Origin of the sequence: Sphingobium xenophagum NBRC 107872 (genome assembly GCF_000367345.1) — a bacterium.
GTDB lineage: Bacteria > Pseudomonadota > Alphaproteobacteria > Sphingomonadales > Sphingomonadaceae > Sphingobium > Sphingobium xenophagum.
The window spans coordinates 57672-173014 of sequence record NZ_BARE01000011.1 but is presented as its reverse complement, the minus strand read 5'-3'; the positions used below and the strand labels follow the sequence as shown (position 1 = coordinate 173014).

Annotated in this window: 97 protein-coding genes (2 of these 97 cut by a window edge); 49 read left to right on the top strand and 48 right to left on the bottom strand. The window is 61.5% G+C overall.

Features of this window, described 5'->3' with window-relative positions:
* A protein-coding gene (locus tag SX1_RS06570) for an NAD(P)-dependent alcohol dehydrogenase (protein ID WP_019052366.1) crosses the window boundary here: on the top strand, nucleotides 1-118 show its end. It extends 968 nt beyond the left edge of the window; the window shows 118 of its 1086 coding nt (coding positions 969-1086); its start codon lies off the left edge, out of view; its stop codon occupies nucleotides 116-118.
* Nucleotides 119-196: 78 nt separating this feature from the next.
* On the opposite strand, the gene SX1_RS06565 is transcribed toward SX1_RS06570, so the two are convergent.
* From SX1_RS06565 to SX1_RS06555, 3 genes are read right to left on the bottom strand one after another with little or no spacing between them, the layout of a single operon-like run.
* A complete protein-coding gene (locus tag SX1_RS06565; protein WP_019052365.1) occupies nucleotides 197-1633 on the bottom strand; it encodes an aldehyde dehydrogenase family protein in 1437 nt (478 codons plus the stop codon).
* Between the two features lie 11 nt (nucleotides 1634-1644).
* Entirely contained in the window at nucleotides 1645-2466 is an 822-nt protein-coding gene (locus tag SX1_RS06560) for a glutathione S-transferase family protein (protein WP_255209712.1), read from the bottom strand.
* A 5-nt stretch (nucleotides 2467-2471) separates the two neighbouring features.
* Nucleotides 2472-3224: a glutathione S-transferase family protein gene (locus SX1_RS06555; protein WP_019052363.1), complete on the bottom strand. Its 753-nt coding sequence runs from the start codon at nucleotides 3222-3224 to the stop codon at nucleotides 2472-2474.
* Between the two features lie 238 nt (nucleotides 3225-3462).
* Here SX1_RS06555 and SX1_RS06550 point away from each other — a divergent pair, with 238 nt between their 5' ends.
* Both SX1_RS06550 and SX1_RS06545 read left to right on the top strand, forming a co-directional pair.
* Nucleotides 3463-4131 carry a glutathione S-transferase family protein gene (locus SX1_RS06550; protein WP_019052362.1) on the top strand — a complete coding sequence of 223 codons (669 nt, stop codon included), beginning with the start codon at nucleotides 3463-3465 and terminating at the stop codon, nucleotides 4129-4131.
* A complete protein-coding gene (locus tag SX1_RS06545; RefSeq protein ID WP_017182421.1) occupies nucleotides 4128-4553 on the top strand; it encodes an acyl-CoA thioesterase in 426 nt (141 codons plus the stop codon). The genes SX1_RS06550 and SX1_RS06545 overlap by 4 nt, the downstream gene beginning before the upstream one ends.
* Here SX1_RS06545 and SX1_RS06540 read toward each other — a convergent pair whose 3' ends face one another.
* Complete coding sequence (locus tag SX1_RS06540; protein ID WP_017182422.1) at nucleotides 4554-5183, bottom strand: TetR/AcrR family transcriptional regulator; 630 nt, start codon at nucleotides 5181-5183, stop codon at nucleotides 4554-4556.
* A gap of 84 nt (nucleotides 5184-5267) precedes the next feature.
* Here SX1_RS06540 and SX1_RS06535 point away from each other — a divergent pair, with 84 nt between their 5' ends.
* From SX1_RS06535 to SX1_RS06510, 6 genes are read left to right on the top strand one after another with little or no spacing between them, the layout of a single operon-like run.
* Nucleotides 5268-6392 carry an acyl-CoA dehydrogenase family protein gene (locus SX1_RS06535; protein WP_019052361.1) on the top strand — a complete coding sequence of 375 codons (1125 nt, stop codon included), beginning with the start codon at nucleotides 5268-5270 and terminating at the stop codon, nucleotides 6390-6392.
* 11 nt (nucleotides 6393-6403) lie between these two features.
* Nucleotides 6404-7588 (top strand): acetyl-CoA C-acyltransferase, encoded by a 1185-nt coding sequence (locus SX1_RS06530; protein WP_026149549.1) that lies wholly within the window; start codon nucleotides 6404-6406, stop codon nucleotides 7586-7588.
* 17 nt (nucleotides 7589-7605) lie between these two features.
* Nucleotides 7606-8367, top strand: coding sequence for an SDR family NAD(P)-dependent oxidoreductase (locus SX1_RS06525; RefSeq protein WP_019052359.1), 762 nt, complete (start codon nucleotides 7606-7608; stop codon nucleotides 8365-8367).
* Nucleotides 8367-9149, top strand: coding sequence for an enoyl-CoA hydratase/isomerase family protein (locus SX1_RS06520; protein WP_019052358.1), 783 nt, complete (start codon nucleotides 8367-8369; stop codon nucleotides 9147-9149). Before SX1_RS06525 ends, SX1_RS06520 begins: the two co-directional genes overlap by 1 nt.
* A gap of 4 nt (nucleotides 9150-9153) precedes the next feature.
* Nucleotides 9154-10317: an acetyl-CoA C-acetyltransferase gene (locus SX1_RS06515; protein WP_019052357.1), complete on the top strand. Its 1164-nt coding sequence runs from the start codon at nucleotides 9154-9156 to the stop codon at nucleotides 10315-10317.
* On the top strand, nucleotides 10317-11312 hold the full coding sequence (locus SX1_RS06510; RefSeq protein ID WP_019052356.1) for an NAD(P)H-dependent flavin oxidoreductase: 996 nt from the start codon (nucleotides 10317-10319) through the stop codon (nucleotides 11310-11312). The genes SX1_RS06515 and SX1_RS06510 overlap by 1 nt, the downstream gene beginning before the upstream one ends.
* A 3-nt stretch (nucleotides 11313-11315) precedes the next feature.
* Here the strand turns inward: SX1_RS06510 and SX1_RS06505 are convergent, their stop codons facing one another.
* The gene (locus tag SX1_RS06505) at nucleotides 11316-12923 is read right to left on the bottom strand and encodes an alpha-amylase family glycosyl hydrolase (RefSeq protein ID WP_019052355.1); all 1608 of its coding nucleotides are present in this window, start codon (nucleotides 12921-12923) and stop codon (nucleotides 11316-11318) included.
* 460 nt (nucleotides 12924-13383) lie between these two features.
* Between SX1_RS06505 and SX1_RS06500 the strand changes: the two genes are divergently transcribed.
* Nucleotides 13384-14076, top strand: coding sequence for a CDP-alcohol phosphatidyltransferase family protein (locus SX1_RS06500; protein WP_026149547.1), 693 nt, complete (start codon nucleotides 13384-13386; stop codon nucleotides 14074-14076).
* Between the two features lie 242 nt (nucleotides 14077-14318).
* Here SX1_RS06500 and SX1_RS06490 read toward each other — a convergent pair whose 3' ends face one another.
* Nucleotides 14319-15152 (bottom strand): helix-turn-helix transcriptional regulator, encoded by an 834-nt coding sequence (locus tag SX1_RS06490; protein ID WP_019052352.1) that lies wholly within the window; start codon nucleotides 15150-15152, stop codon nucleotides 14319-14321.
* Nucleotides 15153-15270: 118 nt separating this feature from the next.
* On the opposite strand from SX1_RS06490, the gene SX1_RS06485 reads away from it, so the two are divergent.
* Together SX1_RS06485 and SX1_RS06480 are read left to right on the top strand one after the other, a co-directional pair.
* Nucleotides 15271-16146 carry a beta-keto acid cleavage family enzyme gene (locus SX1_RS06485; protein WP_026149546.1) on the top strand — a complete coding sequence of 292 codons (876 nt, stop codon included), beginning with the start codon at nucleotides 15271-15273 and terminating at the stop codon, nucleotides 16144-16146.
* A gap of 10 nt (nucleotides 16147-16156) precedes the next feature.
* The gene (locus SX1_RS06480; RefSeq protein ID WP_019052350.1) at nucleotides 16157-17095 is read left to right on the top strand and encodes an SDR family NAD(P)-dependent oxidoreductase; all 939 of its coding nucleotides are present in this window, start codon (nucleotides 16157-16159) and stop codon (nucleotides 17093-17095) included.
* A gap of 65 nt (nucleotides 17096-17160) precedes the next feature.
* Here SX1_RS06480 and SX1_RS06475 read toward each other — a convergent pair whose 3' ends face one another.
* The 8 genes from SX1_RS06475 to SX1_RS06440 all read right to left on the bottom strand — a co-directional run bounded on the left by SX1_RS06475 (nucleotide 17161) and on the right by SX1_RS06440 (nucleotide 28079).
* Complete coding sequence (locus SX1_RS06475) at nucleotides 17161-18579, bottom strand: porin (protein ID WP_157410116.1); 1419 nt, start codon at nucleotides 18577-18579, stop codon at nucleotides 17161-17163.
* A gap of 106 nt (nucleotides 18580-18685) precedes the next feature.
* Nucleotides 18686-19558: a 4-hydroxyphenyl-beta-ketoacyl-CoA hydrolase gene (locus tag SX1_RS06470; protein ID WP_019052348.1), complete on the bottom strand. Its 873-nt coding sequence runs from the start codon at nucleotides 19556-19558 to the stop codon at nucleotides 18686-18688.
* Nucleotides 19548-21665 (bottom strand): PQQ-dependent dehydrogenase, methanol/ethanol family, encoded by a 2118-nt coding sequence (locus tag SX1_RS06465; protein WP_043145366.1) that lies wholly within the window; start codon nucleotides 21663-21665, stop codon nucleotides 19548-19550. The genes SX1_RS06470 and SX1_RS06465 overlap by 11 nt, the downstream gene beginning before the upstream one ends.
* Nucleotides 21666-21702: 37 nt before the next feature.
* Entirely contained in the window at nucleotides 21703-23265 is a 1563-nt protein-coding gene (locus SX1_RS06460; RefSeq protein WP_019052346.1) for an AMP-binding protein, read from the bottom strand.
* Between the two features lie 4 nt (nucleotides 23266-23269).
* Nucleotides 23270-24019, bottom strand: coding sequence for a glutathione S-transferase family protein (locus SX1_RS06455; RefSeq protein WP_019052345.1), 750 nt, complete (start codon nucleotides 24017-24019; stop codon nucleotides 23270-23272).
* A complete protein-coding gene (locus SX1_RS06450) occupies nucleotides 24016-24783 on the bottom strand; it encodes a glutathione S-transferase family protein (RefSeq protein ID WP_019052344.1) in 768 nt (255 codons plus the stop codon). Before SX1_RS06450 ends, SX1_RS06455 begins: the two co-directional genes overlap by 4 nt.
* A 62-nt stretch (nucleotides 24784-24845) precedes the next feature.
* Nucleotides 24846-27350, bottom strand: coding sequence for a TonB-dependent receptor (locus SX1_RS06445; RefSeq protein ID WP_255209708.1), 2505 nt, complete (start codon nucleotides 27348-27350; stop codon nucleotides 24846-24848).
* Between the two features lie 270 nt (nucleotides 27351-27620).
* Nucleotides 27621-28079, bottom strand: a complete 459-nt coding sequence (locus SX1_RS06440) for a Saro_0803 family transcriptional regulator (RefSeq protein ID WP_229380626.1) — start codon at nucleotides 28077-28079, stop codon at nucleotides 27621-27623.
* Nucleotides 28080-28191: 112 nt separating this feature from the next.
* On the opposite strand from SX1_RS06440, the gene SX1_RS06435 reads away from it, so the two are divergent.
* Nucleotides 28192-29661, top strand: a complete 1470-nt coding sequence (locus tag SX1_RS06435; protein WP_019052342.1) for a lignostilbene-alpha,beta-dioxygenase — start codon at nucleotides 28192-28194, stop codon at nucleotides 29659-29661.
* Nucleotides 29662-29664: 3 nt separating this feature from the next.
* Here SX1_RS06435 and SX1_RS06430 read toward each other — a convergent pair whose 3' ends face one another.
* The 5 genes from SX1_RS06430 to SX1_RS06410 are packed head-to-tail and all read right to left on the bottom strand — an operon-like array spanning nucleotide 29665 to nucleotide 35975.
* Nucleotides 29665-31269 (bottom strand): MFS transporter, encoded by a 1605-nt coding sequence (locus SX1_RS06430; RefSeq protein WP_019052341.1) that lies wholly within the window; start codon nucleotides 31267-31269, stop codon nucleotides 29665-29667.
* Nucleotides 31266-32321, bottom strand: coding sequence for an amidohydrolase family protein (locus SX1_RS06425; RefSeq protein WP_019052340.1), 1056 nt, complete (start codon nucleotides 32319-32321; stop codon nucleotides 31266-31268). Before SX1_RS06425 ends, SX1_RS06430 begins: the two co-directional genes overlap by 4 nt.
* Before the next feature lie 3 nt (nucleotides 32322-32324).
* A complete protein-coding gene (locus tag SX1_RS06420) occupies nucleotides 32325-33752 on the bottom strand; it encodes an NAD-dependent succinate-semialdehyde dehydrogenase (RefSeq protein ID WP_019052339.1) in 1428 nt (475 codons plus the stop codon).
* A 5-nt stretch (nucleotides 33753-33757) separates the two neighbouring features.
* Entirely contained in the window at nucleotides 33758-34516 is a 759-nt protein-coding gene (locus tag SX1_RS06415) for a nuclear transport factor 2 family protein (protein ID WP_019052338.1), read from the bottom strand.
* Between the two features lie 43 nt (nucleotides 34517-34559).
* Complete coding sequence (locus SX1_RS06410) at nucleotides 34560-35975, bottom strand: MFS transporter (RefSeq protein ID WP_019052337.1); 1416 nt, start codon at nucleotides 35973-35975, stop codon at nucleotides 34560-34562.
* Nucleotides 35976-36108: 133 nt separating this feature from the next.
* Here SX1_RS06410 and SX1_RS06405 point away from each other — a divergent pair, with 133 nt between their 5' ends.
* Nucleotides 36109-37011, top strand: coding sequence for an SDR family NAD(P)-dependent oxidoreductase (locus SX1_RS06405; RefSeq protein ID WP_017183420.1), 903 nt, complete (start codon nucleotides 36109-36111; stop codon nucleotides 37009-37011).
* A 1-nt stretch (nucleotide 37012) separates the two neighbouring features.
* Here the strand turns inward: SX1_RS06405 and SX1_RS06400 are convergent, their stop codons facing one another.
* Nucleotides 37013-37588 (bottom strand): hypothetical protein, encoded by a 576-nt coding sequence (locus SX1_RS06400; RefSeq protein WP_019052336.1) that lies wholly within the window; start codon nucleotides 37586-37588, stop codon nucleotides 37013-37015.
* A gap of 511 nt (nucleotides 37589-38099) precedes the next feature.
* Between SX1_RS06400 and SX1_RS06390 the strand changes: the two genes are divergently transcribed.
* Nucleotides 38100-38483: a c-type cytochrome gene (locus tag SX1_RS06390; protein ID WP_017183417.1), complete on the top strand. Its 384-nt coding sequence runs from the start codon at nucleotides 38100-38102 to the stop codon at nucleotides 38481-38483.
* A gap of 3 nt (nucleotides 38484-38486) precedes the next feature.
* On the opposite strand, the gene SX1_RS06385 is transcribed toward SX1_RS06390, so the two are convergent.
* Nucleotides 38487-39854, bottom strand: coding sequence for an ATP-binding protein (locus SX1_RS06385; protein ID WP_017183416.1), 1368 nt, complete (start codon nucleotides 39852-39854; stop codon nucleotides 38487-38489).
* The gene (locus SX1_RS06380; RefSeq protein WP_017183415.1) at nucleotides 39851-40585 is read right to left on the bottom strand and encodes a response regulator transcription factor; all 735 of its coding nucleotides are present in this window, start codon (nucleotides 40583-40585) and stop codon (nucleotides 39851-39853) included. Before SX1_RS06380 ends, SX1_RS06385 begins: the two co-directional genes overlap by 4 nt.
* Before the next feature lie 340 nt (nucleotides 40586-40925).
* Here SX1_RS06380 and SX1_RS06375 point away from each other — a divergent pair, with 340 nt between their 5' ends.
* From SX1_RS06375 to SX1_RS06330, 10 genes are all read left to right on the top strand, one after another.
* Entirely contained in the window at nucleotides 40926-42053 is a 1128-nt protein-coding gene (locus tag SX1_RS06375) for an efflux RND transporter periplasmic adaptor subunit (RefSeq protein WP_017183414.1), read from the top strand.
* A gap of 10 nt (nucleotides 42054-42063) precedes the next feature.
* Entirely contained in the window at nucleotides 42064-45213 is a 3150-nt protein-coding gene (locus SX1_RS06370) for an efflux RND transporter permease subunit (RefSeq protein WP_017183413.1), read from the top strand.
* On the top strand, nucleotides 45210-46565 hold the full coding sequence (locus SX1_RS06365; RefSeq protein ID WP_026002433.1) for an efflux transporter outer membrane subunit: 1356 nt from the start codon (nucleotides 45210-45212) through the stop codon (nucleotides 46563-46565). The genes SX1_RS06370 and SX1_RS06365 overlap by 4 nt, the downstream gene beginning before the upstream one ends.
* A gap of 91 nt (nucleotides 46566-46656) precedes the next feature.
* The gene (locus SX1_RS06360) at nucleotides 46657-47763 is read left to right on the top strand and encodes a ThuA domain-containing protein (protein WP_017183411.1); all 1107 of its coding nucleotides are present in this window, start codon (nucleotides 46657-46659) and stop codon (nucleotides 47761-47763) included.
* Between the two features lie 111 nt (nucleotides 47764-47874).
* The gene (locus SX1_RS06355; RefSeq protein WP_017183410.1) at nucleotides 47875-48528 is read left to right on the top strand and encodes a TetR/AcrR family transcriptional regulator; all 654 of its coding nucleotides are present in this window, start codon (nucleotides 47875-47877) and stop codon (nucleotides 48526-48528) included.
* Between the two features lie 175 nt (nucleotides 48529-48703).
* On the top strand, nucleotides 48704-49879 hold the full coding sequence (locus tag SX1_RS06350) for an amine dehydrogenase large subunit (protein ID WP_026002432.1): 1176 nt from the start codon (nucleotides 48704-48706) through the stop codon (nucleotides 49877-49879).
* A gap of 2 nt (nucleotides 49880-49881) precedes the next feature.
* Nucleotides 49882-50412 carry a MauE/DoxX family redox-associated membrane protein gene (locus SX1_RS06345; protein ID WP_017183408.1) on the top strand — a complete coding sequence of 177 codons (531 nt, stop codon included), beginning with the start codon at nucleotides 49882-49884 and terminating at the stop codon, nucleotides 50410-50412.
* A 6-nt stretch (nucleotides 50413-50418) separates the two neighbouring features.
* Complete coding sequence (locus SX1_RS06340; protein WP_017183407.1) at nucleotides 50419-51021, top strand: thioredoxin domain-containing protein; 603 nt, start codon at nucleotides 50419-50421, stop codon at nucleotides 51019-51021.
* Between the two features lie 23 nt (nucleotides 51022-51044).
* The gene (locus tag SX1_RS06335; protein ID WP_019052330.1) at nucleotides 51045-51590 is read left to right on the top strand and encodes a methylamine dehydrogenase light chain; all 546 of its coding nucleotides are present in this window, start codon (nucleotides 51045-51047) and stop codon (nucleotides 51588-51590) included.
* 12 nt (nucleotides 51591-51602) lie between these two features.
* Nucleotides 51603-52109 (top strand): cytochrome c family protein, encoded by a 507-nt coding sequence (locus SX1_RS06330; RefSeq protein ID WP_017183405.1) that lies wholly within the window; start codon nucleotides 51603-51605, stop codon nucleotides 52107-52109.
* 80 nt (nucleotides 52110-52189) lie between these two features.
* Here the strand turns inward: SX1_RS06330 and SX1_RS06325 are convergent, their stop codons facing one another.
* Nucleotides 52190-54943 (bottom strand): TonB-dependent receptor, encoded by a 2754-nt coding sequence (locus tag SX1_RS06325; RefSeq protein WP_026002431.1) that lies wholly within the window; start codon nucleotides 54941-54943, stop codon nucleotides 52190-52192.
* 370 nt (nucleotides 54944-55313) lie between these two features.
* Here SX1_RS06325 and SX1_RS06320 point away from each other — a divergent pair, with 370 nt between their 5' ends.
* Entirely contained in the window at nucleotides 55314-57344 is a 2031-nt protein-coding gene (locus tag SX1_RS06320; protein WP_019052329.1) for a tetratricopeptide repeat-containing sulfotransferase family protein, read from the top strand.
* On the opposite strand, the gene qhpE is transcribed toward SX1_RS06320, so the two are convergent.
* The 12 genes from qhpE to SX1_RS06260 all read right to left on the bottom strand — a co-directional run bounded on the left by qhpE (nucleotide 57332) and on the right by SX1_RS06260 (nucleotide 71770).
* Nucleotides 57332-57952, bottom strand: a complete 621-nt coding sequence (qhpE, locus tag SX1_RS06315) for a subtilisin-like serine protease QhpE (protein WP_017181224.1) — start codon at nucleotides 57950-57952, stop codon at nucleotides 57332-57334. The two genes, SX1_RS06320 and qhpE, sit on opposite strands and share 13 nt — an antisense overlap.
* Nucleotides 57945-59648 (bottom strand): ABC transporter ATP-binding protein, encoded by a 1704-nt coding sequence (locus tag SX1_RS06310; RefSeq protein ID WP_019052328.1) that lies wholly within the window; start codon nucleotides 59646-59648, stop codon nucleotides 57945-57947. The genes qhpE and SX1_RS06310 overlap by 8 nt, the downstream gene beginning before the upstream one ends.
* Nucleotides 59645-60652, bottom strand: coding sequence for a hypothetical protein (locus tag SX1_RS06305; RefSeq protein WP_017181226.1), 1008 nt, complete (start codon nucleotides 60650-60652; stop codon nucleotides 59645-59647). Before SX1_RS06305 ends, SX1_RS06310 begins: the two co-directional genes overlap by 4 nt.
* Nucleotides 60649-61737: a YncE family protein gene (locus tag SX1_RS06300; RefSeq protein WP_017181227.1), complete on the bottom strand. Its 1089-nt coding sequence runs from the start codon at nucleotides 61735-61737 to the stop codon at nucleotides 60649-60651. The genes SX1_RS06305 and SX1_RS06300 overlap by 4 nt, the downstream gene beginning before the upstream one ends.
* Nucleotides 61738-61745: 8 nt before the next feature.
* Nucleotides 61746-62105: a quinohemoprotein amine dehydrogenase subunit gamma gene (gene qhpC / locus SX1_RS06295; protein ID WP_017181228.1), complete on the bottom strand. Its 360-nt coding sequence runs from the start codon at nucleotides 62103-62105 to the stop codon at nucleotides 61746-61748.
* A complete protein-coding gene (peaB, locus tag SX1_RS06290; protein WP_017181229.1) occupies nucleotides 62102-63556 on the bottom strand; it encodes a quinohemoprotein amine dehydrogenase maturation protein in 1455 nt (484 codons plus the stop codon). The genes qhpC and peaB overlap by 4 nt, the downstream gene beginning before the upstream one ends.
* On the bottom strand, nucleotides 63553-65283 hold the full coding sequence (gene peaA, locus SX1_RS06285) for a quinohemoprotein amine dehydrogenase subunit alpha (protein ID WP_019052327.1): 1731 nt from the start codon (nucleotides 65281-65283) through the stop codon (nucleotides 63553-63555). The genes peaB and peaA overlap by 4 nt, the downstream gene beginning before the upstream one ends.
* A 281-nt stretch (nucleotides 65284-65564) precedes the next feature.
* On the bottom strand, nucleotides 65565-67748 hold the full coding sequence (locus SX1_RS06280) for a xanthine dehydrogenase family protein molybdopterin-binding subunit (RefSeq protein ID WP_017181231.1): 2184 nt from the start codon (nucleotides 67746-67748) through the stop codon (nucleotides 65565-65567).
* Nucleotides 67745-68197 (bottom strand): (2Fe-2S)-binding protein, encoded by a 453-nt coding sequence (locus SX1_RS06275; RefSeq protein WP_026002074.1) that lies wholly within the window; start codon nucleotides 68195-68197, stop codon nucleotides 67745-67747. Before SX1_RS06275 ends, SX1_RS06280 begins: the two co-directional genes overlap by 4 nt.
* Nucleotides 68198-68336: 139 nt before the next feature.
* Nucleotides 68337-69368, bottom strand: a complete 1032-nt coding sequence (gene rsgA, locus SX1_RS06270) for a ribosome small subunit-dependent GTPase A (protein WP_017181233.1) — start codon at nucleotides 69366-69368, stop codon at nucleotides 68337-68339.
* 52 nt (nucleotides 69369-69420) lie between these two features.
* Nucleotides 69421-70920, bottom strand: coding sequence for a UxaA family hydrolase (locus SX1_RS06265; RefSeq protein ID WP_017181234.1), 1500 nt, complete (start codon nucleotides 70918-70920; stop codon nucleotides 69421-69423).
* Nucleotides 70921-70987: 67 nt separating this feature from the next.
* Nucleotides 70988-71770: an N-formylglutamate amidohydrolase gene (locus tag SX1_RS06260; RefSeq protein WP_017181235.1), complete on the bottom strand. Its 783-nt coding sequence runs from the start codon at nucleotides 71768-71770 to the stop codon at nucleotides 70988-70990.
* Between the two features lie 213 nt (nucleotides 71771-71983).
* Between SX1_RS06260 and SX1_RS06255 the strand changes: the two genes are divergently transcribed.
* From SX1_RS06255 to SX1_RS24165, 4 genes are all read left to right on the top strand, one after another.
* Nucleotides 71984-72811: a transglutaminase-like domain-containing protein gene (locus SX1_RS06255; RefSeq protein WP_017181236.1), complete on the top strand. Its 828-nt coding sequence runs from the start codon at nucleotides 71984-71986 to the stop codon at nucleotides 72809-72811.
* A gap of 111 nt (nucleotides 72812-72922) precedes the next feature.
* Nucleotides 72923-73375, top strand: coding sequence for a PA2169 family four-helix-bundle protein (locus SX1_RS06250; protein ID WP_017181237.1), 453 nt, complete (start codon nucleotides 72923-72925; stop codon nucleotides 73373-73375).
* 207 nt (nucleotides 73376-73582) lie between these two features.
* Nucleotides 73583-74731 carry an extracellular catalytic domain type 1 short-chain-length polyhydroxyalkanoate depolymerase gene (locus SX1_RS06245; protein ID WP_019052326.1) on the top strand — a complete coding sequence of 383 codons (1149 nt, stop codon included), beginning with the start codon at nucleotides 73583-73585 and terminating at the stop codon, nucleotides 74729-74731.
* A 374-nt stretch (nucleotides 74732-75105) separates the two neighbouring features.
* A complete protein-coding gene (locus SX1_RS24165) occupies nucleotides 75106-76290 on the top strand; it encodes a FadR/GntR family transcriptional regulator (protein ID WP_140159646.1) in 1185 nt (394 codons plus the stop codon).
* A gap of 16 nt (nucleotides 76291-76306) precedes the next feature.
* On the opposite strand, the gene glpK is transcribed toward SX1_RS24165, so the two are convergent.
* The 6 genes from glpK to SX1_RS06205 all read right to left on the bottom strand — a co-directional run bounded on the left by glpK (nucleotide 76307) and on the right by SX1_RS06205 (nucleotide 84684).
* Nucleotides 76307-77800, bottom strand: a complete 1494-nt coding sequence (gene glpK / locus SX1_RS06230) for a glycerol kinase GlpK (RefSeq protein ID WP_017181241.1) — start codon at nucleotides 77798-77800, stop codon at nucleotides 76307-76309.
* Entirely contained in the window at nucleotides 77800-79290 is a 1491-nt protein-coding gene (locus SX1_RS06225) for a glycerol-3-phosphate dehydrogenase (RefSeq protein WP_017181242.1), read from the bottom strand. The genes glpK and SX1_RS06225 overlap by 1 nt, the downstream gene beginning before the upstream one ends.
* Nucleotides 79291-79429: 139 nt before the next feature.
* A complete protein-coding gene (locus SX1_RS06220) occupies nucleotides 79430-80299 on the bottom strand; it encodes a DeoR/GlpR family DNA-binding transcription regulator (RefSeq protein WP_017181243.1) in 870 nt (289 codons plus the stop codon).
* The gene (locus SX1_RS06215) at nucleotides 80296-80805 is read right to left on the bottom strand and encodes a DUF3237 domain-containing protein (protein WP_241763565.1); all 510 of its coding nucleotides are present in this window, start codon (nucleotides 80803-80805) and stop codon (nucleotides 80296-80298) included. The genes SX1_RS06220 and SX1_RS06215 overlap by 4 nt, the downstream gene beginning before the upstream one ends.
* Nucleotide 80806: 1 nt before the next feature.
* Nucleotides 80807-82504: an alpha/beta hydrolase family protein gene (locus tag SX1_RS06210; protein WP_017181245.1), complete on the bottom strand. Its 1698-nt coding sequence runs from the start codon at nucleotides 82502-82504 to the stop codon at nucleotides 80807-80809.
* A complete protein-coding gene (locus SX1_RS06205; RefSeq protein ID WP_017181246.1) occupies nucleotides 82504-84684 on the bottom strand; it encodes a TonB-dependent receptor in 2181 nt (726 codons plus the stop codon). Before SX1_RS06205 ends, SX1_RS06210 begins: the two co-directional genes overlap by 1 nt.
* Before the next feature lie 217 nt (nucleotides 84685-84901).
* On the opposite strand from SX1_RS06205, the gene ku reads away from it, so the two are divergent.
* From ku to SX1_RS06185, 4 genes are all read left to right on the top strand, one after another.
* On the top strand, nucleotides 84902-85771 hold the full coding sequence (ku, locus tag SX1_RS06200; protein ID WP_017181247.1) for a non-homologous end joining protein Ku: 870 nt from the start codon (nucleotides 84902-84904) through the stop codon (nucleotides 85769-85771).
* Nucleotides 85771-86244, top strand: a complete 474-nt coding sequence (locus SX1_RS06195; RefSeq protein ID WP_017181248.1) for an MgtC/SapB family protein — start codon at nucleotides 85771-85773, stop codon at nucleotides 86242-86244. Before ku ends, SX1_RS06195 begins: the two co-directional genes overlap by 1 nt.
* Nucleotides 86244-88748 carry a DNA ligase D gene (ligD, locus tag SX1_RS06190; protein ID WP_017181249.1) on the top strand — a complete coding sequence of 835 codons (2505 nt, stop codon included), beginning with the start codon at nucleotides 86244-86246 and terminating at the stop codon, nucleotides 88746-88748. The genes SX1_RS06195 and ligD overlap by 1 nt, the downstream gene beginning before the upstream one ends.
* A gap of 242 nt (nucleotides 88749-88990) precedes the next feature.
* Nucleotides 88991-91150: a dipeptidyl-peptidase 5 gene (locus SX1_RS06185; RefSeq protein ID WP_017181250.1), complete on the top strand. Its 2160-nt coding sequence runs from the start codon at nucleotides 88991-88993 to the stop codon at nucleotides 91148-91150.
* Between the two features lie 69 nt (nucleotides 91151-91219).
* Here SX1_RS06185 and SX1_RS06180 read toward each other — a convergent pair whose 3' ends face one another.
* Nucleotides 91220-91663, bottom strand: coding sequence for a DoxX family protein (locus SX1_RS06180; RefSeq protein WP_017181251.1), 444 nt, complete (start codon nucleotides 91661-91663; stop codon nucleotides 91220-91222).
* A gap of 49 nt (nucleotides 91664-91712) precedes the next feature.
* Nucleotides 91713-91988: a BufA1 family periplasmic bufferin-type metallophore gene (locus tag SX1_RS06175; RefSeq protein WP_019052323.1), complete on the bottom strand. Its 276-nt coding sequence runs from the start codon at nucleotides 91986-91988 to the stop codon at nucleotides 91713-91715.
* 210 nt (nucleotides 91989-92198) lie between these two features.
* Between SX1_RS06175 and SX1_RS06170 the strand changes: the two genes are divergently transcribed.
* From SX1_RS06170 to SX1_RS06150, 5 genes are all read left to right on the top strand, one after another.
* Complete coding sequence (locus tag SX1_RS06170; protein WP_017181253.1) at nucleotides 92199-92738, top strand: sigma-70 family RNA polymerase sigma factor; 540 nt, start codon at nucleotides 92199-92201, stop codon at nucleotides 92736-92738.
* Nucleotides 92735-93376 carry a DUF1109 domain-containing protein gene (locus tag SX1_RS06165; protein WP_017181254.1) on the top strand — a complete coding sequence of 214 codons (642 nt, stop codon included), beginning with the start codon at nucleotides 92735-92737 and terminating at the stop codon, nucleotides 93374-93376. Before SX1_RS06170 ends, SX1_RS06165 begins: the two co-directional genes overlap by 4 nt.
* A 111-nt stretch (nucleotides 93377-93487) precedes the next feature.
* Complete coding sequence (gene bufA2 / locus SX1_RS06160; protein WP_017181255.1) at nucleotides 93488-93757, top strand: BufA2 family periplasmic bufferin-type metallophore; 270 nt, start codon at nucleotides 93488-93490, stop codon at nucleotides 93755-93757.
* Between the two features lie 59 nt (nucleotides 93758-93816).
* Nucleotides 93817-94647 (top strand): MNIO family bufferin maturase, encoded by an 831-nt coding sequence (gene bufB, locus SX1_RS06155; RefSeq protein ID WP_017181256.1) that lies wholly within the window; start codon nucleotides 93817-93819, stop codon nucleotides 94645-94647.
* Nucleotides 94644-95441 carry an HvfC/BufC N-terminal domain-containing protein gene (locus SX1_RS06150; RefSeq protein ID WP_017181257.1) on the top strand — a complete coding sequence of 266 codons (798 nt, stop codon included), beginning with the start codon at nucleotides 94644-94646 and terminating at the stop codon, nucleotides 95439-95441. The genes bufB and SX1_RS06150 overlap by 4 nt, the downstream gene beginning before the upstream one ends.
* 13 nt (nucleotides 95442-95454) lie before the next feature.
* On the opposite strand, the gene SX1_RS06145 is transcribed toward SX1_RS06150, so the two are convergent.
* Nucleotides 95455-97437, bottom strand: coding sequence for a BCCT family transporter (locus SX1_RS06145; RefSeq protein ID WP_017181258.1), 1983 nt, complete (start codon nucleotides 97435-97437; stop codon nucleotides 95455-95457).
* A 146-nt stretch (nucleotides 97438-97583) separates the two neighbouring features.
* On the opposite strand from SX1_RS06145, the gene SX1_RS06140 reads away from it, so the two are divergent.
* Nucleotides 97584-99293, top strand: a complete 1710-nt coding sequence (locus SX1_RS06140) for a ubiquinone-dependent pyruvate dehydrogenase (RefSeq protein ID WP_017181259.1) — start codon at nucleotides 97584-97586, stop codon at nucleotides 99291-99293.
* Nucleotides 99290-100927, top strand: a complete 1638-nt coding sequence (locus SX1_RS06135; protein ID WP_019052322.1) for an FMN-binding glutamate synthase family protein — start codon at nucleotides 99290-99292, stop codon at nucleotides 100925-100927. Before SX1_RS06140 ends, SX1_RS06135 begins: the two co-directional genes overlap by 4 nt.
* Before the next feature lie 25 nt (nucleotides 100928-100952).
* Here the strand turns inward: SX1_RS06135 and SX1_RS06130 are convergent, their stop codons facing one another.
* Nucleotides 100953-101492, bottom strand: coding sequence for a MarR family winged helix-turn-helix transcriptional regulator (locus tag SX1_RS06130; protein WP_017181261.1), 540 nt, complete (start codon nucleotides 101490-101492; stop codon nucleotides 100953-100955).
* Between the two features lie 187 nt (nucleotides 101493-101679).
* Between SX1_RS06130 and SX1_RS06125 the strand changes: the two genes are divergently transcribed.
* The 6 genes from SX1_RS06125 to SX1_RS06100 are packed head-to-tail and all read left to right on the top strand — an operon-like array spanning nucleotide 101680 to nucleotide 109368.
* Complete coding sequence (locus SX1_RS06125; protein WP_017181262.1) at nucleotides 101680-104595, top strand: TonB-dependent receptor domain-containing protein; 2916 nt, start codon at nucleotides 101680-101682, stop codon at nucleotides 104593-104595.
* A 24-nt stretch (nucleotides 104596-104619) separates the two neighbouring features.
* Entirely contained in the window at nucleotides 104620-106032 is a 1413-nt protein-coding gene (locus SX1_RS06120) for an MFS transporter (RefSeq protein WP_017181263.1), read from the top strand.
* Nucleotides 106033-106046: 14 nt separating this feature from the next.
* Nucleotides 106047-106961 (top strand): TauD/TfdA dioxygenase family protein, encoded by a 915-nt coding sequence (locus SX1_RS06115; RefSeq protein ID WP_241763566.1) that lies wholly within the window; start codon nucleotides 106047-106049, stop codon nucleotides 106959-106961.
* Between the two features lie 9 nt (nucleotides 106962-106970).
* A complete protein-coding gene (locus tag SX1_RS06110; protein WP_017181265.1) occupies nucleotides 106971-107942 on the top strand; it encodes a 2-hydroxyacid dehydrogenase in 972 nt (323 codons plus the stop codon).
* The gene (locus SX1_RS06105; RefSeq protein WP_017181266.1) at nucleotides 107942-108823 is read left to right on the top strand and encodes a hypothetical protein; all 882 of its coding nucleotides are present in this window, start codon (nucleotides 107942-107944) and stop codon (nucleotides 108821-108823) included. Before SX1_RS06110 ends, SX1_RS06105 begins: the two co-directional genes overlap by 1 nt.
* A gap of 53 nt (nucleotides 108824-108876) precedes the next feature.
* A complete protein-coding gene (locus SX1_RS06100; protein ID WP_017181267.1) occupies nucleotides 108877-109368 on the top strand; it encodes a DUF3237 domain-containing protein in 492 nt (163 codons plus the stop codon).
* Nucleotides 109369-109390: 22 nt separating this feature from the next.
* On the opposite strand, the gene SX1_RS06095 is transcribed toward SX1_RS06100, so the two are convergent.
* The 3 genes from SX1_RS06095 to SX1_RS06085 all read right to left on the bottom strand — a co-directional run bounded on the left by SX1_RS06095 (nucleotide 109391) and on the right by SX1_RS06085 (nucleotide 113174).
* Nucleotides 109391-111139 carry a PAS domain-containing protein gene (locus SX1_RS06095; RefSeq protein WP_017181268.1) on the bottom strand — a complete coding sequence of 583 codons (1749 nt, stop codon included), beginning with the start codon at nucleotides 111137-111139 and terminating at the stop codon, nucleotides 109391-109393.
* Between the two features lie 173 nt (nucleotides 111140-111312).
* A complete protein-coding gene (locus SX1_RS06090; RefSeq protein ID WP_017181269.1) occupies nucleotides 111313-112506 on the bottom strand; it encodes a helix-turn-helix domain-containing protein in 1194 nt (397 codons plus the stop codon).
* 305 nt (nucleotides 112507-112811) lie between these two features.
* A complete protein-coding gene (locus SX1_RS06085; RefSeq protein WP_017181270.1) occupies nucleotides 112812-113174 on the bottom strand; it encodes a 2Fe-2S iron-sulfur cluster-binding protein in 363 nt (120 codons plus the stop codon).
* A gap of 745 nt (nucleotides 113175-113919) precedes the next feature.
* Between SX1_RS06085 and SX1_RS06075 the strand changes: the two genes are divergently transcribed.
* On the top strand, nucleotides 113920-114927 hold the full coding sequence (locus SX1_RS06075) for a sterol desaturase family protein (RefSeq protein ID WP_241763567.1): 1008 nt from the start codon (nucleotides 113920-113922) through the stop codon (nucleotides 114925-114927).
* Nucleotides 114928-115280: 353 nt separating this feature from the next.
* Nucleotides 115281-115343: the 5' portion of a TonB-dependent receptor gene (locus SX1_RS06070; protein ID WP_019052316.1), read on the top strand. Its footprint extends 2262 nt past the window's final position; the window shows 63 of its 2325 coding nt (coding positions 1-63); its start codon is at nucleotides 115281-115283; the stop codon falls past the right edge of the window.

Here is a 115343-nt window from a genome sequence, read left to right as displayed (position 1 = left end):
TCTGCTACCGCTGGAAAAGCTGATCAAGCGTTATGCCTTTGCCGATCTGGAAGCTGCCTTTGCCGCGTCGGAAAGCGGGGCGGTGATCAAGCCAGTAGTGTTGATGCCACAGGACTGACGGCCGCTCGCAGGAAGCGGCCGTCAGTCCTCGATCTTCATGCAGTGCGTGGACAGCGGCAGGACGCCCCGGCCACCATCAATCCACCGCCTCCGGCAGAGCGCCGATGACGGACTTGACTTCCAGAAACTCCTCCAGCCCGAAGCGGCCGAATTCGCGGCCATTGCCCGATTGCTTGTAGCCGCCAAAGGGCATGTCGAAGGCAAGGCCGCCCGCATTGACGAACACCGCGCCCGCCCGCAGGCGGCTGACGAACTTGCGCGCATGGGCCGGATCACCCGCGACATAGGCGCCAAGGCCATAGGGCGTATCATTGGCGATGCGGATCGCTGCCTCATCATCGTCATAGGGCATCAGCACCAGCACAGGGCCGAAAATCTCCTCACGCGCGATCGTCATGTCCGGCGTCACATTGGCGAACACCGTCGGGCGCACATAGCTGCCATGATCCATCCCGTCAGGACGACCAAGGCCACCTGTTACCAGCGTTGCGCCCTCGTCAATCCCGGTCTGGATCAGCGACTGGATGCGGTCCCACTGGCGCTGGCTGACGACTGGGCCGATATGGTCGCCCTCGCTTTGCGGATCGCCGACCTTCTTGGCCGCAAACATCGCCCCGACCTTTTGTGCCGCTTCGTCATGTTGGGAACGATGCACCAGCATGCGCGTCGGCGCGACACAACTCTGGCCGCTGTTAAGCAGCACGCCGCCCACGCCACCGGGCAGAGCGATGTCCAGCGGCGTACCTTGCAAAATGATGTTGGGTGACTTTCCGCCCAGTTCCTGCGCGACGCGCTTGACGGTATCGGCTGCGTTCTTGGCAACCATGATTCCTGCACGCGTCGACCCGGTGAAACTCACCATATCGATGTCAGGATGCCTCGCCAGTGCCGTACCGACCCCGTCGCCATCGCCCTGCACCAGATTGAACACACCGGCCGGGACAGCCGCGGCGTGCATGATCTCGGCAAAGATCGCGGCGCAACTGGGCGCTTCCTCGGAGGGTTTGAGGATCATCGAGCAGCCTGCCGCCAGGGCGGGGCCAACTTTGGCGACGATCTGGTTCATCGGCCAATTCCACGGCGTGATCAGCGCAACCACGCCGATCGCTTCGCGCACCACCCTGTTGTCGCCGATTTTCTCGCTGAATTCATAGTCTTTCAGCGCCGCGAGCGACTGCGCCAGATGACCAAGACCCGACCCTGCCTGCGCCGTCTGCGCGATCGAGATGGGGCAGCCCATTTCGGTCGCAATGGCGCGAGCTATGTCGGGGATGCGCTTTTGATATTCCGCCATGATCCGCTCCAGCAGCGCGATCCTTTCCTCCTTGCTAGTGAGCGAGAAGGTTTCAAATGCGCGGCGCGCGGCGATCACGGCGGCATCGACATCGGCTGCGGTGCCAAGGATCATGTCTGTCGCGCTGGCATCGGTTGCGGGGTTCATCACCGCAATCATGCGTCCCCCCTGGCTGTCGACCCATTGGCCATCGATATAATGTTTGCATGTATTGGGCATGGGGCAGGTCCTTATGCGTGAAGAAGGCCAAGGTCGGCATCAGTGGCGGGCTTTCCCCATTTGTCGCGCGGCGGCATGGGGCGGTTGGTCCAGGGCGGATCGAGCGTGAAGCTGGAGACGCGGCGGCCTTCCGGCAGGCGCCCGTTGCCGCCACCCTGGGCATAGTCGTAATAGAGCGTCATCAACTCATCATGGCCATGATGGCGTTGCGCAACGGGGTGCGACAGGCAGGCTTCGCGCCAGCGCAACAATCGGGTCAGGTGCTGCGGGATCTCATAGGCTTCATAATAGTCGAGAAACCATAATCGTTTGAACATGGGCGTGAAGGCGACCTCTGCCCAGCCAAACCTGTCGAACAGATAGTCGCGGTCGGGCGCATAATGGCGCAGAAAATCGTTCAGCCGCGCATATTGCGCATCGACTTCGGCCTGATATGCGTCGCGCTTTTCCCGATCGCGGTTCAGGATCATGCGGTATCCTGCCCCCGTAAACTGCCCGTCAGTCGCGCACAGCATCGCCTCGACGGCATGTTCATACGGGTCGCGCCGCGCCACCGCAGGATCGGGAAAGCGATCTTCGAAATAGCGCATGATGACCATGCTTTCCTTCAGCGTTTCGCCATTTTCCAGTTCCAGCGCGGGCAGCGACGTCGTGCCGCGCGTCTTGGCGAGCAGCCAGTCGGGGCGGGCCAGCGATATGTCGATCTCATGGTCGACCATGATGTCGTGCAGCCCTTTCAGGTCGAGCAACAACTCTATCCGCTCGGAAAAGGGGCAGCCGGGGATATGATACATGCGTAGCTGGCCGCCGGGCGGTTCGTCACACCATGCCATGGCCGTCACGCCGCCGACATGGCCGGGCGCGGCGGCATTTCCGTTTGCGATTTGGCAAACATCGCCTGCGTGGCCGGGCGGGCGTTGATCCGCTCGATCCAGGCAAGCAGATGTGGCGTGGCTTGCCCGTTGACGATATCGGCATGACCAAATTGCATCCCGTTCGCGATCGCGAAATTGCAGATATCGGCCAGCGTATATTCGTCGCCCGCCAGCCAGGGGCTTTGCGCCAGGCGTTTCTCCAGCCGGTCGATCGAGACGCGAATCTTGCGCATCTCCTCGTCCAGCACCGCCTGCGGGAATCCTGCGCGGGCATTGCGCCATTTGGCCTGCTGCTCCGGTATCGGGATATGCTTCAGCTTCTCCTCAAATTCCTCATCGCTCAACTTGCGCGCCATCGGGCCAATCATCCGTTCCCAGCCAATGGTGGACACGCACCAGCAGAAATATTCGTCCACCCATTTGGTCCAGACGCGCATCTCCGCGATCCCGACCGGGTCGACCGGGCGCAGTCGGGGGGCATCGGGGAATGCATCCTCCAGATATTCGCAGATCACTGTCGATTCGGTAATGATATGCCCGTCATGGTCGAGCGCGGGCACCTGACCGCGCGGATTGATGGCCTTGAACCAATCCTCATGATGCTCGAACCGGGTCGGATCGACGAAGCGGGGCGTGAACTCCAGCCCCTTTTCATAAAGCGTTAGCAGCGGTTTCATCGAATTTGCAGCTGGACCGAAGCTGTAGAGCGTCAACATGGCAGACTTCCTCACCTTGTGATGTGCAGCGTCTGTGCGCTTTCGCTGCCCGTGGTGCAGGGGCGGGCCAGCGCCCGCAAGTCGTCTGTCTATACTATCAGTGGCGCTACCCGGCGGGCTGGCGGTGGCCGCAACCTGTCACTGCCAATGATAGCGCCGCCACTCGCCTTGCCGGGACGGCCGCGCTTTGCTTGGGTGATGCACGAGCGGGCAAAGATCCCGCCGGGGAGAGAAGCGGATGCTCGAATTGCTGACGTCAGAGACACCCAATGGCTGGAAGGTCTCTATCCTGCTGGAGGAACTGGGCGTTCCTTACACGGTAACGCCGATTGCGCTGACCGACCGGGTGCAGAAGCAGGACTGGTATGTCGCGCTCAACCCCAATGGTCGCATCCCGACGCTGATCGATCATGCGGCGGGCGATTTCGTTGTTTTTGAGTCGGGCGCGATCCTGCTGTATCTGGCGGAAAAATATGACCGCTTCATTCCCGCAGACACACAGGCGCGCAGTCAGGTGATCCAGTGGGTGATGTGGCAGATGTCGGGGCTTGGCCCGATGATGGGGCAGGCAACGGTATTTAATCGCTATTTCGAAGAAAAGCTGCCATCCGTGATCGATCGCTATACCCGCGAAAGCCAACGATTGTTGGGCGTTCTGGACGCGCAACTGGCGACCCGCGACTATCTGGTCGGCGATTATTCCATTGCCGATATTGCCTGTTTTCCCTGGGTACGCGGCCATGATTGGGCCGGGGTGGAGATAGACGGATTTCCCCATCTTTTGCGCTGGTATGACCGGATCGCCAAGCGTCCTGCGGTGCAGCGCGGACTGCTGGTGCCAGAACCGCCATCGGCGCAGGACATGGCGGAAAAGACCATTTTGCAAGGAAAGACCATCATCGCGTGACAGCATTTCTCCAGCGGACCGTCCGCATCGAATGGGGCCATTGCGACCCCGCCGGCATCGTTCACGCCCCGCGCTATTTCGACATTTTCGGCCAAAGCACCATGCTGCTGTTCGAACAGGCCGGGTTGCCTAAAAAGCGTGAGATGCTGGCGACCATGCCTTTTGCGGGCTTCCCGATGGTGGACGTGTCGGCGCGCTTTTTCGTGCCGACCGCCTATGGCGACGATGTGCTGGTGGAAGCGGACGCGCCCATATTCGGCAATAGCAGCTTCACCGTCGCGCACCGCCTGTCACTCGATGGCAGGCTGTGCGTGGAATGCACCGAAAAGCGCGTGTGGACCATAGCGGATACGACCCGCCCCGGCGGTTTGCGCGCGCAGCGGGTGCCAGATGCGGTGCGCGCCCTGTTCGCCCCTGACTGATCAGGCGCGTGGGGCGAGGCCGCTGATCAATATATCGACCAGCGAATCGGCGACCTGCTCGGCGCTGAGCGGCCCATCCGGATCATGCCAGCGCCCCGGCCAATTGAGCGCGCCCGCCAGGGTGAAGGCGGTCATGCGCACGTCTAAAGGCGCAATCGAACCATCGGCGATGCCATCTTCGATCAGCGCGCGCATCGACAGATCGATCGCCCGCTTGCGCGCGCGGAACAGCGCCGCCCCCTCAGCAGAAAGAAATTCGTCGCCAGTGCGCACGACGCAGCGACCAAAATCGTCCATCATCACCAGTGCATAGCGGCGCAGGACGCTGCGCAACCTGGCAAGGCCATCGCCGGGCTGCGCGCGCGCCGTATCCGCGGCAGCGCTCAGCAATTGCAGACCGCGCGTCACGCACTCGATCAGCACCTGCTCCTTATTGCCCAGATAATGGTAGATGGTCGGCTTGCTGATCCCCAGGCTTGCGGCCACGTCGTCGAGCGAGGTGGCGTGAAAACCGCGCGCGTTGAACATGCGTACCGCGGCCCGCAGCACGGCTTCGCGCTTCTCCTCACGATCGCGTTCACGTTCCTCGCGCGATCGGAAGGGGGATGGTGCGGCGTTCGGTCGGGGCAAGCTGGTCTCCTTACCCGTTTCTCTTGACAAGAAACCGGTCGATAATCAATATACCCGTGAGTATATAAGAGACGATCGGGTTTTATGCTGACGGAAATCCAGACAGCCATCCGCGACACGGTGCGCAGCTTCGCGCAGGACGCGATCCGCCCGCATAGCGCGCGTTTTGAGGCGGAGGGCGGCTATCCGTCTGCTCTGTTCGAAGAGATGGCAGGACTGGGCCTGTGGGGCATGACCGCACCGGAATGCTTTGGCGGTGCGGACGCGGACGCCGTATCCTACGCGCTGGCGCTGATCGAACTGGCGGCGGCGGACGGGGCATTGTCCACCATCGTGTCGATCCAGAACAGCATCCTGGTTTCCGGCCTGCTCAAGGATGGCAGCGAGACGCAGAAAGCCCGCTTCCTGCCCGATCTGATCGGCGGCCGGACAATCGGCGCCTTCGCCCTGACCGAAGCGGATGCCGGATCGGACGCTTCGGCCGTCCGCACCCGCGCTATCAAGGTCGATGGCGGTTGGCGCATCACCGGCGCCAAGCAGTTCATCACATCGGGCAAGATAGCAGGCGTGGTGATGCTGGTCGCTGTGACGGACCCGGACGCAGGCAAGAAGGGCCTGTCGGTATTCATCGTGCCGACCGACCGGCCCGGCTACAGCGTCGACAAGGTCGAACATAAGATGGGGCAGGGCGCGTCGGACACCTGCGCGCTGCGCTTCGACGATATGTTCGTCGAGGATGAACTGCTGATCGGCCAGCCGGGGCAAGGTTACCGCATAGCGCTCGCGAATCTGGAAACGGGACGGATTGGCATAGCTGCGCAATGCGTCGGCATGGCGCAGGCCGCGCTCGACATCGCGGTCGCCTATGCCAAGGATCGCAAAAGCTTCGGCAAGCCGATCATGGAACATCAGGCGGTGGGCTTCCGCCTCGCAGACCTGGCCACCCGGCTGGAAGCCGCGCGGCAACTGGTGCTGAACGCCGCGCGGGTCAAGGATGCGGGCCAGCCCTGCCTGACCGAAGCCTCCATGGCCAAGCTGTTTGCATCGGAAGCGGCCGAACAGATCGTGTCGGGCGCGCTCCAGACGCTGGGTGGCTATGGCTATCTGGAAGAATATGGCGTCGCCAAAATCTATCGCGATGTGCGGGTATGCCAGATTTACGAAGGCACGTCGGACATACAGCGCATGGTCATCGCGCGCAGTCTTTGAAAGGAATGGATATGCAGGACGATCCGGTCGTCATCGCCAGCTATGCCCGCACGCCGATGGGCGGTTTTCAGGGTGTCTTGTCGCCCCTCAAGGCCACGGAACTGGGCGCAGCGGCGGTCAAGGCAGCGGTCGAGCGCGCGGGCGTGTCGGTCGACGCGGTCGATCGCATCTATATGGGCTGCGTCCTGCCTGCGGGTCTGGGGCAGGCGCCTGCGCGCCAGGCGGCGCTGGGCGCGGGTCTTGGCCTGAACACTGAGGCCACGACCGTCAACAAGATGTGCGGTTCGGGCATGCAGGCCGCGATCATGGCGCATGAGGCGCTGGCATCGGGCGCGGCCGATGTCGTGATCGCCGGCGGCATGGAGAGCATGACCAACGCCCCCTATGCCCTGCCCAAGCATCGCGGCGGCGCACGGATCGGTCATGACCGGATCATCGACACGATGATGATGGACGGGCTGGAAGATGCCTATGAACCCGGCAAGGCGATGGGCGTGTTCGCCGAAGAAGCGGTGCGTGACTATCAGTTCACCCGCGCCGATCAGGACGACTATGCCATCCGTTCGCTCGAACGGGCCAATGCGGCGATCGGCAGCGGGGCGTTCGTCCGCGAAATCACGCCGGTGACAGTCAAGGGCCGGGGTGGCGACACGATCGTCGATACCGACGAACAGCCGGGCAAGGCGCGGCCGGACAAGATTCCGGGCCTCAAGCCAGCCTTCGTTAAGGATGGCACGATTACCGCCGCCAATGCGTCGTCCATTTCGGACGGTGCGGCCGCGCTGGTGATGACGCGGCAGAGCGTCGCGACCAGGCAGGGGATGACGATCGTCGCCCGCGTCGTGGCCACTGCCGCACACGCTCATGAACCATCCAAATTCACCACCGCCCCGGTTCCGGCGATGCGCAAGCTGCTGGAAAAGGCAGGCTGGTCGGTCGACGATGTCGACCTGTTCGAGGTCAACGAAGCCTTTGCCGTCGTCGCGATGATCGCCGCCAAGGAATTGGGCATCCCGGCGGATAAGCTGAACGTCAATGGCGGCGCGACGGCGCTCGGTCATCCGATCGGCGCATCGGGCGCGCGCATCGTCGCGACGCTGATCGGCGCGCTGGAAACGCGCGGGCTGAAGCGCGGCGTTGCCAGCCTGTGCATCGGCGGCGGCGAAGCAACCGCGATGGCGATCGAACTGGCCTGATAGCAGGGGGTATAGTTATGAATATCAATGGTTTGCTAGCCATCGTTACGGGCGGCGCTTCGGGCCTTGGCAAGGCGACGGCGACGATGTTGGCAGCGCAGGGGGCCAAGGTTGCGATCTTCGACCTGAATGAGGAAGCGGGCAAGGCAGTCGCCGCGGAATTGGGCGGCATCTATGTCGGGGTCAATGTCGCCGATGACGCCAGCGTCGCGGCAGGACTGGATGCCGCAGAAGCAGCGCATGGCGTCGCCCGCATCCTGGTCAATTGTGCGGGGATCGCGCCTGCGGTCAAGACGGTGGGGAAGGAGAATGCGCCCCATCCGCTCGACACGTTCGCCAAGACCGTGACCGTCAACCTGATCGGCACGTTCAACGTCATTTCCAAATTTTCCGCCCGGCTCGCCACGGCGGAGGAGATTGACGGCGAGCGCGGCGTGATCGTCAACACAGCCTCCGTCGCGGCCTATGACGGGCAGATCGGCCAGGCGGCCTATAGCGCGTCCAAGGGCGGTGTGGTCGGCATGACCCTGCCGATCGCGCGCGATCTGGCGCAGCACAAGATCCGCGTGATGACCATCGCGCCGGGCATTTTCCTGACCCCCATGCTGGAGGCCTTCCCACAGCATGTGCGAGATGCACTGGGCGCGCAGGTGCCCCATCCCAGTCGCCTTGGCAAACCGGCGGAATATGCTCAACTGGTCGAATCGATCGTCCGCAATCCAATGCTGAATGGTGAGGTTATCCGGCTGGATGGCGCCATTCGCATGACGCCGCGTTAATGGACGGGATCGCCTTTACGGTCGAGGACGGGATCGGGCGGATCACGCTCGACCGGCCAGCGGCGGGCAATGCCATCGACCTGCCACTGGCGCGCGCGCTGCTGGCGGCGGCGATCCGGTGCCAGACCGACGATATGATCCGTTGTATCGTGCTGACCGGCAATGGGCGGTTATTCTGTGCGGGTGGCGACGTGCAGTTGCTGGCCGGCGCAGGCGACAAGCGATCGGACGTGCTGAGCGAGCTGATCGCCACCTTCCACGCCGCCGTTGCCCGACTGGCGCGCGCACCCAAGCCGCTGGTCACATTGGTCAACGGCCCGGCGGCGGGCGCGGGGTTCAGCCTGGCCATGCTGGGCGATGTCGTGATCGGCGCGCGGTCGGCCCACTTCACCGCTGCTTATGGCGCGATCGGACTGACGCCGGACGGCGGCCTCAGTTGGCTTTTGCCGCGTCTGGTGGGACTGCGCAAGGCGCAGGACATCATCCTGACCAACCGCCGGATCAAGGCTGACGAGGCCGAGGCGATCGGGCTGGTGACGCGCATTGTGGACGACGAGGCGCTGGCCGACGAGGGATTGAACGCAGCGGCTGCGCTTGCAGACGCTCCGATGGCAGCGCTGGCCGCCAGTCGCGCGCTGCTGGCCGACAGTTTCGAGACCGGGCTGGAGACGCAACTGGACCGCGAACTGCGCAGCATGGCGAGGGCAGGGGCGGGGCCGGAAAGCGAAGAGGGGCTGAGCGCATTACTCGCAAAGCGCACCGCCAATTTCAGGGGAGTTTGATAGCATGGCAGAAGCCTATATCGTTGAAGCCGTCCGTACTGCCGGGGGCAGGGCGCGCAAGGGCGGGTTGATCGACGTACATCCCGCCGATATGGGCGCGACCATTCTCAACGCGCTGGTCGATCGCACCGGCATCGATCCGGCGGCCATTGACGATGTGATCGTCGGCTGCGTCAGCCAGGCGGGCGAACAAGCCTTTGCCTTAGGCCGCAATCTCGTGCTCGCATCGAAGCTGCCCGACAGCGTCCCCGCCGTGACCATCGACCGACAATGCGGGTCTTCGCAGCAGGCGCTGCACTTCGCCGCGCAGGCGATCATGTCCGGCACGCAGGATCTGGTGATCGCGGCGGGTGCGGAAAGCATGACGCGGGTGCCGATGGGGTCCAATTACAAGCTCCACGCCGCCGCTGGCGTGGGTATCGGCCCCTGGCCAAAGAGCATCCAGAACCGTTATGGCGTTGCTGAATTCAGCCAGTTTCACGGCGCACAGGCGGTCGCCAACAAATATGGCTTCACCCGAGAGGAAATGGACGCCTATGCGCTCACCAGCCATGCCAAGGCGGCGGCGGCGATCGACAATGGCGCGTTCAAGGCCGAAATCGTCGGGGTCGAGACTCCCGAAGGCCTTTTCGACATTGATGATGGCGTCCGGCGCGGTGGCACGATGGAGGCGATGGCCAGCGTCAAGACGCTGGAGGAAGGCGGGACGATTACCGCTGCCAATGCCAGCCAGATGACCGATGGCGCGTCGGGCGTGCTGGTCGCCAGCGAAGCGGCGATCAAGCGGTTCAACCTGAAACCCATGGCGCGCATCGTCAATCTGACCGTGACGGCAGGCGATCCGGTCATCATGCTGGAAGAACCGATCCCGGCGACGCGGCGCGCGTTCGAGCGGTCGGGCCTCAGCCTGAACGACATCGACCTGTTCGAGGTGAACGAGGCGTTCGCGGCGATCCCGATGGCATGGCTAAAGGCGATCGGCGCGGATCCGGCCAAGCTCAACGTCAATGGCGGCGCGATTGCGCTGGGGCACCCGCTGGGGGCCAGCGGCACCAAGCTGATGAGCACGCTGATCCACGCGCTCAAGGCCCGTGGCAAGCGCTATGGCCTGCAGACGATGTGCGAAGGCGGCGGCGTCGCCAATGTGACGATCGTAGAGGCGCTGTAATGGGGATCAGGACGCGCTTTACCGATCTGTGCGGGATCGAGCATCCGATCGTTCAGGGCGGGATGATGTGGGTTGGCCGGGCAGAACTGGCCGCCGCGGTCTCCAATGCAGGCGGGCTTGGCATATTGACCGCGCTGACCCAGCCAACGCCCGACGATCTGCGCCGCGAAATCGACCGTTGCCGCACGATGACCGACAAGCCGTTTGGGGTGAACCTCACCATCCTGCCGTCGGTCAATCCGCCGCCCTATGCCGAATATCGCAAGGCGATCATCGATAGCGGCGTGAAGATCGTGGAGACCGCAGGGCACAAGCCGCAGGAGCATGTCGACCATTTCAAGGCGCATGGCGTCATCGTCGTCCATAAATGCACGGCGGTGCGCCACGCCCTGTCGGCGCAACGGATGGGCGTGGACGCGATTTCGATCGACGGGTTCGAGTGTGCCGGGCATCCGGGCGAGGATGATGTTCCAGGCCTGATCCTGATCCCCGCCGCTGCCGACAAGCTGACGATTCCCATGATCGCCAGCGGTGGTTTTGGCGACGGGCGCGGGCTTGCCGCGGCGCTGGCGCTGGGCGCGGACGGCATCAATATGGGAACGCGCTTCTGCGCCACCGTCGAAGCGCCGATCCATGACAATGTGAAGCAGTTTCTGGTCGATAATGACGAGCGCGGGACGAACCTCATCTTCCGCAAGTTCCAAAATACCGGGCGCGTAGCCAAGAACAGCGTGTCCGATCAGGTCGTCGAGATTTCACTGCGCGAGGACGCAGTGTTTCAGGACATCCAACCGCTGGTATCCGGGGCAAAGGGGCGGGTTGCACTGGAAACGGGCGATCTGGATGCCGGGCTGATCTGGGCCGGGCAGGTCCAGGGACTGATCCACGACATTCCGACGTGCGACGCGCTGATCAAACGGATTGTGAGTGATGCCGAAGCGATCATACGTGGCCGGTTGAACGACATGCTGCGCACACAGTTGGTCGCGGCCTGAGCCTCATTGTTCGATCAGCAGGGCGGCATAGGGTGGCAAATCGCCCGGCGCTGCCCCGTTGACGGCCATCAGGATGCGCCCCGACCCGTCAAGATCGACCGGCCACGCTATCGCTTCGCGCGACAGATTGAACAAGCAGAGCAAAGACTGATCGGCGCACGTCCGCCGAAACGCCAGGCAGGCGTCGTCGGCCACGAGGATGTCGAGCGCGCCATGGCGCAGAGCCGGATTGGCCTTGCGCAGCGCCAGCATGGCGCGGGTGAAGTGCATTAGCGATCCAGGGTCGGCTTCCTGCTGATCCACGGCAAGCGCCAGATGATCGTCGCCATGGGGCAGCCAGGGTTCGACGCCCGAAAAACCAGCCTGCGCGGCGTCGGCCGCCCATGGCAGGGGCGTGCGCGCGCCGTCACGCGACAGGGTCAACGGCCAGTTCGCGATGGCTTCTGGATCCTGCAATCGCTCGAACGGAATATCGACCTGCGTGATGCCCAACTCCTCCCCCTGATAGAGGATGGCATTGCCGCGCAGCGCCATCAGGAGCGTCATCTTCATCCGCGCAAAGGCCGGGCGATCTTCAGGGGCGCACCATCGCGACAGGGCGCGGGGTGCGTCGTGATTTTCGAAGGCCCAGCTTGGCCAGCCCATATCCGGTTCGTCGGGCCAGCGATCGACCGTTTCCGCGACCAGCGCCGGGGTGAGAACGGGCGCATAGAGGAAGGTAAAGCCATAGGCGCTGTTGAGGCGCTTCTCCCCGGCGGTATAGGCTTTCATCTCCTCCTCGGCGAGCGCCCCGCCTACCTCGGCCACAGTGAAGATCGCGCCATATTCGTTGCACAATGTCCGGATGCGCTCGACAAAGGGAATGATGGCGGGGTGCGACTGGCTATAGCGTTTGATCTGAAAGTCGAATGGCCGTGTGCGCGGGCTACCATCGTCGGGGGCGGGAGGATTGTCACGGAGTTCGGGGTCGTGCATCGCATGATTGAGGGCGTCGAGACGAAAGCCGTCCACGCCGCGATCCAGCCAGAAACGCATGACATCCAGCAGCGCATCCTGCACTTGCGGATTGTGGACGTTGAGTTGTGGCTGGCTGGTCAGGAACTGGTGCATATAATATTGCCCGCGCCGCGCATCCCATGTCCAGGCCGGGCCACCGAACACCGACTGCCAGTTGTTGGGCGGGGTGCCGTCCGCCTTAGGATCGGCCCAGACATACCAGTCAGCCTTGTCGCCGCTGCGACTGGCACGGCTTTGCGTGAACCAGTCATGCAGGTCGGAGCTATGGGCGAAAACCTGATCGATCGTGACCTTAAGCCCCAAAGCGTGGGCGCGGGCAACCAGCGCATCGAAATCCGCGAGGGTTCCAAATATCGGATCGACATCGCAATAATCGGCAATGTCATAACCAAAATCACGCATCGGCGAAGGGAAGAAGGGGGAAATCCAGATCGCGTCCGCCCCCAGCCGGGCGATATGATCAAGCCGCTGCGTAATCCCGTTCAGATCGCCAATGCCATCATCATTGCTATCCTGAAAGCTGCGCGGATAGATTTGGTAGAGGACCGCACCCTTCCACCATGGTTGGTCAGCATTATCGGCGGAATTGGGCATTATTGTTTCGCTCCGATCAGGACGGGCGGCAAATCGGCACCGCCGCAACCACGCCAATCTACACACCGGATATGACAGGTGAAGCCCCGCTTGGCGCGAGTCGTGTATCGGGCGAATCCGCACCGGCGACCGATTCGCCTTCCCCCGCCATCCACAGTGAACGAAGGCGCGCAAAGCTTCCGCTACGGAAAGCTGTGCCGATACGGCAGATGCATATTTTGCAACCGCGAACAAAGTTTTCGCACTTGCAGCAAAGCGTGATTTGCCGGACATAGGAGGTGCCTTTCAGGCATCCTCTCCTAAACTTTTACGGGCTGATCTTCGGATCGGCCCTTTTTTTGTGCGTTTCAGCGCTCGATTGGGCATGAGCCGGGCTGCAATGCGTAATATAATCGTCATTTTCGACGACTGGAGATGGCGGAGTGATTGTCACACCGTCATGCGTTCGTCATAAGGCACCATGACATTGCCCTCCGGCCCATCTTCTCCACCGATCGATCGTATCCAGCAAAATGTGCTGGCAGCATCCGAACGCCGCCTCCTCAACTGGCTTTGCGCCCGGATGCCGTTATGGGTGACGCCAGATCTTTTGACCGTGCTCGGCATGATCGGAGCCTTCGCCATTTTTGCCGGCTATGCCGCCAGCAGCCTGGAAGTCCATTGGCTGTGGCTCGCCATTGGTGGCTATGTCCTGCAGTGGTTCGGCGATTCGATGGATGGCAGCCTGGCCCGGTTTCGCAAGATCGAGCGGCCCTCCTATGGCTATTTTATCGACCATAGTTGCGACGGGCTGGCAACCTTGCTGATTTTGGCCGGGATGGGGGCCAGTCCCTATATCCGCATGGACGTGGCGCTGGTGGCGCTGGCGGGGTATCTGCTGTTGTCGATCCATGCCTATCTGGCAGCGCGCGTGGTGGGGGAGTTCAAACTGTCCTACCTGTCCGCCGGACCGACGGAATTGCGACTGATGCTGATCGGCATGACGCTGGCGATGATGGCGCTGGGCTATACGCCGGGTTGGTTCGGCGCGATTTCAGGGTTCGACCTGTTCGTCGGCATCGTTTCCGTCGTCCTGATCCTGCTGTTCGTCATCCAGACGCTGGTCACGGCAAAGCGTCTGGCGATCAGCGACGCAAAGGATGCGGGTCGGTAAAACTGGTTTCAGCGACGTGGCAAAGATTGTGCGCTTGCGTCATGCGCAGCGGTCGATCGCTGCTTCGCACGCAAAATCAACTCGTTCAGGCGCATTTCATCCTGAACGCCCGAAGCAAACGCCAGGCAAAGCCAGTCCAGACACCGCGCCAGTAAAAGCATGGTTTCCTCTCAATTATATTATGCCGGGCACTATAGCATAATTGTCCGGCTGGAGAAGAGGCTTGTTGGTGGCCGATCCAATCAGGCGCAGACCGCATCAGCTTCCGCCACCAGCTGCGCCAGACGCGCTGCGCTGACATCATCCAGTGGCGCGAACAGCAATAGCCTTTGCCCCGGCGCTTCCTCGATCGCATAGCTGGTATGGCGGAACATGATTTCGCCGACACCGGGCATATCGGCGATGTTCGTATCTTCGAAATGCGCCATGATTTCCGATTCCTGCCAATATTGACGGAAAAATTCGGACTGTTCCATCATGTCGGCAATGATGCCTTCAAAGACGTCGGGCTGGCTGGTGCGGCTATAATCCCATTTGAAACGGGCGATCAGGCGGCGGCACATGTCGCGAAACTTGTCGGGATCGGCCCGATAGCGCGGATTGAGCATCAGGATACGGAACAGGTTGCGCTGATCCCGCGGCATCTGGCTGTAATCGCGGAAGGCGCGGGAGACCAGTCGGTTCCAGCCAATGACCGTCCAATCCTCCACGATGACAAGCGCGGGAATGGACAGCGAGTCCATGAGATGTTGCGTGCCTGCATGGATCGTCTCGTCGCGGCGGGTTGCCAGTGGCGGCGGGCGGTGCTGAGCCAGGGCGAAGAGAAATTCGCGCTCATTGGGACTAAGGCGCAGAGTGCGGCTAAGTCGTTCCAGCATCGGCGCGGATAATTGCACCTCGCGACCCTGTTCGAACCATGTGTACCAAGTCACGCTCATCCCGGCGAGCGTCGCCACCTCCTCGCGCCGCAGGCCACGCGTCCGGCGGCGTTCGCCCGCAGGCAGACCAACGTCGGCCGGTGCCAGCTTGGCGCGGGCGGCTTTCAGGAAACGCGACAATTCTTCCCGCTGTGCCATGCCTTATCCAGTTACTCTCTATAATGGGACACTCAACGGCCTTCTTGCGTGCCGCTTCCTCTGCAAGACCCCTGTTCAAGGGTCGGCGACATGCCCGACACAAGACAGGAGAGTGCGGTTGGCTGGCAAGCTATTTCTGACCTGCGCGGTGACGGGAAGCTCACCCATGCCCGATCATCCCAATTTCCCGTTCCGGCCCGATCATGTCGCGGCCGAGGCGCTGGCCGCGGCGCAGGCTGGCGCGGCGATCATCCATTTGCATGTGCGAGACCGCGAAACCGGCGATCCATCACAGGCGCTGGACGATTATCGCGAGGTGGTAGGCCTCATTCGCGCGAAGAATGACGAGGTGATCCTGAACGTCACGACCGGTCCCGGCTGCACCTGGATGCAGAGCGATGATGATCCCGCGGTCTGTGGTCCCGGCACCCTGATGTTCACGGCACAACGACGGTTGGAGCATATTCTGGACCTGAAACCGGACATGTGCACGCTCGACATTTGCACCATGCAGCTTTGGGGCGGCGTCGCGATCAACCTCGACCCGATGATCACGACCATGGGTCATATGATCCAGGATGCCGGCGTCTTGCCGGAGATTGAGTGTTTCGAGGCCGGGGACTTCGTCTTTGCCGACGATCTGATGGCCAAGGGCGCGATTCCTAAAAATGCCCCCTTCACCTTCGTACTGGGGACCAAATATGGTCTGCCCGCCACGACCGAAGCGATGCTCTACGCCAGAAACCAGATACCGCGCGACACGCCGTTCACGGGCTTCGGGGTCAGCCGCCACAGCTTCCCGATGGCGGCGCAATCGGTGCTGCTGGGTGGCAATGTCAGGGTCGGCTTTGAAGACACCATCTATCTACGGCGTGGACGTTTGGCGGCTGACAATGCCGATCTGGTGCGCTGGGGCGTGGAAATGGTCGAGCGCATGGGCGGCGATATCGCCAGCGCCGGAGAGACTCGCGCAATGCTTGGCCTGAAACAATAAGGAGAGGGAAATGATGCAGGCAATCACAGCACCGATGGCCGATGTGCGGGGGCGGACGGCCTTCATTACCGGCGGCGCGAACGGCATCGGCCTTGGCATAGCGCGGGCGCTGGTGCGCGCCGGGGCCAATGTGGTGATCGCCGATATTCGGCAGAGTGCCCTGGCGGCAGCCAAAGCCGACCTGGCGGCAGACCACCAGGTCGAAACCGTGGAGTTGGACGTTACGGATCGGGCTGCTTTCGCGCGGGCGGCCGATGCTGCGGAGGCGCGATTCGGGAAAATCCACATATTGGTCGGCAATGCCGGAGTCGGCGTGATGGGGCCGGTACTGGAAGCACGCTTTGACGATTGGGATTGGGGCATGGGCGTCAATCTGGGTGGGGTAATCAACGGTCTCGTCACTATCCTTCCCCGGATCAAGGCGCATGGCGAGGGTGGTCAGATCGTCACGACATCGTCCCAGTCGGCCCTTCTTCCCATCAATTATTCGGCCATTTACACCGCGGCCAAGGCGGCTGTGCTGGGCATATCCGAAGCCATATGTGGGGAACTCGCGGCAGAGAATATAGGCGTATCGGCATTCATGCCGGGGCCGGTGCAGAGCAATATCGCCCATAGCGGCGAATTGCGGCCCGCGGAATATCGTGAAGATAGCGGCTATCGTGAGCGCGAGGAAGAACTGGAAAAGCGCCCCGTCTCACCGCTCTGGATGAGCGCGGACGAAGTGGGTGAGCGGGTGCTGGCGGGCATCCGCGCAAATGACCTGTATATACTGACCCACCCGGAATTTGCGCCGGGTATGCAGTCGCGCTTTGATGCGATCATGGCATCGATGCCACAGGAAACCGTCAATCAGGCACGCGCCAGGGAAATTGGTTTCCTGTTGTCCAATCCTGCATTCAACGCACAACTCGCGCGGCGCACAGCGAAGGAAACTGTCGCCAATTGAACATCATGTGCCTCTGGCCGGGCGAGAAGGGGCTAGCCCGGTCAGCTTTTTGGATCAGCGACTGATCAGTAATTCCACTGAACCTGGGTGCGGATCAGATTGCCTTCGGCGCGGCCGGTGCGACGTTCGTCCGCTTCAGCGCGCTTCATCCGAGCATAAGCCATGGTGATTTCCAGCGCCTTCCATGGTTGCCATTCCAGCCCCAGTTCAAATTCGTCGGTTTCCAGACGCGGAGCATTGGTCCCGGCCTTCCAGCCGCCACGATAATGCTGCCAGCGGCCATAGGGCATCAACGATCCCAGACCTTCCGTGGGCAGACGCATCATCGCCTGAACATAGCCGCCTTGCAGGTTCTTCGTTTGGATCGACTGGGTGGCGACATCATATTCCGGCCCCTTGCCCCAATTCCATTCGGCCTGAATGCCAAAGGGCTTGGGATAGAGCATGGCGTGCAGGCCAACGCGGTTGTCCTTGTAGGTGACGGGACTGACGCCGCCGCTGCGCAGTTCGGGCTGGACGTCGTTGATCATGGCCGATCCACCAAATTCGACGACCTGGTCGCCAATCTCGAACGGCCATGTCGCCAGCGCTACCTTCATCAGGCCGCGATTCTGTTCCGTCTTGTTGACGCCTTGCCCGTTGAACACACCGATGCCGAACGCGCCGTAATTGCCGAACAATTTTTGCCCGTCATCGGCCAGATCATCCCAGATTTTCTGAACCGAAGGCGGGGTGTAATAGGCGATCACACCCAGATCCCGTTCACCCGGAACCGCGCTGTTGATCGCGTCGCTGCGATCCAGTGTCAGCCGGTTGGACGATGACTGCATATTTTCCCAGCCATAGGGCACTTTCGACTGGCCAAAGCGCAGGCGGAATGTCTTGGCCTTGTCCAAGAAAATGTCGGCATAGGCGTCGCGCAACTGGGCAAAGCCCTCGCGCCTTTCGCTGCCCACCTGATTATTGACGGCGGTAGCGAAGTCGGGCTGGAGATAGAGCGAGACGCGATCCGAAACGTCCCCCTGGATGACCAGACGGACACGACGCAGCGAGAAGCCGCCCCGATCCGAAATCCCGCTATCATGCACGGAACGCAGCCGCGACTGGCCAGCAGGCGCACTGTCATCGCCGGACAGGAAGGCATTGTAGCGCATCTGGGTATAGCCGCGCAGGGTCAACCGGTCATACCAGGCCTTGGACTTGCCCGCTTTGGCAGCAGGGGTCGGTGCAGGGGCCGATGCCAGCACCGTGGCAGCCGGGGCCGGTGTCGTGGTGGGCGCGGCAGACTGCGGCGGGACCTGCGCGACGACCGGCGCTGCTTGGTTCTTGTTCGCAGCAAGGGCCGTCATCAGCGATTGAACCTGGGCTTTGAGCTCGTCGATCTGCGCTTGCAACTGCTCTACCGTCTGGGCTTGCGCCGCCTGCGGCATCAACGCCAGCAGGCTGACCGCCAGGCCCATCTGGAAATGTTTCGATCCGATCATTCGCTCGCCCCTCGTCTGTCCGGGGGGCGTTTATGTCGATTGAATGACAGCTATATGACACTGATTGACTTAATTCTGTAACAATATAGCGATCAAGATCTACGCTTCAGCCCAGTCCCAACAGCTTGGCCGCATTGTCCTTCATGATCAGCGGCAGCACGTCTTCGCGAAAGCCCGCCGCCCGCGCGGCATCGATCCATTTCTCCGGACGGATAAGCGGCCAGTCCGACCCGAACAGCATCTTATGCTTTAGTTGCGTATTCGCGTATTGGATCACCTGCTTTGGGAAATATTTTGGCGACCATCCCGACAGGTCCATGAACACATTGTCCTTGTGCAATGCCATCGACAGGCTTTCGTCGGTCCATGGCCAGCTGGGATGGGCCAGTATGATCTTCATGTCGGGAAAATCGACCGCGACATCGTCGACCAGAATCGGCTGACCATATTTCAGGCGTACCCCGCCGCCGCCCTTCATTCCCGTGCCCATGCCCGAATGGCCGGTATGGAAGATGGCGGGCAATCCATGTTCCGCGATCACTTCATAGATGGGATAGGCCACCCGGTCCGCGGGGTGGCAATCCTGCATGATGCCATGAAATTTGAATCCCCTGACGCCATGATGTTCGACCAGATCGCGCGCCTCCCGCGCGCCGAGTTTGCCCTTGCGCGGGTCGATCGATGCAAAGGGAATGACGATATCGTCATGTTCCGCTGCAATGTCGGCAATCTCATAATTGCTGATCCGCTTGGCGCCGATGCCACTCTCGCAATCGACCGTGAACAGGCAGAAGGCGATATTCTGCGCGCGATAATAAGCGATGGTTTCGGGAATGGTCGGACGCTTGCGGTCCGCCTTGAAATAGGTCGACGCCGCATCGAAAAATTTGGCCATCACCGGGTCCTCCGGATCATGGCAGGACACCTCGGCATGGACATGCACGTCGATGGCCAGGATTTTGGATGGATCAATCGGCATGGGCGGATTCCAATATCTTGTCTTCGTTGGCACGGTGGATGACATAGGCGCGGATGTCTTCAATTTCCGCTGCTGACAGGATCGATGCAAAGCTGACCATGCCATTATCCTTGAGCGCGCCGTCATGCACGACTTGCCCCCATATGTCAGCGTCGTTCAGCATGCCGCTATGGCGCAGGTCAGGGACAATGCTGCCGCCAATCGCCGCGTCGCCATGGCAGACACTGCAATAGCGGCCAAATAGCGCGCCGCCTGCCGCGATCTTCGCAGCGTTTGCTGTCGATGGCGGCGGATCAAGCGGCATTTTGGCCAGCGGCGGGGCAGGGGGCAGAGCCGCCTTGCCATCCAGTTTGAACACCAGCAGGCGCGAGATATTGCGGCTCGGCCCGCTCTTGTCTGACAGAATGCCCGGCGCCAAAGCCCAGACACCGCCCCAGCCGGCCATGACCGCGACATATTGCTGCCCGTCCAGTTCATAGCTGATCGGCGCTGCTACGATGCCGGTTTGCGCCGGAAAGGACCAGAGCTTGCGTCCGTCCCTGGTGGCATAGGCGTTGAACTCTCCGGTAGCTGTGCCCTGAAACACCAAATCGCCGCCGGTTGCGAGCAGGCCGCCATTCCACGGCCCTTTATAGGACACGCGCCAGCGTTCCTTTTGCGCAACGGGATCCCAAGCGATCAGCGCGCCACTTGTCGCCTTCATCGCCGCCTCGCGTGCCGCCTTGTCAGCGGGCATGGCGGCGGCAGCGAAATCGATGCCGACATTGAACCCCAACTTGTTGGCCTTCCAGCCTTTTTCGGGAATATAGGGGAAGGCGGCCAGGTTGGCGGGGATGAACACCAGCGAGGACTTCGGATCGAACGCCATCGGGTGCCAGCTATGCGCGCCGGTTGGGCCGGGGGAGCCGATGAAGGGCTGCCCAGTCCTGTAATAGCGCGCTTGCAGATTTTCGATCGGCCGGCCGGTCGTCATGTCGATGCCGCTTGCCCAGTTGACCGGTACAAAATTCTTCGCCGAGAGCAGCTGCCCGTTGGTACGGTCAAGCATGTAGAAAAATCCGTTCTTGGGCGCCTGCATCAACACTTTGCGCTTGGCACCACCGATATCGAGATCGGCGAGTATGATATGCTGGGTGGCGGTGAAGTCCCAACTGTCGCCCGGCGTCGTCTGATAATGCCAGGCATATTGCCCTGTCCTGGCATGGACTGCGACGATGGACGAAAGATAGAGGTTGTCGCCCTTCCCATCCGACCGATAGGCCTGGTTCCAGGGCGATCCGTTGCCGACGCCGATATAGAGAAGGTCCAGCTCCGGATCATAGGCCATTGCGTCCCAAACCGTGCCGCCGCCGCCCTGCTTCCACCATTCGCCATGCCATGTGGCGGCTGCCTTCTTCAGATAGTCCGGTTCCTTTTCAGTGCCGGGCTGTGCCGGGACAGTGTAAAATCGCCAGCGCTCCTTGCCCGTGTCCGCATCATAGGCCGCGACATAGCCACGCGCCCCGAATTCCGCGCCGCCATTGCCGATGATGACCATGCCGTTCACGACACGCGGCGCGCCGGTAATGGTGTAATTCTTGCTCTGGTCCAGCGTGACGACGCTCCAGACCGCTTTGCCGGTTGCGCGATCGATGGCGATCAGGCGCCCGTCGAGCGTGCCGACGAAAATCTTGTTGCCCCATGCCGCCACGCCGCGATTGACCGCGTCGCAACAGGCCTTCACCAATGTTTCGCGCGGCACAGCCGGGTCGAACGACCAGAGCAGCTTGCCAGTACGCGCATCATAGGCCTTCACCATGCTCCATGCGGTCGAGACATAGAGCACGCCGTCGATGAACAAAGGCGTCGCCTCCTGCCCGCGATTGGTATCGAGATCAGCGAACCAGTCCAGGCCCAGCCTGCCGATCGTATCCTGATTGATCGTAGTCAGCGGGCTGAAACGTTGCTCGTCATAGGTGCGCCCGGTCGAGAGCCATTGCGCGGGCGCGGCGGCAATGATCCGCGCCGCGTCAACGCCACCGACGCCCGTTGCGCCATTGCCCTGGCTACAGGCGGCCAGCGCCAGACTGCCGATCGTCATTGCCCAGACTGCAACCCGCATGCTCATCCCGTCCTTCATTCTCGCGGATGTTTTCACCCGTCGTTCAGTTCACCATGCGCTCGCCCGACCAATGGGCCGCGCGCAAAGCTTTCTTGTCCATTTTCCCCGCCGCCGTCCGTGGAATGGCGGTGACAAAGGCCACGCTTTTAGGTGCCTTTACGCCGCCCAACCGGGCCTTGGCATGGGCAATGATGACAGCTTCCTCAATATCATCGGCAACAACAACGGCATGAACGGCTTCTCCCCATTTTGCGTCGGGGATGCCGATGACGGCGCATTCGCGCACAAAGGACAGTTCGGTGATCGCGGCCTCCACTTCCGCGGTGAAAACATTAAAGCCACCGGACACGATCATGTCTTTCTTGCGATCGACAATATAATAAAAGCCGTCGTCATCACGGCGCGCGATGTCGCCCGTATGATGCCAGCCAAAGGTGCGGATGTCGGCAGTTTCCTGTGCCATCGCATAATATTCGCGCGACACAAGCGCGCCGCGCACCACCAGTTCGCCTGCCTCTCCATTGGGCAGCAAATGCCCGTCATCGTCCATGATGCCGACCATGACTGAACGGGTAGGCGAACCACAGCTGGAAAGTCGTTCCGGCCGATCCCCTGCGGCCGCCGCCGCCACGACTTCAGGTGAGAGCCAGGTGACGATCATCGGTGCTTCCACCTGACCATAGGCCTGACACAGGCATGGTCCGAAAATCTCGACCGCGCGGCGCAGTTTTTCCGGGGAAACGGGCGAGCCGACCAGCAGGAAAATCTTGAGCGACGAGGTGTCGGCATCCGCCAGTTGGGGCGCGTCGAGCAGGCCATATAGCGCGGTTGGCGGCATATAGACATGGGTCACACGGTGCGCAGCGATCGCGTTCAGCACGGCGGCGGGATCGAAAGCGGGAAGTATGATCTGCGTCGCGCCGAGCGATAGGGTCGCCAGCGCGACCGGGCCAGCAGCGTGCGAAATGGGGGCAACCACCAGCGACACGGGAGCGGGGGTGCGTCCATCGACCGCCTGGGCGACCGTTTCGATCATCGTGCCCCAGCCGCTGTTGGTGACGACCACGCCCTTGGACGGGCCAGTCGTGCCGCCGGTAGGGAAGAGACCGACGACATCGTGGGGACGCCCGAACGGATCGGACAGGTCGGGCAGGGCGTCACCATCGACTTTGGCAATGAACTGGTCGAGCGATAGGTCGCCATCCTGCGCGCGATCCAGGCAGATGAAATGCCTAAGCCCTGCCACGCGCGCCTTGAGTTGCATAACGTCGGCGGACTGGTCGCTATGATAGAATAGCCAGCTACAGCCGACATAGTCGAGATAGGCGGCGTTTGCGTCGATCGCGTTGCGGGTGTTGACCGGCACCCACTGCCCATTGGCGCGCCAAATCGCCAGTAGGGCGACCATCATTGCAGCGCTGTTGGGACCGTAAAGTGCGATCGGTTCCTGATTGCGGAACCCTCCAGCGTAGAGGGCTGCCGCGATCTGCCGGGTCAGCCTGCTGACCTGCGCGAAGCTGAGCGTTTCGCCGCTCACCGCGTCGATCAGGCAGGCATGATCGGGGTCGATGTCATGGCCCCGGTCGAAATAATCGATCGCACGCATTGTTTCAGCCCCAGCGGTTAATCTCCGGGCCAGGCGCCCAGATCGCTTCGGGATGCGCGACATTGGCAAGGCCTAGCGCACGCGCTACCGCCGGGCGGGCACGCAATCGGATTTCCCAGGCGTTAGTCAACGGTGACGCGGCAAAGGCTTCCGGAACGATGCTTCGCATGCCAGCCAACCAGGCATGGGTTTCCAGATCGGCGATGGAAAAATCACCCATCAGCCAGTCGCGACCATCGGCCAGTTGCGTTTCCAGTTTCTCGACCGCCTGGGCAATCTTTACGCGGCTGTCGGCCAGTCGGGCTTCGTCAGCGCGACCTTCCACCGCATCGCGCCAACGTTGCTCCAGATCCGCGCTGGCGATCCCGGCGGGAACAGCGGCAGGCGGGTGTGCGGCGACACCCAGACAGGCCGCGGCAGGGGCAACCCGCTCTATGACATAGCGGCACCATGCCATCATTTGCCAGCGGGCATAGGGATCGGCCGGGCGCAGCGCCGGACCACTGCCAATCTCGTCGAGATAGCAAGCCAGGAACACGCTGTCGGTCATCGCGACGCCATCGACAATGAAGACTGGCCCTTCGCCTTCGATGGACTGGTCGACTTCGATCGGATGGGGCAGGGCGGGCGCGTGGCGATCGCCCGCGACCAGGTCAAACTCCCGCAAGTCCAGCGTCACATCCTTCTCGAATGCGGCTGCCAGAACGGTGAAGGACGGGCCATTGGGCTGGCCGTGGTAGAGGATCCTCGTCATGCTGGTTCGCTTTCAAGCAGGGAGATACGGCGGGCGAGGTCTGTGCGCCCCAGCGCCCAGCATGCTCGCGTCGCGGGGCGCGCGTAGATGGCGCGCAGCCAACGCATGATATTGGGGGTCAAATCGTCATTGCATAATTGCGGCTGCGACAGCGGCATGGCGTAAGCGAGATTGAAGCCGTTAATGTCGGCCAGGCCATAGCTGTTGGAGGCCAGCCAATCGCGCTGGCCCAATGCCTGTTCCAAATAGGTGATGCCAAGAGCGACGCGACGCTGGGATTCGGCCATCTCTTCCGCCGAAAAGGCGCCGTTGATCGCCTTGCGCCAGGCAATGCGTCGTTCCGGCATCGGAATGCGATCGATCGCCGCTTCCAGTTCGGCGGGGTCCTTCTGCCGCACGGAAGGACCAACGAACACACTCCACCCGATCATCGAGAAGCTGGGGGCAAGCCATTGGTCGAGAAATTTCATCCACCACCGCGTGCGCCATTGATCGACCGGGTCGACCGGCATCAGGCGGGGACCATCGAACGCCTCATCGACATATTCCATGATCGCTGTGGATTCGGTCAGCACATGCTGCCCATGGGTCATCGCGGGAATGGTGCCGAGTGGGTTGACGGCCAGATAATCCGGCTTGTGCTGGTCGAAATTCAACAGATCGAGATAATGGCTGTCGAACGCCACGCCTTTCTCAAACAGCGCCAGCATCGGCTTGCCCGAATTGGCGTTGGGTTCCCAATGGTAGAGGGTAACGTCGGTCATGCCGATAATGTCTCCATGGTCCAGAAGACCGGGCGGCGCGAGACCGCCCGGTCAGGCGGGGATCAGAATTTCTTTTTGACCGAAATCGCCCATTCGCGTGGGTTGCCAGGGCGCCCCTTGCGCACGCCCGCGCCTGCGCCGCGCAGGTCGAACACCGACAGGAAATAATATTTATCGAACAGGTTGGTGACTTCGAGCGATATGTCGAGGTCATTGTCGGCGTTAGCCCAGGTCAAGCGCGCATTGGCGAGCGTATAGGCTGGCACGAAATTGAGGTTGCGGGTGGTGCCGATTACCGAGGAACCGGCATATTTCTTGTCCTCATAAGTGACGTCGAAACGGGGTGTCAGGCTGCCTGCGCTATCGAGGTCGATCTTATATTGCGCGCCCAGGCTGAACTTCCAGGGTGGCGATACTGGCGGATCGTCAGCCGAAACGCCGCCCGGATTGGTCGGATAGGCCGCCGCCGGGCTAAGGCTGCCCGCCTTATATTTAAAGTCGAGATAGCTGATCGATGCGTCGATCGCGAGGCCATCGACCGGATAGGCTGTCAGCTCCGCCTCGAACCCCTTGACCTGCGCGTCGCCGGCATTGAGGCGGGCAGCGCAAGGAGCGCCAGGGCAGGTCAGTACCGGGATTTGAATGTCCGTATAGTCGTTGATGAACGCGGCGGCATTGAAGCGCAGACGACGATTGAACATATCGCTCTTGAAGCCGATTTCATAAGCGATGAGCTTTTCTGGCTGGAAGGCAATAACCTGGTCGGTATTGAACGGACGCGGGTTGCTCCCACCACCCTTGAAGCCGGTGGAAACCGACCCATAAACCATGACATGATCCGATAAGCGATAATCGGCCGCGATCCGATAGTCCCAACGCTTTGCGCTATAGTGGGCGGTCAATCCGGACAATGCCGTCACGATTTCAGTGACATTGCCGTTGCGATTATAATCCAGTGTGTCCGCGCCTGAGTAACTCAGCCCATATACAGCGCCGACCGGGTCGAGAAAGGCATTGACGGTGCCGTCATAGTTCAGGCGGAAATAGGTCTGATCCTTTGACTCGCTCGTATATCTTACACCGCCACTGATCGTCATACGCTCCATCGGTTTCCACGACAAATGTGCAAACACGGCCTTGGCGTCGGCCTTGGTCGGATCGGGCTGGCGGAACTGGAGCGGATAGACCGGGACATAGCGAATGTCCTGAAGGGAATCATAGGTCGACTTCTGCTTGAAATAATAGCCGCCCACAGTCCCGTTCAACGTATCGCCCAATTCGGCGTTCAGCCGGACTTCCTGACTGAAACTCCAGTTTTCCAGATAATTGCGGCCAAAGCCGATATTGGCAGGGGAGATGTCATCATCGGAATCGAATTGCGTATCAAACGCCCGATAGCCAGTGATGGACGTCAGCGCGAAAGCGTCACTCAGCTTGTAATTGATCTGGCCCGACACACCCCACCCTTGGTAGAGGCTGCGGTCTGTCCCTTGCGTTGCGGCCAGCGGCGTGCCAGCCGCACCGAAAGGATCGACCGGGATCGGCGGCGTCCAGACGCCTGCGGGCTGACCAGTGCCGATATAGTTGCAATAGCGACCGCATATGAACCGATTGTCATAGGGAATGCCTGGCGCCGGATTGGTGTTGGGCGAATTGACCGTGCTGGTTTCCAGCAGCACTTCGCCAGCAATCGTATGTTCGTCGCGAGTATAGTCACCGATGATCGTCACATCGAACCTGTCGCTCGGTTCCCAGAACAGGATGCCACGGATCGCCTGATAGCCAACGCCGCCCAGCTTGCTGATAACGCAGTCGCCCGCAGGTTGGGTCGATGCGATACCGCTGCCCGGATTGGCGCAACCATAGTCGATACGATCGACAAACCCCTCCTGCTGCCGCGCCACACCGGAAATGCGCGCCGACAGGGTGCTGGTAATACCAAAGTCCGCCGCTGCGCGGATGCCGATGCGGTTACGGATACCGTAATTGACCTCGACAAAGCCTCCACCGTCTCCCGACGGGCGTTTTGAGTAGAGCTTGATTGCGCCACCTTCGGCATTGCGCCCGGCAAGGGTACCCTGCGGCCCGCGCAATATCTCAACCCGATCGAGATCAAGTAGCTCGAACACTGCGCCCGTCAGTTGAGGATAATAGACATCATCAATGTAGATGCCGACGCCTGGTTCATAGGCAGGGTTAAAGTCATTCTGCCCCACACCGCGGATCGATGCGGAAATGGACGGACCAAAAGACGCGCCTTGGGGCTTGAGCGAAACGTTCGGCGACGCATCCGCGACCTGGGCCAGATTAACCTGGCTCTTCGCCTCCAATTCCGCCGCGCTGACGGCAGTGATGGAAATCGGCGTATCCTGAAGCCGCTGTTCGCGGAACTGGGCGGTAACGACAATGTCGGCAACCATGGCGGACGACAGTGCATCCTGTTCAGCGGCCTGCGGCGCCGATGGCGGAGGAGCCGAAGACTGCGCGGATGCCGGCGTCGTGATGGCAAGGATTGATGTCGATGCCAACAAGGCATGCGTCATCGTGGTACGAAGCACGTACTGCATGGGGAACCCCCTCTCCAAAACTGGCTTGAGATCCGTCCTGCCCGGACGTGACCCGCCTGTGACGCTGCTGTGCGTCGATTGTTAGTAAGGCATACAAATTTCGACGTTGCAAGAGCCTCTTTGGCCCCGCAACAACTATTGACCCAATATTTGACAATATTGGGAGATCGCAAATAATACTGGTATCTATGTTGGTGTTATTAGCAGTAACAGGCTGGAGTTAGGCCCGTGGGCAACTCTTTGATAAACCTTGCCTCTGGTTTTGAGCCGTCAGACATAGACGCGGCGAAGCAATTCCACGAGCATCGCGGTTTCCGCTGGACTGAACCGGGCTTTTAGCCAGTTTTCATGTTCGGCAATGCAATTGCGGGCCGCCGCCAGCGACTCGCGCCCAGCATCCGTGAGGCTGAGTGTCTGGCGACGGCGATCCTGCTTGGATTCTCCGCGTTTTAGGAAGCCGCGATCCTGCATCCGGTTGACGATCGCCATCACGCTGGCCCGGTCCATTTTCAGCCGCCGACCAATATCTGCCTGCGCTATGGCGGGCTGATCCTGGATCAGCCAGAGCACCGCGACCTGCTTCTGGGTCAGCCCCAGATCGCTGAATGTTTCGGTAAAATGCTGATAGACCGCCGCGCTCGCCAACCGGATATGGAATCCAACCAGACCGTCGATGCCGCTGAGGCGGGGGTCAGGGAACAGCGCGAGCGGATCAAGGTCCTTATTCATGGTATTCATAGTAACAGTGTGCAGACTAAAGGCTTTTACGTCAATCCTGGAACTTGAATATATGTGTGTGTCACATACAATAAGGTGAAGAATCATAAGCGGAGGATCAGTTGTGGCGCATTTCCCCGAAACGCCTTCCTTCACAGGCTTCAATACGCCATCGCGGATCGAGGCAGACATTGCGGACCTGGACATGATCGGCACGGTGCCGCCCGAACTGGACGGAGCCTTTTATCGGGTCCAACCCGATCCGCAATTTCCGCCTCGGCTGGGCGATGATATTGCCTTCAACGGCGATGGCATGATCACCATGTTCCGGTTCAAGGACGGGCGGGTCGATTTCCGCCAGCGCTGGGCCAAAACCGACAAATGGCGACTGGAACATGAAACGGGGAGGGCGTTGTTCGGCGCCTATCGCAACCCGCTGACCGATGATGAGTCCGTCAGCGGAAAAATACGCGGCACCGCCAACACCACCGCCTTCATCCATGGCGGCAAACTCTATGCGCTGAAGGAGGACAGCCCCGCACTGGCGATGAACCCGGCAACGCTGGAGACGGACGGCTATACCCGCTTTGGCGGCGCGATGACCGGCCAGACCTTTACCGCCCACCCCAAGATTGACCCGGCAACCGGCGACATGATCGCGTTTGGCTATGCAGCTAAGGGGGTGCTGACTCGCGATATGACCTATTATGTCGTTTCGCCGGACGGGACGCTGAAGCAGGAGCTTTGGTTCGAACTTCCCTATTATGCGATGATGCATGACTTCGCGATTACGCCAGATTATGCCCTGTTCCATGTCGTTCCCAGCACGTCCAGTTGGGAAAGGCTGGAACAGGGCCTGCCCCATTTCGGGTTTGATACGACCCTGCCGGTCTATCTTGGCGTATTACCTCGCCGGGCCGATGCAACCGCCGCCGACATACGCTGGTTCAGGCGCGACAACTGCTTCGCCAGCCATGTCATGAACGCATTTCAGGAGGGGACGAAAATCCATTTCGACACGCCCGAGGCGAAGAACAATATGTTTCCCTTCTTCCCTGACATTCACGGTGCGCCGTTCAATCCGCAGGAGGCCGCAAGTTTCCTGACTCGCTGGACCGTGGACATGGCGTCCAATGGTGATGCCTTTGCCGGAACGCAGCGACTGACGGGCATGATCGGTGAATTTCCGCGTATTGACGACCGCTTCACCGGGCTGCCCTATCGCTATGGCTGGATGCTGGTGATTGATCCCACCCAGCCGGTCGAATTGAAAGGCGGCAGCGCCGGGGGCATGATCATGAACACGCTGGGCATGGTCGATCATATGACGGGCAAGGAACAAAAATGGTGGTGCGGACCCGTGTCGTCGCTCCAGGAGCCATGCTTCATCCCGCGAGCGGCCGACGCGCCGGAGGGGGACGGCTGGATCGTCATGGTGTGCAATCGCCTGGCCGAACATCGCTCCGACCTGTTGCTGTTCGATGCGACCGACATCGCCAAGGGACCGATCGCGCAGATCCGCGTACCCATCCGCCTGCGATTTGGACTGCACGGCAACTGGGCAAATGCCGATCAGATCGGACTGGCGGCTTAGGGACTATACCGGCTCCCCCGCCGCACGGGCGCGGGGGAGCAGGCTGGCATGGTCGCGCTCGACCCGGAACAAGATGATCAGCAGCAGGATGACGATCAGCGGTGCGACCCAGTTGATCGCCAGGATCGCTCCACCCAGATCGCCGCCCCGCGCGTCGCTGATCATGCCCACGACATAGGGGCCAGTCCCCAGGCCAAAGATGGTCGAGACCACGACATAAAGGCTGACAGTCAGCCCCCGCATGCGGGGCAATACTTGCTCGAACATCAACGCATAGATTGGCGGCATCCACATCGTCAGGATGAGGCTGTAGAGGGTGAAGCGCAGGTAGAAATCGCCTGCATCGGGCGCGCGATAGACCCAGAGCGCAACGAACGGCGACACGCCCATGGCAAATAATGCGACCCAAACGCGGCGTGAAAGACGATGTGCGCCGATGCGATCGGACAGGGGGCCGGCGATTAGCGGGCCGACGACCCCTAAACCTGCCGAAAGCAGGCCAAATTGCATGCCCGTCATTGCAGGCGAAAGGTCATAGGTCTTCATCAGGAAAGATGGGGTAAAGCCCATCACGCCATAGTTGATCACACATTGCAGCGCGCCCGCGGCGATGCAGAGCAGCAGCGAGGGCTTTCCAGTAATAACGGTGAAAGCAACGGGATCGCGCCGTTTGAGATTTTGTAGCAGATTGGCAATGACGAAGGCGCCAAAGCCAATAACGCTCCATTGCACGACATGCGGGCTGATCGAAAAACCGCCGAGCAGCAAGGGCGGACGGGGCGATACCAATTCCGCAGCGTGCATGGCGCCAAGCGAAGCGAGGATGATCATGGCGAGCAGCCCGATATTGAGCGCCCATTCCCGACAACTGGCGCGCGCGCGTCGGAGGCTGAGCCAATGAACGCCAGGCGTTACAGCCGCCAACACCGCCCAGCTGGCGAGGAAGGGGTGGGGATCGGGTGGGCTCGCGATACCGTCGATGGCACCGCGCCGTGGTTCCTTCAGTCTGGCCATCAGAATGGCGATGATGAAGCCGGGCGCGGCGGCGATGGCGAAGGCAAATTGCCAGCCCGCCAGCCCCAGCGGGGCGCCGCCGCCGACATAGCGCGCGTCCCACCATTGCGCGGCAACGCCGCCGATGATCAGCGACCCGCCAAGGCCCAGGGCTATGGCAGCGGCGATGACCGCCATGACCAGACCGCGGCGCTGCCGGGGAAAATAATCATAGGCCAGGCTCGTGCCAGCCGGTTGGGCGGCCGCTTCGCCGATGCCGACGCACAGGCGGGACAGCATCAGGGTGAAGAAGCCCCCTGCGAAAGCCGCCCCGGCGGTCGCGATTGACCAGAAACTGATGCTTGTCGCCAGTAGCCGCGTACGGATCCAGCCATCGGCCAGTCGACCCAAAGGCAAGGAGAAGAGCGCATAGAAGAGCGCGAACACTGTGCCGTAGAGCAGTCCCATCTCCGCGTCGCCAATGCTCAGATCCGCCTTGATGGAGGGGGCCAGTATAGCAAGGATGTTGCGGTCGAGCAGGCTGACCATGTTGGTCGCGGCCACCAGTGCCAGCGCATAATAGGCCGTGCTGCGAGGCGGGACGCCCGAACTCACAGGCCGAACAGACGCTGGGCGTTCGTCTGCATCAGCTTGCGCTTGGCCGTGTCGGATATGTCCAGCAGATCATGGACGCGTACCTCATCGGGCACATATTGGTAGGGATAGTCCATCGCGTACAGGACCCGATCTTCCCCCAGCACCTTTTGGGCGAACTGTATGGCGGGTTCCCACGCCATGCCACTGGTCGTGACGCTTAAATTACTGCGCATATAATCGTGGATGGTCTTCTTGAGCGGCATCATCCGTTCGTACCGTTGCGAACGCACACCCGCCTGATGCATATAATCCAGCCGATACAGCCAATAGGGTAGCGCCTCCCCCATATGACCGACGATGATCTGAAGATCAGGATAGCGGTCGAAAATGCCGATGGTGATAAGGCGCAGCAGGTGCATACCCGTTTCCACCCCAAAGCCGAAGATCGCGCCGTCCAGCCCGGCATCCAGCATCGGCCCGATCATCGCGTCGGGCGGGGTGGAAGGGTGGATATAGAGCGGCTGGCCGGTTTCCGTGAGTGCGCGGAAGATCGGATCGAATTTGGGATCGTCCAGATATTCACCCTGCGTATGGCTGTTGACCATAACGCCCTTGAAGCCAAGGTCGCGGGCACCGCGCCGGATCTCGGCAGCCGACCAATCCGGGTCTTGCGGCGCGATGGATGTCATGCCGACAAAGCGTGTCGGGTGCGCGGCACAGCGGTCAGCCAGATGATCATTAGCGCGGCTGACCATCGCCTTGGCCTCGCTCATGTCCAGCAACGGTTGCACGCCGGGCGATGTGAGCGACAGGATGGCGACGTCGATGCCGGTCGCGTCCATATCGGCCAGCCGCCGATCGCCCAAATCCAGCAGGCGGTCGATAATCTCGGTAGCGCGGGGCGAAGGCGACTGCCCGTAAAAGCCCCAGAGCGAGGTCATGCCCCGGTCCGCACTGCCATCGCGCACCATGCGCAGATAGGCGTCGATCTGCTCTCGTGTCGCGAAAGCCTCCTCGGTCGCGATACGCAGATAGCCGCGATCGCCGCCGGTTTTTAAGTCATGCGTCATGGATTATCCTTCATGGATGGCTTTGGTAACGAGACAGGCTTCAATGCCTTCCGGCCCGTCCTCCGCGCCATGACCAGACCATTTGACTCCGCCAAATGGCGCGTCAGACCCGCCGATCATCGCGGTATTGATCCCCACCATCCCCGCTTCGATCGCGCGCGCGACCCGACGTTGGCGGGCGGCGTCGCTGGTCCAGGCATAGGCGGCAAGGCCGTAGGGCAGGCGGTTTGCTTCAGCAATCATCGCAACTTCGTCGGGGAAGCTATTGATAAGAGCCACTGGCCCGAACGGCTCCTCGTTCAGGATCGCCGCAGTCAGCGGTGTGCCAGACAGGACCGTGGGCGCATAGAAATAGCCCGTATTGCCGATCCGCGCGCCGCCGGTCTCAAGGCACGCACCCTTCTCAACCGCGTCACCGATCAGCCGGTCCATTGCGTCAAGCCGCCGGGCGTTGGCCATAGGCCCCATGATGCTGCCATCGGCCAGACCATCACCAACGACGATCTTCTCCGCCTGCTCGACAAAGCCTGTGAGGAAGCGATCGTAAACCCCTGATTCCACAATGAAACGGGTTGGTGACACACAGACCTGCCCGGCATTGCGATATTTGCCTGCAACCACCGTATCAAGTGCACGGTCAAGATCGGCATCGTTGAAGATCAATACCGGGCCATGGCCGCCCAGTTCCATCGTCGTGCGCTTGCAATCGTCCGCCGCCAGCTTGGCCAGATGCTTGCCTACGCTGGTCGATCCGGTGAAGCTCATTTTGCGAATGATCGGCGATGATAGCAAATGGCGCGACACTTCGTCCGGCACGCCAAACACGGCCTGTGCGACATCGCCGGGAAGGCCAGCGTCAAGCAAACATTGCAATATCCCCAGCGCGGACGCCGGCGTTTCCTCCGCTGCCTTCAATATCACCGAGCATCCCGCCGCGATGGGCGCGCCCAGCTTGCGTCCGGGATTGCCGATCGGGAAATTCCACGGAGCAAAAGCGGCGACCGGGCCGACCGGCTCCTTCGTCACGGTCGATCGCTGACCTGCCGGACGCACCAGTGCGCGACCGTAAAGGCGAAAAGTTTCACCCGCATAGAAATTGAACAGGCCGACGTTCATCATCACTTCGATGCGCGCTTCGGCCAGCGTCTTACCTTGTTCCAGTGTTGCAGTCCGAGCGAGCTGTTCCTGCCGCTCGACCATCAGCCTTGCCGCACCCTGCAACACCGCGGAGCGCTCCTGTGGCGTGGAGTCACGCCAGCGCAGGAAGCCGCGTTGAGCAGCTGCCAAGGCAGCGTCCAGATCCTCCACGTTGGCAAGCGGCAAATCGGCGAGCACACCGCCTGTGGCGGGATTGACGACGCTGTGCGTACGCCGACCCCCGCCACTGACGCGCTGGCCATCGATCATCAAATATAGCTCTGGATAGGTCATGGAGATTAGACTTTCACAGCGCTACGGGCGGTGCGTTCGCGGTCGATATCGCCTTGCCAGCGTTCCGCCACAATCTCCCGCCCGGTCACGGGATGCCTCATGTGGAAAGGGACGACCTTGTGCGTCGGCCACAGCCAGGCATCCTCGATCAGCGCATCGGGACCGGTCGGGTCGGCAGGATAGACTTCCTTGGGGAAAGGGACATATTCCGGCTTTGTATTGGCCCAGCCGGTTTCAAAATCGGCGTGCCATTGGGGCAGATAATTCAGGACCGCGATCCGCCAGATGCCATCCACCTTGCGATACGTATTTTCATATATGCCGCCTTCCCACCATTGGCGCGGCCCCAGCATTGGATTACTTGGGTCACAATGATCCTTGTGCCGCCCGGCCTGCATCATCGACCGGGCACGGGCATGGGCGGTGACGCCATCCTCGGCTATGTCGACAATATCCTGCAATTGCGGATGATCGAGCAGGAAGCCGTCGATCGGTCCGTTCGTGCCATGCGTAAAGCGCTTCTGGAACCGCTCTACATAAAGGCGGCGTATCCCTTCCTTGCCGCGCCAGATGCCCCCGAAGAAGCGCACTTCTCCGTCGTCGGTGAACAGGTCGACCGTCTCGTTATACAGACATTTATCGATCAGATAGCCGTACAGATATTGGAGCTTGCGCACGTCCAGTTCATCTTCCCGCCGTTGCAGGCGGCTGGAGAGGCTGGCGACACTTTGTTCGAGTTTTGCGATACGATCCACATCAGACATTCGACTCTCCATTTTGTATGTGATACTTACAGAAACCAAGGCTTCAGATTGTCTGCGCGGCGATCCTTTCTACCTCTTCGCGATAGGGCCGGATGGCGCGCACCATGCAGAGCGTAGCAATCGGCAAAAGCACGCTGGCGGTCATCACCAGCGCCTTCCACAATTGGGTCGGATCACCGACCAGATTGTCCTGGACCAACCCCACCAGGAAGCTGCCCATCGCGCCGAAAAAGGTAAACATGAACAAATAGATGGCCGTCACCTGACCGCGCATGGCGTTAGGGGCAACGCGCTGGATCGCGGCGTTTTGAGGTACGGCCCCCGCCATGCCGAAAACCGCGCCTAAACTCGAAACAGCCAGCGAGGCATAGCCATTGGGCATCAGTGGCGCGAGAATGGCGCAGACGGTCACACACCCAAAAAAGATGGCGGCGGCCCGCACATTGGCGTCGGCATGACGCTTGGCGAGCCATTCGACGAATATTCCGCCCAGCAGCAAACCCAGTAGCGAGGCGACCAAGGTCATCGATCCCATGACCGCACCGATCTGCGCTTCATTCCAGCCATAGGTGCGGATCATGAACGGCACCCGCCAGAATTGCAGCCCGAACACCTCGATCGCGCTGAGCGCAAGACCCGCGAATAGCGGATAATAAACTCGGCGCTTGGCATGGATCGCCTTGGCTGCATCCAGCCCGGTAAATGTCAGAATACGGCGGCCAAGCGGTGCGTGGGCCGGCGGCATGATGCTGCCGAGGGGTGCAGCCTGACGTGATGGTTCCCTAATTGTGAGGAAGAGCAGCGCGACCAGCAACGCAGGCAGGCCCAGCCAGATCATCAACCATTGCCAGCCCAATATGGTAAAGCCGCCATGGACCGTTGGCGCCCATCCCGCCGCCACCCCAATCAGCATTCCGCCGATGATTGGTCCCAGCGTGGTACCGCCGATAAAGCCGAATTGTAGCAACGCAAATGCGCGGGTCAGGATGCGCGGCGGGAATGCGTCGGCCAGTAGCGAATAGGATGCGGGCGCGTGCGCCGATCCGCCGGCCGCCAGGAACACGCGCGTGCCGACAAATTGGGTGAAGCTCTGCGCTACGCCGCCCAGCGCGGTAATGACGCCGATGGCCGCGACCCCGCCCGCCAACACGAATTTGCGTGGAAAAATATCGGCCAGGCGAGCAAGCGGGATGCCAACGAATAGATAACAGACAATGCTCGCCGGTCCCGCCAAAAAGCCGAGTTGCGAATCGGACAGGCCGAAATCCGCCTTTATCCGTTCGGCCAGCATGGCGAACACGACCTGTTCGAAGAATGTCACGAACGTCGCCAGGATGATGACGAACAAGGCCCAATAGGCCGCCGTCATGGAATAGGCAGATGCGACGGCCTGCGTGACCGGGCGCGCATGGTCTTCGCATCGATTCTCGGTCGCGATCGGCGCAGGTGCCAGGGCCACAAGCCTTCTCCTCTTTCCGCCTGCCCCTGTACCGGGCTGATTTTTTCGGCTTGGAGAATTTGTAAGTGAAGTATACGAATATGGCGAGAGTAAAAATTCACGACCGTTAGAAATATAGGTGATGGAGAGAGCGATGCTGAACTTTGAAGGGCGAACCGCCTTTGTAACCGGGGGGGGCAACGGCATCGGGCTGGGACTGGCCCGCGCATTGTTGGCGCGCGGCGCCAAGGTCGCGATCGCCGATATTCGCGAGGATGCCATCCATACCGCGCTCAAGACGCTTGATAATCAGCATGTCATCGGCATTCCGCTTGACGTCGCATCGCGCAGCGGTTTTGCCGACGCGGCGGATGAGGCGGAGCGGGCGCTGGGTCCGATCAGCCTGTTGTTCAACAATGCCGGGATCAACCTGTTCCAGACGATCGACGAATCCAGTTTTGATGATTGGGACTGGGTGATGGGCGTCAATCTCCACGGCGTCATTAACGGTGTCATGACCTTCGTCCCGCGGATGAAAGCGGCCGGGCTGGGCGGTTATGTCGTCAACACGGCCTCCATGGCGAGTTTCCTGTGCGGCGGTGCTCCAGGCATCTATAACACGACGAAATTCGCGGTGCGGGGGATGAGCGAATCGCTCCGCTATAGCCTCGCCCCGCACGATATTGGCGTGTCCTTGCTTTGCCCTGGCCTGGTGAAAAGCCACATCTATGCCAGCGACGAAGTTCGTCCAGCGACATTGAGCGAAAACGCCAAGCCCGTCGACGGCAATGCCGTAGCCCGTTTGGCCCAGATCCACGAATTCGGCATGGAGCCGGACGTGATCGCCGCGCGCACATTGGAGGCGATGCAGGAGAACCGCTTTCACATCTTCCCGCATCCGGAATTTCAGGATGAATTGCGGGTGGTGTTCGACGAAATTCTGGCCGATTTCCGTCCCTATCCGGCAGATGCCGGCCACGACCAGCGCGTCGGGTTCGAACAGATGCGGCGGGAAAGCTATGCCAAGGCCAGAAAGGCCGCGCGCGAGCGGGCTTAGGCTAAACGGCGAACAGATCGCCCTGTCGCGGGCGCGCGGGCGGTTTCGCGGTCTGGCGAGGGGTACCGACCAGCACCCGCGCTCGCCCCGTAAGCGTGTAGACGGCCTGCCGCTGCGCCCCGCGATTGAGATGGTCGACGCGATAGCCCTGATAGTGGCGCTTGAGCAATCCGGCCTTGACCAGTTCAGACGCCGCTCGGCTCAGGTTCGTCTTGCCTGACGCGCGGACGCGCGTGCGCACTTCATCCTGCACCAGCGCTTCATCAACCGCCATGTCCCCGGTCAATCGATCGTCCTTGCGCAACTCCTCTCGCACCCGTTCGACCAGCGCCATGCGCCGGGGATCGCGATGCCCCATCGGGATCAGCGCGTCGCACAACCAGTCGCGCAGCGGCACAAGCGCCTGGCCCGTCCGTACCATCGGGCCAGCGCTGCCGTCAGGCCTTGCTACGTCCGCGATCAGGGTCAGCAGCATGAAGGCATAACGGGGACGGGAGCAGCAATGTGACAATTGGTCAAGCAGCAGGGACAAATCACTGCCGACGGGAATGCGGGATGGGACGGGCGCATGAAACATAAGGTGAATCAAGCATAGTCCGATTGGCTTGTGAATCCCTTATTTCCAACGAGTCGCACTTTGTCGCTCGTGACACTTTGCCACCCGGTAAAGTGTCACGGCTGAGCCTTTACCGGCGAATGGCGAGACGCAGTCTGGCGTCAGCGACATGAAAACAGCATGCTATGGGCGGAGTTCGGATATGGATGGGCGAAACGACCAGGCCGCGCTGACCTACCAGTGGGGAGCGATAAACAGCTATTCCGACACTGAGCCGAACATAGGCGCGGATGATATGTGATTTAACATAATCTTTGTTATCGGACTTTATCTGGCGATGATCTGGCCGGAGCTATGCCGATCGACCGATCATACCAAAGGCTGGTTGCCCTGTGTGGGCTCCATGATACATCCGTTCGTCGGCGGTCGGTTTTTGCTGTGGTGGAAATTGCTTCAATCACCGTTCACATTCGGATTGCCATAGCAACGAGAGTGCACGGTAATGAGGCATAGCGAAGGGATGAGTGGAAGCATGACGATGGCACGGAGTTTGACTGGACTGACAATCGCTGTGGTCGCGATGGCTGCCACGCCCGCGCTGGCCCAAGCCGGCGACGCAGCCAAGGGCAAGATTGTGTTCGCGCGCTGCGCACTATGCCATGATGTCAAGCCGGGACCCAAGAAGATGGGACCCAATCTGGCTGGCCTGTTTGGCCGCACGTCCGGCACGATGGCGGGCTTTGCCTATTCGCCCGCGATGCAGAAGGCAAAGATCCGCTGGGACGCCAAGACACTCGATACGTTCCTGACCAAGCCCAGCGCCCTGGTGCCGGGTAACCGCATGGCCTTTGCCGGCGTCCCCAAGGCAGATGACCGCGCCAATCTGATCGCCTATCTTAAAGCGGAAACGAAATAGGCGTCATGCCTTCATGTCGATGGTGGCGATCAACCCGCCATCATCGGCATTGCGCAACCGTACCGACGCTTCGAAGCTCATGGCCAGCGATCGGGCTATGGTGAGGCCGATGCCGGTGCCGGTGCGTCCGCCGGGCTGACCGGTTGCACCGCGCGTAAACGGTTCGAACATCTGGTCGAGCCGGTCGGCGGGAATGCCCGGTCCCCGGTCGCGGATATGGATCAGGACACGGCTCCCTGCCCGCGCGCAGCTGATGTCGGCGCTGCCGCCATAGCGTACCGCATTGTCGACCAGATTGGCGATGCAGCGGATAAGCGCGTTGGGCTTGACGCGGACGGTACCGCCGCAGCCGGTCAGGAACCGCACCGGCGCGCCCAGTTCTTCCGCATCCTCGGCCATGCTGGCAAGCAGTGAGTCGATGTCGAGGACCGACCACTCTTCCCTCGCTTCCGTGCTGCTGGCCAGGTCCAGCCCCTCCCGCACCAGTTGCTGCATGGCTTCATGATCAGCCAGCAGCCGGGCGCGCAATTCCGCATTTTCGACCAGTTCCAGCCGCAAACGCAGCCGGGTGAGCGGCGTCTGTATGTCGTGGCTGATCGCAGCCAACAGTTGCGTCCGTTCGGCAAAGCCCGCTCTTGCGCGCCGTTGCATGAGGTTGAAGGTGGAAAGCGCGGCGCGCACCTCCTCAGGCCCGCGTTCTGGAATTTCCTCCGGGTCGAGCGATACCGAAAAAGCCTCCGCTGCCTGTTCCAGTCGACGCAACGGTTTGGATACGAAGCGGGCGACGAATATCGCAAGACCGGCTGACGCGGCGACGATCACCAGCAAATAGAGCGGATTGAATATGGTGCTGGGCGGCTTGGCGAGGCGCGGAAAGCTGAGCGCCATTTCGCGCCGTTGCCCGGCATGGTCGGTAAAACGGACGATCCAGCAGTCTGGCCGCGGCGCATCTATCAGGCCGGCTGCCCGTTCCCAGCGATTTGTGTAACTGACAAAGCAGAGGCCCGTCGGCACCTGCCCGGCTTCGGGCTGCGATCGCGGACCAAGACGTTCGACAAGCGCCTCCTGCAACGCTGTATCCGGTTCGGCAAGCGCGACTCCGGGCGGTGCTGGCGCTGCGCCTCCTATGCTGTGGTCGGCCATCATCGCCTCGGTCCGCGCAGCATCCCGCTGCAAACGGTTGGCAATGTCCACGGCGCTGGCCACCACGCGCTGCCGCCGCACCCGCTCAAAATCGTGGCGGCGGGTCTGTTCCGCCACCAGCAGCGCAATGATCGCCGCGACCGTCATGCCCAGCGTCAGGATGACGAAAATCTGCCCGGCCATGGACCGGAAAAAGCTGCGAACCCGGCCGCCCAGCCGCGCTATCATGAATAATCCACCGCGCTGGCCAGCACATAGCCCTCGCCCCGCACTGTCAGGATCAGTTCGCTGCCGCCCGCAACACTGCTCAGCTTCTGTCGCAAGCGGCTGATCTGGAGATCGATGGAGCGGTCGAACGCGGCGGTGGCGCGCCGTTCGGGCAGCAAGGCTTCCCGTCCCAGCACGATATTGGGCTGCTCTATAAAGTGGCACAGCAGTCGATATTCCGCCGATGACAGCATGACCAGCCGATCATCTGGCGCAATCAGCCGTCGCTGGACCAGGTCAAGCCGCCACGGGCCGAAATGGGCGTAGCGCGCCGACCCTGCCCTGCTCTGCGCGCCATTGTCGCCACGGCCCCGGCGCAACAGGTTGCGGATGCGCACCAGCAGTTCGCGCGGCTCGAACGGTTTGGTCAGATAATCGTCGGCACCCAGTTCCAGCCCCAGCACCCGGTCGATCGCACTGCCCCGCGCGGTCACCATGATGATCTGCACATCCGATCCCTCCCCGCGCAATTCGCGGCACAGCGACAGACCGTCGCCGTCGGGCAGGTTGAGGTCGAGGACGATGAGGTCGACCGCATGATCGCGCAATGTCTGCCGCAATTCGCCCAGATTGGCAGCAGACAGCAGCCGGTAATTTTCCTGGGCCAGTTGCCCGACGATCAATTCCCTGATGTCCGCGTCATCGTCGACGACCAATATGGTTGCGGCACGAGTGGAGGCAGTGTCGGGCATCCCCCTTCCCTAGCGCGTTGCGGGGCGAAAGTCTGCCCGGCGGTCGTCGATGATACAGGGTGATACAAAGCGATACGCTGCGCCGCACACTGGGACAGACGGAAGCCAAATTTGGCTATGCCGGTGCTGGTAAAATAGCCAAGACACGATGGTCGGCTGCCCCCTCGCCGACACCATGCGGAGTCCTTGCGATGCCTGTCCGTCCAGCGGGACGGGCAATCAGCACCCTCGATCCGGCCGTCAGCGCGCTCCCCCCTCCCCCTGCGCGCCCGGAAGGCAAAAGCGGCGCGACAAGCGCATCGCAAGGCTCCGCCTGGTCAAGAAGGAAACCCAGCCGCCTATGTTTGCGCCATTGCCTGTACGATCCCTCTCCTTGCTGGCGCTTTGCCTGGCCATGACCGCCTGTGGCGACAAGCCGCCGCCGCAAAAGGGACCGATCGAAGTGGGCGTGGTGACGCTGACGACCCGCGATGTGACGGTGGCGAGCGAATTGCCTGGCCGCACCGTATCGACCATGATGTCGCAGGTCCGTCCGCAGGTAGCCGGCGTCATCCAGAAGCGGCTGTTTACCGAAGGATCGCTGGTGAGCGCGGGACAGCCCCTCTATGAGATCGACCAGCGGCTGTACCGGGCGTCCCGCGACGAGGCGATTGCCGCGCTGGCGAGCGCGCAGGCGAGTGCTGCTGCGGCGCAGGCGAAGGCACGGCGCTATGCCACCCTGTCGGACAATGAAGCCGTCAGCGCGCAGGAGCGCGACGACGTCAACGCAACCGCGCGGCAGGCGGCCGCCGCCGTTCAGCAGGCGCGCGCCTCCCTGGCGACCAGCAACGTCAATTTGCAATTCACGCTCGTCCGCGCGCCGATCAGTGGCCGGATTGGCCGAACATTGTTCACGCAGGGCGCACTGGTCACGGCCAGCCAGGCGGACCCGTTGACCACGATCCAGCAGCTTGACCCCATCTATGTCGACATCACCCAGTCGAGCGCCCAACTGTTGCAGTTGCGGCGGTCGCTGGCGGCGGGCAGGACGCTGCCAGCCAGCGCGACGATCCGGCTGAAACTGGACGATGGCAGCGACTATCCCCAGCCCGGGCAGATCGAATTTGCCGAACCGATCGTGGACGTCAACAGCGGCACCGTGACGCTGCGTGCGCGTTTTCCCAATCCCGACGGGCTGTTGCTGCCCGGCATGTTCGTGCGCGTCGTCGCGCCGCAGGCCGTCGTGCCCAACGCCATTCTGGCCCCGCAACAGGGGATCAGCCGCGACCCCAAGGGCAATGCGACGGCGCTGGTGGTGACGAAGGACAATAAGGTCGAACGGCGGACGGTCATGGCGGGACAGGCGATTGGCGATGCTTGGCTGATCACTGACGGGCTGAAGGCCGGCGACCGGCTGATCGTGGAGGGCACCGACAAGGTGAAACCCGATGACCAGGTGAAGCCCGTGACCATCGCGACCAAGAAGTAGGAACCCGGTCTTGCTCAGTCGCTTTTTCATCGAACGGCCGATTTTCGCCTGGGTCATAGCCATCGGCGTGATGATCGCGGGCATCGGGGCCATGCTGTCGCTGCCGATCGCCCAATATCCCGACATTGCGCCGCCGTCGGTCGGCGTCAACGCGACCTATCCCGGCGCGTCCGCCGAAACCGTTGAAACCAGCGTTACCCAGGTCATAGAACAACAGCTGACCGGCATCGACGGGCTGATGTATTTCTCCTCCTCATCCTCCTCGACCGGGCGTTCGTCGATCACGGTGACGTTCGTGAAGGGCACCAACCCGGACACGGCGCAGGTGCAGGTGCAGAACAAGGTGCAGCAGGCGCTCAGTCGCTTGCCCAACGCCGTGCAGCAGCAGGGATTGACGGTCACCAAGTCGCAGACCGACTTCCTGATGCTGGTTGGCCTTTATGATGAGACCAACCGGGCTTCGCAGTCCGACATTTCCGATTATCTGGTCAATCATTTCCAGGATTCGATCGCGCGGATCGACGGCGTGGGATCGTCCCAGATATTCGGATCGCAATATGCGATGCGGATCTGGCTCGACCCCTACAAGCTGGCCGCCGTCAAGCTGATGCCGTCCGACGTGCAGAGCGCGATCGCCGCGCAGAATGTCGAAGTGTCCGCCGGGCAGATCGGCGCTGATCCCGCCCCTGCCGGGCAACAGCTCAACGCGACGGTCACGGCGCGGGCGCGGCTGCAGACGCCCGAGCAGTTCCGCAACATCATCGTCAAGACGCAGAGCGACGGGTCCATCGTCCATCTGTCCGACGTCGCGCGGGTGGAACTGGGCAATGAAAGCTATACTACTGCGGCCCAACTGAACGGTCATCCAGCGTCGGGCATGGCGTTGCAGCTGGCGCCGGGGGCCGATGCGCTCAAGACCGCGGAACTGGTCAAGGCGCGGGTGGCGACGCTGTCGACCAACCTGCCCGACGGCTACAGGATCGTATTCCCGCGCGACACGACGCCCTTCATCAAATTGTCGGTCGAGGAAGTCGTCAAGACATTGATCGAGGCAGTGCTGCTGGTCGTCGTCGTGATGTTCCTGTTCCTGCAAAGCTGGCGCGCGACGCTGATCCCGACAATCGCGGTTCCTGTCGTGCTGCTCGGCACATTCGGCGTGCTGGCGCTGTTTGGCTATTCGATCAACACGCTGACCCTGTTCGGCATGGTGCTGTCGATCGGGTTGCTGGTCGACGACGCGATCGTCGTTGTCGAAAATGTCGAGCGCATCATGGAGGAGGAAGGCCTTTCGGCGCGCGAGGCGACGATCAAGTCGATGGAGGAGATTGGCAGCGCGCTGGTGGGCATTGCGCTCGTCCTGTCGGCCGTATTGTTGCCCATGGCCTTTTTCGGCGGATCGACGGGCGTAATCTATCGCCAGTTTTCGATCACGATCGTGTCGTCCATGCTGCTGTCGGTGCTGGTGGCGCTGATCCTGTCCCCGGCCTTGTGCGCCACGATCCTGAAACCCATTGCAGAGGAACGGCGGACACAGGGCTGGTCGGGCAAGTTCAATCGCTGGTTTGATAGACTCACCGATGGCTATGTTCGCCGTACGACGCGCATGCTGGGCAAGCGGACGCTTTTCTGGGGTGGTTATGTGATCATCCTGGCCATCCTAGTCCTGCTGTTCGTGCGGCTCCCAACCAGTTTTCTGCCGGTGGAGGATCAGGGGCAGGTGATGGTGCAAATGACCCTGCCCGCCGGTGCGAAATCCAGTCGGACCGCTCGCGCGGTGGAACAGATGCAGAATTATTTCCTCAGTGACGAGAAGGACAATATCTCCTTCGCCTTCGTCATGACCGGCTTCAGCTTTGCGGGCCAGGGCGAAAATACCGCGCAGGGCTTCATCAATCTGGCGCCGTGGGGCGATCGGCCGGGCGCCATAAACAGCGCCAATGCAATTGTCGGGCGGGCCAACAAGCAGCTTGCCGCCATCCGCGATGCGCGGGTGCTGGCGATGACGCCGCCTGCCATTCGCGGCCTTGGCCAGTCCAACGGCTTCACCTTTGAATTGCTCAATAGCGGCGGGCTGTCGCGCGCGCGCTTTCTGGAGTTGCGCGATCAGTTGCTGGCCGCTGCGCAGAAAGACCCGCAGCTTGCAGGCGTGCGCGCCGCCACGCTGGAAGATACGCCACAGCTCAAGGTCGATATCGATTCCGAAAAACTGGCCGTTCTGGGGCTGACCCAAAGCGATGTCGACAATGTGCTGACATCCGCCTGGGGCAGCCGCTACGTCAATGATTTCGTCGATCGCGGCAGGGTGAAGCGCGTTTATATGCAGGCCGATGCGCCCTATCGCGCGCTGCCGAGCGATCTCGACAAATGGATGGTGCGGTCGAACGCGACCGGCGAGATGGTTCCCTTCTCCGCCTTCGCCACCAGCCACTGGACGATGGGACCGACCACCGTTGCGCGTTTCAACGGTCAGTCCGCCTATGAAATTCAGGGACAGGCTGGCCCCGGCGCGAGTTCGGGCGAAGCGATGGACCGGATCGTCGAATTGCAGAAGCAACTGCCCGCCGGCACCAGCTATGCTTGGAGCGGCCTGTCCTACCAAGAGCAATTGTCGGGCGGGCAAGCGCCGTTGCTTTATGCGCTTTCCGTGCTCATCGTCTTTCTGTGCCTGGCCGCGCTGTATGAAAGCTGGTCGATCCCCTTTGCCGTACTGCTGGTCATTCCCCTGGGTCTGATAGGCGCAGTGGTTGCGGTGTGGGCGCGCGGGTTGGAGAATAATATCTATTTTCAGGTCGGGCTGCTGACCACCATGGGGCTGGCGGCGAAGAATGCGATCCTGATCGTCGAATTTGCCGAACTGGCGCATCGGCAGGGCAAGGACGCCCTGTCGTCGGCGCTGGAGGCGGCGCGGCTGCGGTTCCGGCCAATTCTGATGACCAGTCTGGCTTTCATCGCAGGGGTCGTCCCGCTCGCCGTCGCCACCGGCGCGGGCGCGCAGAGCCGTATCGCGATCGGCACGGCAGTGGTGGGCGGCATGGTGACGGCGACGGTGTTGGCGATTTTCTACGTGCCGCTCTTCTTCGTCACTATCGCCCGGCTGTTTGGCAATGACCGGCCGACCAAGCCTGATCCGGCCCCGCCCGCTGCCGGAGTGCCCGCATGAACCGTACCGCGCTTCCTTTGGTCGCTGGGTTGATGCTGGCAGCTTGTACCATGGCTCCGGCCTATAAGCGCCCTGCCCCGCCGATCCCGGCGATGCTCCCGACGGGTGAAGCCTATGCGCCTGCACAGGTTGGCGTGCAGCCAGGACTGGCCTGGGGGCAAGTCGTCAGCGATCCGGCGCTGCGCACCGTGATCGAACGGGCGCTCGCCAATAATCGCGACCTGCGCGCGGCGCTGGCCAACATAATGTCGGCGCGCGCCCAATATCGGGTACAGCGCGCGGCCCAACTGCCAACGCTGACGGGTGATGCGGGGGCGAATGTCACCCGGCACAATGACAGCTATAGCGCCGACATCGGCATCAGCGCCTTCGAAATCGACTTGTTCGGTCGGGTCCGCAGCTTGAGCGAAGCGGCGCTGGAAAATTATCTGGCCACGCAGGAGGGCGCCCGCGCCACGCGCATCGCCCTGATCGCGGAAACCGCCACGGCCTATGCAACGCTGGCTGCGGATCGGGAATTGCTGGACCTGTCCCGCCAAACGCTCGCCAATGCAGAGCGCAGCCTGAAGCTGACCCAGTCGCTCAACGGCGCGGGGCTGAGCGGCAAGCTGGATGTCTTTCAGGCGCAAACCATAGTGGAACAGGCCGCGTCGGACGTCGCCGTCAACGTGACGCAGGTAGCGCAGGACCGCAATGCGCTGGACCTGCTGGTCGGCGCCCCGATCGAGGAGGCGTTGCTGTCAAGCTCGCTCGATGGCTTGATCGCGGGGATCGCAAGAGTGCCCGCTGGTCTGTCGTCCGACATGCTGCTCCAGCGACCCGACATCTTGCAGGCCGAGCATCAGCTCAAGGCCGCCAATGCCAATATCGGCGCGGCCCGCGCGGCGATGTTTCCGAAAATCAGCCTCACCTCGGCGATCGGCATTGCCAGTTCGGCGCTCTCCTCGCTCTTTACCGGCGATGCCTTCACCTGGTCGGCCAGCCCGTCCGCCACCATGCCGATATTCGGCGGCCCCGCCCGCGGCAGTCTGGATTATAGCAAGGCACAGCGCGACCTGGCGCTGGCGCAATATGAGAAAGCGATCCAGACCGCCTTTCGCGAAGTCGCCGACGCGCTGGCGCGCGACGGCACGATCGACGCGCAACAGGCGGCTCAACGCCGTCTGGTCGCCGCCAGCCAACGGGCCTATGATCTGTCCGAACAGCGCTACCGGTCGGGAATCGACACATTCCTGAACACACTCGTCAACCAGCGATCGCTCTATAGCGCTCAGCGGACCGCAATCGCCACGGACCTTGCGCTTGCCAGCAACCGGCTGCGGCTATACAGGGTCATCGCCGCCGACCAGTAAAAGATAGCGCTATCATAATTCGGGTTGACCATGGTTTTTGCCCGGCCTAGTCCCTGGGAAACGAACTATATTTGACAAGGACCGTCGCCCGGTGCTGATCAGGCAGGCATTTCTGGGCTGTGTCGCAGCGCTGGCTTCCATATCGGCAATGCCTGCCATCGCCAAACCTGTGATCGACTGCCCGTTGCGCGATATGCCGTTTTCGACGGCAACGCCGCTGATCGACATATTGCGTAGCCCTGCGGCACGGAGCGTGGTGGACAAAGTCGTTCCCGGCCGGATCGATACATTGCCGCCTTTCTTTACCGGCACGACGCCGCCAAGCTTCTCTGCAATCCTGTCGCTTCGTGAAGCCGTCGGCATGCTCCAGATCAAGCCTGACAAGGTCGCCGCGATTGAGGCTGAGCTTAGGGCGCTGCCGTTGACCGATGCGGAAAAGGCGGCACGCTGCGCCCGATACGACAATGATGTGCCCACATTCGCGCTGCCCGCTGGCCGTCCGCGACTGTTGCTGTTTGAAAAGATCAACGGTTTTCGCGACGGACCGTCGGTTGATGCAGCGCGCAAGGCGTTGCTGGGCATGGCCAAGCGCATGGGCTGGTCGATGGTCGTCACCGACAAGGGTGGCGCATTCAATCCCGGCACGCTGCGCACATTTGACGCTGTCATCTGGAACAATGTCAGCGGCGACGTGCTGACATTGTCGCAGCGCAAGGCGCTCCAGGCCTATCTGGCGCGCGGTGGCGGCTTTGTGGGCATGCATGGCACGGCGGGCGACCCGGTGTATTTCTGGGACTGGTATGCGGACAGGCTGATCGGCGCGCGGTTCAAGGGGCATCCATCCAATCCGCAATTTCAGGAGGCGCGCATTGCGGTGAACAAGGCGCATCCTCTGGCAAGCGCGCTGCCCGCCGAATGGCGGATGACCGACGAATGGTATTCTTTCGGTACCAACCCGCGCGCGGCTGGCGCCGATGTGCTGCTGACCCTGGATGAGAGCAGCTATAAGCTGGCGGATGGTTTGCGGATGGGCGATCACCCGCTGGCCTGGACAAACTGCATCGGCAAAGGCCGTATTTTCTATTCGGCCATTGGCCATTTGCCCGAAAGTTACAGCCAGGCGCAGCATGTCAGCCTGCTCGAAAGCGCCATCGGCTGGGCCGCCAATCGCAACGCACCATGCAGGGCCAAGGGGTAGGCCAGCCGGGCAAAAACGCAACAGATGACATCATGCCTCCGCCCGAAATGGCGGCAAAGGGTGGCCACCGGTCCTATTGGATGATAGGAGCGGCGCAAGGCAGATAGTGACATGACATCCTCACCCACCCGTCCCGGCATATACGCACGCGGGACCGAAACGGTCGACCAGATCCTCAAAGCAGCGCTGGCGGTATTGATCGACGAAGGGGCGGACGCCTTCACCTTGCGCCGAATCGCCGCGCGCTGTGATATGAAGGTCGGCAATGTCAGCTATCATTTCCCGCGCAAGGAAATGCTGATCCAGGTGATGCTGGACGAACTGGTCGATTCCTATGGCGCGATGATGGACCAGATGGTGCGCAAGCCGGGCCTGACGGTCGAAGAACGGCTACGGCGCGTCATCATCCTGTGCCTGGATTATATACAGAGCAAGCGCACCACCCATTTATTCACCGAATTATGGGCATTGGCCAATCATAGCGATTTCGTCGCCGATCGGGTGCGCGCCTTTTACGAACGGGTGCATCGCGCCATCGGCGAATATGTCGCTGAGCTCAACCCGGACCTGACCGCCGACGAAGTGCATAGCGTCGCCCTGTTCATCAGCGCGTCGATGGAAGGATCCACCCCGTTTCTGGGCTATGGCAAACCATGGGCGCACAAAATGCCGGCCTTTACCGCGCTTGCCGCGACGTCGTTGATCCAGCTGGCCAAAACGGTGACATCGCGGGATCTTGAAGGGTTGATGACAGAGGCCGCCTAGAGCGAACAAACCGGCCAAATGGGCACCATATTGCTGCATTGCAAAATATATTTCCGTTCCGCCCCCGAAACCCCTTGACCAATACCGGACAGCTGTCCAATCTTTGCGCAGACGCCGGCGTACAGACCCGATGAGTCAGCCCCGCCGTCCGCACGATCAAGGGGGATCACGCCAGATGCCGAGGACCGCCGCCAGGGGATTGTTCGCTGCTGCCGCATGGGGATGGGCACTGCTCGCCGGCCCGACGCAGGCCGCGCCCGCCGATACCGGCGCGGCGCTGGAAATGGAAACGTCTGACGTCCTGAGTATCACTCCGCCCAAACCAACTTGGTTCTTTGTGGATGGCGGTTGGGACATGCCGGGCACCAGCATCTTCGACGGCGAAACCGGCAAGATGAAGGGCATGGTTGAAACCCGCCGCCTAGCCGATTTCGCGATCGATCCGGCGGGGAAATATTATTATGTCGCCGAAACCATCTGGTCGAAGGGCGATCGCGGCACGCGGCAGGACATGGTTTCTGTCTATGACAGCCAGACATTGAACCTGATCACCGAAGTCCCGCTGCCGGGCCGCATATTGATTGGCGCGCGGAAGAATAATTTCATCGTCAGCGACGATGGCAAGACCGCCTATGTCTATGATTTCAGTCCCGTGTCCGGGGTGAATATCGTCGATCTGGTCAAGCGTAAGTTCGTAACCGCCGTGGAACTGCCCGGTTGCGCCAGCATGATGCCCAATCCGGGGGTTGGCTTTTCCGCCCTTTGCTCGGACGGATCGCTGGCAACGGTCGCGATCAAGGGGACCAAGGCGAACATCACCCATAGCGCGCCCTTCTTTTCGGCGACCGACGACCCGATCTTCGACAATTTCACCTATGACAAGCATAAGAAGGAAACGACCTTCCTGACCTATACCGGCCAGATTTATCAGGCCAAGCTGGGTCCGACGCCGACCATTTCTGCGCCCTTCTCGATCCAGGCGGCCGCTGGCATCCGTCCGGGCGAAACCAAGCCGCTGGAGCTGAACTGGTATCCGGGCGGTCGCCAGCCCATGGCGCTGCATCGACCGTCCGGCCATCTGTTCGTGCTGATGCATATGGGCGAATATTGGTCGCACAAGGCGTCCGGCACCGAAGTGTGGGAGGTCGATCTGGCCACGCAAAAGGTCGTCAAGCGGCGCACGCTCAAGGAACCGATGAACAATATCGAGGTGTCGCAGACCGACAAGCCGATGCTGTTCATGAATGGGGAAGGCGGCAACGCCATTGTCGTCGACGTCGCGACGGGTGAAGAAAAGCACAGGATAGAAAGAGCCGGGGGCAGCACCATCACGGTTGCGGACCCGTCCTGACAATGGCGCTGGGGCTGGCAATCATGGGACTGGCCGCATCGGTAGGCGTTGGACTCATCCTGCTGATCGCGGGCTTTGAAAAGCTGCGCCATCGCATCCTGTTGCCCGGCGTGATCGCCAATTACCGCCTACTCCCCAACGGCCTGGTGGCACCCGCCGCGACAATCCTGCCGATCGCCGAAATATTGATTGGCGCGGCACTGATCGCGGGCGGATGGCCGCTGCCGGTGCTGCTGGCGATCCTGCTGTTGATGTTGTTCGGGGGGGCGATGGCGATCAATATCCGGCGTGGCCGGACCCATATCGATTGCGGCTGTGGCAGACCGCAGCTGCGCCATCCGATCGGCTGGTCGCTGGTTGGCCGCAACGCCGTGCTGGCGACACTGTTGGTTCCGCGACTATGGGACGCGCCACCGCTCGGCGCGATGGACATCGCCACGGCCATGGTCGGCGGTGTCGCACTCTATCTGGCCTATCTACTCTGCAATTCCATCGGCGCGCTCCTCGCGTTGCCCGCCGCCCACCGGAGATAAGCAATCATGATGACATCGCTCATTGTCTCGCAAATATTGTCGTGGATCATGATCCTTGGCTTTGGCGTGGCGCTGCTCGCGATCGCGCGTCAGGTCGGCGTGCTGCACATTCGCGTTGCGCCTGCCGGTGCATTGACGACCGGCGGTGGCCCGGCGGTGGGCGACGCCACGGTCAAGGTCGATGCGCGCTTGCTGGACGGCGGCCCGGTAACGATCGGCGGGCACGCCCCTGACATACCGCTGCGCCTGCTGATGTTCGTGTCCGCGCAATGCCCGCTGTGCAAATCAATCATTCCGATGGCGAAATCCTTTGCCCGCGACGAGCGTGTCGCGCTCAGTTTCGTCGGTGACGATGATGCCGCGGCCCAGCGCGCGATGATCGCGCAGCACGGGCTGGAGGCTTATCCATTCGTGAATGGCCCTGAAGTGGGACAGGCCTTCGGCGTCGCGAAGTTGCCCTATGCGGTGTTGATCGACGCGGAGGGGACGATCCTGTCCAAAGGACTGGTCAACAGCCGCGAACATCTCGAAAGTCTGATCGTGGCCCATGAGATGGGGATCAAGACCGTGCAGGATTATATCGGATCGTTAAAGGCGCAGGCTGCCTGAGCGGCATATAGGGGGTCAGTGAGATGAAGAAATTTGACGCCGACGCCATGGGGGAACGCCTGTTGCGCAAGCTGGCGGGCGGCACGTCGCGCCGTTCCATGTTGTCGCGACTGGGGGCGGCGTTGGTGGCGGCGCCCGCCTTTCCTCTGTTGCCGGTCAGTCGCGCCGAAGCAGCCAAGCCAGACCGGTCACCGGAAGGCAAGACCGGTTTCGCGCGCAACGCCCAGACGAAAGACGACACCAAGTGCGACTATTGGCGCTATTGCGCCATCGACGGAGCGCTGTGCACATGCTGCGGCGGCGGCATCCACAGTTGCCCGCCGGGGGCCGAGCCTTCGCCCGTGTCCTGGGTAGGCACCTGCATCAACCCGGACGACGGCAAGGCCTATCTCATCGCCTATCGCGACTGTTGCGGCAAACCGGCCTGCGGGCAGTGCGGTTGCGACAATACCGACCGCGAAACCCAACTCTATGTGCCGCAACTCAACAATGACGTGATCTGGTGCTTCGGTACGACCAGCATGGAGTATCATTGTTCGACCGCGGTGCTGGTAGGATCCGCCAGCTAGGATCGGGCGGCGATGCGCAGGCTTGTTCTTGGTTCGCTGTTCCTGATCGGCGCGGTCGGTATTGGCCGCGCCGCGCTGCCGCCATTGGGTCCGCTGCCCGCCGCAATTACCGATCCTGACCTTGCGCGGTCCGACTATGCCGAACATTGCGGTGGCTGTCATGGCATTCAGGGCAGCGCTGCACCCGCGCTATTGCCCGAATTGCGCGGGCGGGTTGGCTGGTTCATGTGTACGCCCCAGTCGCGGGCCTATCTTATCCGCCTGCCCAATATCGCGCACAGCCGGATCAAGGACAATCAACAGCTTGCCGATCTGGTCAATTACATGGTCTTTGGCCTGGGCGGGGCCAGCGTGCCAAAGGGCGCCAAGCCTTTCACGGCGCAAGAGGTGGCACACGAACGCCAGTTCGCGCTGACATCCGTTTCGCTGAAGGCGGAGCGCACCCGCTATGTCGAGGTGGCAATCCGCCAGTGCGGCGCGCCGGCCGCCATGCGACGGCTCTATCCGGGGCAGGAATAAAAGGATTTCATAACTGAATTGGTAATAATAATGCCGCCGGATCGTTGGTCCGGCGGCATTATCAAGTCAGTAGCAGGCGCTCAGAATTTCTGGCCGAAGCGGATGCCGAAAAATTGCGGCTTGATGGTGAAGGTACGCGACGACCCGGAACAGAAGTCGATCGAACAGAAGGTATTTTTGGTCAGCTGACCGCGCTTGTCGAAGGCGTTCTGGATGAACAGCGTCACGCTCCAACTGTCCTTCTTGATGCCGCCGGAAAAGTCGAAGCTGACAAAGCCCTTTGTGTTGCCGAGCAGCGCATTATTATCGACGTTCAGATCCTGGGTCGCTCCGGTCTGGTAGAGCGCCGCGCCCTGCACATAGGCGCTATAGTCGCCCATATAGGTGTCGTAGCGGATGGATGTCGTGCCCTTGAACTTGGGCTGGCGTGGCAGGCGGGTGCCATTGGCAGCAGCGACCTGCGGCGTTGGTGGGCTGGATTCGGGCACATCCTGACCTAGCGTACAGCTCGATAGTTGGGAGATGGTCGATGTATCTTTGTCCAGCGCGAAGTTGCAGAAATTGCCCTTGAGCTTACCGTCATTATAGGCACCGGAGGTCGAGATCGTCACCTTGCCCAGCTTCAGGTCGGCATCATATTCGATACCCTTGACCACCGCCTTGCCCGCATTGCCGGTCATGCCCGCACCCTGCGCACCCGACACCACGACACCATATTGGATATTATTCCATTTCTCATAATAGACCGCTGCATTGAAGCGGAAGATGTTGTTCCAGGTCGTTTTGACGCCGAGTTCGAAATTGGTGAGCGTTTCGGACTTGAACGGAGCGACATCGACCGGGCCGAAGTTGCGGATGCGCAGTGGACGATTGAAACCGCCGGGGCGGAAGCCGGTGGAATAATTGAAATAGACCATCTTGTTGGGCTGGAACTGCCAGTCGAGCGCGACCTTGTGCGTTTCGCCATCTTCCTTATAGCGCCCGGTCTGGTCGGTCGCGCGGAAATTGGTGTTGAGGCATTGCAGCCGCTCGGCTGGGAGCGGAGTCGGGCAACCCATTTCCCCGGTCGGGACAAAGACCGACGTGACCGTATTCGCCGCAGACCCTGCGACACCGGCAAAGCCCTTGACCGCATAATCGGTCCAGAAATAACGAATGCCGCCGGTCAGTTTCAGTGTCGGCGTGATATTATAATGGCCTTCGGCGAAGATCGCCTTGTCATGATAAAGCTGGTTCTGCTCGACAGCGTAGAAGCCATCGCCCTTTACCGCCTGTGTCCCCAGCAGCATCGTGCCAAGCGGATTGCCGTTGGGGTTGATAACCGTGTCGGTGAAGTAAGGTACGCTATCATCCGCGGTGTCGGGTATTCCATCCTGATCATAATCGATCGCGAACATCGCCGGTACGCCGATCAGGCCACCTGCCACATCGCCGCCGCCGGTCTGGGTATAGCCCGTGATCGTATCCAGCCCGCGAATGGCATAATAGGTGTTCGTCTTATTTTTCTGCCGCTGATAGAAACCGCCGATCGTCACGTCGAACGGCCAATCCTTGGGCGTCGAAAGGCGTAATTCCTGGGTAAATTTGTTGCGGTGTGTATCGGCATGATAATATTGCGTCGGGTCGATCAGCGAACATTGCTGTGATGCGCCCGACCCGGTGCAATTATCGAAAAATTGCAAATAGCTTTCGTAGCCCGGCCCGAAACCGTCATAAGTGACTGTATAATAAGTATAATCGTTGAGAGTTCGCGTCCTACGTTTGAAATAGCCGGTAGCCGAAACAATGTCCCAGTCGCCGATATGACCATGGATGCTGAGCGCCGCCTGATACCAGCGATCGTCATTCCTGGTCTTGTCATAATCATGCACTTCCAGATCGCCGACACGCGGATCGAAGCCGAAATAGCCGTTGGCGACCTGCTTTTGCGCGGTGATTTCCGGCGCGACCGACCATCCATCCACCGGCTCCCACAGCAATTGGACGCGACCGCCAAATTCCTTGATACTATTATAGTCATCCTTGGCGATGTCGGAATTGTCGAGATTGAAGAAGGTCGCCGGGTTTTCGTCCCCCAGCGTATAAACGGCCGGATCGCCATTGTTGAGCAGACCGTTATTGGGCCTATTGTCGATATAGCCACCATCACGCCGGTAATAGCCCATGGCGCGGACCGCCAATGTGTCGCTTAACGGCACGTTGATGTAGGATTCCAGTTGGCCGCCAAAGTCACCCTTGCCATATTTATTGGCCTCGACATCGTAGCCGAACTCGAACTTGTCCATATTGGGCTTGTTGGTGATGATGCGGATGGTGCCGGCCAGCGATCCCGCGCCATAAAGCGTGCCCTGCGGCCCGGCCAGCGCTTCTACGCGCTCCAGATCATAGGCATGGATGTCGGGCACTTCCGTGCCCGTGATTGGAATGTCGTTCAGATAATAGCCGACCGAGGCATAGGCGCCGCCCGCTGGCACGATGCCGCGGAAAAAGGCGGTGTTGCGGCCTGGCCCGATCCCCTCGAACGATACGGATGGCAACAGCGTGGCGAAATCGCTCAAGCCCTTGACCTGCCGCTCCGCCAGCGTTTCAGCACCCAGCGCCTGCATGGAAATCGGCACTTTCTGGATGCTCTGCGCACTGCGGGTCGCCGTGACGACGATTTCAGTGAGGCCACCGCCCGCTTCATCGGCAGGTGATGTCATGGCTGGATCAGCGGCTTGGTCAGCAACGGCACTGGCCGCGCGCGCCATACCTGTAGCGCCCAGCCCGGCCAATATGGTGGTCACGCCCAATATCTTCACAAGTTGCGACCGGCGACGAGACGGAATTTTCATAGTGTTGGACTCCCCCTTTAAAAGATGCCCTCCACTCTCCCAAAATCGCGGTTATCCCGCGCGATTATGACGCATTGCAGCGTATTTTCAGCTAGCGTGTCACAACCCGAATTTCGCAAGGGCAAAACAGCCCCACGACCGGAAACGGCGCACGCCTCCAGACCTGCCGAACGACGGCATGGCATCACAATTTACCTGTATACCCCTTGGACTTTCGCTATTTCGTACGCTTGTCCAAGTTTGATAATGCTGTAACGATGGCAGGAGTCAACAGCCTAATTTTACTGTTCCCGCCCTTCGGTCGCTCCTGTTGTTGCGCAACTGCAATATCCTGTTCATTGTGCAAACGAGAAAGGAAGTAAAAGCCTCCATGGACGCTGCTTCGCACCCGCCGGTCTCCCCTTCCCGCGCACTGAACGTGGCGGTGGATCGCGCTGCCAAGCTGCTGGACACCCGGCCGGCAGAGGCTTTGGTGCATGCAGAAGAGATACTGACAAGAGCCCCCGGCCTGCCGCCCGCCGAACTGGTCGCTGCCCAGGCTTTGCGGCGCTTGGGCCAGTCAGATGCCGCTCTCTCGCGGCTTGCAGCGCTTGCCCGTCGCCAGCCGAACGTGGCCGCCCTGTTATGGGAACTCGCACAGGCAGCAAGCGAAACGGGCGATAGTGCGCAGGCTATCGCCGCGCTGGAACGCCTGGTCCGCCAACAAGCCGGTGTGGCGAGCGGCTGGTTCCTGCTGGCGCGCGAATTGCGGAAAGTCGGCCGTGACGACCAGGCATGGCGCGCAGACCTGTCGGGCATCCATGCCTCGTCGCGCGATCGCGATCTGCTTGAAGCAGCGGTGGCAATGAATGAGGGGCGCCTGAACGATGCCACAGCGATTCTGGATGCGCGGCTTGCCCGGTTGCCGGACGATCCCGCCGCTGCGCGGTTGCTGGGCGAAATTCACTGGCGTCGCGGGGATATGAGCGCGGCCCTGATATTGGTCGAACGGGCCGTGGCGACCGCGCCGGGGTTCGATCTGGCGCGCGATTTCCTGATCCGGCTGCTGCTCCAGAACAACCGCCTGACCGATGCGCTCGCCCATGCGGATGTTCTGGCGCAATCCCCGCTCGACAATCCGGGCTATGCGCTGCTGCGTGCTTCGGTGCTTGTGCGGCTGGGTGATCAGGCGCAGGCGGCAGCCATTTATCAAAGGCTGCTAGCGCAAAAGCCGGATCAGCCGCAGCTCTGGCAGAATCTGGGCCATGCGCTCAAGACGGTGGGGCGGCAGGCGGACGCAATTCATGCCTATCGCCAGGCGGTGCGCTATCTGCCGACCATGGGCGAAGCCTGGTGGAGCCTTGCCAATCTCAAGACCGTCAAGCTCGACGCAGCGGATATTGCCGTAATGGAACAGGCGCTGTCGATGCTGGCGCCGGAGGCGGCGGCACGGAGCGAGGACATCTTCCACCTCCATTTCTCACTCGGCAAGGCGCTGGAGGATGCGCACGATTATGCCGCTTCCTTTGGTCATTATGATCGCGGCAACAGCCTGCGCCGCTCGCTACTATCCTATGATGCCGATGAATTTGCCGCGGAAGTCAAGGCAACGGAAGCCTGCTTTACTGCCGCCTTCCTCACGCGAATGGGAACGGGCGGCGCCGCTGCGCCCGATCCCGTCTTTGTGGTCGGCCTTCCCCGGTCCGGCTCCACGCTGGTCGAACAGATACTCTCCAGCCACAGTCAGGTTGAGGGGACGATGGAACTGCCGGAGATGATGATCATCGCCAGCCGTCTGCAATCGCGCATCGACGAAGGCGAATTCCCCGATTTCGCCACGATGATCATGTCGCTGACCCCAGCCGACCGGCAACGGCTGGGCGAAGAATATATCGATCGCACCCGCGTTCACCGCCAGAGCGACAAGCCCCGTTTCATCGACAAAATGCCCAATAATTGGCAGCATGTTGGCCTGATCCGGCTGATCCTGCCGAACGCCAAGATCATTGACGCGCGTCGCCATCCGATGGGCTGCTGCTTTTCGGGATGGAAACAGCATTTCGCCCGCGGTCAGGCCTTTACTTACGATTTGAGCGAGATCGGTCGCTATTATCGCGATTATGTGGCGCTGATGAGCGCGTTCGATGCGGCTGCGCCCGGCCATGTCCACCGTGTGCATTATGAACATATGGTCGCCGACACGCCCGGCGAAGTCGCGCGGCTGCTCGACTATCTCGGCCTGCCGTTCGAGGAGGCATGCCTTGCCTTCTGGCGGACGGAGCGGGCAGTTCGCACCGCGAGTTCGGAACAGGTGCGTCAGCCGATCTTCACTGATGGCGTCGATCATTGGCGGCATTTCGCGCCCTGGCTCGGTCCTCTGGAAGAGGCGCTGGGACCGGAAATCGCAGCCTATCCGGCCTGACGCTCCCGCCCTATGATCCCACTGACATTGGCGACCGCGAAACTCACCCCATGAAGATTGCGCCGCTGTTCAACGCCGGGAATCGGCCGCGGATGTCCGCTGGCATGGATGACCCCTTCCGTCACAGAATAGATTCCACGCGGGCAATCCCAATCGAGGGTGACGCCCAGTACCCCGTCGAGACTGCCCGGATAGCAGGCCTGTCCGTCAACATCGCGCGCCGCGACAATCTGAATTTCTGCAACCCTGGCCCGCTCCACTACCGCCGCAAAAGCCGCGCTGTGCGCCAGATTGACGGTCCCAAGACTGAGATTGATCAGATCGACCCGCGCCTCGACCGCCAGATCAATCGCGCTGACCAGTGCCCGCGCACTGGCGCGAAGCGCCGCATGAAAGACCCGGATCGGCAGGCATAAGGCATCGGGCGCCTGATCCATGATGGCAGCGGTTACGGCCGTGCCATGGCCCAGGTCGTCCAGCGTATCGCCTTGGGTAAAGCTGCCATCGCGCGCCACGGAAAATCCCGGCAATAGACGCGCGGCATCAATATGCGGATGGTCGGGATGCACCCCGCTGTCGATGATCGCGATCCGTACCGGATCAGGCATGAACCGGCTCGCCGCGCCGCTCTACCCTGGCGCGCCCGTCCGTCAGCGTCACGATCATGTCGGCCAGCTGCGCCATGGCAGGCTTGTGCGTGATGATGATGATGGTCGCATCGGGCAACGCCCCGCGCAGCCGACCAGCTATCAATTGCTCCGTTTCCCCGTCCAGCGCCGATGTCGGCTCGTCGAGTATCAGGATGCTGGGCGAGCGCAGCAATGCCCGCGCGAGAACGATCCGTTGCCGCTCCCCCGCCGACAATGCCATGCCACGCTCCCCCGCCCGCGTGTCGTACCCCAGCGGCAGCCGCGCGATAAAATCGTCCAGCCCCGCCGCATGGGCCGCAGCTTCTATCTGGGCCTGTCGCACATCCGGAAGCGCAAAGCCGATATTCGCCGCGATCGTATCGTTGAACAGATAGGGCGACTGGTCGACCAGAATGATCTCCCGCCGCACATCGTCAAGCACATAGTCGCGCAGGTTACGGTCATTGACCATCACGCGCCCGGCATCGGGATCAAGATAGCGCACCATCAGGTCCGCCATGGTCGATTTGCCCACCCCGCTCGGTCCAAGAATCGCGCACAGGCTGCCCGCTGCTATCGTCAGGTCTATTTCGCGCAGCACGACATCACGATCATAACGCATCGCCACCCGGTCGAACCGGATCACTTGCGCCCGCTCCAGCGGCACTGGATCGGCGCACTCGACCACATCGGCCCTGGTATCGAACAGTTCGAATATCCGCCCCAGCGACACCCGTGCCGACGCGAGGCCAGACGTCAGCCCCATCAGCGTCTGGATCGGCGATAGCAGCCGCATATGATAGGTCATGAACGCGACCAGCGTACCGATGCTCATGCCATCTTCGATGATGCGCCAGCCGCCATAGAGGATCACCGCCGATGTCGCGGCGGTCATCAGCGTGCCGGGCAACGCGCCAGTCATGTAGGAGGCGACCTGCATCCGCAACATTGCGCCGACAAAGGCATCATTCTTCCGCTGGAAGCGTCCGACTTCATGCTCGCCTGCGCGTAGCGAAGCGACCACCCGCATACCCATGACCGTATCGACCAGCAAGCTACCCAGGTCCGCGCCCTTTTCCCGCATGTCACGGGTCAGCGCGGTCAACCGCCGCTGATAATATGCGAATGTCGCGAGACTTGCCGGGACCAGCACGACGCTTACCAGGAACAACCGCCAGTCGAGCCACAGCATCATGGCAACGCAGCCGACGAAGAAGAGCAGGTTGCTGACGACCGATAGCATAGTGTCGGACGCGATCCGCTGCACATCGCTTACGTCGCTGTTCATCCGCGATACGAGGTCGCCCAGCCGGAAGCTGCCGTAAAAGCGTGGCGAAAGCGTCTGGAGATGGCGCAGTAGGGCTGCGCGAATATCATAGAGCATCGCCGCCGACAGGGCGACATAGCGATAGCTGGCGAGGATATTGACCGCGAACCCGGCAACGGTCACGCCAATCATGATCGCGGCGATCCGCACCAGTGCGCCCATATCACGTCGCAAAAGCGCCTGGTCGATCATCAGTTTGGACAGATAGGGCTGCGCCAGCCCCAGCGCGGTCGACACAAGGCTGATCGCCAAAACGACCATCAGCGCGCCGCGATAGGGCCGCAGGAAGGGGCTTAGTCGCTTGTAAGCGCTCCAGTCGGCAACCGGCGTGGGCGTTGTGCCACTCATGCCGCCTGCCGCCGGGGCACCAGCCGGAACCCGTCCAGCACGAAGGCTGGCTCCGGCATCTTTGCCAGCAGGCCGGTGCACCAGCGATGCCCGTCCATCAATGCATCATGCTGCGCCCGCCACCAGTCACCCGTCCCGCCGCTGGCATAGAATTGCGCGCAGAGCGCCAGATGCCGCCGCATCGCCGCAATCAGCATTGACTGATAATGGGTCAGCAATGCCGCGCGATCGCCGCCCTCTGCAATGCCGATCAGCACGGCGGAGGCCAGTATCGCCTCCCGCACAGATTGCGCGGTGCCATCGCCACAGAGTGGATCGAAGCCCAATGCTGCGGTTCCGCAGGCCAGCCAGTCGTCGCCGCACAGGGGCAGATGCAGGCGCGGTGCTGCGAGAAAGGGCATGGAGGCCGCCCCGACGGCGTCGACCACTGGCGCAATCAATCCGCTCTGCGCCAGCAGGTCGTCCAGAGGCCCGCCTACCCCCAGCAACCAGCCTTCCCCCGTTCCGGCGGGCACCAGAAACAGCCAGCCATCCGGTACCGCCTCTACCCTGCCCTCCTGCGCGCAAGCCGGGTCACGCAAGCGTATCTTCGCGGCGACGGCGTTGCGATCACCAAAGATACGCATCTTGCCCGATGGCTGCGGCAGCGCGGCGTGAATGGAGAAATCGACCGGCACGGGGCCGGCGGCAGGTTTGTCGCTGGCCAACGCCGCCTGCACCGCTTCTTCCGACACCAGAGCCGCGCTGTGGGGGACCGCCACCGGCGCACCGCCCCAAGCGATCACTCGACGCTTGATCCTAGGGCTATCGGCAAAGAGGCCGGGCCGCCCGAACACGTCGCGCAGTAGCGCCAGAGCGGGATCGCTCAACAGGATCGTCGGCACCGGCGTGCGATGAGCGGCTTCGCTTGCGACCCGAAGGCCCGCTCCATGCAATAGATGTGCGCATGTCGTCGCCGCAATCCCGCTGCCCCGGATGCCGACGATCAAGCGCCTTTGGCTCATTCCACTGCGACCATGCCTGCGCCAGTGGTGTCATAGCCCAGATCCAGCGTCACCTCATGCTTGAGCGTTCGGGCGTCATAGACTTCCAGATCATAGCTCGCGCCGTAAATATATAGTTTCGCGCCATCGATGGACATGCCCAGGCGGAAACGCGACCGGCATGGGAACTCTGCCTTGTCGACCACGGCATTGCTGGCCATGTCCATATGCCAGAATTCGCAGCGCTTATTGCCATATTTGCCGTTGGTGACGACGGTGTAGGCCTGCTTGCCGTCGGGCGTAACCTGTAGTCCGGCCATCGCGTCTGGGGCAGGGCCGATCGGGGTAAAATCAAACTGCCGGGTCGACAAATCGAAGCGCGCCAGGCCGAACATCTTGTTATGGACATAGGTGTCGGCGGCATTGAACAGCGCCACATATTGCCCCGGTGTACGGATGGCGTCCAACGTGCCGCCAAAGCCGACATTTTCCATGCCGGCGCCTTCCGGCTTGGCCAGGTCGATCCGGTCCGTCACCTTGAGCGTCGTCAGGTCGATGATCGCGACCTTTTCCCCGAAGGCGTAGAGCGTTTTGCCGTCTGGCGACACTTTATACCCCGCGCGCCAGCTGCCAGAACGTTCATCCTCCTTGTCGAGCTCGGCCGTGCGGACAACCTTTTGCTGTTTCAGGTCGATGACGCCATACATGGGCTTGCTGACGGTATAGCGGTCTATGCCCTTATCGAATTTGGAGAGGACGGTGTAGAAATAGCGACCCGTAGGATCGGGCACTCCGCCCCAGAAACGATAGCGGGTGGTGCCGTCATTCAGGCTGAATTTGTTGATCACCTTGCGCGTCGCGGTGTCGATCACCTCGATCCCGCCGGTGGTGATGGTTGTTACATAGATGCGCTTGCCATCGTCGGACAATTGCATCGACGTGGGCAGGCCGGTGTCCAGCTTGATCGTGCCGGTGACGGCCCCCTTGCTTTCTTCAAACACCAGCAGGCGGTCGGGATAGGAGCCCATGAACAGCGTAGCTGCGTGCATGGGCGCAGCGCCCAGCATCGCCAGGCCAGGGCCCAGCATCAGACGAAATTTATGCATGGCGGCCCTCATGGGAAAACGAGATCGAGATTGCGCCAATCCTTGGTCGCGGTAGCGCAGTTACTGGCCCAGTCGGGCGAGTAGTTGACATGATCGGGCACCTGAACCGGCCAGAAACAGGTGACGTAGCAATCATAAATATCGCGCTCGACCGGCTGGCACAGCCCCGCCGTCCCGCCACTGGCATCGACTTCCCAGCCGGGAGAGAAGGAGAGCGAACAACCCATCGGCACATGCGGACGCGGCGTCTGCTGAAGGGCGACGACATCCTCCTCCATGTCCGCATCAGGGGAAGCGGCTGCCTCCATCTGCGTCACGGCCTCGTCGATCCGCTGCGCCTTTTTATTGATGGCGCGAAGATGCTTCATGACAACCCCTTTCTCTCGGCGAAGCGTTCCAGGAAGCCCGGATTACGCACCGACAACACGCCGTAGATACGCAGGCAGGTGTCGGTCCACTGGCGTATCCAGTCGCAATAATGGAGGTTGGCGTGGCCGGTATCGCCATAGCGGACAAATGCTTCATGATGGCATCCGCCCGCACATAGCGGGCGCGCCCAGCAACTCTGGCAGTCATATTTCGCCTGGACATGCCCCTTGGCCAGGAAATCTCCCTGCTTGACGCGGTCGATGCCGATGGAGACATGCCCCATGCTATGCGTGTCAGCGTCCGTGAAGCGATGGCAGGGCGACAGGTCGCCCGACGGACTGACCCCCATCAGGCCCAGCCCCGCGCCGCAGGGGTGCGATTTGTTGACGCCTGAAATCAGCTCGCTGATCGTTTCGCTAACATTGGTGAAGCCGTGCGACTCCCCGCGCAGGGCATATTCCAGCCACTCGTCCGCTAGGCTGTTGAACTGCGCCAGCACGCTATCCATGCCGTTGCCGTCCAGAGAATAGGCGCGCGTCTCCCCCGTCGTCACCGGCGCGAAGCCGACCTCGTGGAAGCCCAGATCATCCTTCAGATGGCGGAAGATGCGGACGACATCGGTCACACCTTCGGTCAGCGTCACCCGCGCGGTGATGGCCCGCGTCTTGTGATGCGCGATCAGCGTGCGCAGGCGCGGCTCGATCGCCGCATAGCTGCCCTTGCCATTCTTGAAGACGCGATGCTTGTCCTGCAATTCCGGCGGGCCGTCCATCGATACGGTCACGCCGATGCGATTGTCCGACAGGAAGGTGACAATCTCCGGCGTCAGCAGCGTTGCGTTGGTCGTGAGGCTGTAGGTGATGTCCTTGCCGGCTGCGTTCGTAGCTTCATTAGCGTAGGCCACAACATCGCGTAACAGTTTGAAATTCATCAAGGTCTCACCACCAAAAAAGGTGATGTGTACCGACTTGCGGCCGATCGCCTCCGCGATCAGCAGATCGACCGACGCCATCGCCGTTTCAAGCGTCATATATTTGGGTTTGCCCGCTGGCGTCGCGATCTTGTCCGCGCCGAATTCGTAGCAATAAGTGCAGGCCAGATTGCACTGATTGGTGACGTTCAGCACCAGCGCCTGCAACGGAAAGTCCGCCGGAGGAGCTTGTGGCGCCTCTGCAACCGGCATGGCGTGGCCCAGATGGATGAGCCGCGCCTGCCGCAATTCGCGCACCAGCCCATCGGCTTCTTCCGCCGTGCTGCCTTCGGCTACCAATTCGCGCACGAGCGCTGCGTGAGTAAGTTCCTGTCCATCAAGACGGTCCAGAACCACACGGACATGGGTGTCGATTTCGAAGATGGCGCCCGCGCTTACCAGATAGACGAACTCGCTGCCGCCTGCGGCAAAGCCGTGATATTCCGCCCGGCGATAGGTGGGTGCCTGCATCACGGTCATTGCGACACCTCCGGTTGATCCCATTTCTGATAGGCAGGCACGGCGACGACCATGTAGGACCGGGCGGTCAGCGGCTTGCCGAACTTGTCCTTTTCGGCCTTGGCCGTGGCGACGACCCAAATATCGCCATAATTATTGCGACCAAAGCGGCGGGCGGGGTTCGGCCCCTCGCTATTGGGGGTGAAGAGCGCCGCGGGACTGAGCGTGCCGACATATTTGGCGTCATCATCATAATAGACCGCCAGATATTCCTGGGTCGACCAGGTGACGTCGACCGGCCCTACCGCAATGTCATCCGCCGTCCCCTGCTTGCCGTCGATGCCATTTTCGAAGCCTATCGCCTCGAACTGGGCGTAGCCTTTAGGGAATTTGATCCCGCCCAATCGCGACAGGGCGGTTTCCGGTGTCACCTTGATATAATCAATCTTGCTGTAGACCGGGAAAGCCTGTTCCAGCACCGCGCCACCGACCGCGACATTGCGCTGTCCCGACGCCGCCCCGGCGGCAACGTCGGCCATCACCACCAGTTCCTGCGGACTGGCCGACAGTATTCTGGTCGCGGTCACGCCCATGCCCAGATCAATGTAGGCGGGCGTAAGCGAAGCGGGCAGATTGTGGCCGACGATGCGGAACTGCGCGCCCCTGGTCCCGGCCTTCACCGAACCGGGGATGACGGCCAGCACCGCTGGCGCAGCCGTTGCGCGGGTCAATTTCACGTCCAGCCCGAATTCCTGATAATCGCCCCAATACCAGCGCCCCACCGCACTTTGCTGGTCCGGCGCGAACCACATTGTTTCGCGCGCGGCGCTACCCAGATCATCGGGCCTGCCAGCGACGGCCGCGCCTTTTGACGATCCGCGCCAACTATAACCGGCGTAAACGATGCCTGCCCCGCTGCGGTTCACCGACGCTCCATTGTTGAGCGAGCGCAGCACACTGCTGGTCAGGAATTCGTCCGCTGCCTTGCCGGGCTTGATACTGAAGCTGCCCACGAAACGCCCCTGCCCCGGCGCCGATGCCACGACCAGCCATTCGCCCACCAGACGCGGCACGCTCTGGCGCGATTGCCATGCGGCCCATTCGGGCGTGTGCAGCGGCGCGGCCTTCGCCAAATAGCCAAGCGCATATTCGCCGCGCAGCATCTTGTCCTTGGGATCGCGGCCCGCCGGTTGCTCGCTATCCTCGGCCGGGCGTCGATATTGAGCGTCCGCCTGCGAATACATGGCGACATGCAGATCCTGTAACTGCTTCCATTCCAGCTTCGACCGCCGCCAAGACAGGGGCTGGGCAAAGCTATGGCAGGCAGCGCACGCCCCGCGCATGGTTTCGTTCGGGATATTGGTCTCGTCGATCATCCGCTTTTCGGCCAGATACATGACCGGCAGCGCCTCTTGCGGGGCCAGGCCATGCGACGAGGAAAGGGATTTGACGATAGCGCGCGATTCTTCGGGCGTGATCGCCAGGCCATTCAACCGGACCATACGCTTGATCGCCTGCGACCAACCTTCAGGCGTGGTGCGGACCCAGCTGATCCGCGACAAATTCCCCTTGGCATCGGGCGCGTGGCAGGTGCCGCATTTTTCCTTGACCAGCGCGTCTGCGACCGGGATCCCCGGATCGCTTTCTTTCATAAGCGCGCCATCCGGCCCGCCATCGGCCTGCGCGAACAGGATTGACGTAGAAAACAGCGCCAGCAACCCGAATTTCGAGACCGTTACCCGCTTCACCCCGTTTCCCCCACAAGCACCATAAGATGCGCGAAACCCAAGCTCAGGCAGACGCACATCGTGCGCTATCGTTTCGGAAACGTATGGCGTTGTGTAAATCCGCCATAGGAAACTGGACAGCTATCAAGATTTTTTCAAACGGGCTGATCGGCCTCTTCCGACCCCCAATCGCAACACTTGCGCGAAGGGGTGCCACGCCGATCCCGGCATGAAAGCATCCTGAAATGGCCGCCCGGAATCAGCCGCGCCAAAACCCATCGCGCTACCCGACCGGGTTGTTTTCAGACCAGCATCTCGGCCGTCACCGGAAGTGATCTGATGCGTTTGCCGGTCGCGGCGTGGATGGCATTGATCAGCGCGGGAATGACTGGAGGCAGCGCGGGTTCGCCCAGGCCCGTGGGAGGGTAATCGGTCTTGACGAATTCGACATGGATGGTTGGCGTGTCGGGAATGCGTTGAAGCGGGTGGGTATCGAAATTGGCCTGCTCGATCGCTCCGGCGACCTGGGTGATGGCCTGCCCGGCGAGCGCCTGCCCCAGCCCTTCGATCACCGACCCCTGCACCTGATGCAGCGCATTGATGGGGTTGATGATATGGCCGCCGACATCGCCTGCAACCCAGACCGTCCTGACCTTCGGCACGCCATCGGCAACGGCTACCTCCACCACTTCGGCGAAATAGCCGGCATGGCTGTAATAAAAGGCAAAGCCCTTGCCCTGCCCCTTGGGCAACGCTGTGCGGTTCGCCCAGTCGCCCATGGCCAGCGCTTTTTCGATCACGCCCCTGGCGCGCGCGGTGACGAAGGGCGGGCGATTGGCTCCCTGACTGACCTGCGCAGTCTTGGACAGGAGTTCGAGCATCAGCGTAGGCAGATCCTTGCCCGCCGCCGCCGCGATCTCATCCATGAAAGCCTGATAGACGAAGGCCAGCGCATTGGAGCCGGGGGCGCGCAGCCAGCCGGTCGGCATGTTGGTGGACAGGAAACTTTGCTCGAACAGCACATGGTCGATCAGACCCGCAGGCAACTCACCGGGTGACAGTTCGGCCGACCGCACGGGCTTGCCGTCCTTGCCAAAGGTGATGAAATGATCGTGGAAGGCAGTCAGCGCCCCATCCTTGTTGAGCGCGGCACGGAAGCCGTGCCAGCCTGCCGGGCGATAGAAATCGCGGCCCATGTCGTCAGCGCGGGTGAAGAGCAGTTTGACTGGTACGCCCGGCACTTGCGCGGCGATGCGCGCCGCCTGCACCATATAGTCGTTCATCAGCCGCCGCCCGAAACCGCCGCCGATGCGGGAGAAATTGATGCGGATCTTCTCCGGCGGCAGGCCCAGCGCCTGTGCGACCAGTCCGCGCCCGCTCTCCGGATTCTGGGTCGGCGCCCAGATTTCGATGGCGCCATCCTTGAACAGGGCCGTGCAATTTTGCGGTTCCAGCGTGGCATGGGCGAGAAAGGGGTAGCTATAGTCTGCGGTCACGACCTTGTCCGCCGACGCGAAGGCGCCATCGACATCGCCAGTGCGGACGATATTGCCGTCCGCCTTGCCCTTCGCACGGGTCGCGGCCTGCGCGGCATAGCCCTGGGTCGAAAAGCCGGTGACCGCGCTGTCGTCCCACTCGACTTTCAGCGTCTCGCGCGCCTGATTGGCGGTCCACCAGCTTTTGGCGAGGATCGCGACACCATCATAGCCGGATTCAGGGGTGCCATCGCCCTTGATCGTCAGCACATGGGCAATGCCGGGCAGCGCGCGCACGGCGTCCAGATTGGCCGATTTGAACGTGCCGCCAAATGCCGGGCAGGTTTCCAGCACAGCATGGAGCATGCCCGGCAGCTTGACATCGATGCCGAACAGCGGCCTGCCCGCGACGATGGCAGGCGTGTCGACACCGCCGACCGACTGCCCGATGATATGGAAATTTGCCGGGTCTTTCAGTTTGAGCGTCGCGGGATCGGGGGCTGGCAGCTTCGCCGCTGCGCCTGCCAGTGTGGCGTACGGGATCGACTTGCCGGTTTTGGGGTCGGTCACCTTGCCGCTGCCGGTCGTCAGCATCTCTGCCGCAACGCCCCATTGCGCTGCTGCAGCGGCGACCAGCATCGCGCGCGCCGCCGCTCCAGCCTGCCGCATGGGCAGCCATTCACGCGGGGTCGTCCGGCTGCCGCCTGCGCTCTGCCCGCCGAAAATCTTGGCGTCGGCATGGGTTTGTTCGATGCTGACCTGCGCCCAGTCGACGTCCAGTTCCTCCGCGATGAGCATCGGCAGCATCGTCTTGGCGCCTTGGCCGATTTCAGCATTTTTCGCGCCGATGATGACGCGATTGTCCGGCAGGATGCGGATGAAGGCGTTGATGATGACCGGCGTGCCGTCCGCCGCCTTCGCGATCGGCACGGCAAGATCGAACAGCAATCCGCCGCCCGCGATCAGTGACGCGGAAATGAACCCGCGGCGGGAGAGTGTCGCGCGGCTCATGCCGCGGCCGCCTTGATCGCGGCGCGGATGCGGACATAGGTGGAGCAGCGGCACAGATTGCCGATCATCGCGGCGTCAATATCCTCGTCGGTGGGCTTGGGCGTCTGGCTGAGCAGCGCGGTTGCGCTCATAATCTGCCCGGCCTGGCAATAGCCGCATTGAGGGACGTCCTGGGCGATCCAGCTGGCGGCAATGCGCTTGCCAACGTCAGTGGCTGCCGCACCCTCGATCGTGGTGACCGCTGCGCCCTTCACATCGCCCAGCAGGGTCTGGCACGACCGCACCGCCTGTCCGTCGACATGAACAGTACAAGCGCCGCAAAGCCCGGCGCCGCAGCCGAATTTGGTGCCGACCAGGTCAAGATCCTCGCGCAACACCCATAGCAACGGCTTGGCCGGATCACCCTCCACCTGCCGCTTCTTGCCATTTACCGTCAGACTGATCGCCATGCCGCCCACCTTTGACTGTGTCGCGCGCATTAGATGCTGATCTGCAGCGATCTGTCCAGTCGGTTCAGCGCTGGGGCGGTGCGCCCTGCGCTTCGTCGATCATCCGTTGGACGGGCATGAACCGCGCAACCGGCACAACCTATTTTCGCCTGGCCGCCGCCGCTGCAAGACGGTCAAGCGCGCGGCGTTCTGCCGGGCTGGCGCTATTATAGGCTTCCTCCGCAACCAGGGCACGCCAGCGATCCAGGCGGGTGGGCGTGAATACGCCATTTGCGATCGCCATTTGGACCGCGCAACCCGGTTCGCTGTTGTGGGCGCAGTCCGAAAAGCGGCACTGCTCGGCGGCCTCGACAATGTCGGCGAACACAGCGGCAAGGCCCGACGCCACATCGGTAAGCTGCAATTCGCGCATCCCCGGCGTGTCGAGCAGCCAGCCGCCATGGTCCAGCCGATGCATTTCCCGCACTGTCGTGGTGTGCCGTCCGGTGTCGTCGGCTGTGCGGATGGCCTGGGTCGCGATAGTATCAGAGCCGCGCAATGTGTTGACCAGCGTGGATTTGCCGACGCCGGACGATCCGACAAGCGCGACCGTTTGACCCATGCCACACCAGCGCGACAGGCGGGCGGCGCTGGCGGGGTCTTTGCCATTGATGCTTTCCACCTCCAATCCCGGCTGCAAATCGCGCGCCGCCGCTGCGAAAGCCTCTGGCTTGTCGGTCAGATCGGTCTTGGTCAGGACGATTACGGGATGAACCCCTACGTCGCGCGCCAGGATCAGATAACGCTCCAGCCGGGGAATGCTGAAATCCTGATTGCAGGAGGCGACGATGAACAGCGTATCGACATTGGCAGCGATCAACTGCGTTTTCTGGTCACCACCCGGCGCGCGCCGTTTGAACAGGTTGGCGCGCTGCAAGATATGCGTGATCTGGCAAGTGGCGCTGTCGACAAGCACCCAGTCGCCGACAGTGGGATGATCCTCCGCCGCCAAGCCGTCGCCAAAGCCGGGCTGAATGTCTAGAGCCCCACCCTCGCCAGCGACCACGATCTTACCGCGATGCACGGCCATAACGCGAAACGGCCTGGACCCGCTATCGCCCAATTCTGACATTTGCGCGCTGAAAAACGGGCGCCAGCCAAGTTCGTCCAGGGTCTTATCAACGGAGTCCATAATTGCTGCATGCCGCTCAAATGGCGGTTTGTATAGGGACGCCTTGCCGCTGTTACAGAGTGACGCCGCGTTTCCAGATACCGATCGAACGCTCATCATTACGTTCGTTGCACGCCGGTTCGCCGCTGGCGACCGCGATGATACGATCCAGCAACGCGCTAGCCGCTGCGTCCATGCCATTGGTCAGGACCATACCTGCGTCAAAGTCGATCCAGCCTGGTTTGGCCGCCGCAAGGGCAGAGTTGGAGGCGATCTTCATCGTTGGCACTGGGCTGCCGAGCGGCGTGCCGCGGCCAGTGGAAAATAGCGTCAGTGTCACCCCCGCCGCTGCCAATGCTGTCGTCGATACAGCATCGTTGCCCGGTGCCTCCAATATAGTCAGGCCTGTCCGGGTCGCGATATGGCCATAATCAATGACATCGACGACGTTCGAGAGCCCACCCTTCTGCACCGCGCCGAGCGATTTTTCCTCCAGCGTGGTGATGCCGCCTGCAATATTGCCTGGACTGGGATTTTCCGACACCGGTTCACCATGGTCCAGGAAATAGCGTTTGAACCGGTTGACCACCCGGGTCAGCCGATGGAACACAGCCTCATTTTCCGCGCGCACGAGCAGCAATTGTTCGGCCCCGAACATCTCGGGAATTTCGGTCAGGACCGCGGTGCCGCCTGCCTGCGTGACCGCATCGGCCATCCGGCCGATCAGGGGGTTAGCGGTCAGGCCGCTCATGGCGTCGGAACCGCCGCATTTGACCCCCAGCCGCAGCGCCGACAATGGTACGGGCTTGCGCACATCCTGCGCCATCCGTTCAGCCAGCGCCTCCAGTGCCGCCTTGCCCGCGGCAAATTCATCCTGCTCGCTTTGCGCCCTTACCGTGCGTATCCGTGCGCGCATTTCCCGCGGAATCCGGGTCAATATCAGGTCGAGTTGATTGGATTCGCAACCGAGCCCTAAAATCAGCACTCCGCCAGCATTGGGATTTTGTGCCAGTGCGGCCAGGATCGCGCTCGTGCCTTCCAGATCATGCCCCAATTGCGAACAGCCAAAAGGATGGTTGAATGCATGAACGCCATCGACATGATCGCTAACCAGCCCATCACCCCAGCGCGCCAGTCGTTCGCCCAGGCGTCCGACACAGCCCACCGAGGGTAAAATCCATATTTCGTTGCGGATGCCGACACTGCCGTCCTGCCGCACATAGCCCATGAAACCGGGCTGCGTATCAACCGGCCTTTCGACCGTCTCAACAGGCTTGGCCACATAATGATAGGCCAGTTCGCCGCGCAGCGCGGTTTTCACATTGTGGCTATGCACATGTTGGCCAACGCCGATATCCCGTGTCGCCACCCCGATCGGGGCACGATAGCGGCGGACGGCGCTTCCGGCAGTTATGTCATGGACCGCAAATTTGTGGCCCGGTGCAATCGCGTCGACAAGGGTGACTTGGCAGTCAGCCAAGACGACCACCTGCCCTGGCACGAGCGGCGTCAACGCAACGGCTACATCATCGTCCGAGGCGACTTGCAGCGCCATGATTTCTGGGTCGGGCATGGGTTGTGCCTAAATCGTTGCCAGCGCTAGCACAAGTGCAATTGACGGTGAGTATCATGCCGGGACACTATTCGCTGATACGCAGTAAAGCTGCTTCTGCGGCGCGGCGCAGATGGTCGGCCCAGATGCGTTGTCCTTCGCTGTGGCCAATCAAATCCTGCCGCACTTCTATTTCCGCATAGGAAAGGTCGCGGGCAAACGCATGGAATGGCACGGTAAAGTCGGTCGCGTCCATGGCATAGGGGACATTGTCTCCCACCGCCAGGACGCCGTCATCCCGTAACGTAGCCAGCATGGCATGGGCAAAATCGGTGCGGCCACGCCAATGCAGCACACCCACATCCCATGGTCGGGCGATCCCGTCCATGACCGGCGTGAAGCTGTGCAGCGACAGCAGGATGGTGTCGCGCCCGGACGCGCATCGCGCCGCAATCATGTCGCTGATCGCCCGATGATAGGGTGCGTGGATCGCCGCCACCCGCGCGGCGCGGGCCGTCGCGTCCAGCGCTTCATTGCCATTGATACGGCTCCCGTCGGAAACTGCCGGGATCGCATCGTCGCGCACGGGATCGCGATTGCAATCGATGACGAGGCGCGAATAAGTCTGGTACAGAAAGGCCGCATCGAGCCGTTCGGCCAGTCTATGCCCCAGTTCATGAACGCCAATATCGATGGCAATGTGACGCCGCCGGTCGGCAGCGCTCAGGCCAAGGTCGCCCAATGCAGCCGGAATGGCCGCTCCTGCATGATCACCTATCAGCAGGAACGGGGAAGCGCCTGCTGCGTTGAATAGCCCGAACGGTGCCGGATCGTTCAGACCCAACAATGCACCCGTCCCGTCTCCGGCCATCAGGATATTTCCCCATGCCCAAGCCGACGACCCTTTTTGTTATCCGTCATAGCGGTCGGCACCGGGGTTTCCTGCATAGTCATACCACCCTGATGCGCTTGCCGGAGCCATTTGGCCAGCGCCCCGGTCTGCACTGATCCCCGGCCCGCGTCGCCCTGCCCCAAACAATGCCATTAACGGCCGCTCCGTCGGCACCTCAGGAAAGTCCCGTCCATGCTGATCCGTTGCGGATATGACATCAGATTTGAAACACAGAATAAGACAGCGATCATGGCGCTGCTCAGCCTGCATCCTTCCCGGCATCTCGACCTGCGCACGCCCCAGCGGTTGCTGGCCGACCCGGATGTACCGCTCTATCATTTTGAAGACGGGTTTGGAAATGTCGCCACGCGCCTCACCATTCCCGCGGGCGGCGTCACCCTGTCATGCGATTTCGTGATCGAGGATAGCGGTTTGGTGGACGTTCCCGCCCCCGACGGTCCGCACACGCCGGTCGAAGAATTGCCCGATGCCGTGATGCCCTTCCTGCTGGGCAGTCGCTATTGCGAGACGGACCGGTTGATGGCGTTCGCCTGGGGCAATTTCGCGCATTATACGACGGCCAAGGCACGGGTCGATGCGATCGTCGATTTCGTCCACAACCATATAGAATTTGGCTATCATCATGCCCGCTCGGACATGACCGCGTGGCACGCCTTTCAGGAACAGCGGGGCGTGTGCCGGGATTTTGCGCATCTGGCCGTTACCCTGTGCCGCTGCATGAATATCCCCGCGCGTTACTGCACCGGTTATCTGGGCGACATAGGCGTCCCGCCAGTCGACGCACCTATGGACTTCAGCGCCTGGTTCGACGTCTATATCGACGGCAACTGGTACACACGCGACGCCCGCCACAACCAGCCACGCATAGGCCGCATCCTGATGGCGCGCGGACGCGACGCTACCGATGTGGCGCTCACTACGGCATTCGGCCCGACCAATCTCGTCCGGTTCGACGTCCATACTGACGAGGTGCAATCGGCCGGCGAAAAATCATACTGATAGAGGTTAAGCCGGGCATAATCGATGCGACTTTCCGGAGGGATCGTCGTTGATGGACCAAGCAGTCGCCCGACGCCGGGGTGACTGCCACCCCCACAGGAGGAAATCCCCATGTCCGACAACAGCCACGATATTTCGACCCTCAACAGCCTGATCGCGACGACGATCGACAGCGCCGATGGCTATACCGAAGCCGCCAAGGACAGCGAGAACAGCCGCTTCACTGCCCTGTTCACCAGCCGTGCTGGCGAACGGCGCGCCATTGCCACTCGCTTGCAGCAGCAGGTCGCAGCGCTCGGCGGCAACCCGGAAGATGACGGCACTCTGCTGGCAGGCGCCCATCGCATGTTCCTTAACCTCAAGTCGGTCGTGACGGGCAATGATGACAAGGCGATCATCAACGAAGTCGAAGCTGGCGAAGATCATATCAAAGCCAAGTTCGAGGATGCGCTGGAAGACAGAAAGCTGAGCCCAGCCGTACGCGACCTGGTCGAAACCAGCTATATGTCGGTCAAGGCCGGCCATGATGAGATGCGCGACATCAAACATTCGATGCAGCATTGATGCTGGGGCGGCGGGGGCAACCTCGCCGCCTTTTTCGTTACCGGAGACCTGGACCGGGACAATGTCCGCCCGTCAGCGGGCGAACCTGAAAATTTTGAACTTTGACCTTGCCGTAGCGATGTCGATCGCCATATTGTGCAGTGCAGCATAATCCGCCGCCGATTATCATGGCCAGCTTGGCCACTCTTCAAGGCCGGAGGTCATTTCATGAGAAAATTGTCCGCGAATATCGCCCAGTTGGTGGCCATGCGCGCCGCCGCAGGTCCGACAATGGAGGCAAACCAGCCGAGCCGATTGCAGGAGGTTGAATCCTTTGGCACCAATCCCGGCGCATTGAAGGCGAAATGCTACGTCCCCGCGCAAGTCGCTCAAAAGCCGGCACTGGTCGTCGTCCTGCATGGCTGCACCCAGACTGCGGACGGCTATGATCATGGTGCTGGATGGTCACAGCTTGCCGATGATCATGGCTTCATCCTGCTATTTCCAGAACAGCAGCGCTCCAACAATCCCAATCTCTGCTTCAACTGGTTTTCCCGCGCGGATAATGTCCGCGACCGTGGCGAAACATTGTCGATCCGCCAGATGATCGGAACCATGATCGACGCCCATGGGATCGACACATCGCGCATATTCATCACTGGCCTGTCAGCTGGGGGCGCGATGACCTCGATATTGCTGGCGAGCTATCCGGAATTATTCGCTGGGGGCGCGATCATAGCCGGGCTGCCCTTTGGCGCGGCCTCCAATGTTCAGCAGGCGCTGGAAGCGATGCGCGCGCCTGACACGCTCTCTGGCGACCAGCTTGGTGATCGCGTACGAAGCGCATCCGATCACGCCGGTCCCTGGCCGCGCATTGCGATCTGGCATGGCGCGGCTGACCAAACCGTCAAGAGCAGCAATGCCGACGCAATCCTGGCCCAATGGCTCTCGGTCCACGAACTGGACGAAGCGCCGAACTCGACTGAGGATATTTCCGGTCATCGCTATCGCATCTGGCACGACGCAAAGGGTCGCGCTCTGATCGAGGATTATCGCATCACGGGTATGGGCCATGGCACGCCGCTTGCCACCACCGGCAATGACGCATGCGGAACACCGATGCCGCACATGCTGGAAGCCGGTATCTCCTCCACACGACGGATCGCGGCGTCATGGGGCCTTCTGAACGATCAAAAGGTCGTACAACGCCCCAAACCAATGGATCGAGCGACAGTAGAAACGCCAAATTCACTTTCGACGGCCAAAACAGGACTTGAAACCCTATCGTCGGTCAAACCGGCACGAGCCGCCGCGAATAAGGGCAGCGTTCAGAAGATTATCGAGGATGCGCTGCGGTCGGCAGGTTTGATGCGCTAGGGTCAACAACACAACAGACAGCTGTAAAAGCTCTGGTGGGTGATCTGCTTAGCGTGTGATTGAGATGTTTTTCGGGACAATAGGCAGTGAGGCTGGTTTTGCCAGCGGAACTGCGTAATCCACGAGCTGTATCCATCGCCCGCCAAGGCAATATCTACCCCTTTTCGTGCCGCATGTTGCGGTTCAGCCAGATTGCGCGTTGCGCTGAACTTCAGTTTGATCACACCTGGTTGAGAACTGCGCCCACCTGCCTATTCAAGCCGCGCGGGCCAGTTCTTTGTCCGATTTTTGTGGCCTTGCCCTGCGTATGAACTTAAACATTCAACGCAGCTCATATCAGAAAATGTTCTGGATGCTGATCGGCAAGGTTGGGGATGGAGAGCGATCTGACCGTTTCGTCATTGCCCGACACAATGACAGGGCCGGGATTTGACAACCCGCAGCGCGCCAGAGCGCGAGAGTTGTTCAGGCGGGTGATCAACGAACATGCCGATACGCTTTCCAACTCTTCGTCGATCGCAGACAGAGTTGAGCAATGGATTTGCAACGCTCCCCTGCCGCATCGACCCATTACCGAAAGCGTCCTTTCAAAGGAATTTGGTGTTGGTCGCAGGATTGTGCGGCAGACCAGTCGCATATTGCAGCAACGCGGTGTCCTTGCTCCGCGCCGCGGTGGGAACGGCCTGGGCGGGCTTTGGGTCACAGCGCCGAGTTTGGGGGAAACGGTTGCAAAGGCTGCCGACGAACTGCGCCTTGATCAGGCCCATAATGTCCTGAACGAAGCAGCGCATTGGCTTGCTCCATCACTGGCCAGCCGGAACGATGCCCTTTCCGAGATGGTGCGTTCGTTACTGCGCTTTCAGGGGGTTAGGGATGCAATGCCGGCGCCCGACCGGAGCGACAATCTTGCCGAATGGCTTGCCAATCTTCTGCTTGGAAGAATTTCCGTATCGCAGGACCGGGACATTTTCCTGGGATCACTTTCCGACATCAGCAGCGACTATGGCGTAAGCCTTGAGGTGGCGGTCGAAGCTGTACGTATACTTGCCGATGCCCGGATCGTGAAGGTCCGCCGCGGCAGAGCGGGAGGCGTTTTTGCCAGCGCGTCGGGAACAGGATGCGCGCTGCATGTCGCCAATGCGTATTTAGCCACACAGCGTGTTTCCACTGCCGATTGCCGGGAGGTGCTTGACCAGATCAATACCGGCATGATCGAACTTGCGCGGCAAAGGCGCACATTGGAGGGGCTGAACCGTATCCGGTACGCGTTCGTTCAGATGCAGCAGGCCAACAATGGTACCGCCCTTGGCACAGCCTGGTACAGCTTCATTCGGGAAATTGCCGACATTGCAGCCAATCCCCTGATGCATTTCATGGCCAGGGCGCTCGCGTCTTCCATTCTAATGCGCCGGACTCGCAGCGCCGCACTGCCCGACGACGCTGCGCGCGAACTATTGTCGGCAAGCGTCCAGATTCTGGATCATCTGGACGATGCCTGTCAGGCCCCGATCGTAGCGGCACAATCTCGCTGCCAGAAGGCGCTGGAGAATTATTGGTAGGACCGCCGGACCCTGCTCATTCCACGTTCGTACGGTGCCTGGTCCTGGCCACCGCGTCACGCCACCCCGCAATCAGCCGCGCGCGTTCGGCGGCTGCCAGCGCGGGTTCGAACACCGCATCCCTGTTTGACGAAGATGGCGTGTCGGCCAGCGACGGCCAAATTCCGGCGGCTGTGCCAGCAAGAAAGGCCGCGCCAAGCGCTGTGGATTCGACATTGTCCGGGCGCCGGACCGGCGTTGCCAGCACATCGGCCAGAAACTGGCAGAGCCATGCGTTATGCGCCATGCCGCCATCGATCCGGATCAGATCGGCACAAAGCCCGGTATCTTCGCGCATCGTGTCGATCAGTTCTTCGCTTTGATACGCGACCGCCTCCAGCATCGCTCTGGCCACATGCGCCGCGCCCGTGCCCAAAGTCATGCCGCACAGGACAGCGCGGGCCTGCGAGTCCCAGTGCGGCGTACCCAACCCCGCGAACGCAGGGACAAGATAGACCCCGCCATTATCCGGAATAGTGCGGGCAAGTGTTTCGGTTTCAGCGGCCGAGGCGATGATGCCGAGCCGGTCGCGCAGCCATTGCACGCCCGCCCCTGCCACGAATATGGACCCTTCCAGCGCATAGCAGGTCTGCCCCCCGACACGGTAGGCGACGGTAGAAAGGAGCCGATGACGCGATCGGCTGATCGTGTCGCCAGTGTGCATCAGGCCAAAGGCGCCGGTGCCATAAGTGATCTTGACCTGACCGGCTTTCAGACATCCCTGCCCGATCAGCGCGGCCTGCTGGTCGCCGGCCATGCCCGTAATCGGCAACGCCCGTCCTAGGACAGCTGCGTCGACGGTACCGAACAGGGCGTCATTGTCCATCACTTGTGGCAGCATAGTGCGGGATATGCCGAACAACGCGCAAAGTTCGTCCGACCAATCCATCCGCTCAATATCGAAGAGCAGGGTGCGCGCGGCGTTGCTGGGATCGGTTGCGTGAACGCGGCCATCCGTCAGCCGCCACAACAAATAGGTGTCGATCGTCCCGAAGGCCAATTTGCCCGCCTCTGCGTCGCCCCGCAAACCCGGCATGGTATCGAGAAGCCAGGCCAGTTTGCTGGCCGAGAAGTAGGAATCAAGCAGAAGGCCGCTGCGCGCCGATACTTCCGTTTCCACGCCTTCCCCGATCAGGCGTTCGCATAAAGCCGCGCCACGCCGGTCCTGCCAGACGATCGCGGGATGAACGGCCCTGCCGGTCTCCCGGTCCCACACCACAAAGGTTTCCCGCTGGTTGGTGATCCCGATGGCGACAACGTCAATTCCAGCTTCTGTGGCCTGCGAAAGAGCCTGCCGCGCGGTTGCCACCACATCGCGCCAGATCGTCTCCGGATCATGCTCCACCCAGCCGGTCCGGGGATAGGATTGGTGCAATTCGACCTGCGCTCGCGCTACAATTGCGCCATCTTGGCCCACAATCAGCGCGCGGGTCGACGTCGTGCCCTGATCGATTGCCAGCACCGCCTTCATCATGACGCTCCCATTTTGGTGCCCAGGTAGGATTCCAGGCTTGCCACCTGCACGGCGGAAAGATGCAGGCCCAGCTTGCTGCGCCGCCAGAGTATGTCGTCAGCCTTTCGCGCCCATTCCTGCGCGATCAGATAATCGACCTCGCATGCGGTCAGGCCATGGCCAAAGTGAACGCCGCAATCCTGCAAACCCTGCGCGCCGCCCAGCACGAGCCAGGCGCGCCTGCCATAAGAGGCGATGAGCCGCTCCGCCCAGCCGCGCTGGAGGAAGGGATAGTGCGCGATGAGTTCCTCCACCAGCTTGGCAGCCCCGTCCATCGGGAAGTCGCCGCCGGGAAGGGCCACGCTGTCGGTCCAGCCGGGGCCTGCCAGTTCCGGTATCCGACTGGCCAGGAGGTCGATCGCCGACTGCGCGAGATGGCGGTAGGTGGTAAGCTTGCCACCGAACACGCTGAGCAAAGGCGCGCCCTCGATCGCCTCCGACAGATCGAGCCGATAACCGCGCGTCGCCGCTTCCGGCCGGCCCGATCCGTCATCGATCAGCGGGCGAACACCAGCAAAGCTCCACACTATGTCGGCGGGCGTGATCTGCTTGCGGAAATAGCCGTTCGCGCCCTCGCAGAGATAGGCGATCTCGGCGGCATCGGGCCTGATGTCGGTCAGTGAACCGCTGTGGTCGGCATCGGTCGTGCCGATCATGGTGAAGTCCTGCTCGTAGGGAATGGCAAAGAAGATGCGTCCGTCGGGGAGCTGGAAGAAATAGGAAAAATCATGGTCGAACAAGCGGGATACGACGATGTGCGAACCGCGGACCAGCCGCATGCGCTGGCTGCCACGCTGGCCGGCGAGGTCAAGCACGTCAAGCACAGCCGGCCCGCCGGCGTTGACCACGGCGCGCGCCGCATATTGCGTGCCATTGCCTGCGCGGATGCGCCAGACGCCCTGCGCCCGCTCAAGACCGGCAACAGGCGTATGCGGCAGGACGGTTGCCCCTCGATCAGCCGCATCGCGCAGGTTAAGCACGACCATGCGGGCATCGTCGACCCAGCAATCCGAATAGGCAAAGGCGGTGCGGAAACCATGTTTCAGCGGCTTTCCAGCCTCATGTGTCCGCAGGTCAAGCGTACTGGTCGGCGGCAGCTTTCGGCGGCCGCCAATATGGTCGTAAAGGAACAGACCAAGCCTTAGCAGCCATCGCGGGCGCAGGCCCGAACGGTGCGGCAAAACGAAGCGCATCGGTCGAACCGCGTGCGGGGCGATCTTCCACAGGCGCTCTCGCTCCGCCAGCGATTCCCGTACCAGCGCAAATTCGAAATGCTCAAGATAGCGCAGACCGCCATGAATGAGCTTGGTCGATGCCGAAGAGGTACCGCGGGCTATATCCCCTGCCTCCATGACAAGGACGCTCAGGCCTCGGCCCGCGGCATCGCGCGCGATCCCCGCGCCATTGATGCCAGCGCCAATGACCAGAATATCGTATATCGCAGGCATGCCGTGCGGAGGGTTGGCTGGGGGCATTTCCGGGTCTGTCGCTGAATCTGGCATCAAATCATGTCCCGAACGTCCAGAAAGGGCGGCGTTGCAAGGCTGCCGCGCGGTACAGGGCATGGCTCCTGATACGGCATGCTGATCACGCCGGGTCTGTCGCGATGACCCGAACGCCCATTTCGGCACAGATTTGTGCAAGGCGCGGATCGGTGATCCGGTCGGTTACGAAGGTATCGACATCGTTCATCGTCGCGAAGCGCACCGGCGCGTGGCGAGAAAGCTTCGAGGAATCCGCGACAAGGACAACATGACGGGCATGCGCGACGATCGATTGCGAAACCTTGATCTCGTCTATGTCGAAATCGAGCAGATTGCCATCCGCATCGAGCGCGCTCGCACCGATTACCGCATAATCCACCTTGAAAGCGCCGAGGAAATCGACCGTGAGCGGACCTACAACAGCGCGGTCCTCCGCCCGCAGCCGACCGCCCGCCACGATGACCTCTATCCCCCGTGCATCGGCAAGTATTTCGGCGACATTGAGGTTGTTGGTGACGACCATCAACCGTTGGCGCTGGGCCAGGAAGGTGGCAACCGCTTCCACGGTGGTGCCGATATTGATGAAGAGCGACACACCGTCCGGCACCAGATCCGCTGCGGCTTTGCCAATCCGGCCTTTCGCGTCGGCTGCCATGGCCTGACGCGAATGATAGCCGATATTGTCGAGCCGCGATCGCAGCATGGCTCCGCCCCGCACGCGTGAAACCGCGCCCTGCTCGTCCAGCTGGCGTAAGTCCCCACGGATCGTCTGTGGCGTTACGCCCAACAACTGCGCCAGATCCTCCACCTTGGCATGCCCGGCGCCACCAAGATGCTCGACCAGTCGCACTTGCCGCACTGCCGCCAGGTCGCGTGAGGCGTTTTCGTCTGATTTGGGTCGTTGAACCATGCCATCCCGCATAGACATAATCGTCGTGGAGGCCAAACCCGACGGATGCGGCGCTTTGGTCAAAGGACTTCATAGAAGCGCACAATGACTTGGCGAAGCTGGCCGCCAAGCACTACCGGCTCGATCGTCGAGGTGAAGACCGACTTGTTAAGCCATTCATGGTTGCCGAGCGGAGCGGTGAAAACGGGGTTCGCCCGTGCATAAGCGATACGCTGGCCGTCTGCCGCGCACGCAAGGCCCAGGTTGCGTACATGGATCAGAGCCTCGTCATGCGTGCGGATGAAATAATCGGCGACAATCTCCGTACATCCATCCTTGCGGATCAGTTGCCAGTCTGCCCCGCCGGGAACGACTGCCCCGCTCAAGGCCGGACCGCTGACTGTGCCGCCCAGCAGAGCGATTCTGTTCCCGGTGCCATGCGGCCCTTCGCCGGCCGGTTCGCTCGGCCCTAGATCAACGCGTTCCTCGAAAACGAACCGCAGTTGCGGCGCGCCGGTGGATGCTGCCGCCGCTTCCGCTGCATCGGTCAGGAGCATGGAGGCGGCGAGAGCCGCAACAAAGCGCCTCATGTCACACTCCGATCGGTTGGGTGGCGACGAGAAGCCAAGTAACGAATAGCCCCGACACAAGGGCGCCCGGCACGACCGAACCATGGCTGCGCTGCGACACGGCGCCGAACAGGCCGACAAAAGCCAGAATCACCGCAAAGCCGATCGCCGAAATCACGCGCAGTCCCTCTCCAGGCATAAGCAGGTGACCCGTGGCCGCCAGCACGCCATATTGGGCAACGAGGAAAAGGGCGAACCCGCCAGCCAGCGCAGCCATGGCACGGGCCACCGCGCCGCCCATGCTGCCGACATCAAGCGGCGAAACGGCCTGTATCAGTTGCAGCGAGCAGAGACAGCTCATCACGAAGAAGGGCGCATAAAGAAGGAAATCGCGCGCGCGCTCCAGCGAGATCGGACGGATGGTGATGAACCACCAGGAAGGATTGACGTGAAGCTGCTGGTCCGCCCCCAGCACCAGCAGGTAAGCGGGCAACAGAATGATCGCGGCAAGCGCCAATGCACGCGGCACCTCACGCATGCCCAGACCCCCGGCCTTGCGCCGCAGCATGAATAGGGAGATCAAAGCGCTGAGCAGGGCCCAACCTGCAAACTGGTTTGTGAATGTCTGCCGGAAAAGGGCGTTCTGGCCGAGCAAGGCTTCGGTCGCCATGCAGGCCGGAATGAACAGCAAAGCGGGGAGAAGCGCTATGGCGACAAGTTTGGCGATCGGCCTGGCCCCCGATGGCGGCGGGGCCGGATTCTGCTTGGGCGCGGACCTTGTGGCGAAAAAAGTTGCCGAAGCCGCGATCAATCCGGCTATCAGCAGGGGCACTGCCATGAGCGCCACGAAATTACCCGCCTCCCGCCACGGCCAGACCTGATCCGTGACGTCAAGCGCCCTGCCCCCGTCCAATGTGCGACTGAACCAGTCGAGCGCAGGGGTGATGCCGGCGGACGACTGGTGCAACCATGCATGGGTCACGGCGGGCGTCAGCAGCATGCGGGCGTTGCCATCTGCGATCCGACCGTAGAGGCGCCCCGGTACGATCGGTTCGGTACTGCCGAACAGGTCGCGCAGCTTCTTGACCGCGCCGGTCGCCAGTGGCGATTCAGGCCCCCACATGAAGCCGCCAAATTCGTCGCGCGTCCCGAAAACGACCAGCAAGTTTTTCGGGAAAGCCCGTGTGCCCTCTGGCGCAAAGGGCGCCCCAACGCTTGAGCCTTCCAGCACGAGCGAACGATAGCCGTCGGGCATCGCTTTGGCCGCGCTGAGCACGGTCCACCCGCCCATGCTGTGTCCCTCCAGCCCGATATTGCGGCGATCGACGAAAGGCAGGCTGTGAAGATAGGCGAGCGCATCCGGGCCGCCAAAACCATCGGCGAAGGCGACGGGGTCGCTGCCGCCATGTCCGCGCTGGTCGGGCGCCAGCACGACATAGCCTCTGCGGGCATATTCAGTTGCAAAGTTGGCCTGCATCTCCGCGCTGTTGAGATAACCATGGACGGCAAGGATGGCAGGTGCGGGCTTCGCACTTGTCGCTGCGCGCGGCCGGAACAGCAATGCTCGCATTTGCGCGCCGCTTGCGCCCCGGAAATGGACCTCCGAAACAGTCACGCCGTCGCCGGTCTGGATCGCTGAAGCGAGGAAGAGCCCGGCAATGGCGACGAGACTGGCGATCAGGGCGACAAGCAGCCCCGGATTGGCCCTGTACGGCATCATCAGAATTTCGCCTGAAAATCGATGCCGTAGCGGCGCGGATAGGGGACAGTCCCGAACCGCAGGAAGGTGTTCGTTTCGATACCGACGCCAACCAGCGTGTCGTTTCCGGTCAGATTCTTGCCCCACAGCCCGACTTCATATTGCCCGTCGTCAAAGGAAACGCCGATCCGCGCATTATATTCTTCGAATCCCGGCGTACGGCCAAGGCTGAAGGGAAAGACCTTGTCGTTATAGGCCGTGAAGAACTGAGAGCTTTTGTGGACCATGTCGCCATGGAGCGTCAGTTCGGCCGAAGCGCTGAGCGGAATCCTGTAGTCTGCCGCGGCGCTCATCGAGAATTTGGGCGCTTCGATCATGCGATTGCCGGCAAGGTCCGTACCGTTGAGTATCAGGCTCGTATATTTCGCGTCGAGCAATCCAAGTCCGGTCGATAGCCGCAACTGTGGCGTGATGCTGGCAGTGATTTCCGCCTCTATGCCATTGATCCGGGATTTGCCCGCATTGACCAGCGCCTGGTTGATCACCGAAATCGAATCGATGAACTGCTGATCCTTGAACTGATAGTGGAATGCAGACAGGTTCAATGTCACGCGCCGGTCGAACAACCGGCTCTTGATCCCGGCTTCATAGGCGTCGAGAAATTCGGGCTTGGCGGTCGTCAGGTCACCTGGGAACACAACCGCACCCCCGTTAAAGCCGCCGCTGCGATAACCTCGCGCATATTGGACGAACGCCATGAAATCGGACGATGCCTTGTATCGCAGGCCCAACCGGCCACTGGGCTGGGTCTCGGTATAATCGACATTGGTCGTCGGAATGCCAAGGCCGGGAATGTTCACGACCGACTGGAAATTGCGCATTTTCGCCTTGTCATGCGTCACTCGGACACCGCCATAGAGGCTAAATGTCGGCGAGAAGTTGAAGCTACCGTCCATATATGCGGCATAGGAGGTCCGCGTCTGACGATAGGTTTGCCGCGCGTCGAAGCCTCCGTCGAACTGCGACACATGGAACAGGTTGTCGAGCGTATCGCGGAAATAATAAAGGCCCGCGATCAGGTTAAACGGTCCGTCAAACTGCGTCGCAAGACGAAGATCTTGTGAATATTCCTTTGTCCTTGCCTCGAAATCCAGAGCCAACAGATTGGCGGCACTGCCGTCACCGTCAACTTCGTTGAGGAAATAGCCCTTAAGGTAGGAGGAGATGGACGTCAGCGCGACATTGCCCAGATCCTTGTTGAGCGTGAGACTGACGCCATCGCCGCGTACCCGGATGCGACCGTCCCGGTCATAATAGCCCTCGCGCGGGCCGAGCAGTTCGCCGGTATTGGGGTCACGGCGCGGGTCAAATCCGAATGCATTGGTGTTGCCTGGCAGATATCCCGTGACGTTGGTGCCGACGGCTTCGGGTGCGCTACGGGTGAAACTGTAGCGCAGGGTTGCGTCGAAGCCCGCATCATCCTTGTATTTAAGCGCGGTGCGGATCGCGACCTTGTTGAAGTTCGACTTGTCACGTCCTCCTGGCAACAGATTCTTGACGAAACCGTCGCTGTCGCTGGTATTGAAAGAGACGCGCAAGGCGAGACGATCTTCGACAAGTTGGGTATTGGCCGCGCCCTGCAGGCCAACATAGCTATAATTGCCAAGCTCGGCCGAAATGAAGCCCGAATTGTCGAATTGCGGCGCCCGGGTGATATAGCTGACAGCGCCACCCACGGTTTCCTTGCCGAACAACGTGCCCTGGGGACCGCGCAGCACCTCTACCCGGTCCATATCGAACAGTTGCGCGCCACCGAGGAAGGAAGCGCGGACGAAAACTTCGTCGTAGAAAATGCCAGTGGGCGAGGAAGCGTTAAGGTCGAATGCCGACTGGGCGATGCCGCGGACCGAGAATTTGGGCTGGTCCTCATTGCCCAGCACGCTGACCGAGAGATTGGGTGTCTGTCGGGCGATTTCGGTGCCGCTGCGCATCTGTAGCGTGCCGAGCGAAGATCCGGCGACCGCAGTGATCGAGATGGGAACGTCCTGCACGCTCTGTGCCCGCTTCTGGGCCGTGACGATAATCTCGTTGGGATCGCTCACGACCGCGTTAGCCGCCGACTGATCCTGCGCCGAAGCGGGAACTGCGAACGCGGCGGCAAGGCTGGTGGAGATGAGCAGGCTCAGATGACTGGTGCGCAAGATGATTCCCTCCCGAAAAGCCGCATCTCTCTGACGGGATGACGGCATGTTTTCTTCGCTCTTTTTCGCTGCTTTTCGTTTCCGAAAATAGCGGGCTATTTGAATCGCGGCTGACGATCAGGCCGCTTGCCGATCGGGGGGACTTGCTTGCCGCTGCGTGCCAGTGCGGCGGTGGAACCAACCTTGCGGCCATACGCTGATAGCGCGGAGGTAATGCATGCCCGCACGCGCATATTGGCAGGGTCAAATCAAGCTGGCGCTGGTTTCGATTCCGGTCGAAATCTATCCTGCCACCAAGTCTGGACCGGCCATATCCTTCCGCCAGATCCACGAACCCAGCGGCAAGCCGATCCATTACGACAAGGTGGTCAGCGGCATCGGTCCGGTCGATCGCGACGAAATCTTCAAAGGATATGAGATTTCCAAGGGCAATTACGTCCTGTTGGATCAGGAAGAGATTGAGTCGGTGAAGATCGAGAGTCGCAAGACTCTGGACCTCGTTCAATTTGTCGACGCCGATGCGATTGATGTGCTTTACTATGAAAAGCCCTATTTCGTGGTCCCCGCCGACGATCTGGCGGAGGAAGCCTATACTGTGCTGCGCGATGCGCTGCGGCAGACGAAGAAAGTCGGCCTGGGGCAGTTATCCGTGCGTGGGCGCGAACAACTGGTGTCGCTCAAGCCCTGCGGACGCGGGTTGGTGCTGGAAGTGCTGCGCTATGCCGATGAAGTCAACAAGGCCCAGAGCTATTTTCGCGGACTCCCTGGCGATGAGGCTGACCCGGAGATGCTCGACCTGGCCGTTAGCATCATCGAGAAGCGCACAGCCCCCTTCGAGCCGGAGGAGTTTCACGACCGCTATGTCGATGCGCTTCACCGTCTGATCGACAAGAAAAAGAAGGCGAAGGGCAAGCGGATCATCGAGGATGTCGACGATGAACCGGCCGGGGCCAAGGCAGGCAATGTCATCGACCTGATGGCCGCACTGAAAAAATCCGCTGGATCGGGCAAGAGCGCGACCACAAAAAGCACCGCCGCCAAGGCCAAGCCCAAAAAAGCCGCAGCGTCAAAACGCAAGAGCGCGTGATGGAACTGAACCCCGTCACGCCCCTCCATCTGATCGATGGCCCCGTGCTGCTACGGCTGGGTGCTGCGGCGGTGCTGGGCCTGTTGCTGGGCATGGACCGGGAATTGCGTGGCCATGCAGCGGGCATGCGGACCCACGGCCTTATCTGCTTTACCGCGGCGCTAATGACCGTGTGCGCCATCGCCCTGCATCTCCAGTTGCAAGGCGGGGGCAATATCGACCCGTTGCGCGTGTTCGAGGCAGCGGCCGCCTTTACCGCCATCATCGCGGCCGGGCTGATCGTATTCAGCAAGGGCGAGGTCCGCAACCTGACGACCGCAGCGCATATCTGGCTGGCGGCGGTTATCGGCATCGCCTGCGGCGCGGCGCTCTGGCCGCTGGTCGTCAGCGCGACGATCGTGGCGATCATCATGCTCACCGTCCTGGGCTTTGTCGAACGCCGCTGGCTCGATCCGCTGGATCGGACGAAATGATGGCCAGAAAGGATGCCCTTTCCACCTACAATGCCAAGCGGGATTTCGACCGCACGCGCGAACCCAAGGGCAAGGTGGCGAAAACAGGCGGCAACAGCTTCGTCGTGCAGAAACATGCCGCGACCCGCCTGCATTGGGATTTTCGGCTGGAAATGGACGGGGTGCTCAAAAGCTGGGCCGTAACGCGAGGGCCAAGCATCGACCCGGCCGACAAAAGGCTGGCCGTGCGGACGGAGGATCACCCGCTGGATTATGGCACGTTCGAAGGCTTGATCCCCAAGGGCGAATATGGCGGCGGCACGGTAATGTTGTGGGATCGCGGCACCTGGGAACCGATCGCAGGAAAGAGCGCTGCCGATATAGAGGATGGGCACCTGCATTTCATTCTGCATGGGGAGCGGATGAAGGGCGAGTGGCTGTTGGTGCGGATGAAAGGGCGTCCCAAGGAGAAGCGCGAAAACTGGCTGTTGCGCAAGATTGACGACAAGGAGGCCGGGTCGGGCGATGCGCTGGTCGAACGTGCGCTTACCAGCATAGTGACGGGCCGATCGATGGCGGAGATTGAGGCCGACAAGGCTGGCGAACAGTCCCTTGCCGGGGCGCATGGCAAAGGCTTCGCTGCGAAGATGGCGGCAGCGAAGGATCATACCGCCAAAATAAGCGACAGGCGGAAAACGCGCGCCACGGCCCTGCCCCGCTTCGTGAAGCCACAACTCGCCACGTTGGTGGATGCCGTGCCGACCGGGAACGATTGGCTGCACGAGATCAAATATGATGGCTATCGCGCGCTGATCGCCGCAAGCGGGCAGAAAGTGACGCTTTTTACGCGCAACGGCCTGGACTGGACCGAAAAATTCGCGCCGCTCACGGGTGCGATCGCCGCGCTGGACCTGCCGCCGTGCCTGATAGACGGCGAAGTGGTGGCGCTGGACGGCAATGGCAATCCCGATTTCTCGACATTGCAGCAGACGCTCAAGCGCGGGCATGGGCAGGAGGATGCGACACGGCCGCTGCACCTGTTCGCCTTCGATCTGCTTTCGCTCGATGGGCAAGACCTCAAGGGGCTGCCCACCATCGAGCGCAAGGAGCGGCTGGAAGCGCTGCTGCATCAGGCGGAATCGCCCATCCATGTCTCCGATCATGTTCTGGGGGCCGGAGAAACCTTGTTCCGATCGCTTTGCGAGGCCGGGCAGGAAGGCATCATCTCCAAGCGCGCCGACGCGCCATATCGCAGTTCCCGAACCCGCAGCTGGGTGAAGGTCAAATGCACCCGGCGCCAGGAGTTCGTCCTTGTCGGATGGACCAGGAGCAATGCCAGGGGACGTCCTTTCGCGTCCCTGCTGCTCGCCCAGCATGAGGGGCAAAAGCTGGTCTACAAGGGCAAGGTCGGGACCGGCTTCGATAGTCAGGCGATGGACGAACTGGACAAGGCCATGGCCCGCTTGGCAACCGACACGGCCCCGGTCGACGTGCCCCGCGCGGAGACGCGCGGCGTAAGCTGGATCAAGCCGAAGCTGGTTGCCGAAATCGCCTTCGCCGAATTCACTGCCGATGGTCGCGTCCGTCATGGCAGCTTCCTGGGTCTGCGTGCCGATAAGCCAGCAAAGACGGTGAAACCGGAAAAGCCCGCGCCTGCCCCTGTGCCGAAGAGCGCGATCGACATCAGCAGCCGTGATCGGGTCATCTTCCCCGAAACCGGCCAGACCAAGGGGGAACTGGCGGATTATTATTCCCGCATAGCGCCGCTGATGCTGCCTTTCTCCGCCAACCGGCCCATCAGCCTGGTCCGCTGTCCACAAGGGCGAGCGAAGAAATGCTTCTTTCAGAAGCATGACAGCGGCGCCTTCGGACAGGAAGTCCGACAGATGCCCATTCGCGAGAAAAACGGCGGGTCGGAAGATTATATCTATGTCGACAGCGCGGACGGCCTGCTGGCCTGCGTCCAGATGGGGACGATTGAATTTCACGGCTGGGCCAGCAGAACCGACGATGTGGAGAAGCCCGACCGTATGATCTTCGACCTTGACCCGGACGAAGGACTGGACTTTGACAAGGTGAAGCGAGCGGCCAAGGATATACGCGATCATCTCGCTGACATCGGGCTTGTCTCCTTCGCGATGCTGTCGGGTGGCAAGGGCGTGCATGTCGTCGTACCGCTGACGCCCGGTCACAACTGGGACACGCACAAGGATTTCGCGTCGCGCTTCGCCCAGGCTCTGAGCGCCGCAGAGCCTGACCGCTTCACTGCGACGATGAGCAAGGCGAAGCGAAAGGGCCGCATCTTCATAGACTGGTTGCGAAACCAGCGTGGCAGCACGGCCATCCTCCCCTATTCCGCCCGCGCCCGCCCCGGCGCGCCTGTCGCCATACCGATCGACTGGGAAGAACTGGACAGGATGAAGGACGCCCATCCCTTCTCCATCGATGATCCCGACACCCTGCTGAAGAGGAGCAAAGGCCTCAAAGGCTGGGGATTTGCAGCGCAAGCCCTGCCGGAAATTTGACCTGGCTCCAAAGCAACCGGGCCCAAGGAAGCGCGCTACCTTCGCGGACCATTGCCCGTATCCCGCAACTATGCGTGTTCGGGCGATCGCCGCTCAAGCGGCGAATGGATCGACTTCCTTCTTCCGTCCGCCGTGAAGGTGACGCATATGCCTATGTTATCGCTGCCGGTTCGGGCAGCTTCGATAGAATGAGGCCGCGCGGCCCACAACTGCTGCGCCGCCGTCTTGGAACAGGATTGACTATGGGAAAGATCGCACATTTTCTGGTGTCCGCGGCGATGGTCGCGGGGCTGAGCGCCACGCCAGCGTTCGCCCAGCCCAAGCAGGTGCTCACGCATGAGACGCTGTGGATGATGAAGTCGGTCGGCGCGCCGCTGACCAGCCCGGACGGCAAATGGGTCATCTATTCCCTGCGCGAACCATCCTATGCGAAGGATGAATCCGTCAGCGATCTGTGGATCGTGCCGACCGACGGCAGCGCGGCTCCGCGCAGGATAACGTCGAGCAAGGCGGGAGAGAGTGATCCGGCCTGGGCGCCCGACAGCCGCCGCATCGCCTTTTCTACCAAGCGCGAAGGCGATGATGTCGCGCAGATCTACATCCTCGACCTGGCGGGTGGCGAAGCCCGGCGCGCGACGGACGTGCCGACGGGTGCGGCCAGACCGCAATGGCGACCCGACGGGCAGGCGATCCTGTTTGAAAGCATGGTCTATCCCGGCGCAGTCGACGCGGCGACCAACAAGAAGGCAGCCGATGAGCGCAAGGCGCGCAAATTTTCCATGCGCGTCTATGAACATTTCCCGATCCGCTACTGGAACGAATGGCTGGACGATCGCCGCCCCAGCCTGTGGGTCCAGCCGCTAACCCAGGGCGCGGCAGCGCGTGACATCATCTCCACGACGCAACTGGCGAAAATGGAGGGATTTGGCGGCTCCCCGCGCAATGATGGCGGCGCGAGCCTGTCGCCCATATGGAGTCCCAATGGACAGGAAATCCTGTTCATCGCCACGACGCAGCGGTGGGATGCAGCCCATGCACGGGTCAATTACGGCCTGTACCGCATGTCCGCCGACGGTGGCGAACCGACATTGGCCACGCCGGTCCTGGGCGAATATGGCGATCCCAAATTCACACCCGACGGCAAAAATCTGATCGTCAAATTCAACAGCCAGGGCGATGAAGTATATGATCTGGCCCGACTACATCGCGTTGCGTGGCCCGCTGGCGGCGCTGCAACGCTGCTGACCGGCGCGTTTGATCGCGAAGTGGATGGCTACGCCGTGACGCCTGACAGCCGGACCTTGTTTCTGACCGTGCCTGACGCAGGTCTGGAGCATGTCTATCGCGTGCCGGTTGCCGGTGGAAAACCCGAACTGGCGATCGCGGCCAAGGTCGGCGGCTATACCGCCATAGACATTCCGTCCGATGCCAAATCGACCGAGTTGATTGCCAGCTATGGCAGCGCGGTGAACCCGGCGGAGATTGTCCGCATCGACCCCAAAAGTGGGCGTCATCGCAATCTGACCAACGTCAACACGGCACTTGCCGAAACGATCGACTGGTCCAGCCCCCAGCATTTCTGGTTCACCAGCGACAGGGGACGGCGTATCCACAATATGGTCGTCACGCCGCCCGCATTCGACGCGACGAAAAAATATCCCCTGATGGTGCTGATGCATGGCGGCCCGGCATCGTCCAACGCTGATCAGATTGGTCTGCGCTGGAACTACCATCTTCTGGCCAGCGCCGGTTATGTCGTGCTGCTGACCGACTATACCGGATCAACGGGTTATGGCGAAGCCTTTGCCCGCGCCATCAAGCTCGACCCGTTGCGCGGCCCTGCCAACGAAATCAATCAGGCTGTGGACGAGGCCGGCAAGCGGTACGGCTTTATCGACACCACCAATGCCTGTATCGGCGGCGCGAGCTATGGCGGGCATCTTGCCAACTGGATGGAAGCCACGACCACCCGGTACAAATGTATCGTCAGTCATGCCGGTGAAGTCGATCTGCTGACCCAATGGGGCACCAGCGATTTCAACTATGGGCGCGAAGTGGCCAGCGGCGGCCCGCCCTGGGGCGACAGCAAGGTCTGGCGCGACCAGAGCCCGATCACATATGGCAAGGACTGGAAGACCCCGATGCTGCTGACCGCAGGCGAAAGGGACTATCGCGTGCCGATGTCGAACACGCTGGAAACCTGGTCGACGCTGCAACGGATGCAGGTGCCAAGCCGCCTGCTGATCTTCCCGGACGCATGGCACTGGATCACCAAGCCGGAGGATAGCCGCCAATTCTATCGCGAGGTGCAGGGCTGGCTGGCCCATTATCTGAAAGGTGCGCCTGCGGTGAAGGGCGGGCCGATCACATCCACACCCGCCAGCGCTCCGGCGGCGGAATGATCGGACGGTTATAATATGAAAAAATGCCGGCGGATCATTCGATCCTGCCGGCATTTGTTCGGCCTCAACTCAGCGATCCGACCTTCGGCGCAGCAGCGCATCGGCTGACCAGGCGCCTCCGCCGCGCGCGATGAGGGGCAGCAGGATGGCAATCCAGCTAAGATGCGTCGGCCAGGCGTCGGGATAGACGAAAATTTGGATGACCAACGTCATCGTAAGGAGAGCCAGCGCTGAAAAACGCGTACCCAGCCCCAGCACGAGCAGGATAGAGAAAAGATGTTCCGCCCCGGTGGCCATGGTCGCGGCGATGTCCGGCGGCACCAGCGGCAGCGCATATTCGGTACGAAACAGCTCATATGTGCCGTCCGTGATGGTCAGGATACCCTCTACCTTCGTGCGTCCGGACAGGAAGAATATGGACGCGATGGCCATACGGGCGACGAATAGCAGCAATGCATCCGGCAACATCGCGGCGATGCGCCGAGTGCAACGATCATGGATTGGCACAAGCATCGATCATCTCCAGCAGGGCCGGGACGAAGGCACGCCCCGGCCGCTTCGGTCAGGCCTTGGGCGTCAGCGATCCGTTACCCTTGGGCGTCTTGATCGATGTGCAGGTGCCTGCCTTGACCAGCTTCCAGGCGTTGCCCTGATAGTTGACCTTGGACGTGCCCGCGCAGCTGGTGCCGGGGCCCGCAGCACAGTCGTTCTTGCCGGCGAGCGAGACGCCGTAGCATTTTTCCATCTTCGGCTTTTCCTGGGCATGGGCAGGCATGGCGAGCGCGGCTGCCGAAGCGATGGCGATGCTCGCAGCGAGCGCGGCATGGGTGGTACGCATCATGATGTCCTCTTTGATCCTGGGCCTCTTCACGCGGTCCGGACAGGCCGGACCGCGCGGTGACCGGGGAGGAGGCTGGGGAAAGCCCGTGTCACGTCGGCAAGTTCGTGACAGGCGCAAATCCGGTTACAGACATTTCGCGCGAAAATTTTTCGCGCAAAGCTGTAACCTGGCCACGACTTCCTCCGAACATGCGAATGAGGAGACAGAATGCAGACCACAGAGGAGCATCTGCGTGCGTTGATGATCGATGGGCTGAATGGCGACGCCAAGGCCCATGAAGCATTGCTGCGCCTGCTTGTTCCGCTGCTGCGGGGCTTCTATCGGCGTCGGCTTCGCGGCGCTGACGACGATGTCGAGGATATGGTGCAGGAAACCCTTATTGCCGTTCATACCCGCCGCGCCACCTACGACCGAGAGCGCCCATTCACCGCCTGGCTGTACGCGGTCGCGCGATACAAAATGATCGACCACCTGCGCCGCGTCGGCCGTCTGCGGCCGATCGAGGATTACGATGAATGGCTCACCGCTGCGGATTTCGAGGCGAGCAGCATCGCCCGGCTGGATGTGGACGACCTGTTGCAAGGGCTGCCTGACAAGCAGGCGCGGGCGATCCGCGCCACGCGGATCGAGGGACTGAGCGTCGCCGAGGCGGCAAGCGCGGAGGGTATAGGGGAATCGGACGTAAAGGTTTCGGTACATCGCGGACTGAAGGCGCTGATGGGTCGGGTACAAGGAGCGCTGCGATGAACACGGACGATCTGGTCAGGCATCTGGCCAAGGAAACGCGCCCGGTCGGTCGCAATAGCGTCGCGCGAAGGCTGGCCATCGGCATGGCCGCCGGAGGAACAGGATCGGCCATATTGATCCTGATCGCGCTTGGGATGCGGCCGGATCTGGGCACGGCGATGCAGGGCACATCCTTCTGGATGAAATGGGGCTATACCTTTTCCCTGGCGGTCGCCGCATTGATGACAACCGCGCAACTCGCCCGGCCCGATAGCGGTCGGCTGCGTGGCCTGTGGCTGCTCGTGATCCCGGTCGTCCTGCTGGCGGGCATAGGCTTTCTCGAACTGGCGCGGACTCCGTCGTCCCAATGGCTGGCGATGTGGCTGGGCGAGAGCTGGAAAAGCTGTCCATGGATGGTCCTGTCGCTGTCCGCGCCGATCTTTGCGGGATTGCTCTGGTCCTTCCGCAGGCTCGCCCCTACGCGGCTCAGGGCGGCCGGGGCGGCGGCGGGCCTTTCTGCCGGCGCATTTGCGGCGACCGTCTATTGCCTGCACTGCCCCGAAGTGTCGGCCATCTTCGTTCTGACCTGGTATTCGCTCGGCATCGTGTTGGCGACCCTGCTCGGCATGCTGGTGGGGCCAAGGCTGCTGCGCTGGTGAGGCGACACAGCGTTCCAGCAGGAATTTTCGTTCGCTGCTGTAACCAGTCGACCGGCGGGACCGAAAGACAGGAGCCATCGTGGCGCAACCTGCTTTTTTGGAGAATCCCTCATGCTCACTCTCAACACTGGCCTTGGCATCGCCGCTTCCGCTGCCTCCATCGCGATCGTGGCTGCCGCCGCTGCCCCGGCCATCGCGAAGGATAGCGCCGATACGAAGGTCGTGCATTGCTACGGCATCAACAGCTGCAAGGGCACGTCCGATTGCAAGACGGCCAGCAACGAATGCAAGGGGCAGAATGTCTGCAAGGGCCACGGCTTCAAGGCCATGACCGTCAAGGCATGCAAGGCTGCTGGCGGCAGCCTGACCGAACCCCAATAACATTCGAAAGCCCGGCGCTCCCGTCAGCGCCGGGTTCCCTTGCAGCAGGGAGCGTCCTGATGATCCCGTCCTTCTCCGGCTTCGGCCTTGGCCTGCGCACGCCGCACTATGCCGACTTTTTCGACCGCGATGTCGCCGTTGATTTTCTGGAGGTGATCTCCGAAAATTTCATGGTCGATGGTGGTCGGCCCCGGCGGATATTGCGCGACATTCGCGCCCGCTATCCGGTCGCGCTGCACGGCGTGTCGATGTCGATCGGTTCCGCCGACGGCATCGACGGCTTATATCTTAACCGCCTGCGCGCACTCGTCGACGAGATCGAACCGCTGTTCGTGTCTGATCATCTGAGCTGGTCGCGGATCGAGGGGTTCAATTCCCACGACCTCCTGCCCCTGCCCTATACGATGGAAGCGCTCGATATTGTCTGCGCGAACATTCATCGGGCGCAGGATGCGCTGGGCCGCGCCATGTTGATCGAAAACCCGTCATCCTATCTCGATTTCGCGTCGGGCGACATGACTGAGTGGGAATTTCTGAACAGGGTGTGCGCACGAACGGGCTGTGGCCTGCTGCTGGACGTCAACAACGTCTTTGTCAGCGCCAGCAATCACGGCTTCGATCCGATCGCCTATCTGGATGGTGTCCCGCATGATCATGTGCGTCAGGTCCATCTTGCCGGCCATAGCCAGGGCGAACATCTGCTGATCGACACGCATGATCGGCCTGTCCCCCCGTCGGTATGGGACCTTTACGCCCATATCCTGCCACGCCTTGGCCCCGTGGCGACGATGATCGAGCGGGACGATGACATACCGCCTTTGGGGGAGCTGCTCGCGGAACTGGGCACCGCGCGGACGATCGCCGCTGGCGCAGTGAGGGCAGCGGCATGAGCCTTCTCGCACTTCAGCGCGACATGCGCGACTGGCTCGTGCGCGCCGATATGGCTGCCGCTGCGCGTATCCAATCGTCCTGCGAGGCGGGCTTTGCCGTCTATCAGAATAATTACCGGTCCCAGCTCGTCACCTGCCTTGAAAGCAGCTTTGCGCGAACCCGTGCCTGGATTGGCGAGGAGAGGTTTCTGCATGCCGCCGCGCATCATATCGACGATGTGCCGCCAAGCAGCTGGACGCTCGACGCCTATGCGCATGATTTCCCCGTGACGCTGGCAAGGCTCCAACCGCACGATCCGGAAATCGCGGAAATCGCCTGCCTGGAACTGGGGCTGGAAGAATTGTTCATCTCGGCGGACGGCCCGGCGGTCGCGCTGGATCATCTGCACGACCTTGACTGGGAATACGCCTTATTGACGTTCCAGAGGGCAATCGACCTTGTTGACCTCAAGACGAATGCCTTTGCCATCTGGTCCGCTTTGGTTGCCGGGGAAGAGCCGCCAGCGTCCCAATATCTGGGGACGCCTGAAACGGCGCTGTTATGGCGTCAGGACGAACAATGTCGCGTCAGGACCATCGACGCTATGGAGTTGCAGACGTTGCTTGACCTGCGTGGCGGCCTGCCCTTCGGTGCGGCATGTCGAAAGGTGACGGTCCAGCTAGGCGAAGATCGCGGCATAGCGCTTGTCGGCCAGTGGCTGGGGCAATGGCTGGCCGACGGCCTGATTGCTGCGATCACCGCGCAGGACAAGCCCGTCGGTTCCGGCAATCCCCGGCTGGAGGGGCCATGCTGACGGGGCCACGCGATCAAGCCATGCGGCGTATGTGGCGAAAGCTGGCATAGCGGCCCACAATTTCGTGGATCAGTTGTTCGCGCGTATAGCCGGTCACATCACGGGGCTGATCGCCTTGGGGGCTTTGCGCCATCGCGCGATAGTGCAGCTTGTCGCCTTGCTGCGCCTTGCGTGTTTCGGCCCAGGCAAAGCTTGGCGTGCGAAAGCCGCGTAGCTTCACGCTGTATCTGAAGGCACCGCGGTCGCCATGGTTTACGGCGAGCGTCACATGGTCCGGCCCGCGCGATATGTCAGGCGCAAAGCCCGCCGCGCTCATTTCCGCAGCCACGGCATCCAGCGCAGGGGACGCAACATCGTCTATGAAGGCGCGGACTTCCGCTTCCTTGTAGAAATGGACGATATTGGCGAGGCGACGTTGCCAGCCCAGCGTTTCATCTTCGCTGTCTTGCGCGCCGGAAAGGTCGAGCGCGTCCGTGTCGGACTCGGTTTGCAGCGCCCTTAAGAGGCCATAGCAGATGAAGATCATGACAACGGCAAAGGGCAAGGCACTGGCGATGGCGGCGGTCTGCAAAGCGCGCAGCCCGCCCGCCAGCAGCAGCACCGCCGCCACCGTACCGGCGCAGACCGCCCAGAATACGCGCTGCCAGACGGGCGTATTTTCCGCCCCGCCAGACGTGATCATGTCGATCACCAGGGCCCCTGAATCAGCCGACGTTACGAAGAAGGTGATGACCAGCAAGGTCGCGATACCCGACGCCAGCGTCGAAAGCGGCAGTTGCTCCAGCACTTCGAACAGCGCGACGGGAAGGTTGTTGACCACGGTCCGGGCAATGGGCGCGACGCCGCTCATGTCGAGCGAGATGGCTGTATTGCCGAATACGGTCATCCACAGAAAGGTGAAGAGCACCGGCACGAGCAGCACGCCGGTCACGAATTCGCGGATGGAGCGCCCGCGCGAGATGCGGGCGATGAACATGCCGACAAAGGGCGACCAAGCGATCCACCAACCCCAGTAGAACATCGTCCAACTGCCGATCCACGGGTTCGGCTCATAGGCGTACATGCGGAACGTGCGCTGGACCACCGCGCCCAGATAGGCGCCGATATTCTGCACATAGGCCTGTAGAAGGAATACGGTCGATCCGGCGAAGAGCACGAAGAGCAGCAGCGCGATGGCCAGCACGATGTTGAGTTCCGACAAGCGCTTGACGCCCTTGTCGAGCCCGGCCACGACCGACAGCGTGGCCATGCCGGTGATCGCGGCGATGAGTATGAGCTGGACGCTGCTGTTGGTGGGGATGCCGAACAAATGGCTAAAACCTGCGTTGACCTGTAGCACGCCAAGGCCCAGCGACGTCGCCACCCCGAACATCGTGCCCAAGACGGCAAATATGTCGATGGCGTGGCCGACCGGCCCGTAAATATGCCGTCCGATCAGGGGAAACAGCGCCGAACGGATGGTCAGGGGCAGTCCGCGGCGGAACGAGAAATAGGCCAGGGCCAGCCCAACAACGATGTAGATCGCCCAGGCGTGAAGGCCCCAGTGAAAGAAAGTCAGGACCATGGCCTGCCTGGCGGACTCCACGGTTTTGCCTTCGCCCACCGGGGGCAGTGCATAATGCTGCACCGGTTCGGCCACGCCAAAGAAGATCAGGCCGATCCCCATGCCTGCGCTGAACAGCATCGCAAACCATGAAAGATAGCTATATTCCGGTTCGCTGTCGTCGGGCCCCAGCTTGATGTCGCCATAGCGGCTGAGCATCAGGTAGAGCGCGAAGATGAGAAAGCCGGCGACAGAGGCGATGTAGAACCAGCCGAAATCGCGCACGATGAAGCTCTGCACAGAGTTGAACATGTCCCCCGCACGATCGGGGAACAGCGCGCCGAACGCGGCGAAGGCGACGATCAGCACCGCCGAGATATAGAATACCGGCGCATTCACCTGCATCCGGGGCGCAGGCTGCGCGCCGGTCGCGGCCTCTTGCTCGTCCAACATTCTCTACCCCCTGCCTTTCAGCCAATCCTCAGGAACGACTCTACGCCTGATTTGTTTCTGCGCGATATTTTCGCGTGCGCAATGATCCCACTTGCGCCCCTTGTGCGTTTCCTGGCTCAGACGAGTACGCTTCAAAGGACAGGCGCATGACGACAGTCGCACAGGTGATCATAGAAACGCTGCAATCTGCCGGCGTACGCCGCTGCTATGGCGTTCCCGGAGACACGCTCAATCACATCACCGATGCGATCAGGACCAGCGACATACGCTGGGTGCATGTCCGGCATGAGGAAGCGGCAGGCTTTGCGGCGGGCGCCGACGCCATGCTGACCGGCGAACTTGCTGCCTGTGCGGGGTCCTGTGGTCCCGGCAGCCTGCATTTCATCAACGGCCTGTTCGAATCGCACCGCAATCGCGCGCCCGTGATACTGATCGCCAGCCAGATCGTCCGCGACGAGCTTGGCTTTGACTTCCCGCAAGAGGTCGATTTCAAATCGGTCTATGCATCGTGCAGCGTCTTTTGCGAGGAAATCCGCACGCCTGCCCAGGCGCGGCGCATGACCGCGATGGCGGCGCAAGCCGCCCTGGCGAAGCGCGGAGTGGCGGTGCTGATCGTGCCTGCCGACGTGTCGAGCGCCAAAGCGCCTGACGAGCCGCATTTCGCCGTGCACCGCGCCGCGCCGGTCGTGCTGCCTTCCGACGCGGAGCTTGACCGGCTGGCAAGCGCAATCAATGCCGGCAAGCGCGTGGCGATCTATGGCGGGTCAGGATGCGAGATGGCGCATGATGCGGTAGTAGCGCTGGCCAGCCGGTTGCGCGCGCCGGTCGCTCGCACATCGCGCGCCAAGGATTTTCTGGAAGCCGACAATCAGTTCGACGTAGGCATGACCGGCATTTTTGGCAGCGAGTCGGGCTATCACGCCTTGATGTCATGCGACGTGCTGCTGCTCCTTGGTTGCGATTTTGCATGGCGGCAATTCTACCCGGACAAGGCAACCATCCTGCAGGTCGATCTTGACGGCACGCATCTGGGACGCCGCCATCCCGTCGATATCGGGGTGGTTGGCGATATTGGCCCGACGCTTGAAGCCTTGCTGCCGCGCATCACGCCGCGCGAGGATGACAGCTTTGTGAATGAATGCCTGGATCATCATCGCAAGGCGGTGGCGGCGCAGGCAAAGCACGCGACGGAAGGCAAGGGCGGCGCGATCCATCCGCAATATCTGACGGAAATGATCTCCCGTCATGCGGACGCCGATGCGATATTCACGGCGGATGGCGGATCGCCGATGGTGTGGTGCCTGCGCCATATCGCCTCGACCGGGCAAAACCGCACGGTCGTCAGTCTCAGCCACGGCACGATGGCGAATGCCATGCCTCAGGCGCTGGGGGCCAAGGCGGCCTTCCCGGACCGGCAGGTCATTTCCCTGTCGGGCGATGGCGGGATCGCCATGCTGATGGGTGACCTGCTGACCGCCATTCAGGAAAAGCTGCCGATCAAGGTGGTTGTCTACAATAATGGCGCGCTCGACTTCGTGGAGATTGAACAGAAGGTCGAGGGGCTGCTCGACAGCTATACGGAACTGGTCAATCCCGACTTTGCGCGGGTGGCCGAAGCCATCGGTTTTCGCGGATGGCGGGTCGAAAAGGCGCAAGACCTTGAATCGATGGTGCAAGCCTGGCTTGCCGAGCCGGGCCCGGCACTGCTCGATGTCGTGACCGATCGGTTTGAACTGGTGATGCCGCCCAATGTGAAGCCGGGGCAGGTGGCCGGCATGGCGCTCTATTCGGCCAAGGCGGTACTGAACGGACGCGGGCGCGATGTCGTGGGCATCGTGCGGAACCTGCTGTCATGAACAGGCGCCCTGCCCTGGCGGACTCCCTGTTCCGCGACCACGCCCTGTCCCGCAACGCCCTGCTGCTGGCGGGTCTGGTCGGCACGATCGCCGTGACGCTGATAGGCTTGCGCCATCCCCGCGCCTTTTGGCTGCTGCTGCTGTTCGTGCCGCTGCTGGTCGTGGCGCTGATCGACCTATTGCAGACGCACCATTCCCTTCGCCGCAACTATCCCGTTTCGGCGCGGTTCCGCTGGTTCTTTGAATGGCTGCGGCCCTTCCTGCGATCCTACATCGTGGAGAGCGATCTGGATGGACGCCCGTTCAGTCATGACGAGCGCGCGCTCGTCTATGCGCGCGCCAAGGGTGATGTGTCGACCCATCCCTTTGGTACCGAACTGGACGTCTATTCCGAGGAATATGAGTGGCTGGCCCATTCGATAGCGCCATCGCGCCATGCCGAGAAATATACACGCGTCTCTGTTGGAACGGACCAGTGCAGTCGACCCTACAGCGCCGCACGGCTCAATATTTCGGCGATGAGTTTCGGGGCATTGGGCAGCAATGCGATCGAAGCGCTGAACCTGGGTGCCAGGATTGGCGGATTCTATCATGACACGGGCGAGGGCGGACTGTCGCCCTATCATCTCAAACATGGCGGCGACATAGTCTGGGAATTGGGGTCTGGCTATTTTGGCTGCCGCAATGCCAGCGGCAATTTCGATCCGGCTCATTTTCGCGACAAGGCCACCAATGACGCAGTGGTCATGACGGAAATCAAGTTGAGCCAGGGTGCAAAGCCCGGCCATGGCGGTTTGCTGCCAGGCCCGAAGGTGACGGCGGAGATCGCCAGGATTCGCGATATTCCAGAAGGCGAGGACTGCCTGTCGCCACCTTTTCACACTGCCTTTTCGACGCCGCGCGAACTGCTCGCCTTCGCCGCGCAGATGCGCGATCTTTCCGGCGGGAAGCCGGTCGGCATCAAATTATGCGTGGGCTATCCGCATGAATTGTTCGCCGTGGTAAAAGCGATGATCGAGACGGAGATACTGGTCGACTTCATCGTCATTGATGGCGCGGAAGGCGGTACGGGCGCTGCGCCGACCGAATTGTCCGATCGGGTCGGCATGCCGTTGCGCGAAGGGTTGATATTGGCGCGCAACGCGCTTGTGGGCACGAACCTCAAGGACAAGGTGCGCCTTGCCGCATCGGGCAAGGTTAATTCCGGCGCGGCGATCGCGATGAATGCGGCGCTGGGCGCTGACTGGTGCAATGCGGCCCGGTCCTTCATGTTCTCGCTTGGCTGCGTGCAGTCCATGCGCTGCCACACCGATACATGCCCGACAGGGGTAGCCACCCAATCGCCCGCGCGTCAGCGTGCGCTGGTGGTGCCGGAAAAGGCAGAGCGGGTCGCCCGCTTCCAGAGGGCGACGCTCGACGCGCTCCACGACATTGTCGTGGCCGCTGGCCTCAATTCACCGGACGAATTCACCCCCGATGGTCTGCGCCAGCGGATCAACGCGGCGGAGATGCGATCGATCGACGAAATCTATCCGTTCGTGCAACCGGGAGAATTGCTGGACGGCGCACGCGATCCGCGGCTTGCGAACTGGTGGAACGCGGCCGATCCGGCCAGCTTTGCAAGACGGGCGTAATCGCCACAGGGACAAGCCATCCCCGTTACACGGGGTCATCGTCCATGTCCTGAGCCTCACCCACGCCCGCAATGATCATCCCCAGCACGCGCGTCGCCAGTTCCATGTCCTGTTCGCTCAGTTTGGCAAATACCGCCGACCGGATCTCGGACAGGATCGGCTGCACCTGTTCGACGACCTCGATACCGGCGGGCGTTATCTCGATATGGCGTGATCGCTTGTCGGTGGGATTTTCCGTCCGGCGGATCAGACCGTCGGCTTCCAAGGCGTTCAACGTCCGGATCAGCGGCGGCCATTGGATCGCCAGACGGGCCGAGAGCAGCGATGTGGTAACAGGCGGCGGCGCAACACTCAGGACGAAAAGGGTCTGCCATCTGGGCCTGGACTGACCGGTCGCCGCCAGCATCCGGCTTTCGACATGCGTTCCCCAACGCCGCGCCGCGAGCGAGAGCATGCGCGTGAGCCGAAATTCGACATCGTCCCGCGATCCTTCGGGAAAATAGGCGCGATATTGCGGCGTGTTGCTGTCGAACGGGTCGACCGGATTGGAGTCGTCGGTAGCCATATCATTCCCATCGCAATGCGGGGTGCGCTGAATTTTATCCCCCTCAGTCGTTCTTAGCGGCGCTCTTAAGCAACTGCAAAATGCGCGTTTTCCTGCCGATCTGGCCAATGGATGAAGCCGTTGACAATATATGTACCGTGATACATACATTGCTCCAGAGGCCGCAGCAGAAGGCCAGGAGAGGGAAATGATGATGCGATTGAGCACCCAGCACATGCGTGCAAATGTGAGCGGCCGGGCCATTGCCGGGGCACTGATGGCGGCATTGCCGATCGGCGCAGCCGCACAGGATGCCGTGACGGCCTCGCCGCCCGCCACCCGGCAATCGGACGACGTGGTCCCCGCCGATCTCCCCACAACCGACATCGTCGTGACGGGGACGCGCCTTGGGTCCAGCTTCAACGCGCCGACGCCCGTCACCTCGATCGGGGCGGAACGTCTGGATGCGCTGGGCATCACCAATGTCGGCGAAGCGCTGAACCAGCTGCCCAGTTTCCGCGCATCGAGCGGTCCTGCGGCCCAGGCCAATCTGGGCGGCAATATCGGCGCCCGGTTGCTCGATCTGCGAGGACTTGATCCGCAACGCACGCTTGTCCTGGTCGATGGCAAGCGCTTCGTCCCCAGCACCGTGCAGGGTTCGGTCGACACCAACCTCATTCCATCGTCCCTGTTGCGCACTGTCGATGTCGTGACTGGCGGCGCTTCGGCCGCTTATGGTTCGGATGCCGTCGCAGGCGTCGTGAACTTCATCCTTGACCGCAAGAAGGAAGGGCTGGACGGCGAATTTGCCGCCGGCATGTCCCAGCGGGGCGATGACGGCAATCTGTTCGCCAGCCTGTCGGGCGGCATGCGCCTGAGCGATCGCGTCCATATCATCGGCGCAGTGGAATATGAAAAGCTGGAAGGATTGGGCACCTGTACAAGCCGTAGCTGGTGCAACAGCCAGACCCTGATCCTCGGTAACACGCCGGGCGCCGGTGGCCTGCCCGCCAACCTCATCATCGCCGGGGTCAATACATCGACGATGACGCCGGGCGGCCTGATCAACCGATCCTATAATGCAGCTGGTCAGGCGATCGGCACGACGGCTACCGACCCGCTGCGCGGCACGAAGTTCCTTCCCGACGGCACGCCGGGTCAATTCCAATATGGCACGCTGGTCGGCCCGCTCTTCATGCTTGGCGGCGAAGGACAGGGGCGTAACGGCTTCATTTCGGCCCTGCGGCTTAAAGTGCCGCTGGAGCGGGTTTCCAGCTATGGCGCGCTGACGGCGGAACTGACCGATGATGTGACGCTCACCGCCGACATATCCTATGGCCGCGTCAAGGGCACGGTCGACGGCGCGATCTTCCGTGACTTCAATGGCACGTTGCTGGGCCGCATCAAGCGCGACAATCCATTCATTCCCGCCACCGTCGCGTCGGCGATGGACGCCAATGGCGTGGCTTCCTTCATCCTGGGCAAGGCCGCGTTCGACCTTGGCCCTGGCCGTGCAACATCGACCACGGAAACCTATCGCGGCGTTCTAGGCGTAGAGGGGCGACTGAGCGACAGGTGGACGGTCAACGGCTTCTACCAATATGGCCGCACCAACTTCACCCAGCGTGCGACCAACCTCGTCAATCAGGCCAATCTGCTGAAGGCGGTGGATGCGGTACAGTCTGGCGGCCAGACCGTCTGCCGCGTCAATGCCGATGCGATCGCCAGTAATGACGATGCCTCCTGCGTCCCCTTCAACCCCTTTGGCGAAGGGCAATATAGCCAGGCGTCGGTGGGCTACATCACCGGCAACGGCCTGCAACATACCGTCAATGAACAGCATGTCGCAGGCATCGACCTGCGCGGCGAATTGTTCGACCTGCCTGCCGGGCCTGTTACGGTGGCGGTCGGCGCGGAATATCGCCGGGATACGGTCGATGGCACCGCCGACCCCATTTCGGCGGCAAACGGCTTCTATTCGCTCAACGGGTCGGCCCTGTCGGGCGGCGTGACCGTGAAGGAGGTATTTGGCGAGGTCGCCGTGCCGCTGTTGCGCGATTCAGCCTTTGGCTATGCGCTCGATCTCAATGGCGCGGCCCGCCGCACCCATTACAGCACGACAGGATCGGTCACGACCTGGAAGGCTGGCCTGGTCTATGAACCGGTAGAAGGCGTCAGGTTGCGCGGCACGCGGTCACGCGACATCCGCGCGCCCAACATCTTTGAACTGTTCGGGCCGCAGACGCTCCGCTCGATCGGCCTGTCCGACCCGCTGAACGGGGGATTGCAGACCAATCCCTTCGTCATAACCGGCTCCAATCCCAATCTTTCCGTTGAAAAGGCGGACAGCTGGACCGGCGGTTTCGTGATCGCGCCGCGCAGCGGCCCGTTCCAGCGGCTGCGTCTGTCGGTCGATTATTATAATATCAAGGTGGCCGATGCGATCGGCGCGCTGGGCGCGCAGACGCTGGTCAACCGCTGCGCGCAAGGGGCCACCAATTTCTGCAGCCAGATAACGCGCGACGCCAACAACCAGATTCTTCAGGTTCGCGACGTCATCCTCAATTCCAATGCGCTCAAGACCAGCGGCTATGACATCGAATTCCAATATCGTCAGCCGATCGGATCGTGGGGCGAACTGAATGCGCAACTGATCGCGAACATCACCAAAGAATTGACCACCGTCGATGCCCTGGGCGCGGTGGACCGCGCGGGCCAGACCGGCGTTCGCACCGGGACGATACCGGGCGTGCCCGACTATGTGCTGGACGGCGTCCTCACCTGGACCGTTGGCAAGTTCCAGTTGACCGGCCATGGCCGCTACATTCCGTCGGGAATCTACTGGACCAATTTCGTCGGGCCGGATCAGGATGGCTATGCCGTTACCGCGCCCAACAGCGTCGACAACAACAATGTCCCCAGCCGCTTCTACCTTGACATGACGGCCCGCGTGAATGTCGATACCGGCAATGGCCGGACCTTCCAGCTGTTTGCGACGGTCAACAATCTGCTGGATCGTGATCCGCCCGCAATGCCCGGCCCGTCGGGCGGCACCAACCAGATTCTGTTCGATCCGGTCGGTCGTGCGTTCAAGGTCGGCGCGCGCTTCCACTTCGGTTCATAAGGCGCGGGATCGACAGGAGCCGATATGAGCATGAACGCAACCGATCCGTCACCCCCTGTCGTCATCCATCTGACAGATGTGATCGAACGTCAGCGGATCAATGCGTTCATCATCCGGCTGGTGGCGCTATCCTGGGCGGTCACCTTCCTCGATGGCTTCGACATGCTCGTCATCTCTTTCGTCGCGCCCTATCTGCGCGACGGATTTGGTGCGGACGTGATTTCGCTGGGCGAACTGTTCGCGACGGGCGTGTTCGGGGCGATGCTGGGCGGGATCGCCTTTGGCTGGCTGGGCGACCGTTATGGGCGGCGCCCGATCATCATCGCATCGGTCGTGGCCTTTGGCGCCACCAGCATAGCCATGGCGCTTGCGCCAAACATGCATATGCTCCTCATCCTCCGTTTCCTTAATGGCCTGGCGCTGGGCGGGCTGATGCCGCTTGCCTGGGCGCTGAACATCGAATTCGTGCCCAGCCGCTATCGCGCGACTGTCGTGACCGTCATCATGATGGGCTATACGCTGGGCGGCGTGGTCGCCGGGCCGATGACGGTCTGGCTGGCGCCCGATTATGGCTGGCAATCGGTATTCATGGTGTCGGGCGTGGCGACGCTGCTGCTCGTGCCCATTCTCTTTGCCCTCCTCCCCGAATCCGCTCGCTATCTGGCGGTGAAGGGACGATCGCCCGAAAAGATCGCCAGGTCGCTGAACGCGCTGGCGCCGGGGCTTGGCGCGCGGCCGCAGGATCATTTCACGGTCACCGACGAAGCGGTGGCCTCAACCGGGCAAAGCTTCCGCATCACGACCCTGTTCAAAGGCGACCTGCGCCCGATCACCAGCTTGCTGTGGCTCGCCTATATCGGCAGTTCGATGGCGGTCTATTTCAAGTCGAACTGGGGACCGATCATCTTTGAGGATGTCGGCTTCACCCGGACCCAGGCGGCGATGATCATGTCCGTCAGTTCGATCGGCGGTTCGATCGCGGGGCTGGCGCTCATGCGCTTCACTGACCGCCTGGGTCCGATCGCCATCGCCTTCTATCCCATGCTGGCGGCGCCGCTGCTGCTGGTCATGGGTCTGGCGCCCGTTTCGCTACAGGGGCTGGCCGCCTTCTCCCTGCTCAGCATGGCGATGATCAGCGGCACGCATTTTGGCATGCATTCCATCGCTGGCATCTTCTATCCCAGCGCGATCCGCGCCAATGGCGCTGGATGGGCAACGTCGGTGGCGAAGATCGGCTCGATCTTCGCGCCGCTGCTGGGCGGTTATCTGCTGGCGATGAACATGCAGCCGCGCCTGCTGTTCGTGCTGCTGGCGGCCACACCGCTGCTCTCTGCCGTGTCGCTCGTCCTGCTCGCCCGTGTCGGCAAGCGCCGGGCCGCCCGCAATCCCGTTCCCACCGAAAACACCATCCTTCCGGCGAAAGCCGACCAAGCCTAACAGGAATTATGATCATGGCTCTGACTGCGACCCCCATAACAGCGCGCTTTGGCGCGGAGCTCTCCGGCATCGACGTCGGCAAACCGTTGAGCGACGCCGATTTCGCCGCCATCAAGGACGCGATGAACCAATGGGGCGTATGCGTCATTCGCGGGACCGGGTTCGACAATGCCGCCCACATCGCCTTCAGTCGCCATTTCGGCCATCTGGAAACCGCGCCTGCGGTCAAGAACCGGCCGCGCCGCCACCCGAACACGCCGGAAATATTCGACGCCAGCAACCTCACCCCGGCGGGCGAGATACTGGTCGATGAAAATATGGTGCTGCACAAGAAAGGCGATCGGCTCTGGCATACCGATTCTTCTTTCATGGAACTGCGGTCGGCCTATTCGCTGCTCCTTGCCTATGAAGTGCCCAAGGAAGGCGGCCTTACCTATTTCGCGGACATGCGATCGGCCTATGAGGATCTGCCGGCCGACATCCGGGCGAAGATCGATACGCTGGAAGCCGACCATTCGCTCTGGTATTCGCGACTGCTCGCCGGTTTTCCGATCACGGAGGAAGAAATTGACGGCCGACCCAAAGCGCGCCAGCCCATGATCATGCATCAGGAAGCGACTGGACGTACCGCCATCTATATCGGCAGCCATGCGATGGATGTCGTGGGCCTGCCGCGTGAGGAAGGCCGCGCGCTGATCAAATATCTGATCGAATTCGCCACCCAGCCGCAATATGTGTTCGGCGTCGCCTACGAACCGGGCGACATCGTGATCTGGGACAACCTGACCACCATGCACCGGGGCGGCGATTTCGACATTTATAACGAGCGGCGCGACATGCGGCGTACCACCGTGCGCGAAGGCGAACCGCCCGAACATGCCGATGATCCGTTCACGGCCTATTTCTCCGCCTCGGCACCAAAGAACTGATCCGAAACGATGGTCGACAAGCCCCGGATATTGGTGACACGCAAATGGCCCGAGCCGGTCGAAGCGCTGATCGCGCAGCGCTATGACGCGACATTCAACGATAGCGATGTGGCACTGACGAGCGCGCAACTGGCCGCGGCCATGCGTGACTTCGATGCGATCTGCCCCACCATCACCGATCCGCTGGATGCCAGCATATTGGGCGTGGCGGGGCGACGGGTGCAGATCATCGCCAATTACGGCGCAGGCGTTGATCATATCGATCTCGCGGCGGCGCGGGCGGCGGGCATTGTCGTAACCAATACGCCCGGCGTGCTGACCGACGCGACCGCTGACATCGCCATCACGCTGATGCTGATGACAACGCGCCGCGCAGGCGAAGGCGAACGGGAATTGCGTGCCGAGCAATGGACCGGCTGGCGGCCGACCCATTTGCTTGGGACCAGCTTGCGCGGCAAGACGCTGGGGCTGGTCGGCTTTGGCCGGATCGCGCAGGCGATGGCGGAGCGCGCCCGTTTCGGCTTTGGCATGGACATCGTCTATTTTTCACGGCGGCCGGGCGCGCAGGAAGATGAACAGCGCCTTGGGGCGCGCTTCGTGCCGTCACTGGTCGATCTGGTGGCGCAAAGCGACGTCGTATCGCTGCATATCCCCGGCGGCGCGGAAACCCGCAACATCATCGATGCGGCCATTTTCGCGCACATGGCCCCCCATGCCATATTGATCAACACCGCGCGGGGTGACGTGGTCGACGAAGGCGCGTTGATCGACGCACTGGAAGCAGGGCGGATCGGCGGCGCGGGGCTGGATGTCTTTGCTGGCGAACCCCATGTCTCCCAACGCCTGCGCGATGCGCCCAATACCGTCCTCCTCCCCCATCTGGGCAGCGCAACGCGGGAAACGCGCGAAGCGATGGGCATGCGCGCCCTTGCCAATCTGGACGACTGGCGGGAGGGCCGGACGCCCCGCGATAGCCTGTAATGCCTGTGTCCATTGATAATCTTATCGCGGCGGAACAGTTGCCCGCCTCTTACGCGGCGATAGTCGATCGCTGGTGGCGGCCGCTCGCACAGCAGATCGCGCAGTGGCACAGCTTGGCAGGGCGCACCCTGATCGTCGGGATCAACGGGGCACAGGGCAGTGGAAAATCCACGCTCTGTCGCTTCCTCTGCGCGTCGCTGTTACCTGAACATGGGGTATCGGCGGCGGTGGTTTCGCTCGATGATCTTTACCTGCCCCTGGCGGCGCGCGAGCGGATCGCGCAGGACATACATCCCCTTTTCCGGACGCGCGGGGTGCCGGGGACGCATGATGTCGATGCGGGGATCGCGTTGCTGGATGATATGGCCGCCGGGCGGGAAGCCCTGATCCCGCGGTTCAGCAAGGCGCTGGACGACCGATTGCCGCGGGCCGACTGGACACGCCATGCCGGCAAGGTCGACATTCTGCTGTTCGAAGGCTGGTGCGTGGGCGCTCGGCCACAGGATGCCGACAGCCTGATCAAGCCGCTCAACGCGCTGGAGGCGCAGGAGGACGCCGAAGGCATCTGGCGACGCCATGTGAACATGGCCCTGCAGACTTCCTATGCGCAGCTGTTTTCGCGGATCGACCATCTGGTGATGTTGCAGCCGCCTTCGTTCGATCATGTTCTCGCCAACCGGCTACTTCAGGAACATAAGCTTCGCGCGGCCGCGCCGGATGCGCCAGCTATCATGGATGACGCCGCCGTGGCCCGCTTCGTGAGCCATTATGAGCGTGTGACCCGCCATATGTTCGCCGACCTTCCGGCGCGCGCGGACATATTGTTTCAGCTCGATGCACAACAGAATGTGATGTCCTGCCAGCGCCTTGCCCGCCCATGACTGGCAAATGCTAGACTGCACTCTTGTAACCGGATCGCCCGTAGATGGAGCCGATGACCATGTCGCCTGACAATATCCCTGTCGATGCCATCCGGCCCGGCCTTGAATTCCTCTATGCGGCCAGCGCGCAACTGGCCGATCCGATACAGATTGGCCCGACGCCGGACGGCATGCGGCGGATCATACCGATCCTGTCCGGCACGGTCGAGGGGCCAGGCATTCGCGGCCATATCCTGGGCGGTGGAAGCGACTGGCAGCTTCTGCGGCCGGATGGCGTCACGGTCGCGGACGCGACCTATGCGATCGAAACCGATGATGGCGCGGTCATCCAGATCCGCAACAGGGGGCTGCGGCATGGGCCTGCCGATGTCATGGCGCGTCTGGCAGGCGGGGAGCCTGTCGATCCGTCGGGTTATTATTTCCGCACCGTCCCCGAATTCATCGCACCCGTTGGCCCTTATGAATGGCTCAACAGCAGCATCTTCATCTGCTCTGGCGCACGTTACTCCGACTCGATCCGGCTATGGGTCTGGCGCGTCACCTGATCGGTCGACGCGAGGGACCGGACTATTCTTCGGCTGCGCCGAACTCGGACGGAATGCGACGCGCTTGACCGGCGGCGCGTTTTGCCAGCGCTTGCGCCACCCGGTCCAGCAGCTCGGCCTTGCGCCACGGCTTGCCAAGCACATCCAGCCCGCGCCGCAACGGTCCTTCTGCAACCAGTTCCTCATTATAGCCCGTCGTCATGAGAACCGGCATATCCCGATCCTGCGCAGTGATCGCTTCGGCCAGCGCGATGCCATTGAGCGTGCCGGGCATGACCAGGTCGGTAAACAGCAGGTCGATGGGATCGGTCGCGCGAATCCGCTCCCATTCCACCAAAGCAAGGTCGCCATTTTCCACCGCCGTCACGCGGTATCCCGCCTCGACCAGATGCTCCTGGGCAAGGGCGAGTACGTCGGGGCTGTCCTCGACAAGCAGGATGTGTGCGCCGTCCACCTTGGCGCTTTCGCCGACAGGATGCCCCGCCGTGTGAACCGTGGGCAGCGCGTCCGCACCAGCCACCGGAAACAGCATGCGGATCGTCGTGCCCTTCCCCGGCGCGCTGTCAATCTCCAGCCGGCCACGCGATTGCTGGACGAAACCGGAAGCCATGGCGAGCCCCAGGCCGGTGCCCTTGCCGGTCGGCTTGGTCGTGAAAAAGGGCTCGGCGGCGCGCGCGGCGACATGCTCCGGCATCCCCTCCCCCTCGTCGCGCAGCTCAATGACGACATAATCGCCGGATTTCAGCTGCCGCGCCTCTGCATCGCCGTTCAGATGCAGCTTCAAGGTGCAGATCGTCAACAGCCCGCCGCCTGGCATCGCGTCGCGCGCGTTGAGCGCTATGTTGAGGATGGCCATCTCAAACTGTTCGGCATCCAGCACCGCCTTGGGCAGCCCGTGGCGCAGGCTCAGATGAAGCTCGACTGAGCGGCCCAGCGAACTTTCCAGCATGTCGGCAAACCCGACAATGCAGGCATTCACATCGATCGCGCGCGGGTCCAGCCGCGTCTTGCGTGCAAATGCCAGCAATTGCCCGGTCAGCTTGGCGCCACGCTCTGCAGCGCCCTGCGCGCGCGCGAGATAAGCCTGCGCTTTTTCATCCGCGACGCGGCCCGACAATAGTTCCAGATTGCCGGTCACCACTTGCAGAAGATTGTTGAAGTCGTGCGCAAGCCCGGCAGTCAGTTGGCCAATCGATTCCATCTTCTGCGACTGCTGATACGCCTGCTCGCTTTCCTTGCGGCGCGTCACGTCCAACTGGCTGGCGAAGAAATAGAGGAGGTTGCCCGACGTGTCGTAAACCGGGCCAATGAACACCGCGTTCCAGAACGGTGTCCCGTCCCGCTTGTAGTTCAGTATCTCGACGGCGATCGACTCACGCTGGGCGATCGCATCGCGCAGTTCGTCAACCGCGGCACGATCGGTCTGCGCACCTTGGAGAAAACGACAGTTCCGTCCCAGGATCTCGCTCTCTTCATAGCCGGTCAGATCAAGGAACGCCTTGTTCGCGAACACGATCGGATTGTCTGGCTGTGCGGGGTCCGTCAGGATCATCGGCATGCGGGTCATCTCGATCGCCGCGAAAAAGACGTCGCCACGATCATCGAGTCCGGGCCGGGTGATAACACTTTCGCGCCAATGCTGCCGAGCCTTGCGACCAGTGGTATCCTTGCCGTCGTCCTGTAGCGTGTCGCCTGCCGGAATACCCTGGCTCTGTCCTGCGCTTTCGACGTCAAAGCCAGCGTCGTTTTGCCCGTCTTGGTCTTGATTCATGTGTTTCCTCTAGTTGCCAACGCGCACGAGTCCAACCGTGCAACGATTGGCGCGCCATTTGGTTACCAAGGCAATGGAAAGGACCGATCATGGATCAGCGAAGCGGATGCTACCGCGTCGCCGGTATTGCAATCATCCCTGCGTTGAAGGCCGCCGGAGCCCGATCAAGTCCATCATCGTTGCAAGGTGGCGTCCCATTGACGCCCTGCTTGCGTCGGTCTCACGATAATCAGCCGGTTTGCCACGCCGGATGGTCCGAAAGTCCGGATTTCATAAAGCGCTTCGAACGCGGACTTTTCATTGGCTTTCCCTGTCAATATGGCCAGATCGGCTTGACGGGACACAATCTGTGCCACCTCCACAAGACCCGGATCGTTCATTCCGGCGATCACCAGAATACGGTTGCCAAATGGCCCTGGAAAGCTGGCGACATAGGCATAGTCGCGACGCAACATGCGCTCCTTGGACGGGTCGGCCCAATTGGCTTCGAACCGCCGGCCACTCCGGCGATCAACGATCGCGTCTCCGGTCGGCATCAAAGCAAAACCTGATCGATCAAATATCGGCTCGCTGAGGTCGCGCAGATCGCTCAACAGACCGACATAGACGATATTATGCGTCTTGAGCATGTCTGTGGTGAAGCGCGACGATGTGATCGCCCTGGCCTTGGCATCGCCCGTAGCCCGGTTCAGGACCGGCATGATGGACACCAGCGCGGGGGCCATCGCCGCTGGCAGGTCAAACTGGTTGAGATCGACCACTTGGGCACCATCGCGTTTGTGGTTGAGCAGGTAGCGGTCGAGATCTTCGCTGCTGGTGACGAGCGGATCGACCACCTGCCGAACGACCCGGCCGTTTTCGACTTCCCCGAACGCATAACGATCACCCACAATCAGGGCGGTCGGGATCGCCGAATGTGTCAGGGGCTTCCAGAACGCGGACGCCAGCCGAGCATCTCTCGTCAGGTTCAAAGGCCAGAACCAGGCCATCAGCACCGCAAGGAGAATGATTCCAAGGACGCAGATCGCCAGGACAGGCCGCGCCAGCATATTGTAGCGGGTTTGACGCCCGGGTGTTTCTGCGTCGTCAGTCTTGCCGATGGAAGCCTCCGCGACCAGTCCCGCAGCATCGAGATCGATGTCGGACCTGAGTTGGAGGCGATATTCCCCTCGTGGCAGCACGAGATGTTCGCCTTCCCTGTTGGGGGGCAGGTTTTCCAGCTTCTTGCGCAGCCGGTGGATGCTCATCCTGACGGTGGCGTCCTGGCCGAGATGATCGCTTGGCGAAAGCCCGAATACCTCCTGCGCGATCTCGATCTCTTTGGGCGTTCTAGCTGCTAGAGAGGATTCGACGAGGAAGTCGAACAATCGATTTATCTGTACCGATTTTCCCAGACTTCCACTCGTTCGGACCGTTTCGGCGAATGCTCTCAACCGTTCCCGTGCACTGTCATCTGACGACATGGCATCTGACGACATGGCATGGGATCGTGAACGTGGGACGGAATGACGGACCAGGTTGAATTTTCAGCGCTGTGCTCCAAGCAACAATCTTAACATATCTGCGCCCCCTCTGTCCGTAAGTAAACACCCTAGGTCACACATGCCGCCCTATGTTGCGGACGCAGGCGCCAACGCGGCCGCAATCGGACAGTGACGCCTGCTCCGGTTCATTACTCCTCGACCGCTACGGTAACTTCCATGCCGTGCAACTGTGCGGAAAACGGGATCTGGCAGGAAAGGCGCGATTGCGACGCCCGGTTGGCGATGCTGTCGAGCAACGCGTCCTCATCGTCACTCATCGGCGGCAAGAGGCTCAACCACTCCGCGCCGACATAGACGTGACACGTCGCGCAGGAGCAGACTCCGCCACAATAGGCAGGCAGTTCGGCAATGCCCGCATCGCGGATCAGCTCCATGACCGAATGACCGGGCGACGCGGCAACATCCCGAACGACTCCATCGGACAGCAAGACCCGCAGCCCGCCTTCCCGCTGCGGTTCAGCGGCAACATCTTCTACGGGCGATATTGACATATTCACTGTGCTCATCTCCTCAAAAATCCTTGCGCGTGCGCCCTTTGCGGGCCCGAATACACCTATGGCTGTGGATATTATGAATGTGAATTTGACCCACGCGGCGCCGCTCGCGAAGCTATCGCATCTCGATCAGGCAACCGTTCATCATTGTTCATTCATTGGCAGCGAATTCGCAATAATGTCAATGATTATCTCATATTTGCAACAGCAACCTGACGCACTCACCGGCACATACTGACTATTGCGGCACATTCAGAACGCCGCACCGCGGCGCCTCATGCACGGATTTTCGTGGCCCTTTGGGCCCTCACCTTCCCGGCGCGATCCGCCGTCAATCCAAAGCGTCGCAGCCTTTGATACGGTACGTTACGTCCAGCACAATACTGTTCGTTACTTTTGGTCGCAGCCGAGGCGCGCGATGCTTTCCCCCATGGCCAACCAAGCTTGCGCTGCGAAGCAGGGCGATACGAATTGCATCCTGGCGAGCAGCCACCGTCGTGGCGACGCCAGCATTCGCGCTCCCGCATCGCTGCTGGGCATGCGCAAGCAATGGCTGAACACGCTCCTTAACGAGCGGACGCGAATAGGAGAGACAATATGATTACATGCTTCAACCCCGCCCGCCCCCCGTCGGCCGTCGTCGATCATGGAATCGTCTCGCACCGATCGGCTGGCCGACATCGCCCGCCTCCAGGCCGCTCTGTCCTCGCGATCTGCGCATGCCTGTCGACAGGAGGTCATCATGGACAATTCTAACCTGTGGTCCGGCATTCGCGCCTTTTACGAACCGACCATTGAAATCATGGCGATGTGGATGTGGGGTCTGCCTCTGTTCGCGGCGGTGGTTGCGATCATCTTCATTCTGTCGGAACGTCCCAACGGCCCCATATCGTTCAAAATGTTGCTTAATGCCGCCTTCCCGCGCGACCTGCACAGCCATGCCTCGGCACGGGTCGATCGCTGGAATGCGATCATCCTTTTCGTCATCGGCTTCCCGCTCGTCGGCCTGTTCGCACTGAATGGCCTGGCGATCGCGACCAACGTCGCCAACTTGCTCAGCGCCGAATTTGGTGCCACCGCCCCGCTGCTGCATGCGGCCTGGGCAATCGTCGCCGTGCAATTTCTGGTCTTTTTCCTGGCCACCGACTTTATGGGATATTGGGTCCATTACTGGTGTCACACCAACCCCTTCCTGTGGACCCTGCACAAGCCGCACCACACGGCCGAAACCCTGACCCCCTGGACGCTCTATCGCCAGCATCCGATCGAATTCTTCATCGTCAATGCTGTCCCGGCGGTGTTTGGCGGCCTGGTGACGGGCGTGGCCCTTTATGCCACGGGCACGGCTCTGCACCCTGGAACCATGGCCTGCGTCGGCATTATGGCCTATATATTGTTCTTCGTGATCGACTTTCTATCCCACGTCCATGTGCCGGTATCATATGGCTGGCTGGATCGGATCGTGCTGGCACCCGTGATGCACAATCTGCACCATAGCATCGAGCTTCACCATCGCGACAAGAACAACGCCGTGGTCCTGACATTGTGGGACTGGATGTTCGGCACGCTCTATCTGCCCAAAAAGGGTGAAACCTGGCGGTGGGGCGTCAATGAAGAAGAGTTCGGCGACCAGAATCCGCATAAGACCCTTAAAGGCTTTTATGGCGAACCCTTTGTCGTCGCCGGCCGGCAGATCAGGGATCTGGTGCGCGTCGGACGGCGGCACGAGGCAGAAGCCGACCCGAAATAATAACGTTACCCGCGCCCATGGCTGCGACCGTTACGGCTATCCGCCGAGGTCGCAGCCAAAGCTGTAACGCCCGCGAATCCGGCCTGTCCTTGCATTAACATGCGATCGTTACGCCGCGATACGGTACGTTACTTACCCCACAGGCGTTGCCCCCATAGCCTCTGAGACGCGATGGGATGAGCACCAGCCCCAAATACCCATTTTTCCAGCACCCTCTCGGGACTGCGATTTTCGCGCCGGGCTTGGGCAAAAAAAGGCGGCACGCATGACGTAGCCGCCAATGAGACAGGGAGTAAAACTGTATGAGGCCTTTCGACACATTCGTTTCCGAACGCCACCGGCGCCTTTTGAGCATGAGCGCGAGCGTATCGATCCTGACGCTGGTCCTGATAGCAGAACTCAACGGCACCGCAGCT

Excerpts from the sequence above, each read along its gene's own strand:
- SX1_RS06175 (WP_019052323.1), bottom strand. The coding sequence starts at position 91,988 with ATGCGTACCACCCATGCCGCGCTCGCTGCGAGCATCGCCATCGCTTCG.
- SX1_RS06565 (WP_019052365.1), bottom strand. The coding sequence starts at position 1,633 with ATGCCCAATACATGCAAACATTATATCGATGGCCAATGGGTCGACAGC.
- SX1_RS06460 (WP_019052346.1), bottom strand. The coding sequence starts at position 23,265 with ATGCGTGCGATCGATTATTTCGACCGGGGCCATGACATCGACCCCGAT.
- SX1_RS06195 (WP_017181248.1), top strand. The coding sequence starts at position 85,771 with ATGGAACTGAACCCCGTCACGCCCCTCCATCTGATCGATGGCCCCGTG.
- SX1_RS06510 (WP_019052356.1), top strand. The coding sequence starts at position 10,317 with ATGGGGATCAGGACGCGCTTTACCGATCTGTGCGGGATCGAGCATCCG.
- SX1_RS06465 (WP_043145366.1), bottom strand. The coding sequence starts at position 21,665 with ATGAGCATGCGGGTTGCAGTCTGGGCAATGACGATCGGCAGTCTGGCG.
- SX1_RS06330 (WP_017183405.1), top strand. The coding sequence starts at position 51,603 with ATGCGCAGGCTTGTTCTTGGTTCGCTGTTCCTGATCGGCGCGGTCGGT.
- SX1_RS06250 (WP_017181237.1), top strand. The coding sequence starts at position 72,923 with ATGTCCGACAACAGCCACGATATTTCGACCCTCAACAGCCTGATCGCG.
- SX1_RS06305 (WP_017181226.1), bottom strand. The coding sequence starts at position 60,652 with ATGAGCCAAAGGCGCTTGATCGTCGGCATCCGGGGCAGCGGGATTGCG.
- SX1_RS06375 (WP_017183414.1), top strand. The coding sequence starts at position 40,926 with ATGTTTGCGCCATTGCCTGTACGATCCCTCTCCTTGCTGGCGCTTTGC.
- SX1_RS06470 (WP_019052348.1), bottom strand. The coding sequence starts at position 19,558 with ATGCCGATTGATCCATCCAAAATCCTGGCCATCGACGTGCATGTCCAT.
- SX1_RS06390 (WP_017183417.1), top strand. The coding sequence starts at position 38,100 with ATGACGATGGCACGGAGTTTGACTGGACTGACAATCGCTGTGGTCGCG.
- ku (WP_017181247.1), top strand. The coding sequence starts at position 84,902 with ATGCCCGCACGCGCATATTGGCAGGGTCAAATCAAGCTGGCGCTGGTT.
- SX1_RS06275 (WP_026002074.1), bottom strand. The coding sequence starts at position 68,197 with ATGGCGATCAGTCTGACGGTAAATGGCAAGAAGCGGCAGGTGGAGGGT.
- SX1_RS06325 (WP_026002431.1), bottom strand. The coding sequence starts at position 54,943 with ATGAAAATTCCGTCTCGTCGCCGGTCGCAACTTGTGAAGATATTGGGC.
- SX1_RS06210 (WP_017181245.1), bottom strand. The coding sequence starts at position 82,504 with ATGATGCCGTACAGGGCCAATCCGGGGCTGCTTGTCGCCCTGATCGCC.
- qhpC (WP_017181228.1), bottom strand. The coding sequence starts at position 62,105 with ATGAAGCATCTTCGCGCCATCAATAAAAAGGCGCAGCGGATCGACGAG.
- SX1_RS06515 (WP_019052357.1), top strand. The coding sequence starts at position 9,154 with ATGGCAGAAGCCTATATCGTTGAAGCCGTCCGTACTGCCGGGGGCAGG.
- SX1_RS06355 (WP_017183410.1), top strand. The coding sequence starts at position 47,875 with ATGACATCCTCACCCACCCGTCCCGGCATATACGCACGCGGGACCGAA.
- SX1_RS06120 (WP_017181263.1), top strand. The coding sequence starts at position 104,620 with ATGAGCATGAACGCAACCGATCCGTCACCCCCTGTCGTCATCCATCTG.
- SX1_RS06165 (WP_017181254.1), top strand. The coding sequence starts at position 92,735 with ATGAACACGGACGATCTGGTCAGGCATCTGGCCAAGGAAACGCGCCCG.
- SX1_RS06320 (WP_019052329.1), top strand. The coding sequence starts at position 55,314 with ATGGACGCTGCTTCGCACCCGCCGGTCTCCCCTTCCCGCGCACTGAAC.
- SX1_RS06135 (WP_019052322.1), top strand. The coding sequence starts at position 99,290 with ATGAACAGGCGCCCTGCCCTGGCGGACTCCCTGTTCCGCGACCACGCC.
- SX1_RS06555 (WP_019052363.1), bottom strand. The coding sequence starts at position 3,224 with ATGTTGACGCTCTACAGCTTCGGTCCAGCTGCAAATTCGATGAAACCG.
- qhpE (WP_017181224.1), bottom strand. The coding sequence starts at position 57,952 with ATGCCTGATCCGGTACGGATCGCGATCATCGACAGCGGGGTGCATCCC.
- SX1_RS06345 (WP_017183408.1), top strand. The coding sequence starts at position 49,882 with ATGGCGCTGGGGCTGGCAATCATGGGACTGGCCGCATCGGTAGGCGTT.
- peaB (WP_017181229.1), bottom strand. The coding sequence starts at position 63,556 with ATGACCGTGATGCAGGCACCCACCTATCGCCGGGCGGAATATCACGGC.
- SX1_RS06260 (WP_017181235.1), bottom strand. The coding sequence starts at position 71,770 with ATGGCCGGAGACGGGACGGGTGCATTGTTGGGTCTGAACGATCCGGCA.
- SX1_RS06340 (WP_017183407.1), top strand. The coding sequence starts at position 50,419 with ATGATGACATCGCTCATTGTCTCGCAAATATTGTCGTGGATCATGATC.
- SX1_RS06365 (WP_026002433.1), top strand. The coding sequence starts at position 45,210 with ATGAACCGTACCGCGCTTCCTTTGGTCGCTGGGTTGATGCTGGCAGCT.
- SX1_RS06455 (WP_019052345.1), bottom strand. The coding sequence starts at position 24,019 with ATGACGAGGATCCTCTACCACGGCCAGCCCAATGGCCCGTCCTTCACC.
- SX1_RS06380 (WP_017183415.1), bottom strand. The coding sequence starts at position 40,585 with ATGCCCGACACTGCCTCCACTCGTGCCGCAACCATATTGGTCGTCGAC.
- SX1_RS06385 (WP_017183416.1), bottom strand. The coding sequence starts at position 39,854 with ATGATAGCGCGGCTGGGCGGCCGGGTTCGCAGCTTTTTCCGGTCCATG.
- SX1_RS06335 (WP_019052330.1), top strand. The coding sequence starts at position 51,045 with ATGAAGAAATTTGACGCCGACGCCATGGGGGAACGCCTGTTGCGCAAG.
- SX1_RS06280 (WP_017181231.1), bottom strand. The coding sequence starts at position 67,748 with ATGAGCCGCGCGACACTCTCCCGCCGCGGGTTCATTTCCGCGTCACTG.
- SX1_RS06310 (WP_019052328.1), bottom strand. The coding sequence starts at position 59,648 with ATGAGTGGCACAACGCCCACGCCGGTTGCCGACTGGAGCGCTTACAAG.
- SX1_RS06255 (WP_017181236.1), top strand. The coding sequence starts at position 71,984 with ATGCTGATCCGTTGCGGATATGACATCAGATTTGAAACACAGAATAAG.
- SX1_RS06110 (WP_017181265.1), top strand. The coding sequence starts at position 106,971 with ATGGTCGACAAGCCCCGGATATTGGTGACACGCAAATGGCCCGAGCCG.
- SX1_RS06490 (WP_019052352.1), bottom strand. The coding sequence starts at position 15,152 with ATGGCACAGCGGGAAGAATTGTCGCGTTTCCTGAAAGCCGCCCGCGCC.
- SX1_RS06415 (WP_019052338.1), bottom strand. The coding sequence starts at position 34,516 with ATGTCTGATGTGGATCGTATCGCAAAACTCGAACAAAGTGTCGCCAGC.
- SX1_RS06245 (WP_019052326.1), top strand. The coding sequence starts at position 73,583 with ATGAGAAAATTGTCCGCGAATATCGCCCAGTTGGTGGCCATGCGCGCC.
- SX1_RS06450 (WP_019052344.1), bottom strand. The coding sequence starts at position 24,783 with ATGACCGACGTTACCCTCTACCATTGGGAACCCAACGCCAATTCGGGC.
- SX1_RS06085 (WP_017181270.1), bottom strand. The coding sequence starts at position 113,174 with ATGTCAATATCGCCCGTAGAAGATGTTGCCGCTGAACCGCAGCGGGAA.
- glpK (WP_017181241.1), bottom strand. The coding sequence starts at position 77,800 with ATGAAGGCGGTGCTGGCAATCGATCAGGGCACGACGTCGACCCGCGCG.
- SX1_RS06535 (WP_019052361.1), top strand. The coding sequence starts at position 5,268 with ATGCTGACGGAAATCCAGACAGCCATCCGCGACACGGTGCGCAGCTTC.
- SX1_RS06400 (WP_019052336.1), bottom strand. The coding sequence starts at position 37,588 with ATGTTTCATGCGCCCGTCCCATCCCGCATTCCCGTCGGCAGTGATTTG.
- rsgA (WP_017181233.1), bottom strand. The coding sequence starts at position 69,368 with ATGGACTCCGTTGATAAGACCCTGGACGAACTTGGCTGGCGCCCGTTT.
- SX1_RS06405 (WP_017183420.1), top strand. The coding sequence starts at position 36,109 with ATGCTGAACTTTGAAGGGCGAACCGCCTTTGTAACCGGGGGGGGCAAC.
- SX1_RS06480 (WP_019052350.1), top strand. The coding sequence starts at position 16,157 with ATGATGCAGGCAATCACAGCACCGATGGCCGATGTGCGGGGGCGGACG.
- SX1_RS06550 (WP_019052362.1), top strand. The coding sequence starts at position 3,463 with ATGCTCGAATTGCTGACGTCAGAGACACCCAATGGCTGGAAGGTCTCT.
- SX1_RS06225 (WP_017181242.1), bottom strand. The coding sequence starts at position 79,290 with ATGCCTGCGATATACGATATTCTGGTCATTGGCGCTGGCATCAATGGC.
- SX1_RS06215 (WP_241763565.1), bottom strand. The coding sequence starts at position 80,805 with ATGAGGCGCTTTGTTGCGGCTCTCGCCGCCTCCATGCTCCTGACCGAT.
- SX1_RS06520 (WP_019052358.1), top strand. The coding sequence starts at position 8,367 with ATGGACGGGATCGCCTTTACGGTCGAGGACGGGATCGGGCGGATCACG.
- SX1_RS06075 (WP_241763567.1), top strand. The coding sequence starts at position 113,920 with ATGGACAATTCTAACCTGTGGTCCGGCATTCGCGCCTTTTACGAACCG.
- SX1_RS06525 (WP_019052359.1), top strand. The coding sequence starts at position 7,606 with ATGAATATCAATGGTTTGCTAGCCATCGTTACGGGCGGCGCTTCGGGC.
- SX1_RS06115 (WP_241763566.1), top strand. The coding sequence starts at position 106,047 with ATGGCTCTGACTGCGACCCCCATAACAGCGCGCTTTGGCGCGGAGCTC.
- SX1_RS06145 (WP_017181258.1), bottom strand. The coding sequence starts at position 97,437 with ATGTTGGACGAGCAAGAGGCCGCGACCGGCGCGCAGCCTGCGCCCCGG.
- SX1_RS06170 (WP_017181253.1), top strand. The coding sequence starts at position 92,199 with ATGCAGACCACAGAGGAGCATCTGCGTGCGTTGATGATCGATGGGCTG.
- SX1_RS06100 (WP_017181267.1), top strand. The coding sequence starts at position 108,877 with ATGACCATGTCGCCTGACAATATCCCTGTCGATGCCATCCGGCCCGGC.
- SX1_RS06440 (WP_229380626.1), bottom strand. The coding sequence starts at position 28,079 with ATGAATAAGGACCTTGATCCGCTCGCGCTGTTCCCTGACCCCCGCCTC.
- SX1_RS06185 (WP_017181250.1), top strand. The coding sequence starts at position 88,991 with ATGGGAAAGATCGCACATTTTCTGGTGTCCGCGGCGATGGTCGCGGGG.
- SX1_RS06420 (WP_019052339.1), bottom strand. The coding sequence starts at position 33,752 with ATGACCTATCCAGAGCTATATTTGATGATCGATGGCCAGCGCGTCAGT.
- SX1_RS06425 (WP_019052340.1), bottom strand. The coding sequence starts at position 32,321 with ATGACGCATGACTTAAAAACCGGCGGCGATCGCGGCTATCTGCGTATC.
- SX1_RS06475 (WP_157410116.1), bottom strand. The coding sequence starts at position 18,579 with ATGATCGGATCGAAACATTTCCAGATGGGCCTGGCGGTCAGCCTGCTG.
- SX1_RS06350 (WP_026002432.1), top strand. The coding sequence starts at position 48,704 with ATGCCGAGGACCGCCGCCAGGGGATTGTTCGCTGCTGCCGCATGGGGA.
- SX1_RS06140 (WP_017181259.1), top strand. The coding sequence starts at position 97,584 with ATGACGACAGTCGCACAGGTGATCATAGAAACGCTGCAATCTGCCGGC.
- SX1_RS06500 (WP_026149547.1), top strand. The coding sequence starts at position 13,384 with ATGACATTGCCCTCCGGCCCATCTTCTCCACCGATCGATCGTATCCAG.
- SX1_RS06530 (WP_026149549.1), top strand. The coding sequence starts at position 6,404 with ATGCAGGACGATCCGGTCGTCATCGCCAGCTATGCCCGCACGCCGATG.
- SX1_RS06095 (WP_017181268.1), bottom strand. The coding sequence starts at position 111,139 with ATGAATCAAGACCAAGACGGGCAAAACGACGCTGGCTTTGACGTCGAA.
- bufA2 (WP_017181255.1), top strand. The coding sequence starts at position 93,488 with ATGCTCACTCTCAACACTGGCCTTGGCATCGCCGCTTCCGCTGCCTCC.
- SX1_RS06125 (WP_017181262.1), top strand. The coding sequence starts at position 101,680 with ATGATGATGCGATTGAGCACCCAGCACATGCGTGCAAATGTGAGCGGC.
- SX1_RS06560 (WP_255209712.1), bottom strand. The coding sequence starts at position 2,466 with ATGGCATGGTGTGACGAACCGCCCGGCGGCCAGCTACGCATGTATCAT.
- SX1_RS06265 (WP_017181234.1), bottom strand. The coding sequence starts at position 70,920 with ATGCCCGACCCAGAAATCATGGCGCTGCAAGTCGCCTCGGACGATGAT.
- SX1_RS06180 (WP_017181251.1), bottom strand. The coding sequence starts at position 91,663 with ATGCTTGTGCCAATCCATGATCGTTGCACTCGGCGCATCGCCGCGATG.
- SX1_RS06105 (WP_017181266.1), top strand. The coding sequence starts at position 107,942 with ATGCCTGTGTCCATTGATAATCTTATCGCGGCGGAACAGTTGCCCGCC.
- SX1_RS06300 (WP_017181227.1), bottom strand. The coding sequence starts at position 61,737 with ATGCATAAATTTCGTCTGATGCTGGGCCCTGGCCTGGCGATGCTGGGC.
- SX1_RS24165 (WP_140159646.1), top strand. The coding sequence starts at position 75,106 with ATGGAGAGCGATCTGACCGTTTCGTCATTGCCCGACACAATGACAGGG.
- bufB (WP_017181256.1), top strand. The coding sequence starts at position 93,817 with ATGATCCCGTCCTTCTCCGGCTTCGGCCTTGGCCTGCGCACGCCGCAC.
- SX1_RS06505 (WP_019052355.1), bottom strand. The coding sequence starts at position 12,923 with ATGCCCAATTCCGCCGATAATGCTGACCAACCATGGTGGAAGGGTGCG.
- ligD (WP_017181249.1), top strand. The coding sequence starts at position 86,244 with ATGGCCAGAAAGGATGCCCTTTCCACCTACAATGCCAAGCGGGATTTC.
- SX1_RS06445 (WP_255209708.1), bottom strand. The coding sequence starts at position 27,350 with ATGCAGTACGTGCTTCGTACCACGATGACGCATGCCTTGTTGGCATCG.
- SX1_RS06130 (WP_017181261.1), bottom strand. The coding sequence starts at position 101,492 with ATGGCTACCGACGACTCCAATCCGGTCGACCCGTTCGACAGCAACACG.
- SX1_RS06150 (WP_017181257.1), top strand. The coding sequence starts at position 94,644 with ATGAGCCTTCTCGCACTTCAGCGCGACATGCGCGACTGGCTCGTGCGC.